Here is a 115343-nt window from a genome sequence, read left to right on the forward strand (position 1 = left end):
CTCTTCGACTGAAAATTTTCTCCTTGACATAATCCTACTAATTTAAGGGGTTTAATTAGTAGAATCCAGTTCCAGGTTTTTAGGGGGCTAGTACAGAACAAATAGTCGATATAAGAAAATGGGTTGACAACAAATTCAATGATAACAAAATTGGCTTTTTAAATGTTTTCCTTGACCTTGATACAGCTGTAGAATACAAAGAAAAGTTCTTCTCACATTTAGGCGACATTAAATTATTCGCATTATATTTTGACAACAAAGAACGGGCAGACATTCTTGAAGAGTTTAAACCTCAATCTGAGGAAATGGGAGAAATCGGGCTTCGTTTGGCACTTTTAAAAGAAATCCAGGAACAAGAAAACGAACAGCTCTTGGGATATGACTACATTGGAATTGAGATTGGCGGTAGTTTTCATTCATTTCATTGCCACGATATAGGAAAAGAATTGTCAGACAAATTCGGCTTAACTTTAAACGAGTTTGGTTTGTTTGACAGTAACAAAAATTCAAACCGGGTTCTTGACTATTTGAACGATGAAGAAAATGGTTGCGAACCTGTTCCGTGGTTTATTGTAAAGACAAAACTTGTGATAAGTGACTAAAACACCCCCCGCTAAGCGTAGTTTCTGATTACGTTTGTGCGTCGTCGATCTCCGACCGACGGCAGTCCTCGCCATCCTGTACTTCGGTCAAAGACCGCGTGACACCAGGACATAGCGGAGTGCCGCCCTGTCTGAGACTACGCCCAACGAGGAGAAGTGGTAAATGCCGATGCAGAACTGGGCGGCTACCTTACAGCAATTTACGATTGTGTTTGGTGACCGAGTAAGAAGCCATACCCGAATTTAAGACATGACACACTTCATTGAACATATCCACGACTTCACATAATGGGTGAAATTTTTGAGCTATCTAATGTCAATTTTACTCTTTTAAATTTCAATCAATACGATAATGCCATTAATGCCTTGGAATAAAATAAGTTGGAAACTCCTATTTAAAGTATTTATAGGAGCACTCGCCATAATGGTACTTATAAAAATAATTTTCTTCTTATTTTGAACTCGATATAGCTCCCCCCCCGCTAAGCGTAGTCCCCGCTAAACGTAGTCTTTGAATGGGCGGCACCCGCTGGGCGGCACCCGATACGTTTGTGCGTCGTCGGTCTTCGACCTAGTGTATTATTCAACACGAAAGTCCCCTTCCACCAGCACCCCAAAACAAAATGCCGTCTTTTGAGTAGTCATTGGCGGTAGTTCATCACTTTCTAACCCCGTTACCTGTATGATCCGTTTTCTCCTGGTACTTCCTTTGCTGCTGGCTAGTACGTTCGGCTGGTTTTTACCGCCACCGCCCACTGCCGAGCCGGGCATTCCGCTGTGTTACACGGCCGCTCCCACCACCGACGGCTTTCCGGGCGACATGCGGCAATTTGCGCTCGATCCGGCTTTTCAGGCGCTACACCCGGCCCCGCTCCCGCTGCACTACGCGGCGGTGGGCGAGAACATTACCTTTGCCACACCCGACGGCCAGCAGGCCCAGGGGTACCTGATCAAGGCCAAAAAGAAGAGCGACAAGTGGCTCTTTGTGTACCAGGAATGGTGGGGCCTCAACGACTACATCCGCAAGCAGGCCGATACCTTTTATAAAGACCTGGGCGAAAACGTGAACGTATTGGCGCTGGATATGTACGACGGCCAGGTGGCCACGACCCCACAGGAAGCCGGTAAGCTGCTGTCGGGCACGAAGGAGGAGCGCTTGGTCAACATCGTGAAGGGGGCTTTTGCGCACGCGGGGCCCAAGGCGCAGGTGGCCAACGTGGGCTGGTGCTTTGGCGGTAGCTGGTCGCTGCGGTCGGGCTTGCTGGGCGGCAAAAATACCGTGGGTACCGTGATGTACTACGGCATGCCGGTGCAGGACGTGGAGCAACTCAAAACGCTCAACGGTGACGTACTGGGGCTATTTGCCACCGAGGAGCGCATTTCCAAACAAGTGATTGAGAACTTCGACGCCAACATGAAGCAGGCGGGCAAGACGCTCACCTACCGGATCTTCCCCGGCGTGCACGGCTTTGCCAACCCCAGCAACGCCAAGTACGACGAGAAACTGGCCGCCGAAGCCTATGAGATGGCCCTGCCTTACCTCAAGAAAAAGTTCAAGGTGTAGGTACCTGCCCAAATTCTGCCCGCAGTCCCCTTTTTTCTAACGAAAAGGGGACTGTTTTTTTTTAGTACCCGCTGCCAGTATGTGGGGTAAAGTACCCCAAAACGCATTTTTGTCCGACCGGGCCGGGTACCTGGCCCGGCGACGGGTTGTAACAATTTGGCGTCGGAGCAAGTTATGGAATCATACTTCATCAATTTAAAGTTTGTATCCAGTATGAAAAAGATCCTATTACTTGTTGTAGCGGCCTGCGCAGGATTGTCAGTGGCCGAAGCCCAAACGCACGTGCGGGTTAATCCAAAAGTGGGCGTGCATCTCTCGGCCCTCAATACCGAAGAATCCCTGGTGGACGCCGGCAATGCCCGCGCCGGAGCGAGCGCGGGGCTTGATCTACGGATCGGTGCTCGGAAATTCTTTTTCCAGCCTGGTATATTCATCAGCGGTACTACCCTGGACTTCGTGAATGAAAATACCACCGGAACCGAAATCCGGAACCGGGCGGCGGCTACTTTTGTGCGCGTACCGCTGAACGCCGGGGTGTACCTGGTAGGGAATAATTCGCAGGACGTTGGTTTTCGGATCCGGGCCAACGCGGGGGTGATTCCGGCCTACCTGGTAGGGTACCGCAACCGCGAGGCGCAGGGGAACATTGCCCGGGCGGACATCAACGATTTTCAGACCAACCTCAACGCTGGGATAGGCTTTGACCTGGGCCCCATCACCATCGACGCGGGCGCCGAGTTCGGGATCAACAACTACTTTTCGCGCTTCGACGGCAAAACCGTAGCGCTAGGCCTTAAAGCCGGTTTTGTGTTTTAGAAGCTGTTTGAGTTAGTTTCTTTGAGCTGCAACGTTGTCTTTTCGGCTGCAACCGCGTTACTTTTTCGAACCGTAGCCTCTGGCTACGCTCCTGCAAAGTACCTTGTCTCGCTCGAAAATCCTTCGTTTCGCTATCAAATTAATAACTCAAATACCTTCTTAGTCCAATAGTACATTTTTGAAAAAGTACCCCTTCGATTTTTCATGTCGAAGGGGTACTTTTTTTTTAGCAAGTACCTATTTTTATTACCGCCAGGTACTTGCTGAACTTTTTTTTGTAACTTAACGGGGTACTTACAACCTTTGGGTACGAATTTGAATCCCGCTTGCACACCAGGCTTTATCCTAACCTACCTTATGAAGCGATTTATCTACTCCATCGTACCACTACTGGTGCTGCTGATCACGTCCTGCTACCGCGAAACCGAACCCTTCCTGAACGGCCCTGGCTTCGACGGCACCGGCTATCGCCCGCTCTACGCCACCGCTACCGAGCTCACCCACGTCCAGACGGCCCCGGCTCGCGCGCTCAAAAATCCGGGAAAAATTTACGTCCTGGGCAACTACCTTTTCGTGAACGAAATGGGCACGGGCATTCACATCCTCGACAACACCGACCCAAGTACCCCCGTGAACCTCTCGTTTGTGGCCATTCCGGGCAACTACGACCTGGCCGTGAAAGGTACCTGGCTCTACGCCGACAACGGCCCCGACCTGCTGGTGTTCAACGTCGCCAACCCGCGCCAGGTGCAGCTCAGCAAACGCATCAAGGACGCCATTCCGGCCAACAACTACCCACCCCACCAGGATGTGTACTTTGAGTGCGCCGATCCAAAACAGGGCATCGTGGTGGGTTGGGAGAAGGTCACGATGGCCACGCGCCCGTCCTGCTTCCGTTAGTTTTTTGTATCCAGCCGTTTTACTCCCATTGAGATCATGAAAAAATATACGACGTTTCTTTCTTTCTTGTCCTTGGTAGCCTTGTCGCTGCTGCTGTGGCAGTGCAATATGGGCTCGGCCGACTCCGTTTCGCCCAACCAGAACGGCACCGGCGGCTCCATGGCGCGCTTCGCCATCACCGGCAACACGCTCTACATCGTGACCCGCCAGAGCCTGGACGTCTACGACATCACCCAGCCCGACGCCCCCACGCGCCAGGCCAAAGCCGAGCTGGGCCTAGGCATTGAGACGATCTTCCCCTACCGCCAAAACCTCTTCGTGGGCGCCAACGACGGCATGTACATCTTCAACAACCAGCAGCCGCAAGCCCCTACCCTGCTGAGCAAGTACACCCATGTGATGAGCTGCGACCCCGTGGTGGTGCAAAACCAGTACGCCTACGTGACCCTACGCGGCGGCGTGGGCTGTCGGCAGTGGGTCAACAACAGCTCCCTGGACGTGGTGGATGTCTCGGACCCGGCCAACCCAAAGCTCATCAACAGCCAGCCGATGCAGTCGCCCTACGGGCTGGGCGTGGACGGCGACAAGCTCTTTGTGTGTGAAGGTATCTCCGGCCTGAAGGTCTTTGACATCAGCGACCCCACCCAGCCCCGGCTCCACCACAACTACCCCGAGGTGGCCTCCTATGACGTGATTCCGCGCCAAAACCTGCTGATCGTGACGGGACAAAACGGGCTGTACCAGTACCGCTACGGAGATAACATCGCCGAAAATTCCATGGAACTCCTGAGCAAAATCCCCGTGGAATGAAGTACCTTTTCAGCATTTTTTTCGTGCTACTGCTCGGTCAGCCGGGCAGGGCGCAAGGTAGTGCCGATACGCTAGCTCCGGGCGTGATTTTGAAACTGACGCCCCTGGCGCTCTTCGACCTCGACAACACCATCCAGCTGGGCGCGGAGGTACCTTTTGGTAGCCGCCGTTTCAGTTTTCAGCAGGAGCTGGGCTATGGCCACAACGCCTTCAATTTTTGGCAAAGCGAGCGCGAAGAGTACCCCAACCGCGAAACCTGGCGCTTCCGCTCGCAGCTGCGGCACTACTTCCGGAAGCGTGCGCCACTGGGCGGGTACGTGGCGGTGGAGTACCTTTTGAAGAAAAACAGCCAGCTGGACTGGCGCTCCGTGGGCCGCGACTGCTCCGAGAACGGCGGCTGCGCCTACTTCGAAAACCGGCAGGTACACCTGGTGCGCTACGTCAATGCCTTCCACCTCAAGTTTGGCGGGCAGTGGAAGCTCGGCTCCCGCACCACGCTCGACTTTTACCTGGGCGGTGGCCTCCGTTCCCTGAACGTCAAAAGGTTGGGGATCGACGAGCTAGTGCTCCGTCGCGACTTCCTTCCCATCCGTACCAACACGCCCGGCCGCTACGGCCCCAACCCCAGCGCCTCGCTGGGCATCCACCTGGGGTACCTGCTGGGTGCCGCCCGCCCCAGGCCCGCCAGGTACCTGGAATAGGGGTACTTGAATGGTAGAGGTACTTGTGCCGAAAAATTTATAATTCGCTGATTTTTGGGTACCTTAACGCCAGAAAACAGTCGGGCTTCTTATTTGAAAAATCCCTATTTCAGAAAATCCCTTGAAAAGCAGAAATTGCTACTTGTAACGTTTGATTAACGCATATCCAAACACCCCTTATGACCAAAACAGTAGCCGAGAAAATGGGCATTCGGGAAAATGCCCGCGCCATCTTGTTCAACGCGGCCGAAGCCGTAACGGAGGTTCTGGCGCTGCCCAAGCTGGATTTGCAAAGTAGCCTTCAGGGGTACTTTGACTACATCCATTTCTTTGTGTATACGCAAGCGGAATTTCACGCCTACTTCCCGAAGCTGAAAAAGCATCTGGGTACCGACGGGGTACTTTGGGTATCCTGGCCCAAAGCCGGACAAAAAGGCACTGACCTGAACTTAACGATCGTCATCAAACTGGGCTACGAATACGGCCTGGTAGAAAGCAAATGCCTGAGCGTCGATCAGGTATGGTCGGCTTTGAAATTCACCCACCCGATACCCGGCAAGGTATACAACAACAGCTACGGTACGCTAACTACCTAGCGGTGCGCTCACCAGGTACTTTATCCAAATGAACCCACGACCCGCCATGAGTACCCAACTGGTAGACTACTTTGCGCGCCTCCTGCCCCTGACCGACGCCGAGGCCAAAGCCCTGGCCGAGGAAAGCCACATCGAGACGTTCGCGAAGGGTACTTTGCTGCTGCGGGCTGGGCAGGTGGCGAGGGAGTGCTACTTTGTGCTGCAAGGCTGCGTGCGGCAGTACTACCTTGTGGAGGGCGAAGAGCGTACCACTCAGTTTTTTACCGAAGAGCAATGGGTGGTGTCGCTGAAAAGCTTCGCGCAGCAAGTACCCGCCGACCACTACTTTGTTTGCAACGAAAACACGACGCTGGTGGTAGGTACCGCAGAAAAAGAAAATCAGCTGTACCGACGCTTCCCGAAGTTTGAGACCCTCTCGCGCACGGTCCTGGAACGAAACCTGGCAGAGCAGCAGGAAATGACGGCCAGGTACCTCACCGACACGCCCGAGCAAAGGTACCTGTACCTACTTACATCAAGGCCGGAGCTGCTGCAAAGGGTACCACAGTACCAGCTGGCCAGCTACCTGGGCGTGAAGCCGGAGTCGCTGAGCCGCATCCGGAAAAGGATGGCGCGCCGCCCGCCCGCTACGCCGGTACTTCCCTGACCACCGGCCGGTTAAAACCCCTGAAAATAAGCCATAGACCCAGCGTGAGCTCAAACAACCCGCCCGGTAGCGCCAGCGTGATGCCGTACGGGTAGCCAAAGAGCTCCAGCCCCGCGCCAACGAGCAGCAAAAAGTACCCCCCGCCGCCCCAAACGGCCAGCCAGGGCGGAGCGAGGCGGGATTTGTGCAACACCAGGCAGAAGAAAATACTCCCCAACCCGAGCACGATCATGGCTAGCTGGTAGGCCAGGTAATGTACCTGCACGGCCAAAGTACCCAAGGTATTGAGATAAAGTACCTCGGGCGCGACTACGAGTTGTTGGCTTAAGGTACCCAGCGTCAGCAGGCTCACGATCCCACCGGCCAGCACCACGGCTTCCATCAGCCGGGCCGCCAGGTACCCCAGCGCCAGGCGCGGGTAGTGTGGCCGCAAGATGGGATAAAGTACCACTCCCAGAGCCACCACCGCCCCCGAATTGACCAACATCAGCAGCGCCCCGGCCAGGAGTCGATTTTTGTGATAAACCAGGGTACTTAGGTAGTCGGGCTGCGCCAGCACCGCCTCCACCAGGGCGTTGCCGAAACCGTACGAGAGCAGTGGCACTAGAAAAAGTACTCCAGCGAGCCTGGCCATGTTTTGTTGCGTTTGCATCCTACTGCTGTTAAGATCCGTATTTGTCGTTGTCGGCTCAAAAGTAGGTACCTTGGTAAGGAGAAGTCGTTGACTTGGGTTAAGAAAGTAGTCTATTTTATATTTTGCTAAAGTTATCTTTTAGGATAACTTTGATGAATGGCGAGAACGATTGTATTCCACGGAGACTATTTCATGGACTTTTATAAAGGCCTCGATCCTAAAGTAAAAGCCAAGATCCAATTTGTATTGGAATTGATAAAACAGGTAGACCGCGTGCCGGTCAAGTTTCTTGCTCCTATGGCTGGGTATGATGGTCTGTACGAAGTAAGAATTGAGTATCAATCAAATATCTTTAGAATTTTCTGCTGCTTTGATGAGGGAAGACTCGTTGTACTGTTTAACGGATTCCAGAAGAAGACCCCAAAAACCCCTAAAGAAGAAATTGAAAAGGCCATGCGCCTCAAAAATGAGTACTTTAATTATAAAAAATAAAATCGATGGTTGATTACAGCGGAATTAAAACGTTTGACGAACTCATAGACCGAGAACACGGTAAACTCGGAACGGACAGCCGCAATCATTACGAAGCAAATGCCCAGCTGTTCATCGTGAGTGAAATGTTGAAGGAAGCCCGTAAAGAAGCTAAAATGACCCAACAGCAATTGGCAGAAAAAGCAGGAACCAAAAAGAGCTATATCTCACGAATCGAAAATGCCAGAGGAGATATTCAGCTTTCTACCTTGATCAGGATTTTTGAAAAGGGACTAAATAAGAAAATTGGCCTCACCTTTCTGTAAGAATTGATGTACCCCGGACGGATGTACCCCGGACGGATGTACCCTCGCCAGAAGCACGTAGGTACTTTGAGCGAGGGTACTTTCTATTTGCTTCTGCAAACTCAGGAGGTACATCCGTCCGGGGTACTTGGTCCTTACTACCTCGGCTGGGGTTTTTCGCGCACGGCTTGCAGCAGTTCGGCCAGTTCCTTCACTTTCGCGGGGTTTTCCTGGGCGCGGTTGGTACGCTCCTGGGGTTTGTCGGTGAGGTTGTAGAGCTGCGGCTCGGGGTCGTTGCCGAGCTCGATGCGCACATTAGGCTCAAACTTAATTCCGTTACTGGGCGAAATGTACTTCCAGTTTCCCTGCACGATCGCCATCGCGCCCCCGTGCTCCACCACGTAGCTGCGGCCCTGCCGCGACTTGCCCAGCCAGGTATCGATCATGTTCCGGCTGTCGGGTACTTCTTGGGCTTCCAGTTTTTGCCCCGTCAGGGCTGCCAGCGAAGCCGCCCAGTCGATCTGGCTCACCAGCGCCTCCGACACCCCCGGTTTGATTTGCCCCGGCCAGCAGGCGAGGGTCGGTACGCGCGTACCAGCCTCGAAAGCGCTGTACTTGCCCCCGCGCAAAGTACCCGCGGGCTTGTGACTGCCGAGCCGCTCCACGGCCTGGTCGTGGTAGCCGTCGTCGACCACGGGGCCGTTGTCGCTACTAAACAAAATCAGCGTGTTGTTGGTGAGTCCGAGTTCGTCCAGCTTCCTGGTGATTTCGCCCACGCAGTAGTCCAGCTGCAAGATCACGTCGCCGCGGGGACCCAAACCGCTCTTGCCCGCAAAGCGCGAATGCGGTACGCGGGGTACGTGGATGTCGTGGGTAGAGAAGTACAGAAAGAACGGTTGGGCACGGTTGGTCTCCATAAAGGCCTTGGCTTTGGTGGTGATGACGTCGGCCATGTCTTCGTCGATCCAGCGGGCTTGTTTTCCGCCCGTCATGTACCCGATCCGGCTGATGCCGTTGACGATGGTCATGTCGTGCCCATGCGAGGGTTTCATTTTCAGCAGCTCGGGATTTTCCCGTCCGGTAGGTTCGTTCCCAATTTTTTCCTTAAAACTCACCTGAATCGGGTCGGTTGGGTCCAGGTGCACCACGCGGTGGTTTTCTACGTAAACGCAAGGTACCCGGTCGCCGGTGGCGGGGATCAGGAAGGAGTAGTTGAAGCCAATCTCCAGCGGACCGGGCTTCACGTCGGCGTTCCAGTCGGCGCCGGTTTGCGGTCCCAGGCCCAGGTGCCACTTACCCACCACGCCGGTGGTGTAGCCCGCGCGCTGCAGAATAGACGGCAGCGTGGTGTAGTGCGTAGGGATAATAAGGGTGGCGTCGCCGGTAGCGATGCCCGTGCCTTTGCGCCGCCAGGGGTACTCGCCCGTCATGAGGGCGTAGCGTGAGGGCGTGCAGGTAGACGACACGGCGTGGGCGTTGGTGAAGCGAAGGCCGCGCTGCGCCAGTCGGTCGATGTTCGGCGTTTTGAATTGGCTGGCCCCGTAGCAGCTCAGATCGCCGTAGCCCAGGTCGTCCACGTAGATCAGCACGATGTTGGGCTTGGAAGCGGCGGGCTCGGCGGCGGAGGTACTTGGCGGACGTTTGATAAATCCGGCTACGCCCAGCAAGAGTAATAAAACGGGAAGTACCTGGCTGTATTTTTTCATGCGAATGGGGTAAGGGTAGTTTATAATTTATAAAGGCAAAGTCCAGGGCCTGGTACCCTAACGAAAAAGAAACTTTCGGACCTCGCAAGAAGAAAAGAGAATTCCTGGTTCTCCCCTCAGACGCGCTAAGGGGTTCTTTTTACTTACGAAAATGACTATTTTTTTCACCTTTTCGATTCCGCAAGTCAGTAGAAGCCCTTGTTCGTGGCCTTAGTACAAAAAATTCGTATTCGCACATCAATTCCAACCATTAAGGTACCTGGGTACTTTGAAAAACTCCTATGAAAAAAATCCTCTACACCCTGCTGGCCTGTACACTACTCGTGGTATCCTGTACTCGCTCCGAGCTCGAAGAGCCTTTGGAAAATAACTGGGGCTGCATCGAAAGAATCCGCATTTCAGTGACTGACCACAGCATCGACCCCGCTGCCGTCCGGGTGGCCAATGCCCTTTTGGCCGCCAACAACATTGATCATAGTAACCTCCGTTACTACCAGTTTTTGGATGATTCGGTCCAGACCTACTACCCTCCCTACGCCAAATTTGACAACAAGATTGTCAAAGCAGAACAGTACCTAAATGGACTATGAAACTTTACAGGGCAGATCATTTATGGATTTTATAACGGCGAATTCCACTATAAAAGCGGCAAAATCTCCAACGGTACCAGTCTGGATACCATCCCTAGTCAAAATCTAGGTCAGTTGCGCAGCTTATTTTTAGGACACATGCAGGAATTCGCTCGCTTTGGCTCGTTTACCCCAACTGAAGATTTCTGTTTAAAAGCAGAGTTTGGGTACTATAATCGGAATGCCGGGGTTGGCAATGCGGAGGAGCAACTGGTAAAGGCGTGGCGCGTTACGCCAAAAGAACACGACTACCCATACGCCTTCTACAATGATCATGACGGCACATTGCTTTCCTACGACGACGGCATACGGACTATCCGATAAAGCAGCAAACGCTTTTTTTAATTTCCAGAGGACCACAAACTTTTAGTGTCTTGCCGGGTTGAAGCTAAGGCCAAGGTTCATAATATACGGGCCTGGCTTTTACCAAAACCAACAAAAGGCATGGGCCTGAATCCTGAAGTACGTCCTGAAAATCAGAAAAATAGTGCTGCTTCCGAAAAAAAACTGATTGTACTGGCCGGAGCAACCGGCGATCTCGGCCTGCGCATTGCCAAGTACCTCCGGCAGCGGGGAGCCCACGTGAGGGCGCTGGTACGGCGGGGAAGTACCAGCCCGGAAGTAGCCTCCTTGCGCGCGCAGGGCGCTTCGCTCGTGGAGGTAGACTATACCAGCCTGGCCGAGCTGACCCAAGCCTGCGCGGGGGCCTCCTGCGTGGTTTCGGCTTTGTCGGGCCTGCGGGAGGTCATTGTTGAAGCCCAAACCCGGCTGCTCCAGGCGGCCGTGGAGGCTGGGGTCCCGCGCTTTATTCCTTCCGACTACTGCATCGACTTCACCAAGCTCCCCTACGGGAGCAACCGGAACCTTGACCTGCGGCGGGAGTTCAGCGAGCGCCTGGACCAGGCTCCCATCCAAGCTACCTCCATTCTAAACGGCATGTTCTCGGACTTACTGACCGGACAGGCCCCGGTGGTACTTTCTGGACTCAAACGCGTGGTCTACTGGGGCGACGCCGACCAGCCCCTTGACTTCACGACCACCGACAATACCGCCGAATACACCGCGGCGGCGGCCCTCGACGCCTCCACGCCCCGCTACCTCCGTATAGCCGGGGACGTGCTGAGTAGCCACGGATTGAAAAGGGCCGCCAGCGAAGCATCGGGAGAAAAGTTTCGCCTTTTTCGGGCGGGGGGCCTGGGTACTTTGGCCTTTATGATCAAGGTTACCCGAGCCCTGTCGCCTAACAATGACGAGGTATTTCCTCCCTGGCAGGGCATGCAGTACCTGCACAACATGCTGAGCGGACTACCCAAGTTACAGCCGCTGGACAACGACCGTTACGAGCACCTACGCTGGACATCGGTGCGGGAAGTGCTGGCCACGGGCCAAGTACCCGACGCAAAGAAGTAGCCCCGAGCAAAAGCTAGACATGGCTTGCTTTGGAACCAAATTATTCCCGAATCCCAAGAAGGCACTCCCTAAGCTACTCAAGGGGCTTTTTCTCCCTCCGTCAAGTACCTAGGCGATGCAGTGGCACGGATATTTGGAGAAGTAAGCTATCGTTTAAACTGCCCCGGAAATATACTGCTTGCTATCAGGTAAAGTGCAGAAAATAAGGTACTTTTAAGGTACCCCCAGCTACGTAGGTAGTTTACTTTTCTATTCAAGCCTGGGCTATAAAACTACCCGATGGCGGTAAGCGCATTCGACATTTTAACTAAATATCCATGAACAAGAATGGACCCATCATAATAATCGAAGATGATCTTGAAGATCAGGAGTTTCTGGAAGAGGTTTTTCAAAAATTAGCCTATCCCAACGAACTTATTTTTTTCACGGATGGGCTGAAAGCCCTCGAATTTTTGAATAAGGAGGAGGTGAATCCCTTTCTTATTCTTTCGGATATAAACATGCCCAAACTGGACGGCTTTGCGCTTAGGGATAAGCTAAAAACCGATGCCGCTTTGACAATAAAGTGCATTCCGTACCTCTTCTTTTCAACAGCCTTGAATCAGAAGGCCGTCATTCAGGCATACAGCGCGTCGGTACAAGGCTTTTTTGTCAAGCAGTCTTCCTTATCGGAATTAGAAAAAACGATTTCGGCTATTATGGAATATTGGAAACGCTGCGCTGCTCCCAATAATTTTTAAGCTAACTCATTTCAGGTTGCCTGGCTAGCCTGAAATGTTGGGTTTTCCCGCCAATAAAAAGCACAAAACCTGCCGAATCGTACAGGTACAGAGGAAAATCCACTCAACTACCTTGGGAGAGGCCTACCCGGCAAATTTTAGCTCTACATTTGCTACAACTGAAGATCCTCGTAAGTACCTTTGCACGTTGTGGGGTCTGACCTAAGATGGAATACGGCGAAAGGCGATCGTCCTTCGTTGCCAGGAAAACACCTTGAAATTGTTTTGAGGCTCTTAGACTGCTTTGCCCGGATACAAGCATCCTTGTTAGTAACTCATTGTTGAAATTTGGGCAAAAACTCAGCACTTAATTTACTGTACTCGGAGCTAGTTGTGGCTTAATTTCCCTACAATGCTGCTTCAGGGTGGGTTACTTTGTTAAAAGTACCCCAAAACGAAACGGCCCGCTTCTCGGGATAATCATGGCACGAATATTTATCATCAAGGCTCATAGACCGAATTCAACGTCCTCGTTTGAGTACGTAGATAAAGTATTTCTTCCAAAGTATATGATGAAATACTTATTCACTCCATTCGGATCTCTACAGATTCATTTTTGAATCCCATACCAATATTCCACAACCTACTTCCACTGTATCTGGATTTGACAGTATCAAATCTAGTGACCAGCTTTATAAGCTAAATCCCTAAGTAAACGTAGATGAATAGTTAAAAATGTAAACCCAAAATACAATGAATAAAAACGGCCCTATTATAATCATTGAAGATGATGCGGACGACCAGGAAATATTAGAAGAAGTGTTCCGTAAATTAGCCTATCCGAATGAAATAATTTTCTTTTTTGACGGGCAAAAGGCTCTTGATTTTTTAAACCGGGAAGACGTCGTCCCCTTTCTTATTCTTTCGGATATTAACATGCCTAAGCTGGACGGATTTGCGCTCAGGGATAAGCTAAAAACCGACGCCGAGCTTTCCATCAAATGCATTCCGTACTTGTTTTTTTCTACGGCATTGAGCCAACAGGCGGTCATCCAGGCGTATAGTGCGTCGGTACAAGGTTTTTTTGTCAAACAATCCACCATGGCCGAGTTAGAGAAAACGATCTCTGTCATTATGGAATACTGGAAACGTTGCGCCGCGCCTAATAATTTTTGAGTGGGTTCCCGCCAAAAGGATGGGGCGTGGGGTAGTCTTTTTAGTCAACAACCAATACCTTCGTGGCAAATCTCCGGTCGACCCGGCAAGATTTACTGCGAAGGTATTGGTCTATTAATTGCTCTGTTTTGTTACGCCATGATCTATTCCGAAACGTACCGCATCCGCAACTACGAAACCGACCCCGAAGGCAGGCTTTGGCTTAGCGCGCTGGCTAACCTCCTGCAGGACGCCGCCGACTGCCATGCTAACCAGCTCGGCGTTGGGCGCCCTGAGCTCCTCGCCTGGGATCTGGCGTGGGTACTTCATCGCCTGGTACTTTCGGTCAATCGCTGGCCCAGACTAGGCGAATCCATTACGCTGGAAACCAACCCTTCGGGCGAGGAACGGGTGTACATCTACCGGGATTTTCGCGGCTACGATAGCGCCGGCAAACTACTGTTTACGGCTACCTCTACCTGGCTGGTTTTAAATTTAAGTACCCGGCGGCTCACTACCCCCGCACCGGAAATCAAACGACTGTTTGAGCCCTATCGACACCTGGAGCACCTCCCCAGGCCCAGTGGCAAATTTCCGGCCGCGCCAGGTACCTGGACCTACCAAACGACACTCCAACCCCGGCACAACGAAATCGACGCCAACCTGCACGTCAACAATGGGGTGTACTTTCAGTGGCTGCTGGAGTCGCTGCCGTTTGATTTCCTGGCCACGCACCACTGCCATCATGTCGACCTGGTATTCAAAGCCGAAGGGCAGCGCGGCGAAACGGTGCAGGTACTTAGCGGGCCCGTTGGCCCCAACCGGTTCGTGCACCGGGTACTCAACCCCCAACAAGCCGAGCTGGTGGTGGCCCTAAGTACCTGGTCGGGGCCGGAGGCTTCCTAGGCAGAATGTAATTTCTATTTTCTGTTTGCCGCGGGAGTGCTTATCTTTGCCAAACTTTCTCTTCCAATCGCAATGACACAACTTTCGGTTCGGCACCTGCTTGGCATCAAAAACCTTACTGAGAACGACATTCATACCATTCTTGATACCGCCAACCAGTTCAAAGAAGTCATCAACCGCCCGATCAAGAAAGTACCTTCCCTGCGTGACATCACCATTGCCAACGTATTTTTTGAAAATTCTACCCGCACCCGTCTCTCGTTCGAACTGGCCGAAAAGCGGCTCTCGGCCGACGTGGTAAATTTCTCCGCCTCGGGTAGTTCGGTCAAAAAAGGCGAAACCCTGCTCGACACGGTGAATAATATCCTGGCCATGAAGGTAGACATGATCGTGATGCGCCACAGCAGTCCCGGTGCGCCGCACTACCTATCGAGCCGGATTCCGGCCAACGTCGTCAACGCCGGGGACGGTACCCACGAACATCCTACTCAAGCCCTGCTGGACGCCTTCTCGATGCGGGAGAAGCTAGGTACCTTGGTGGGTAAGAAAGTGGCCATCATCGGCGACATCCTGCATTCGCGGGTGGCGCTGTCTAATATTTTTTGTCTGCAAAAGCTCGGGGCCGAAGTGATGGTTTGCGGGCCCACGACGCTCATCCCGAAGTACATCGGCGAGCTGGGCGTGAAAATAGGGCATAACGTGCGCGAAGCCCTGCAGTGGTGCGACGTCGCCAACGTGCTGCGCATCCAGCTGGAGCGCCAGCAGATCAAGTACTTCCCCTCGCTGCGCGAGTACGCACTTTACTTCGGCATCAACCGGCAAATGCTCGATGAGCTCGACCGCGAAATTGTACTCATGCACCCCGGCCCCATCAACCGGGGCGTAGAGCTCTCTTCCGACGCCGCCGATTCGCAGCATTCCATTATACTCAATCAGGTTGAAAACGGTGTGGCCGTCCGGATGGCGGTACTGTACCTGCTGGCCCAGCAGTAGCCGCTTCAGCAGCGTGGCCAGGGTACTTTAAGAGGTACCTCCCCTCTCGCGGCGCGAGTCGTTCAGTAGTTTTTTCGGGGAAGGTACTTTCCTTTGAAAACCTGACCTCTTCCCTGGCCCTCGATGCGCTCCTACCTTTACACCCTTTCCATCATTGCGGCGGCTACCTTCGCCATGTTTTTCCCCGGCCTGTTTACCCGCTGGGGTGATTTTGAGCTAAAAACCCTCATCGTGCCCCTGCTACAAATCATCATGTTCGGGATGGGTACCACCATGGGGCTCAAAGATTTTGAAGGAGTAATTAAATCTCCGCGTACCGTCGGCATTGGCCTTTTGTGCCAGTTTACCATCATGCCGGTGGTGGGTTTCACGTTGGCAAGTACCTTTAGTTTTCCGCCCGAGATCGCGGCCGGGGTGATTCTGGTGGGTAGCTCGCCGAGCGGCCTGGCCTCCAACGTCATGTCCTACATTGCCAAGGCCAACGTGGCGCTCTCGCTCACCATCACCGCCGTGGCTACTCTACTCGCGCCCCTGCTCACCCCGCTGCTCATGAAGCTCCTGGCCGGTACCATGGTGGAAGTGCAGTTTCTGAAAATGATGTTCGATATCGTTAAGCTCATTATTTTACCCATCGGTCTGGGGTTGTTTGTCAACTACCTGTTTCGGAAGCAGTCCGTCTGGCTCAACCGCTACATGCCGTTGCTTTCCATGGCGGGCATTGCATTCATCATCTGCATCATTACCGCCGCCGGGCGCGACAGCCTCCTCACCATCGGGCTGGCGCTGGTAGCCTGTACGCTTATTCATAACTTACTGGGGTACGTACTGGGGTACTTCTCGGCCCGCTTGTTGCGGCTGCCGGAGCAAGACTGCCGCACCATTGCCCTGGAGGTAGGTTTACAAAACGGCGGCCTGGCTTCGGGAATCGCCCTGCAAATGGGCAAAGTAGCCACCGTGGGCCTGGCTCCCGCGCTTTTTGGCCCTATCATGAATATTACGGGCTCGTTGCTGGCGAGTTGGTGGGCCAAGAAAAAAGTACCCGAAACAGAAAATAGGGCGGTGGTCTAAAACAGACGGGCGGGCTGGTAGTTATGGATGTAGCGCTCTATTTCACTTTTAGCTGATTGAACCCACGCTTATGCCACCAACCAACCGCCTCGCACTCATCACCGGACCTACCTCCGGAATTGGAAAAATAACGGCCATTGAATTGGCCAAACGCAACTTCGATCTTATCCTTGTTGCGCGTAATCCGCAAAAAGTAGCCGAGCTTCAGCGGGAATTGGGCAACCACGTGCAAACGGACTTCGTCGAATGTGACCTCGCACGGCTAAGCTCTGTACGCGAGGCAGTAGCGAAAATAAAAGCGCGCTACTCCAAGCTGGACGTTCTCATCAACAATGCGGGACTCATGATGGACCACCTGGAAATTAGCCCCGATGGCGTCGAAATGACCTTTGCCACCAATCACCTCGGGCCGTTTTTGCTCACGACGGAGCTGCTGGATCTGCTCAAGGCGGGCGATCAGGCCCGCATCGTTCACGTTTCGTCGGAGGCCCACCGCTTTGGTACGTTTCGTATTGACCAGCTGGCCCAGCCCGCTACATTTTCGAGCTGGGGTACCTATGGCAATTCCAAGCTAGCCAATATCTTGTTTTCCAATGCTTTGGCCGAGCGGCTTCAACCCTTTGGCATTACCTCCAACGCCCTCCACCCCGGCGGCGTGGCCACTAACTTCGCCGGCCAGTCTACGGGGCTTGTGAACTTAACCATGAAGCTAATCCGGCCCTTTTTCAAAACGCCCGAAGAAGGTGCGCAGATGACGATCTACCTCGCGTCCTCGCCCGAGGTAGAGGGAGTGACCGGGAAGTACTTCAGCGATCTAAAGCAGAAAAAGCCTCATAAAGATGCTCAGAGTAGTTTTTTGGCTAATAAGCTGTGGGCGTTGAGCGAAGAACTTACGCGCAACTAAAAACATACATCAGCGATGCGGAAAGTACCAGCAGCAGCGACAGAATCACGAGTGTGATCAAGAGGTACTTTTTCCTGCGTTGGGTAGCTTTGTGGCTTTCGTAGGCCTGCTCTACGTAGTTACGTAGTTTTTCTCTTTCCTGGTCATTGCTCATGCCGCACTTTTTACGATTCAATCTGTCTTACCATCCCTGCCTTAGGTACATAACCAGTACCCGCCTGTTCTCCTAGTACTTAATTTTGTGAGTATATAGCGACCAGCAACTCCTTAAAAATAACGTATATCTACCTCATTTTTAAGCATGATGCCAAAATTAACAAAACTTCTTTTTTAAATTCTACCGCACCTAAAGTACCCTGCTCTCGCCGAGAAAGTGTGGTTGCTATGAGCTAGGACGTCATGCTGCCAAAAGGGTCACGGGCTCTATCAAAACCCTTTTTTTTGGGGTACTTAGGTACTTTAAGCAGGCTCCAGCGCCTGGGCCAGGTCAGCGATCAGGTCCTCGGCGTGCTCCAGCCCTACCGACACCCGAAGCAAGTTAGGCGGAGACTGGGAGGTAGGTCCTTCGGCAGAAGCCCGGTGCTCGATGAGGCTCTCCACGCCGCCCAGGCTGGTGGCTCGGGCAAACAAACGCAGGCGTCCCGCCAAGCGAAGTGCTTCCACCGCACCACCCGCTACCCGTACCGACAGCATGCCACCGGGCAGCTCCATCTGTCGGCGCGCCACGGCGTAGCCCGGATCAGACGGCAAGCCGGGATAATGTACCCGCTCTATGGCCGGGTGAGCAGCCAGAAACTCGGCCAGCTGCTGGGCATTGGCCGACTGCTGCCGCACGCGCACCGCCAGGGTTTTGATACCCCGCGAAATCATCCAGCTGTCGAAAGGAGAAGGTACCGCCCCGCCCAGGGTCTGGACCATTCGGGCCCGTTGGGCCAGCGGACCGTCTTCGCGGAAGACCAGCGCCCCGCCCAGTACGTCACTGTGGCCGCCCAGGTACTTGGTGGTGGAGTGCATCACCACGTCACAGCCCAGCAGCAGCGGGCGTTGCAAAATGGGCGTTGCCCAGGTGTTGTCGCATACCGTAAGTACGCCCCGCTCCCGGCACAGCCGGGCCACCACTTCGAGGTCCGCTACCTTGAGCAGGGGATTGGAGGGCGTCTCCAGCCAAACCACTTTTGTCTCGGGACGGATGGCCTGGCTGATCGCCTCGGCCTGGCTGGTATCTACCCGCGAAAAGTGCAGGCCCCAGCGGCTAAACAAATCCTGCAACAGCAGCGGCGTGCCGTAGTAGGCGTCATCCGGTACGATGACGTGGTCGCCGGGTTGTAAGCATTGAAAAACCGTCATGGTGGCCGCCTGTCCCGACGAAAAAGCCAGCGCCAGTGCCCCACCCTCCAGGGTAGCCAGGGCCGACTCGAGCTGCTGGCGGTTGGGATTATGGGCTCGGGTGTACAGAAAGCCGTGCGGCAGCTCGTATTCCTCGTTTCGCTCGAAGGTAGTGGAAAGGTAGAGCGGTGCCACTACTGACGCGGCATTGGTGTCGGTAAAGCGGGTACTTTGGATAGCGATGGTTTCGGGACGCATAAAGAGCGGACGTTGCGGCAAGTTTTTAAGGATCAAACAACAATATATCGTTTTTAGTCATCGGGAAAAGTTAGAGGTACCTTTCGGCCCGATTTTCATTTTTAAAAACAATTTTTTCTACATTTTACCATACCCATGAAACAATCAGGAACTTTAGCGCGTTAGTATGCCTGCATACCATAAAAATAGAGAAAAATGAGACCTGACAACTACCAGACCACATGATGTACGAAACCCTCCTTCTTACCCTCGACGAGCACGTGGCCTACCTTCGCTTCAACCGGCCCGATAAGGCCAATGCCCTGAATCAAACCTCATGGGATGAGCTAAAAAGGGCCTTCGAAGCGCTTGACGAAAACGACGAAGTGAGGGTAGTGGTTTTGGCTGGTGAGGGCAAGCACTTTTGCGCGGGCATTGACCTCGAATTGCTGATGACCCTGTCACACACGCCAGGTACCTGCGAAGGCCGCACGCGCGAGCAGCTCCGCCGCCAGATCCTGAACCTGCAGGCCCCGATCAATGCCATTGAGCAGTGCAGCAAACCGGTGGTTGCGGCCATACATGGGGGCTGCATCGGGGCCGGGCTGGACATCGTGAGTGCTTGCGATATGCGCTACGCTACTACCGAAGCTTACTTCAGCATTCGGGAAATAGACATGGGTATGGTGGCGGACTTAGGTACTTTGCAGCGCTTACCGCGTATCCTTTCGCAGGGGATCGTTCGGGAGTTGGCCTATACGGGCCGGTCCGTTTACGGGCCCGAAGCCGAGCGGATCGGGCTCGTCAATGGTACCTTTGAAGAAAGTACCCTGCTGCACGAAGGCGTCCGTACCCTGGCTCGGACCATAGCGGCCAAGTCGCCGCTGGCCATCCGGGGTACCAAGCATATTCTTAACCACAGCCGGGATCACTCCGTAGCCGACGGCCTGGCCTACATGGCTACCTGGAACGCCGCCATGTTGCTTTCTGACGATTTAAAAGAGGCTTTTCAGGCCAAATTACAAAAGCGTACCCCCATCTATCCGTAATCCATTTTCTTAACCTAACTTCCGGGGGAGCAAGTACTGATCTTCAGCTGCTCCCCCCTTCTTTTTTACGGTTGCCAAAGTACCCCAGCGGAAGTAGCTACACTTCCCGCCCGGGCGGGACCAGGGAAGGAATTCGTGGCAAATCCACCACAGATCCGACGGAAATGGCTAACTTGCCGCTTCGTTAGCCTTCCGTAAGCATACGGCCTCGGCGGGGGTACCTTGCATCGCCTCTGGGAGAAAAAGGCTTACCAAGTACCTCATGCCCTATGCCTTTGGTCCTGGCCCATTGCCAATGCGTAATATTTCTGTTTGTTTTTTGGGTAAAAATGCCACTTACGTCGTTAGTAGTAGTATAAGCAGAACTTTACAAAAACGTATGAAGACACATGTTTGGATGTATGGGTGTTTGGTAGCATCGCTGCTGCTGATAGGCTGTTCGAGCTCCCGCACCCCTCCGCGCCTTTCGGAATCACCCAGCCAGTCGGCCAGCATCCCCAATGCCCCCAATGAAGATCTCTCGTTGGTGGGAGTTCGGAGTAAATTCCTCGAAAAAGATTCTACTCAAGTCAGGATTTTTATGTACGTGGACGCCCGGAAAGGGAAACGCCCCGTCACGATCGAAGAATTCATATCCCTCTTTACGCTCAATTACGTCATTTACTCCGACTACGGTACCCGCGACCGGCTCGGCTACGGCAACGTACCGCTTAACGCCAGCAACGTGTCAAAAAGTGAAAACCAAATTCTGGTCGAATTTGACATCAAAAAACCAGACCGCGACTACGGCGTCATGCTGAGTGAAATCAGCCAAACGGGTACCCTCAAGAAAGTATTAAACGACCTGCCCATTCGCTTTCGGGAGCTGCGGGCCAGCGATCGGTACGGCCTGTTTGAAGCCACCGGTAAAGAACCCCTGCAGCACCATTTTGTAACCCAGGGCGAATCCGTCCAGATCAAGAACCTAGCGGGCCAGTCGGACCAGCTCTATGTGTACTACTACCGGCACAGCTTCGAGCCCGCCGGATCACCCATGAACACGGTGCCCCGTACGGTATCCAAGTCGCTGCAAGTAGACAGCCTGTTTACGATCCGGACCAGTGAGCCCGTGCAGTTTGAGCGGGAAGGGCTCTACTACATGCTGGCCGACACCACCAAAGCCGAAGGCCTAAGCCTGCTGGTGGTAAACGAAAGGTACCCCAAAATGACCTACCCTGAGCAGTTGCTCGGGCCTCTGCTGTACATGAGTACCAACCAGGAAATCACCGAACTCCAGAACGCCCGCGACTTCAAAAAGGCACTCGATAAATATTGGCTCTCGCTCATGAACGGCAACCCCGACCTGGCCCGCCAGGTGATCCGTACCTACTACCAGCGGGTAGAGGAAGCCAACCGACTCTTTACCACCTACAAAGAAGGCTGGAAAACCGACAAGGGCATGATCTACATCATCCAGGGCCCTCCTGACCGCGTCCAGCGCGGCAAAGACAAGGAGGTTTGGGTGTACGACCAGCGCGCCAATGCCAATAATGTCAATTTTACTTTCAATCGAAGAACCAATCAATTTGTGGACGATCATTACGAGCTGGTGCGCTATGTAGAGTACCAGCCGGTGTGGTATCCCATCGTAGAAGCATGGAGAAACGGCGCTATCCGCTAAGAAAACCCGCCCCCCGCCCAACCGCCGACATGGTGTTTGGGACGCAGTCGGTCATGGAAACCCTTCGCTCCGGCAAGGAAATAGAACGGCTGCTGATCCAGCGGGAGCTGGGCATGAACGAAATTCAGAAACTAGCCGCCGAACTACAGGTACCCTACCAACGGGTACCTCTGGAAAAGCTCAACCGCGTGACGCGCAAGAACCACCAGGGGGTGATCTGCTTCGTTTCGCCGATCCGGTACGTACCCCTGCACAACGTCCTCACGCAGGTATACGAAGACGGCCAGGTACCTTTCTTCCTGCTTCTGGACCGCATCACGGACGTCCGGAACTTCGGGGCCATCTGCCGAACCGCCGAGAGCGCCGGGGTACAGGGGGTGATTGTACCTACCCGCGGCGGCGCTCAGATCAACGCCGACGCCATGAAAACCTCCTCGGGTGCCCTGAACTACCTGCCCGTATGCCGCGAGCCCAGTTTGCTGGAGTCGGTCAGGTACCTGCGCGACAGCGGCCTGCAGGTAGTGGCCTGTACCGAAAAATCATCCGTACCGCTGTATGACGTCGATTTTACGGTACCTACGGTGATTATCATGGGTTCCGAAGAAGACGGCATTTCCCCCGAGCTGCTGGACCTCGCCGACCACCGGGCGCGCATTCCTCTGGCGGGGCAGGTCGATTCCTTGAATGTATCAGCCGCTGCGGCCATTGTGCTGTACGAGTCGGTCAGGCAGCGATTTCCTGCTTGATTTTCGCCCATAAGGTACTTTAAAAAAGAAAAAGCCGAGGAAAATCTCCTCGGCTTTTTGGTACAACCTAACCTCATAATCTATGTGTAAGAATACTGTATTCTATTTTTTCATGGCTTCACAAAAGTAGGGTACCCAGGGCGTCTATTTTAGCGCCAAATCCCCCGTTTTTTTTCGTAAGGTATTTTTTTAAATATACTCCAAAACTACGTAAGAGCCTATACGTAGTTCTACGCATTTTAGCAAGCGGCTTAGCCGTCAAGAGAACTACAACTACCTCATTTACAATCGATTAACTTTATCACAAGCTTTCATCTTAAGCGCGTCATTTGCCATTACTTTGTTTTCCTAGTAACTTGGTGTCGCTTACGGTGAAGCATTTCGATTATCTAAAACCCTTTTTTACTTAACAACTCCAATAACCATGGTTGAAGCATCAAAATTTCAAGGTACTGAAGGTACTTTTATCACTTCCGAAGAAGCGGCAAAACGCACGAAAAAATTTCACGAAAAGAAAAAGGAAGCAGGCTCAAAACCTCAATCGTACGTGGAGGCACAGTTCTTTGGCAAAAAGAACATCATGAAGCTACTGGATAAATTTGGTGATGAGTGCGCTGGTCTGCGCATTTACTACACCTGTGATCCCGGTAAGAAAGACATGGAAGACGGGCTGTTGATTGTACCCGTCAATGCCGAAGGCAAGGACCTAACCTCCAGTCGGCTCGGCCTTAAAGATATGCCCGCTGACCGGGAAGAAGTACTGGCAGACGGGCCCATTTGTCCCAGAAACTGCAATCCTTAAATCGTAGTTCGGAAAGCCGATGATTGAAAACTATATCCTTTTCTTCCAGCGCAGCCCTTTATCAAGCCTATCCGTATTCGTTACGCTTATTCCGCTTACTATTTTATGGCTGCGAAAAGCATATAGCAACGAGGCTTTCCGATTACTTTTTGTCTATTTGATCGTCAAATTGGTGATTGATCTGACGATGTTTCATTTCGCTTCCCGGAGCCAGAATACCATCCTGTACTACAATCTGAATATTATTCTGAGGTACTTGCTGCTGAGTGGTATGCTGTTCTATTCCTTTCAGAGCGAAATATTTAAAAAGCCCTTGATGATTGTGGGCGGGTTATTTGTGTTCTTTTCTGTTTGGGATATTCTGCACGTCAATCCCGTGTTGAGCGATCTCCACAACCACGCCATGGTACTTTATGCCAATACGCTCGAAAGTGTATTGATGATATTCTGGATTCTGATGTACTTTTACGAAACGGTACAATCCATGCGGACGGCAAATATTCTTACTTTTCCTTTTTTTTGGATCTGTTCCGGCCTATTATTGTACTACTCAGCCAACGTATTTGTGGCACCCGTGATGCACTATGCTAATAAATGGGAAGGGCGCTTTGAACTCGGTTTTTTATACCAGGTACCCGACCTCTTTGAAATAATTTGTATGCTGTTCGTTAGTCTTGGGGCCTGGTTCTTTTCATTACACGAGCATGGTCAATACTGAGAATATACAATGGGCGATATTCATCGCCATGCTGGCCATGCTCATGATGGCTGTCTTTGTGATAGCGTTTGTGATTTATTACCAGAAAAAACAGCTCGAACAAGAAAAAAAACTACGGGAAATTGAAAAAAACTACCAGCGCATGCTCCTCGAAACGGCCCTCGACTCGGAGGAGTCCGAAAGGCGCCGCATTGCGCAGGATCTGCACGACGACATAGGTACCATGCTTTCGCTGACTAAGCTGAGCCTCAATCAGCTAAGCAAAATTATGAACAAAGAAGAAAGCCGCACCGAATTCACCTTCAACAAGGTGCAGTCACTGGTAGAAGAGACCATCCTGCACGTGCGGCGCATCACCCGTGACCTGGTACCTACTACGCTGGAGCAATTTGGCCTGGCCGCCGCCATCGAGGATTTTGTGCGGAAGCTGGGAGAAAACAACACCCTCTCGGTACAGTTTCATTGCCAGCCCGACGCCATTCCTCGCCAATCCCAAAAAGTAGAGCTAACCCTGTACCGGATCATGCAGGAGCTGGTCAATAACGCCATCAAACACTCCCAGGGAAACGAAATCGAGATTGAACTGCTCGCCGACAAAGACAAAATTCAGCTACTGGTTTCGGACAACGGCCGGGGCTTTGACCTGCGTGCCGTGCGCGAAAGCAAGCGCGCCGGCCTGGGGCTGCGCAGTATCGAAAGCCGGTTGAGCGTGGTGGACGGCGTGATGCAATACCATACGCTCAGCGTACCGGGCTGCCGGGCGGGCATTCAGGTACCCATCGAAAGGAACCGGGGAAAAAAGCCCGAACCGCTGCACCCCTTCCGGCGGGAGCGCTCGCGGGTTCAGGATTTTCCGTCCTAAGTACCTTAGCGGGTCTTTCTTTAAAATTCTCTCCGGGGTACACGCGATTTTCTAAGCCTGGCTTGCTTACCTTTATGTGAATTTCCTGACTCTTCCTATGCCTACTCTTAAATTAGCCATCGCCGACGACCACGAACTATTTCGTAAAGGGTTCATTTCCATGCTCAGCAACGTACCTGATTTTGAGTTCGTGCTCGAAGCCGCCAACGGCCAGGAGCTGCTGGATAAAATGCCCGGCCACCAACCGGACATCGTCCTCATGGACCTGCAGATGCCCGTCATGGACGGGATGCAGGCCACGGAGGTACTTTTTGAGCAGTACCCCACCATCAAGGTGATTGTGGTGTCGATGTACGACGAAGACCGCTTCATCATTCATATGCTCGAAAAAGGCGTACACGGGTACCTGCTGAAAGATACCACGCCCGACGAAGTGGAAAAGGCCATCCGGCGCGTGGCCGACGAGGGATTCTACTACAGCGACTTCGTCTCACGCGTGATGCACCGCAAAATGGTTAACCGCCTGCCGGCCAACAAGCACCCCTTTTTCCCTAACGCCACCAACGTGGGGCTCTCCAACCGCGAGCAGGAGGTACTTCAGCTGCTCTGCGACGGCCTCTCTACCAGCGAGATCAGCGACAAGCTCTTCATCAGCTCCCGTACCGTAGAAGGCCATAGGCTGCGGATTCTGGAAAAAACCGGCACCAAAAACACCGCCGCCGCCGTGGCCTACGCCTATAAGAATCATTTGATTTAATAAATACTCTTAAAAGTACCTTCCCGCTAGTCCAGGTTTGGTATCTTAAACGGTTCAAGAGCATCCAAAGGGGTACTTTTTACGTATCTGAAATCAAGGTCGGGGCCCGCCGGTGACTATTTCCCGACAGCACAACATGAAGCATATCGTTATTTTGGGCAATGGCATCGGCGGTATCACTACGGCCCGCCACGTCCGTAAGCTCAGTCAGCACCGCATCACCGTCGTTTCGGGCGAAACCGAGCATTTTTTCTCGCGCACCGCCCTCATGTACCTCTACATGGGCCACATGAAGTACGAGCACATCAAGCCCTACGAGGATTTTTTCTGGGCCAAAAACCGCATCGAGCTCCGGCAAGCCTGGGTAAAGAGCATTGATTTTGAGAAGAAAGAACTCCACTTTGCCCAAAGTACCTCCGAGCCACTCGGCTACGATATCCTGGTGCTGGCTACCGGCTCTACGCCCAGCTACTTCGAATGGCCGGGCCAGGAGCTACCCGGCGTGCAGGGACTGTACAGCTACCAGGACTTAGAACGCATGGAAACGGCAGCCCCCCGGGGTACTTCGCGCGGAGTGGTGGTAGGCGGCGGGCTCATCGGCGTCGAGATGGCCGAAATGCTCCTCAGCCGCGACATCCCCGTGACGCTCCTGGTACGCGAGAAAAGCTACTGGGGCAACGTACTACCCCGCGAAGAATCGGAGCTGGTGAGCCGTCACATCCGTGAACACGGCGTGGACCTGCGCTTCGGCGCCGAACTAGCCGAAATCAAACCCGACGCCAGTGGCCAGCGCGTAGGGAGCATCAAAACGACCTCGGGCGAGGAGATCGCCGGCCCGTTTGTGGGACTAGCCACGGGGGTACGCCCCAACGTGGACTTCCTGCGGGGTACTTCGTTGGAGGTAGACCGGGGGATTTTGGTCAATAAGTACCTCGAAACCAACCTCCCCGACGTGTACGCCCTCGGCGACTGCGCCCAGCACCGCGAGCCGCCCGCCGGGCGCAAGCCCGTGGAGCAAATCTGGTACACGGGCCGCATCATGGGCGAAACCCTGGCCCGTACCCTCTGTGGCACCCGCACGCCCTACACGCCGGGGGTATTTTATAATTCGGCGAAGTTTTTTGATATAGAATACCAAACCTACGGGCAAGTACCCGCCCGACTGGACGCCGACACGGGTACTTTCTATTGGGAGCATCCTGAGGGGAGAATCGCTTTGCGGATTAATTTTGAAAAAGAAACGGGGGCCGTAACGGGCTTCAACGCCTGCGGCCTGCGGCTGCGCCACGAGGTATGCGCCCGCTGGATTGAGCAGCAAAGTACCCTGAGCCACGTGATGCAGCACCTGCGCGAAGCGCACTTCGACCCGGAGTTTTTTCGACGGCACGAGCCCGCTATCGCCGCTGCTTTTCGGGCGGCGCATCCAGCGCAGGCGTCGTCGCTGCAAGGCAAACGTTCGTGGCGGGAGCGGTGGTTTTCGTTTTGATTATTTGATTTGTTGGTGTTCTCACCAACAACGGGGAAAGGTACTTATAGTATAGATAAAATTGACCGCCGCGCGGTCACACGCTTAAAGAAATTTAGCTCCTGCGAACTCCCGACCGCAGAGCGGTCGCACTTGGCCGGTAGCACCTCGCCGGTAGCAAAGGGGGGAAGAAATAAAAGGAAGCAGGTACCTGATGCGTTATACAAACCGATGAGATCATTAAAAAAAATAGGATTAGGTATTTTTCTGCTGGGTTTTGTAGCCTGGGTAGGTACTTTGACGATGGGGCAGTTTACCCTCACCGATGCCATCCTGAAACAGGAACTCAAGCCCGAGCACTACGAGCTACTTCGCCCGGCCCTGGAGCCGATGATCGGTCGTACCTACGCCTCGCCTTTTGGCTTTGGCCGCGACTTCAACACCGCCTTCGGCCGCATCAACGACGACTTCAAGGCCAACCAGCAGTGGGACAGCGTCATTTATGACAACTACGCCTTTCCCGTAGCCAGAGCGGCCTCGGCTGGGGTACTTACCGAAAGTACCTTGCTTTGGTTTTGGCTTACTTTCGGGCTGGCTATTCTGGGGGCTTTGCTGTACATACTACCCAATCTGCGTCAACTGCCCGGCATCAAAAACGACCACATCTACCACCGCTCCATGACCTCCCGGGGCTGGCTGGGTATTAGCCTGGGTGTGTTCCTGATCGTCTTTTACGTGGGTTTGTACTTTTATCCCGAGTACCTCGTCAATTGGACGCTCCTCGTCGATCCGCTGAGCCGGGCGCTGAGCGGCAATCCGGCCAGTCAGTGGTTTTTGTACGGGTTCATCTACACGCTGGCCATCGTAGTGATGGGCGTGCGGATGCTTATCAAGTACCGGCACTCGCCCTACCAGATGCTCCGCACCGGTTCGGTGATGTTTTTCCAAACGTCCTTTGCCTTTATCATTCCTGAGGTACTGGTAGCCCTCAACCGCCCCTACTACGACTTCAAGAACATCTGGCCGCTCGACTACGACTTCTTCTTCGACTGGCACCTCAACACGCTCCTGAGCAACGGTACCCTGGGCGTATTTATGCTCGTATGGGGCATTGCGCTGGCTTTTATTGCGGTGCCGATACTTTCCTATTTCTACGGCAAGCGCTGGTACTGCTCGTGGGTATGCGGCTGCGGTGGCCTGGCCGAAACCCTGGGCGACCCCTACCGCCAACTCTCCGACAAATCCCTGAAAGCCTGGAAGATTGAAAGGTACCTGGTGCATAGCGTGCTGGTCTTTGCGGTAGTCATGACGGCCCTGGTACTGTATACGTACTTCACGGGCCAGGCCAAGATCGGCCCCGTCGATAGCTACTCGGTCCGCTCGGTCTACGGTTTCTGGATCGGGGCGTTGTTTTCGGGTGTGGTGGGTACGGGCTTCTACCCCTACATGGGCAATCGCGTGTGGTGCCGCTTCGGCTGCCCGCTGGCGGCCTACATCGGCCTTGTGCAGCGGTTCAAGTCGCGCTTTCGCATCACCACCAACGGCGGTCAGTGTATCTCCTGCGGCAATTGCTCCACCTACTGCGAAATGGGCATCGACGTACGCTGGTACGCCCAGCGCGGCCAGGACGTGGTGCGGGCCTCCTGCGTGGGCTGCGGCATTTGCTCGTCGGTATGTCCGCGGGGGGTACTTAACCTCGAAAACGCCGACCCCGACAGCCGCGTCACGGTGGCTCCCGAGGTACTTTTCGGAAACGACATGCCGAAAATTAAGTAGGGGTACTTTTGGGCGGGAATCGCATTTTTTCTACTTTGGGGCATAAAACCAACGCCCCCCGCTCGCCATGAAAGTACTGATCGTTTGTACCAACCACGACACCTACCCTACCAAGGCCACCAAAACGGGCCTGTGGCTGAGTGAACTGACGCATTTTTACGAGGTACTGGCCAAGCGCCGCCTCCTGATGGACTTCGTCAGTCCGCAGGGCGGGCCAATTCCCATCGATCCGCGCAGCCTCGACCTCAAAGACGACATTAACCGCACCTACTACGAAGACGAGGCCTTCCGGCAAAAGCTGGACAACTCCCTGAGCCCCGCGCAGGTAAACGCCAGGGACTACCGCCTCATCTACTTCACGGGTGGGCACGGCACCATGTGGGACCTGCCCGACAACGAGCCCCTGCAAGCCATTACGCGCACCATCTACGAGCGGGGAGGTACGGTTGCGGCCGTGTGCCACGGGGTCTGCGGCTTGCTTCACGTAACGCTTTCGGATGGTACTTTGCTCATTCATGACAAGTACCTCACGGGCTTTTCCAACGTGGAGGAACGCCTGGCCAGCTTTGTGAGCGAAGTACCCTTTTACCTGGAAGACAAGCTGCGCGAGCAAGGCGCGCACTACACCAAGGCCATGCTGCCCTTTGTGGAGTACATCGAGCTGGACGAACGCCTCATTACGGGCCAAAATCCCAACTCGGCGCATAAAGTAGCCACCAAAGCCATGGAAGAGCTTTTTGAGAAATAGAGGTACTAAAAAAAACAAAGTACCTCATGCCCTCTAGCCCTTTGCTACGTACCCAGCTCGTTGTTGACCAAACCAATATCCGTCATGAGCCGAAAGTACGGCTGCCGCTCCGACTCCCAGAGGTAGGCTAGCTGGCTTTCGTGGTGTACGTTGGTGCCCACAAAAGAAACCATCCGGTAGTCCACGAGGCGTTCGGCCAACTGGCGAACTTCCGGATTTTCCCGCGCGTGAAAGGAAGCCCAGTCCAGCTGAAAAAACACGCCCATCCGAAACAACTCAATGGTGCGGTTGAAGTTTTTCTGGAGGTACCGGTAGCGCTCCGGGTGCGCCAGCACGGGCCGGATGTGGCGCTGGAGTAAGCTTCGGATCAGTGCTTCCAGTTGCGGGGGTTCGTCGAGGATACCCGTCTCAAACAGCAGGTAAGGCTGGTGCCCTTTCCGGCCAAAAGTCAGGAGGGGCTCTCCGCCCTGCACGCGATCCAGCAACTCGGGCTCGGCGTAGTATTCGGCCGCCGCTTCCAATTGCAGCTCGATGCGCCGGTACCTGAGCTCGCTCTGTAGCTCCCGGCATACTTCCTGAATCCGTGCTACCGAATTTTCGTAGTAGCCCTTCATGATGTGGGGGGTGGCAATCACTTTACGGATGCCGGCATTGGCAAGTACCTGGGCCATCCGGACACTGCTTTCCAGCGCCAGCGGCCCATTATCAAGGCCAGGTAACACATGGGAGTGGACATCAACCCGTAACGATGTAAAACGTAGCACGGGTGGTTTCTCGATAGTTGTTTTACGGTTAAGAAAAGAGAAGGTCATAACATGCATGTAGTGGAGTACGTTGCCCTACTAAGCGCAAGGAATGTGCCAGAACCACGTAGCAGACTTAAAATAGCAAAAAAAGGGGGTACTTCGGCCTTGAAGTACCCCTTTGAAGAATTGGTATATTTATTGTAATAGGCAGCTTACTGAGCCGCTTCCGGAAAAAGCTCCCTGAACGTAGGCAAAATAAGGTCTTTTTCCGAAACGATGGGATTAGAAACGCCCCAGTCGATATTCAGCACGGGATCATCCCAACGAATACCCGACTCCGAGGCCTTGTGGTAGGAGTTGGTACATTTATAGCTAAAAATAGAATCTTCCAGCGCCATAAAGCCGTGCGCAAAGCCTTCGGGAATGTACGCCATGTTATTTCTTTTGGCATCCAGCTCAAATACTTCGTACTTTCCAAAGGTAGGTGACTCGGGGCGAATATCCACCGCTACGTCCAGCACCCGGCCCGCTATTACCCGTACCAGCTTGCCCTGCGCAAAAGGCGCGTCCTGAAAATGGAGCCCCCGAACGACGCCTTTGATGGAGAACGATTGGTTGTCCTGCACAAAAGTGGTGGGCAAACCTAGCTTCCCAAACGTCTCCTGGTTGTACGATTCAAAAAAAGCTCCCCGATCATCTTCAAATATTCTGGGCGTAATCTCAACAAGACCGGCAATGGATGTTTCGCGAATCTGCATGGGTAGTTTGGGGGAATTGGTATAAAAATAGGGATCTAACGTTGGTATCTGGGCGCAAATTTATGAATCTATTGGTAGAGGTTGTAATTTCGGCGCAATATTTCAATCGTTATGACTTACGAAGCCCTCTTCGAGCACATTCAGCAAAAGCAATCGTACCTCTGCGTGGGGCTCGACACCGACCTGCGTAAAGTACCCGCTCACCTACACCGCGAGCCCGACCCGATTTTTGCCTTCAACCGGCAGATCATCGACGCCACCGCCGACTACTGCGTGGCCTACAAACCCAACGTGGCCTTCTACGAAGCCCTGGGCCCGCGCGGCTGGGAGAGCTTGCAAAAAACGGTGGAGTACATTCCAAAAACCTACTTCACCATTGCCGACGCCAAGCGCGGCGACATCGGGAATACTTCCGGCCTCTACGCCCGGACGTTTTTCGACGCCTCCTCGTCGGGCCTCGACTTCGACGCCGTGACGGTGGCACCCTACATGGGCCGCGACTCGGTGACGCCTTTCCTGGATTTTGAAGGCAAATGGGTGATCCTGCTCGCGCTGACGTCCAACGTGGGTAGTGACGATTTTCAGCGCCTACCTACCCCCGAAGGTACCTTGTACGAGCAGGTACTTCGCACGTCCCAGACCTGGGCCGGCCCCGACCGCCTCATGTACGTCGTGGGCGCTACCCAGGCCGACGCCCTCCAGCAGATCCGGCAGCTGGTACCCGAGCATTTCCTGCTGGTACCCGGCGTGGGGGCCCAGGGCGGCAGCCTGGAGGAAGTCTCGCGCTACGGCATGAACCGATCCTGCGGATTGCTCGTTAATGCCTCACGGAGTATCATTTACGCCAGCGCCGGTCCTGACTTCGCCGAAAAAGCCCGGCAGGAAGCCCAGGTGCTACAACTGGAAATGGCCAGGTACCTGGAGAAGTACCTGGGGTAGTTTGAAAAATGGCGACGCCCGGCGTGGCGGTAAGAACCCGGCGTGGCGACGCCCGATTTACCCGGCTAACCCGGCTAACCGGCTAACCCCGATTTATAATCGGGCGTTGCATCTGATTTGCGTTTTAAACGCAAATCAGTACCCGTCTCCGATTGCAAATCGGGACGAGCACAGTACCTGGAGAAGTACCTGGGGTAGTTTGGGAAATGGCGACGCCCGGCGTGGCGGTAAGAATTTAGTAGATAATAAAATTCGCATTACCACTAAAAAAGAATGAATCATGAGAGCCATAGAAGCTACCGGAGAAATCGATAAAAAAGGGGTCTTACGATTAGACGGCCCTTTGTCGTTAAGAGAAAAGAAGGTAAAAGTAATTATTCTCATGTCGGAAGAAGACGAGGAAATAGAGGAAAAACGCTGGTTATCAGCTATGACAAGCAACCCAGCTTTCGACTTTTTGCATCAAGAACAAGAAAACCAATATTCTCTTCAAGATGGTGAGCCATTCCATGATTAAAGGGAAAATTGTGCTTGTTCCTTTTCCGTTTGATGATTTTAGCGGAACCAAAGTCAGGCCAGCAGTTTGTCTAACGGACAAGATTTGGTTACTATCATCATGTCGTTATAGCTTTCATCAGCAGCCAAGTGCCTGCAACTTTTGAAATGTCAGATTTGCTGATTGAAAGAAAAGATATTGATTTTAATGTAACGGGACTTCGTGTAGATTCAGTTATAAAATTACACAGGCTGGTAACTATACCCGTAAATCTTATAAGAAGACAACTGGGCAGTATTTCCCCAAAACAGCAATCTGAGATAGATAAAAAGCTTAAGATATTATTTGGTTTGTAGTAAGAATAATTATTAGAAGCTGATTTTTACTTACTAGTATAATCATTACCCGAGCTAACCCCGATATGTAATCGGGCGTTGTATCTAACTTGCGTTTTAAACGCAAATCAGAACCCGTCTCCGATTGCAAATCGGGACGAGCACAGAGTTGCAAATCGGGACGAGCACAGATCTCCGATTGCAATCGGGAGGCGCTCCGCCGGGACGAGCGACGTACCACAGTAACAAAGGAAGTTATAGAATACTTCAAAAGAGACGAAAGAAATAAATCCCTGTGTATTAGCGTAATGCTTTTCAGAAAACAAAAATCATAACCCAATCAAAGTACCTTTACCCCAAAGTACCCTTCCCAAAAATCATTTTTTTCATTCATGCAATTCACCGACACCGAAACGCAAACCCTGGATATCGACGCCGCCCAGCTGTGCCAGCAGTACGGCTCGCCGCTGTACGTGTACCAGGGGAGTATCATTCGCCGCAAAGTACAGGCCCTGCAAGAGGCCTTTTCCGGGGTAACGATGAAGATCAAGTACGCCTGCAAGGCCAATACCAACCTGGCCGTCCTGCGCCTGATGCGCGAACTGGGCGTGGAGCTCGACGTGGTGTCGCCGGGGGAATTTGAGATGGGAAAATACGCGGGCTACGCGCCCGAGCAAATGACCTTTACGCCCAGCGGGGTACCTTACGAGGAGGTACGCACCGCCGTGGACGAAGGAGCGACCGTCAACGTCGATAGCATTTCGCTGCTCGAATGGTTCGGTCAAACCTACGGCAGCAGCAAGCCCTGCCTCATCCGGCTCAAACCCAACGTGACCGCGGGCGGCCACGATAAAATCATGACGGCCCATCCCGACTCCAAGTTTGGGATCTCGGTGACCCTGCTGGACGACATTCTTGCCTTCGTGAACAAGTACTCGATCAACGTCATTGGGCTGCACCAGCACACCGGCTCCGACATCAAGGAGGCCGAGCCGTTTCTGAAAGCGGCCCGTGTACTCTTTGAGGCGGCCATGCACTTCCCCAACCTTCAGATCATCGACCTGGGCGGGGGCTTCAAGGTAGGTTATAAGCCCGACGACGCCGTGACCGATATGCAGCACCTGGGCGCGGAGATTACCGAGGGCTTCCGGGCGTTTTGCGCGCGCTACGGCCGCGAGCTGCAGCTGTGGTTTGAGCCGGGCAAGTACCTGGTGAGCGAGTGCGGGTACCTGCTCACGACGGCCACGGTGGTGAAGGAAGACCCGGCCCGGACGTTTGTACACGTCGATTCTGGCCTGAATCACTTGATCCGGCCCATGATGTACGGCTCGTACCACCACATCCTGAACACAACCAATCCCGACGGCCCGCTCAAAACCTACAACGTGGTGGGGTACATTTGCGAAACCGACACCTTCGCCACCGACCGCGAACTACCCGAAGTACGCCCCGGCGACGTGCTGGCGTTCCTGAACGCCGGTGCCTACGGCTTCACGATGAGCTCCAACTACAACGCCCGCTACCGCCCCGCCGAGGTACTGGTGGACCAAGGCGAAGCCCGGCTGGTGCGCCGCCGCGAAACGCTCGACGACCTGCTGCGTACGCAGATAGATTTATAATTTGTTTTGTGTAGTAAATCCAAATAAGCGGGGGTACTTTGATTGCTCAAGGTACCCCCGCTTATTATTTTCAATTATAAAGTACCTTTTAGGCAGGTACTTTTCCTTCCTTTTCCCGCTCCCAGAAACGGTGCTGCGCCATGGCCTTGATGAAGGACTCCGGATTTTGCTCCAAAAGCAGGCCCGCATCCACGGGGGTACTTTCCCCGCTGACTTTTTTGGTGAAGTAAGTGGCCAGCAATAGTTTTTTTCCTTCCTCACTGGCCGCAATGGGCTTGCAGTGCAGGTAGGCTTCGTTCAGGAAATGAATGGCCTTAGGTACCCCCAGCAGGGTATCGACGCTCTGGGTACCTCCTGGCACGTACACGGCATCAAACACCACCGAAGTACCCGTCAGGAAGCTTTTCTCCACTTTGAACTCCGTGCCGCCGCTTGCCTTGATGGTACCCAGGTGCGGTGCTACGATTTTGGTCATGGCTCCTTCGGCTTCCAGGGCTTTCTGCATCTGCGTGAGCTCGTCTTCGTTGACGCCGTCGGCCGCCAGAATCGCCACCATTCGGGTTTTGATGCTGTCCTTGGCCGTATTGGCCATGCTCAGTGCTTCCGACTTCTCGATCATCGGTTTGCGGCGGCGCGGCTGGTAGCTTTCCGGATCGGCGTCGGCGGGGATGCTCTGGTTCAGCGGCTCTTTGGGCTGCGCAGGTACCTTGAGGCCCAGGCCTTCGGCTACCTGCTGCGCCAGCGACTCGTCGACCTCCTTGAGGTGGCTCAGCATCCGCTCCCGGATCGCCTCGATCTCCACCATACCCAGCTCAAAGCGAAGCGCCTCCATGATGTGGGTTTTCTCTGCCTCCGACTGGCTATTATAAAACAGCGTAGCCTGGCTGTAAAAATCCATGAAGCTCTCGCTCCGGGCCCGTACCTTGGGCGCGTCGATGCGCTCGGCGTAGCTCGCAAAGCCGCCCTCGCTCATTTTGGCCTGAAACGGGCAGCCGCCCCGCATGCTGTTGGGCTCGTAGCTGGTACGGCCCTTGTTGATGGTCTGGCGCATGTGGCCGTCGCGCTGGTTGTTATGTACGGGCGCTACGGGCCGGTTGATGGGGATTTCGTGGAAATTTGGTCCGCCTAGTCGCTTCAGCTGGGTATCGGTGTAGGAAAAGAGTCGCCCTTGCAGCAACGGATCGTTGGTGAAGTCGATGCCCGGCACTACGTGGCCCGGATGGAACGCTACCTGCTCGGTTTCGGCAAAGAAGTTGTCCGGATTGCGGTTCAGAACCATTTTCCCGATGCGCTTCACGGGTACCAGTTCCTCGGGAATAATTTTGGTAGGATCGAGCAAATCGAAGTCAAACTTGTGCTCGTCTTCCTCCTCCACGATCTGCACGCCCAGCTCCCACTCGGGGTAGCTACCCGCCTCGATGGCCTCCCAGAGGTCGCGCCGGTGGAAGTCGGGGTCTTTGCCCGAAATCTTCTGGGCTTCGTCCCAGGCCACGGCGTGTACGCCCAGCAGCGGCTTCCAGTGAAACTTCACAAAGCGCGCCTTGCCCTCGGCATTGACAAACCGGAACGTATGTACCCCGAAGCCCTCCATCATGCGGTAGCTGCGCGGAATCGCGCGGTCCGACATGGCCCACATGATCATGTGCATCGACTCCGGCATGAGCGAAATAAAATCCCAGAAGGTATCGTGCGCCGCACTAGCCTGCGGAATTTCGTGGTGCGGCTCGGGCTTGACGGCATGGACCAGGTCCGGGAATTTGATCGAATCCTGAATGAAGAAAACGGGTATGTTATTGCCCACCAAATCGTAGTTGCCTTCTTCGGTATAAAATTTTACCGCGAAGCCCCGCGCATCACGAGCCAGGTCGGTAGAGCCCCGAAAACCCACCACCGTCGAGAATCGCACAAACACGGGCGTCTGCACCGAAGGATCTTGCAGAAAGCCTGCCTTGGTATACTCGGCCATTGACTCATACACCTGAAAGTACCCGTGCGCACCCGCGCCTCGGGCGTGTACGATGCGCTCCGGAATACGCTCGTGGTCAAAATGGGTTATTTTTTCGCGAAAGATAAAGTCCTCCATCAGCGTAGGACCGCGATCACCGGCTTTTAGCGAGTTCTGGTTGTCGTTGATCCGGACACCCTGGTTGGTCGTCAGAAATTGCTCGTCGCTATTTTCGGTGTGCGGAGCCAGGTTTTCGGTTTTCTTGTTTTCGTTTGCCGGCTTGTCATTAGGTTTTTGGGCCATACTGGGTTTTCAGTTTGATATGAAGAATAAAACTTTTTGTGGGTAAAGCATGAGAATCCGTGCCCGCAAGTAGCCCTATCCTATCCAAAAAGCATTCCACGTATTAGGTACCTTGCGCAGGTACCCCTTATCTTTACCATTCAAAAAAATCTTTTTTTATTTTTATCGAAACGCCGCTCTCCCTCCTCTACCAATCAGAAACGCTCGTGGCCATCAATAAACCCCACGGCCTGCTGGTACACCGCTCACCTATTGCCCAAGAAGCCACCGAGTTTGCTGTGCAGCTCCTGCGCAACCAGCTCGGCCAGCGCGTGTACCCCGTTCACCGCCTCGACCGCAAAACGGGCGGCGTGCTGCTCTTTGCCCTCAATGAAAGTACCAACTCGGCTCTGCAGGTACTTTTCGCCACGGGGCAGGTACATAAAAAGTACCTGGCTGTCGTACGCGGCTATATGCCGGATACGTTTGAGATCGACTACCCGCTGCGGCGGGAGGATGGTACTTTGCAAGAATCCTTCACCGCCGGAAAAACGCTGGCCCGAACCGAAGTACCCATGGCCTCGGGCCAGCACGCTACCTCGCGCTACTCGCTGGTGGAGCTTTGCCCCACCACGGGCCGGATGCACCAGCTCCGCAAGCACCTGGCGCACGTGTTTCATCCCATCATCGGCGACCGACCGCACGGCTGCAACAAACAAAACAAATTTTTCAAGGAATACTTCGGCATGACTACCATGCTGCTCCATGCCCGGGAGCTACGCTTCGTACCGCCCGGCAGCCAGCAGGAGGTACTGATCGACGCGCCGGTGCAGGCGGAGTTCCGTCGGATGCAGGAGGTACTTGAGCTCAATTAGTAAATAAAAAAAGTACCCCGGCTACAACGAACCGGGGTACTTCGGGAAGGTACTTTTCAGGAAGCCGGGGGTACTTTCCCGGCTATTTTTTTAATGTTAAAACAATTACTCACCCTGCACCACGCCCGTCGGTACTTCGGTGGCGTAAAACTGATTGAACAACAGCTTAAAAGTACCATGCGCCTGGGCGCGGAAGGTAATTTCGGGTCCGAAAGCGTAGAGGGTACCTTTGCCTACTTTGGCCGAAAAAGCCGCCACGCCGTTTTGCAGGTAGGCCTGTCCCCAGGCCCAGCCGCTTCGGAGGGGCTTGTCGGTCGGGAACCACATTAGGGGTTTCAAAGTACCCCTAGCGATGGCGTCAGGAGCCAGGTTAAAGACCGGACTGGCGTCAAAGTACACGTCGCAGGCGGCGGGCATACCCCAGGCGGCCTGCTGCGTGGAGTCCAGGCTCACCCGTAAGATACTCCCCGGTATGTAGTACTTTTCGCCCGGCAGGCGCTTCTCCTGCCCGTCGCTGCTGATTTCGACCAGCGCATTTTTAACGGGTAGTTTGAGGTGGTAGGCCAGGTTGGTACTGCTGCCGATGGTCACGATGTTGCCTCCCGCTTCCAGGAATTTCTGGAGCTGCGGAATGGTCTTGTCGGCGGTGATGCGGCCCAGCCAGGTACGGTACTCGGCGGGTACTTCCTCGGGCTTGGGGTCTCGCCGCGAATAGCTGCTGCTCCCGCTCTCTGGCGTAGCCAGGGGCGGAATGGCCCCACCCACGAACACCACTAGGTCGTACTTGCTACGGAGGTCCTCCTTTTCAAGATCGGGTGCGTAAAGTACCTCGACCGGAAAATGAAACTGCTCGGTGAGCCAGCGTACCCAGCCCGAGGGCATGGAGCCACCGTAGGTGTCCCAAAGTGCCACGCGCTGGGGCGTCACCTTGGCCAGAGCGGCTGGTCGCTGGGCCACCGCCCGTACCGCTACGCCCTGCTCGCGGGCCAACCGCTCCAGTACCGCTTTGGCCTGATCATTCGCCGCCACAAAAAACGACCCTACGGCCTCGGTGGCCGTACCTTCCGTGAGCCGAAGTACCTCCACGCCCGCTTTGAGTAAATCATTGACAGCCAGAAACGACTGGTTGGCCTGGCTGCTCAGCAAGTACCCCCCGGCGGCCGTAGCAGTGCCAAGCTGCCCCTTAGGTACCTGCAACTCGCCGTAGGGTACTTTGCGGAAGGGGCCGTCGAAGTCGTCCAGCTGGCGATCAAACTGCACGCCCATCTGGTAGGCGAGCGTCCAGCCCGCGGCGTCGTAGGGGCGCACGGGTGGTCCACCGGGGTACTGAAAGTCGTTGGGGTGGTCCTGCGGCTCGAACATGTCCAGCACGTGCGGACGAAACGCCTGGGCCGTTTTGACAACATACGAGCCCGCCGGGTAGGCTTTTCCGGCCACGTTGAAACTGGCCGTAGCTTGCTGGACCTGCACGCCCGATTTGAGCAGTGCGTTAATGAACGCCACCGCCGTGGGGAAGTCCGGCTGACTGGCCGGGAGAATATAGGCCCGCGGGTCGCGCAGGCTGCGGTTGGTCATCACGGTATCGTAATACTTGGTTGCCAAAGTACCTGTTGTTGAGCCGGTACCGGTAGGGGTACTTTTCTGGCTGTCGTTCCGCTGGGCCTGGGTTATTTCTTCAATCCGTTTGGGGTACAACGTCCAGTGGTCCTGCTTGCCGCGGTCAATGGCGTTTTTTCCCATTCGATAAATATTAAACAACAGGCCGTCGCGGTAGCGGGCGGCGTAGTCGAGCACGGCGTAGTTGAGCGACACGGAGTAGTCGATCGACTGCCGGAAGTGCCAGTCCTGCGGTTTGATCGGGTTGGGCGTGGCACCGTTGGGGATGAGCCGTTGCGGCACCAGGGGTACTTTGGCGGGCGTAGGGCTACCGATGATTTCCGTCAGAATCCCGATTATGTTATGAAAGTAGGGTGCCGTGCGCAGGCCCCCGTTCCACCAGGTAGAATACACCGAGCCCGCGCGCTGGGTATAGCCGGGCTTGCCTTCCACGTTGAGGCGGTTGTTCATGGCTGCACCCAGGGCGTCGATGCTTGTGATGAGCAGCGGATCGTACACGTGGTTGAACGGGTCGCGGTAGGGCGGCCCGGCTACCACCGAGCCCGCAGGCCCCGCCTGGTGGTGGTTATAAACAATCTGCGGGATCCAGTCCACGTACAGCTGCCGCCCGATGTTCCAGGATTCCTTCATGTTCATCATAAAAAAATCGCGGTTGTTGTCGTGGCCAATGTACTTCTGGTACAGCCGGGGCAGGTGGTCCAGGCTACGTTTTTCGGGATTGGCCTCCCGCATGTACCAGTTGCTGACCAGCTCCTGGCCGTCGGGATTGGCGTGGGCCAGCAGGATGATCACCTCGTCCAGAATGCGGAGCGTTTCGGCGTCTTTCCGGCTCACCAGCTGCCAGGCCGTTTCGATGAGTTGGTGGGTACCTACCGTTTCGGTGGCGTGCAGTCCGCCGTCGATCCAGACCACGGCTTTGCCCTGCGCGGCCAGCTGCCGGGCCTGTTCGTCGGTGAGGCCTTCGGCTCGGGCCATTTTTTGGGAGATACTCCGGTACTTTTCCAGGTTTTTCAGGTTGGCGGGCGACGACACCACCAGCATGTACTGGTGCCGCCCTTCTTCCGTTAGGCCCATGTCCACGAGCTTTACCCGGTCCGACGCCGCCAGTTTTTTAAAGTAGGCTTCGGTTTGGGTGTAGGTAGCCAGCTGGTAGTCGTCGCCGATGGCAAAGCCAAAGTGTTCTTTCGGAGAAGGTACCTTCTGGGCCTGCAAAGTACCCACCGTCAGGCAGGCGAGCAGGAGCAGGCTGGTAAAAAATCGGGTAAGGGTAGATTGCATAAAAGAATTAAAAAAAGAAAATTAGTAAAGTACCCAGGTGTCCTTGCCGCCGCCGCCCTGCGAGGAATTCACCACCAGCGAGCCCTTACGCAAAGCCACGCGGGTGAGCCCGCCGGGAATGACGTGGATGTCGTCGCCGTAGAGAATGTACGGGCGCAGGTCCACGTGCCGGCCCTCGGCGTGGCCATCCACCATGCAAGGTACCCTTGAGAGCGATATGGTAGGCTGGGCAATGTAGTTGCGGGGGTTGTCTTTGATTTTTTTCCGGAAAGCCGCGTGTTCCTTTTTGGTAGCCTTGGGACCGATGAGCATCCCGTAGCCACCGGCTTCGTTGGCTTCCTTCACCACCAGCTGCTCAATGTTTTCCAGCACGTATTGCCGATCCTCTTCTTCCCGGCAAATGAAGGTTTGGACGTTCGGAATGATGGCCTCCTCCTGGAGGTAGTACTTGATGATGCGCGGTACGTAGGCATAGATCACCTTGTCGTCGGCCACGCCCGTACCGGGGGCATTGGCCAGGGCTACGCGGCCTTTTTTATACACCTCAAAAATACCCGGAATCCCGATCAGGGAATCGAGGTTGAACGCCTGTGGGTCCAGGAACGTATCGTCAATGCGGCGGTAGATCACGTCCACGATCTGGAAACCATTGGTGGTGCGCATCTTGACGTAGCCGTCCGACACCACCAGGTCGCGGGCGTCTACCAGCTCCACACCCATTTGCTGCGCCAGGTACGAGTGCTCGAAGTAGGCCGAGTTGTAGATACCCGGCGTGAGCACCGCCACGGTGGGGTTGGGGCGATCGGCCAGGAACCGGAGCATGTCCAGGAGGCGGTTGGGGTAATCCGACACGGGCCGCACGCCGGTACGGGCCATCACTTCGGGGAATATCTGCTTGGAGAGCTCCCGGTTTTCGAGCATGTACGACACGCCCGACGGACAGCGGAGGTTGTCTTCCAGCACCATGAAAGCCCCGTCGTCACCCCGGATGAGGTCGGTACCCGTAATGTGGCACCACACGCCTTTGGGAGGTTTGAGGCCCATGCAGGCCGGCAGAAAACACTTGCTGGATTCAATGAGGTCGCGCGGTACCACGCCGTCGTTCAGGATGTGCTGCTCGTTATATACGTCGTGAATAAACATATTGAGCGCCCGAATGCGCTGCTTCAACCCCCGCTCGAGCTGATTCCACTCCGAGCTGGGAACGATACGCGGAATAATGTCCAGCGGCATGATGCGCTCACTCCCTTCTCCTTCGGAGTACACGTTGAAAGTAATGCCCATCGACAGCAAGGCTCGCTCGGCACTGAGCTGGCGGTTGGTCAGTTCGTCACTCGTTAATTGTTCACATTTTTTTTTCAGGTGTTCGTAGCCCGTTCGTATTTGACCTTCGGTCGTAAACATTTCGTCATAGAAAGCATCATTGGTGTATCCGTTAAACGAAAATTTCATAGTTTGCAAAATCTGATTAGGTAGTAGCGACTATTTTCCCCAACAATTTATGGCATGACTCCATCATTACCAAATTTTACGTAAGCTCGCCTCGTTTGATTTATGTTTTACATACGTTAAATGATAAATTCAACTATTAACTTTCCTGGTTGTTGAGTCAATGGGCTAGGTCTTGTGTTGAAATTCATTTTCTTTGTACTCTTTTTATTGTACCTAGCCCCTGCCACTGATCGCCCCAAGTTCGTTACTATGCACAATTCCCGGTTACTATTCTTTCTATTTTGGTTAAGCGGCCTGGCCACAAGCCAGGCTCAGCACCTACCCGGCGCGGCAATGGGCAACTACGCGGGTACCCAGGCACTCTACCACAACCCCGCCTTCGTGGCCGACTCGCGCTACAGTGTATTTGTAAATCTGGCCGCTACGCAGCTCTACGAGGCCAGCAACTACGCCAAGTACGACGCCCCTTACTCCCTGCTGAGCATCGTCACCAATACCGTCCCGGCCGAATACCGCAGCGAGCGGGGGGGCATTCTTTTTCCGCGCACCTACGTGGGCGAAAAACTAACGGGGGGCATCAAGCACCTAAACCTGGGCGGAGACACCCGGCTTCCTTCGCTGATGGTCAGCTTGCTAGATGGCAAGGTGGGAGTGGCCGTGACGAGCCGGGCGCGGTACATGCTCAACATTGCCCAGGTAACCGAGCCCATCGCCCAGCTGGCCCGCGGAGGGGCCCGCGAGCCAGCCATCCAAAACCAGCTCTTCGAAAACCAGGCGGGCAACCTGCACCTAAATGGCCTGGGCGAAGTGGCCTTCACGCTGGGAGGCGTGGTGGTGGATCGCGAGACGGAGTTTTTCAAGGCGGGGTTAACCGTAAAACGTGTACTGGGGCTGTACAACGCTCACGCCGTACTGGAAAACACCAGCTACGAAATCCGGCCCGATCCGGCCTGGAACAACATGCGGCAGCTCGTACGCTCACCCCAGATCACGGCCGACTACGGCTACACCGCTGACGGTGCTTTTGAAAACTTTCAGCTTTCGCCCGCCTGGCTGCTGGGCAACGCCCCCGCCGGGAGTGGCTGGGGCTTTGACCTCGGCATGGTGTACGAGTACCGCCCCGAAATTCGTAAGTACTCCCACAACGAGCGCGGGGGCAGGAAATACGATCATAGCAAAAACAAGTACCTCTACCGCATCGCGCTGTCGGTCACGGGCATTGGGCGGGTTCATTTCAAAAATCCCAACTACGTCACGAACTACTCCGTGAACGCTACCAACCGTAACTTCACCTACGATATATTCCAGCGCTTAAACGGTAGCTCCGGATTTTACAACGCCATCGATCAGTCGATGGGCGTCTCGGCCGCCGACCGCCAAACGTCATTTCGCTCAGTACTGCCGATGGCTTTCCAGGCCAGCGTAGACTACCAGCTCCAACCCAATATCTACCTAAGCACCTTGTGGGTGCAGAGCCTGCGCAGCGCCGGGGCTTTCGGGATGCGCGCGGAGTCGGTACTGGCCGTGACACCGCGCTACGAGCACAAGTGGTACGAGCTCTCAGTACCGCTGTCGCTCATGAACCGGTACCGCTCCCCGTCCATTGGCCTGGCGGGGCGGGCAGGGCCGCTGTGGCTGGGCACCGATCATCTGTTTGGGCTACTAAACATTGGCAAGCCTCAGGCTTTCAATCTCTACGTAGGAATTTCCGCCGGACTGTACCGCCGCCCGCCGCAGTCGGCCACGCGCTGCTGGCCCCGCGAAAACTCCTGGCTGAGGCGGCTGTTTCAGCGTAAAAATTAGCCGGGTATTAGCCAGCTCAAACGGCCTTTTGCCAGAAAGGTACCTTAGCTCACCGTCCAAAACCATTTTTGGCTTTTCATCGTTTATATAGAACAAGAAATAGTATTTCCCACGGCCAGGCACCCCCGTTCGAATCGTTCGGGGGTGTATTGGTTGAACCCTACCAAGACAACCTAAAAACCAAGGTATTCATGAGAAAAATGCGATTAGTCGTCCTGCTGTGTGCGCTGTTCGGATTAGTGACTTCCTCCTGCTCCCAGGCCCAGAAAAAAGTCGCCAAAACCAACGAAACCTCCGTGCCCCGGCAGGTGCAAAAAACCGAAGCCGAGTGGAAAGCGGAGCTCAGCCAGCAGCAGTACTACGTGCTCCGCGAGAAAGGCACCGAGCGCCCCTACTCCAGCCCTTTCAACAAAAACAAGGACAAAGGTACCTACCTCTGCGCCGCCTGCCGAACGCCGCTGTTCAGCTCAGAAACCAAGTTTGAATCCGGCACGGGCTGGCCCAGCTTCTACAAGCCCCTCAGCGAAAAGAACGTAGAAGTAGCCCTCGACAACAGTGCGGGCATGGTGCGCGACGAGGTACTTTGCCGCACTTGCGGCGGGCATTTAGGCCACGTATTCGACGATGGCCCCAAGCCAACCGGGCTCCGCTACTGCCTCAACGGCGTGGCGCTCCGGTTTGAGAAAAAAGAATAATGTAAAAGGTTACAAAGCCGAACGTACCAGGATTCGTTCGGCTTTCGTTATATTTGACGCCCAAGAACCTAATCCGCTTGATGGAAGCTATACGAGCTTTTTTTGCCAGAATAAGTGCCGCAATTCAACGTTTTGTAAATCAGATCAAACGCCTGCTGGGTACTTGGCTGTACCGCTTGGTAGCCCTGGCAGCCGGCCAAGAACGCGCCGATAGCTGGGCTAACTGGCTGACGGCCAAGAGGCAGCAAAGTCGCCATTTCTGGCATAGCCTGGTTGATTCTTCCTCGGCCTATTACCGGCCGGTCATGACGGCCTGGAAGGTATTTTTCTTCGGAATCCTGTTCGTTGTCTTTTATATTTTCTGCGTCGAGACCAACTTCCTCTACCTCATGGGTAGTATGCCCAGCGTCGAGGATTTGCAGAATCCGCAGGTGGCGCAGTCGTCCGAAATATATACCTCGGACGGCGTCATGATCGGGAAATTTTACACCGAGAATCGTACGCCGGTCCCTTATGACCGCATTTCACCCAACCTTGTCAAAGCGCTCATTGCTACGGAAGATATTCGTTTCTACCAGCACTCGGGCATCGACTACAAAGCGTTAGCCGCCGTGGCGGCGGGCATCGTGACGGGCGGCACCGACCGCGGAGGCGGAAGTACCGTGACGCAGCAGCTGGCCAAAAAACTCTTCAAAACCCGGCGCCGCGATAGCCGCGGGCTTTTGGGCAAAGTACCCCTTTTAGGTACCGTCGTTTATAAAACCAAGGAGTGGCTGACGGCCATCAAGCTCGAGCGCAACTTTACCAAAGAGGAAATCCTGACGATGTACTTCAACACCGTCGATTTCGGGAACAATACCTTTGGCATCAATACGGCGGCTAAAACGTACTTCAGCAAAGATCCTGACAGCCTCACCATCCAGGAATCGGCGGTGCTGGTAGGCCTGCAAAAAGCCACCACTACCTATAACCCCATCCGTAACCCCAAGCGCTCCAAAGAACGCCGCGACGTGGTGATCGGGCAGATGGCTAAGTACGGCTACCTCAGCAAACAACAGGCCGACTCGATCAGCGCGCTACCCATTGAGCTCAAAACTAATTTTACGGCCCCCTACGACGGTAGCGCCAACTACTTTAAGAACGCCGTGGTGCGCTTTGTGGAAAAGTGGGGCGAAGAAAACGGCTACGACCTCTACACCGATGGCCTGAAAATATACACGACCATCGACTCGCGCATGCAGGCCCACGCCGAAGACGCCGTAACCGAAAAAATGCGGGCGCTGCAACGGGAATTTGAGAACCACTGGGGTAGTAAAAATCCGTGGGTTGATGAGCGCGGCCAGGAGATTACCACTTTCCTCCAGGATGTGGTGAAGCGCACCCGTCGCTACCAAACGCTGGCCGCCAAGTACCCCAACGCACCCGACTCCATCAACTTCTACCTCAACCGCAAGGATACCATGACGGTATTCGACTGGAAAACCAGCGGCAAAATGACGGTCTACTGGAGCCCGATGGACTCGCTCAACTACTACAAGCGGATTCTGCGGGCGGGCATGATGTCCATGGACCCCTACACGGGCCACATCAAGTCCTGGGTGGGTGACCTGGACTACGAATTTTTTAAGTACGACCACGTGAAGCAGGGGCGTCGCCAGCCGGGCTCTACGTTTAAGCCCTTTGTGTACGCCACGGCCATCGACGACTCCCTCCACAACATGTCGCCCTGTGACCAGATCCAGGACCGTCCCTTTGAAAAAAGGTACGAAGAAAACGGCGAAGAAAAAGTATGGCGACCGCGCAACTCCATGGGTACTTTCTCGTACGTGAACATGTCGCTGCGGTACGCGCTGGCGCAGTCCATCAACTCCGTCACGGCTGAGCTCACCGACCAGGTGGGGCCAGCCAACGTGGTGAAGTACGCCAAGCGGATCGGGATCAACACGCCCCTGAAGCCGGTGCCGTCCATTGGGCTGGGGCCTTTTGACGTAACGCTCTACGACATGGTAGCCAGCTACGGTACTTTCGTCAACGGAGGTACTTATACGGAGCCCATCCTGGTCACCAAGATCGAAGACCGCAACGGCAAGGTACTGGACGAATTCGTGCCCGAAACCCACCAGGCTATTAGCCGGGAGTCGGCCTTCCTGATGGTACAGATGCTCAAGGGCGTGGTAGAGAGCGGCACCGGCAGCCGGATTCGGTGGTTGTTTCCCGAAGTAGCCAAAAACGGCAACGAACTGGGCGGCAAGACTGGCACTACCTCCAACAACTCCGACGGCTGGTTCATGGCCATCAGCCGTGACCTGGTGGTGGGAGCCTGGGTGGGCGGCGACGACCGCAGTATCCACTTCCGGACCACCAACCTGGGTGAAGGTGCCAAAACGGCCCTGCCGCTGGTAGGTAGTTTTCTGGAGAGAGTTTATAAAGACAAAACCATTGGCCTGGAGCGCGGGCCTTTTCCCAAGCCTACGTTCACCGTCAGCAAGTCGTTCAACTGCCCGAATCCCGTCTTCCCGCGCGATACGATTGAAACCTACGACGACAGCCTGGAGGTACCTACCCGGATTCAGTTCGACGTGCAGCCCATCGGCCCACAGGCCCCACCCCCAGCCCCCATTGGGCCACAACCATAGCAAGGGGTACTTTGAGATCACTAGACGTAATTGGCCTTACACACGTGTAAGCCATCAAGTTGAGTGTGGCTTTCAATAGTTTCACCATAAGAAAAACTCGATAGCCTTGATCGCTTTAATAGCCCTCGTATATCTTGTGTTCTTTCTGCTCTGCGCAGGAATCACGTATGCGGCCTATGCCATTCCCCAAAAAATAGGCTATGCTAAACAAGGGGAGGTACTTTCAAAACTAGTTGGGCTTGCCTTTCTTGGCTTGGTAGGAGCCATCGTTTTTGAAGATCAGCTTTTCTCTAAACGGGACGCGCTAAAACTACTCGTGGAACAGAATATTAGCCTGAACGATGATTTTGAATTAATCCACAATAAGTCCATGTCTGCGCCTGGCGATTATTATCACACCTTCATGCTGAGGATTACGCCCCATGACAAAGCGCGGATTATCGATTTGATTACACACGAGAAAGAATTCAAGAAAATCGGCCTCCTCACCGTAGATTTAAGCGAGCAAACGGATCGGTATACCGGAAAAAAGCAGAAGCAACATTACGAAACCGACACTGATTTTGTAACCGAATTATTCGAGCCAAACGGGGAAGGGTATGCCCCAACGTGGAGGATAATCAAGATAAGCAAACGAGAAAACACGCTGGTTTTTCAGGACATTGATCTTTAAAAAGGTACCGACCGCCGCGCGTATAACGAAGTACCTACTACGATTCCGGTGTTCTCAAGCCTTTCATCCTCCCCCTACGATATAATCCGAAGTACCTCTTTGTACTGCATCCGGTGGAGGTTGGCGTAGAAGCCGTTCTTTTCCAGGAGCTCTTCGTGGGTACCTGCTTCCTTAATTTCCCCCCGATCGATCACGATGATCTTGTCGGCCTCCTGGATAGTGGAGAGCCGGTGGGCAATGACGATGGCCGTGCGGCCTTTCATGAGGGTTTCGGTGGCTTTCTGGATCAGGTACTCCGTTTCGCTGTCTACGGAAGAGGTAGCTTCGTCCAACACCAGAATCTTGGGGTCGTGAACCATCGCCCGCACAAACGAGATTAACTGCCGCTGGCCCACCGAGAGCGTCGAGCCGCGCTCCATGACGTTGTAGTGGTAGCCGCCGGGGAGCCGCTCAATGAACTCATGTACCCCCACCAGCTTCGCCGCCTCCACAATGCGCTCGTGGGTAATATCCGTATTGCCCAGTCGGATGTTGTTCTCGATGGTATCCGAAAACAGAAACACATCCTGCAACACCACCCCAATGTGACGACGCAGCGCCAGGAGCTCGTAGTCGCGCACTTCTACGTCGTCCACGTAAATATGTCCTTTGTTAATGTCATAAAAACGACTCAACAGGTTAATCACGGACGATTTCCCCGCTCCCGTAGCGCCCACCAGCGCCACCGTTTCGCCTTCGTTGACGGTGAGATTCAGGTTTTTGAGTACGTACTCTTCGTCGTTGTAGGCAAACCACACGTCCTTGAATTCCACCTTGCCCCGAAAGGTCTCGGGATGGTAAGTACCTTCATCCACCGTGTAGTCGTCGCTGTCGAGCAGCTTCAGGATGCGATCTGTACTCACGATGCCCATCTGAAGCGTATTGAAGCGGTCGGCGAGCTGGCGGATGGGCCGGAAAAACAGGTTGATAAACATCACAAAGGCCGTCACGGTCCCGAAGGTGACGTTTTCGTTCAGGATTTGCTTGGAGCCGTACCACACCACCAGCCCGGTACCTGCCGCCGCAATGACGTCCGCCACGGGGAAGTAGATGGAGTAGTACAAAATGGACCGGATGTTGGCGTCGCGGTGTTCGGTGTTGATCTTTTCAAATTTCTCGTACTCTTTATCCTCACTGCTGAATATTTGTACAATGTGCATGCCCGTGATGTGCTCCTGCACGAAGGAGTTCAGGTTCGACACCGCCGCCCGTACTTCGTTGAAGGCATCCTTGATTTTTTCCTTGAACACGTAGGTACTGAACAGCATCAGCGGGATCATAGACAAGCTGATGAGTGACAGCCGCCAGTCGGTATAAAACATCACGGCGATGATCAGCACCAGCTGCATAATATCGCCCACCATGGCGGCCATGCCTTCACTGAATACGTTGGAGAGCGTCTCGATGTCGGAGATGACGCGCGTCACCAGCCGCCCGATGGGTGTGTTGTCGAAGAATTTCAGCCGCAGGTTGATGATCTTCTCGTAGAGCTGCACCCGGATGTCGCGGATCACGTATTGGCCCAGCCAACCCGACAGGTAGGTGTTGGAAAACTGCACCAGCCCCTGCACGATCAGCACCCCCACCATCACGGCCATCATGAGCGCCAGCTGGCCGTAGTCGCCGCTCGATATGGGTACATCAATGGTATACTTGATCAATAAGGGTGAAAGCGGAGCCAGGATTGCCCCCAGTACAATGACTAAAATAAGGAGGTAAAATTGCTTTTTGTAAGGCCCTACGAAGGTATATAATCTTTTCAGCGTAGGAAGATCAAAGATTTGGCCGCTTTTGGTTTCCTGGTTCACGGGAGATGCTTTTGGCTATGGGAAGGCAAATGAAGTACCTTTACTGCGAGGTACTTTTTTGCCTAACAACGAAACGGACGGGAAAGTTACCCGTGGAGGTACTTTTTGGGAAGGTTTACGCCAGCTTCCCAACGGACCGATCCGGCTGTACGGGTAAAAGCATTCACCGGTGGTCTTTTCTAAAAAATAGTACGATGTCGCAGACGATCCCGACCCATAAGCTCCCGAGCGAAACCAGTCATTTACCGATCCTGAAGATTTTTCGTTTCAAGAATAGCTTCCCGGTGGCTCCGGAAGCCAAGGCATCCGTGTCGCTGCCCATTACGCCTTTGCCCACCGACGCCCCTCACCGGCACAACTACTACGAGATTCTGTTCATTGAAGAAGGCCAGGGCATGCATGAGATCGACTTCCGTTCGCACCCGGTGCAGGCTCCAGCGCTGCACTTCCTCACGCCGGGGCAGGTCCATTTGCTCAACTTCACTACGCCCTGCCAGGGGTTCATCCTGGCTTTTCCCGAAACATTTTGCTCGTTTTTTAGCCCCAACAGTCCGCTGCCGTCGCACTACCCTTTCTTCAACCCGGCGGCACACCAGCCCGTCATCGCCCTCACCAACGAAGGCCAGAGGTACTTTCACAACATCATGGACAACATGGTGACCGACTACCTCGACCGCACCGCCGAAAGTACCCTGGCCAGCAGGTACCTGGAGATCATCCTGGAGAAGTGTCACGTGCTGTCGGCCCAGTCGCCGCGTGAGTCGGCCCAGTCGCCCTTTGCCGTACCCGACCTGGTGGGGCGTTTTCAGGAAATGGTGGAGAAGAATTTCCGCCAGCTGCACGAAGTACAGCAGTACGCCACCGAGCTGCACGTCTCGCCCGACTACCTTAGCAAAACCGTCAAGAAGCACCTGGGGGTGTCGGCGGGGGAGTACATCATGGAGAAGCTCCTGCTCGAAGCCAAGCGCCTGCTGGTGTTTACGCCCATGAGCAGCAAGGAGATTTCCTATCACCTGCACCTGGAAGACCCCTCCTATTTCGGGCGCATCTTCAAGCGCAAAACCGGCCTCACGCCCAACGAGTACCGCGCCTCGGTACGTAAAAGTACCATTCAATAGCACGAATGTACCTTGCTGACTCTATTTTCCACTTCTATCTTTGTATTATACAAATCAAGTACCCCTGATTTTTGCTATTTCTTCATCTTTATCTTTCTTATGAAAATACGGCAAGACCTTACCGCGGCCGACTTACAGCCCAAAATTGACCGTTTGTGGCAGCTTTCTGCCGACAAAATCCGCCTCATCAACCGCGAATACGACATCTCCAAAGGCTCGCCGGTTTTTACGGTACAGGGCAAATACACCACCCGCGGCTGGACCGAGTGGACCGAAGGCTTCCGCTACGGCGCTGAGGTACTTCAGTACGACGCCACCAACGAGGAGGAATTTTTGGAAGGGGCCCGGCAAAAGACCATCGCCCAGATGGCCTCGCACGTGGGCCATTTCGGCGTACACGACCACGGCTTCAACAACGTAAGTACCTACGGCAACCTGCTACGCCTGATGAACGAAGGGCGGATCGAGGAAAACGCCTGGGAGCGCAATTTTTACGAAATAGCCCTCAAAATCTCGGGCTCGGTGCAGGCTAAGCGCTGGTCCAACTGCAAGGATGGCGGGTACATTTATTCCTTCAACGGCCCGCATTCGCTCTTCGTGGACACGATCCGCTCGGTGCGGGCGCTGATGGTGTCGCACCTGCTGGGCCACAGCCTCATGGGCGAAAACGACCTGAAGACGAGCCTGCTCGAAAGGGGTACTTTGCACTCCATCGCCACGGCCCGCTACTCGGTGTTTTACGGCGAAGGCCGCGACAGCTACGACCTCTGGGGCCGCACGGCGCACGAGAGCGTCTTTAATACCAACGACGGCAATTTCCGTTGCCCCAACTCCCAGCAGGGCTTCTCGGGCTTCACCACCTGGACGCGCGGCCTGGCCTGGGCTATGGTGGGTTTTCCGGAGCAACTGGAGTCGCTCAGCCGCTTCACCGACGAAGAACTAAGTACCCTGGGCGGCCGGGAGGCCATCGAGGCCATCTACCTCAAAGCGGCCCGCGCTACCTGCGATTTTTACATTGAAAATACCGCCTCCGACGGCATTCCTTACTGGGATACGGGAGCACCAACCCTCCATAAACTAAGCGACTACACCGAGCGCCCCTCTGACCCCTACAATGCCTACGAACCCGTAGACGGCTCGGCGGCGGCCATCGGCGCGCAAGGACTGCTGCGCCTGGGTAAGTACCTTCAGGACAAAGGCCAAACCGAAGAAGGCCAGCGCTACTGGCAAGCGGGCCTCACGGTGCTGGATTCGCTCTTCGAAGAGCCGTACCTCTCGACCGACCCCACGCACCAGGGGCTGATCCTGCACTCGGTGTACCACCAACCCAACGGCTGGGACTACATCCCCGAAGGCCAAAAGGTACCTTGCGGCGAGTCGAGCATGTGGGGCGACTACCACGCCCGCGAAGTGGCGCTGTACGTACACCGCCTCAACCAGGGCCTGCCGTACTACTCGTACCTGGGCGCGGTAAAGTAACCTCATCAACCAGACCTCTTAAATTGTATCAGGATGAACTTAGATAAGTGCTGCATCCATACCATCACTACCAAGCCGTGGAGCCTGTCCGAAGCGGTAGACCACTATGCGGCGGCGGGGGTGAAGGGCGTAAGCGTGTGGCAAAATGCCGTCGAAAATAGCACCCACCACCAGGCGGGTGAGCTCATTCGCTCGCACGGACTGGACGTCGTGTCTTACGTACGCGGGGGCTTTTTCCCCCATACAAGTACCTCCGAGCGCGCCAAGGCCATCGAGCACAATAAAAAACTCGTGGAAGAAACCGCCGCCCTCGGCGCACCCCTCATCGTGCTGGTGTGCGGGGCTACCCCGGGTCAGTCGCTGGAAACCTCCCGGCAGCAGATCCGGGACGGGATCGAGGCGGTACTTCCGCTGGCCGAGGAGCTCAACGTGAAGCTGGCCATCGAGCCGCTACACCCCATGTACGCCGCTGACCGTTCGGCCATCAATACCCTCGGGCAGGCCAACGACATGGCCGAGGCGATTGGTTCCGCCCACGTGGGCGTAGCCGTAGACGTGTACCACCTCTGGTGGGACGGCGCGCTGGAAACCGAAATAGCCCGCTGCGGAGCCAACGGCAACCTGCTGGCCTACCACGTGTGCGACTGGAAGGTCAATACGCTGGATATGCTCAACGACCGCGGGCTGATGGGCGAAGGCTGCATCGACCTTAAGCGCATCGGCAGCTGGGTAGAAAAGGCCGGTTTTGACGGCTACCACGAAGTGGAGATTTTCTCGGACATCTATTGGAAAATGGACCAGAGCGAATTTTTATATAAAGTAACCCAGGCTTTTAAAGCCCACGTGTAAGTACCTCTTTGTAAAAAACTCTCATTCATTCATAACTCGTAACTACATGACCACGCATACCATCGGTATCATCATGAACGGCGTAACGGGCCGCATGGGTACCAACCAGCACCTCCTCCGCTCCATCAAGGCCATCCGCGAGCAGGGCGGCGTAAAACTTTCGGCCGACGAGGTCATCATGCCCGACCCCATTCTGGTGGGCCGCAACGAAGCCAAACTGAAAGCGCTTTGCGCGCAGTCGGGCGTGGAGAAGTACACCACCGACCTGGATTCGGTGATGTCCGACCCCCACTACCAAATCTACTTCGACGCCCAGGTGACGGGCCGCCGCGCGGCGGCCGTGAAGAAGGCCATCGAAGCCGGAAAGCATGTCTACTGCGAAAAACCCACGGGTACTTCGACCGAAGAAGCCCTGGAGCTGTACGAGCTGGCTACCGCCGCGGGCATCAAAAACGGCGTAGTGCAGGACAAACTCTGGCTGCCGGGTATGCTGAAACTTAAGCGCCTCATGGAGAATGATTTCTTCGGTGAGATTTTGTCGGTACGCGGGGAGTTTGGCTACTGGGTATTTGAGGGCCACAGCATTCCGGCGCAGCGCCCTTCCTGGAACTACCGTAAAGAAGACGACGGCGGGATCATCGTGGATATGCTGTGCCACTGGCGCTACGTCCTCGACAACCTCTTCGGCAACGTGAAGGCCGTTTCGTGCCTGGGCGCGACGCACATCAAGGAGCGCATCGACGAAAACGGCAACCCCTACACCTGTACCGCCGACGACGCCTGCTACGCTACGTTTGAGCTGGAAGGCGGCGTAATTGCCCAATTTAACTCCTCTTGGACGACGCGCGTCCGCCGCGACGACTTGCTGACACTGCACGTGGATGGTACCAAGGGCTCGGCCGTGGCCGGTCTGCGCGAGTGCGTGATCCAGCACTACGGCAACACGCCCAAGCCCGTCTGGAACCCGGATATTCCGCAACCCATTCAATTCTTTGAAGGCTGGGCCGAAGTACCCCAGCAGGAGCTCTACGACAACGCCTTCAAGGTACAGTGGGAGCTCTTCCTGAAGCACGTTGTCAAAGACACGCCGTTCCCCTGGGACCTGAAAGCCGGTGCGAAGGGCGTACAGTTGGCCGAAAAAGGCCTGGAAAGCTGGGAAAAAAGAGCGTGGGTAACCATTGACGAACTATGAGTAAAGTAGCACTCATCACCGGCGGTAGCCGGGGAATTGGCCTGGGCATTGCCCAGGCCTTAGCCCAGGATGGTTTCGACCTGGCCATCAACGGCGTGCGCGCCGAAGAAGGCGTGCAGGAAACCCTCGACGCGCTGCGAGCCACCGGCCGCCGCGTCGTCTACTGCCAGGGTAGTATTGCCTCCGCCGACGACCGCGCGCGCATTATCCAAACGGCTTACGATGCCTTTGGGCAAATCAACGTGCTGGTCAATAACGCCGGGATCGCGCCGCGCCAACGCCTCGATTTGCTCGAAACGACGCCTGAAAGCTACCGCGAGCTCCTGGAAACCAACCTCGAAGGCCCCTTCTTCCTGACGCAGGCCATTGCCCAACGCATGGCCGCGGCCCGGCAGGCTGACGACGCGTTTCAGGGTACGATCATCTTTGTGACGTCCATATCGGCAACGGTGGCTTCCATCAACCGCGGCGAGTACTGTATTTCCAAAGCGGGGCTGGCCATGACCTCCTCGCTGTTTGCGGTACGGATGGCCGAGTACGGCATTCCGGTCTACGAAGTACGGCCGGGCGTTATTGCTACCGACATGACTTCCAAGGTACAAGGCAAGTACGACGAGCTATTCAGCAACGGACTAGCCCTGCAACCGCGCTGGGGTACCCCTACCGACGTGGGCAAGGCCGTGGCGGCACTTTCGCGCGGCGACTTCCCCTACTCCACCGGCCAGGTGATCCTGGTGGACGGCGGTATGTTGGTGGATCGCCTCTGAGAAAGTACCCCGGCTTTGGTACAAAAAGAAAAAATAATTGCTCTGGTGCTAAATTGCCGGTTTTTACCCCCATTTTTAGAATTCCTTATTCCTAAAACCTAACCCTCTCTTATGTCCCAGCCTCTTAGTCCCCAGCGATCCGTTGTCTCTCAGCTTATGCAGGTACCCGTGGTGGTAGCAGCGCTGGGGTACCTGGTGGATATGTACGACCTCTTTCTGTTCAGCGTGGTGCGCGTGCCGAGCCTCAAAGCACTGGGCGTAGAAGGCGAAGATTTACTGAACGAAGGCGTCATGCTGCTCAACATGCAGATGGCCGGTATGCTCATCGGGGGTGTGCTGTGGGGTATCCTGGGTGACAAGCGCGGTCGGCTTTCGGTACTTTTCGGTTCTATTTTGATGTACTCTTTGGCCAATATCGCCAACGGTTTCGTCAACAGCCTGCCCATGTACGCCGTGCTGCGGTTTATTGCCGGGGTAGGTCTGGCGGGTGAGCTGGGGGCCGGTATCACGCTCGTGACGGAGGTACTTCCCAAGGAGATTCGTGGCTACGGTACTACCCTCGTAGCTACGCTGGGGGTACTTGGGGCCATCCTGGCGTACTTCATTGCTGACCTCTTCCAGTGGCGCGTATCCTATTTTGTGGGTGGCGGGCTCGGCCTGATGCTCCTCATCATGCGGGTGAATGTATTCGAATCCAAGCTGTTTGATAAAGTCAAGGAAAAATCAGTCAGCCGGGGCGACATCATGATGATCTTCAACAACCGCGGCAGGCTCGCCAGGTACTTGCTCGCCATCGTGGTGGGTCTACCGATCTGGTTTGTGGTGGGTATTCTCATCACGTTCTCGCCCGAGTTTGGCAGTGCCAAGGGCATCGAGGGCATCAACGCGGGCAAGGCCGTGATGCTGGCCTTCACGGGCCAGGTGTTCGGTGATATTGTCAGTGGCTTGCTGAGCCAATATTTCAAAAGCCGCAAAAAAGTGATTGGGATGTTCATCACTTTGTCGCTGATCATGATGGGTGTTTACCTACTCTTCCCGGTCAACACCGCCTTTGGCTTCTATTTGATCTGTGCGCTGTTGGGCTTTTGCAACGGCTACTGGACGCTCTTCATCACCATCGCGGCCGAGCTGTTTGGTACCAACATCCGGGCTACCGTGGCTACCACCATTCCTAACTTTGTACGTGGGGCTACCATCCCGCTGGCGGCGCTTTTCGTATCGCTCAAGCCCGACTGGGGCGTGATTTACAGCGGAGCCGCGCTAGGTGCTCTAACTATTTTTATGGCCCTGATCTCGCTAAAGTACCTCGACGAGACCTTCCATAAAGACATGAACTACCTCGAGGAAGATAAGTAGTAGCCCCACTGCCCAAAAAGTTTTTTTGTCCCGAGGCCGTCGTCCAATCCGGATGCCGGCCTCGTCTTTTTTTCTCTATGTTATTTTTTCGTTTCCAACCAATATAGTACCCGTCTGTGCGTTAGCTATCTAAGTCAAAAACCTCTGTGAATGCGAATACTTTTTACCAGCCTCTTTCTTTTCCTTTCTTTCCTATCCCTCGGCCAATCTAAATACACCCTCAGTGGTTTTGTGAAGGAAAAAGGGAGTCAGGAGCAACTCCCCGGCGTTAATGTATACGTACCGGGTACTCCCTACGGCGTCAGCACGAATACCTACGGGTTTTATTCCCTTACGCTTCCTGCCACCGACTCCCTCGTACTGATTTTTTCGGCCGTAGGCTACGAAACTACCACCCAGCGCTTTGCTTTCCAGAAAGACCAGGAGCTGACCATTCAACTGGCGTCCATCACGCAGCTGGACGAAGTGGTGGTATCCTCCCGACGGCAGGAAGATTACGTGAGCCGCAGCGCCCAGATGAGCCAGGTGGAAGTACCTATTTCGCAGATTAAAAAAATTCCGGCCTTCTTTGGCGAAAAGGACGTTTTGAAGGTACTTCAGCTCATGCCCGGCGTGCAGAAAGGCACCGAAGGACAAACCGGCCTCTACGTGCGCGGCGGCGGCCCCGACCAGAACCTCATCATCCTGGACGACGCCGTGGTCTACAACGCCAACCACCTCTTTGGCTTTTTCTCGATCTTCAACAGCGACGCCCTCAAGAGCGTCGAGCTCACCAAGGGCGGCTTCCCGGCGCGCTTTGGCGGGCGGTTGTCGTCCGTGCTGGACATGAGCATGAAAGAGGGCAACAAGGAAGGTTTTCACGGGGAGGGCGGCATCGGGCTTATTTCGTCCCGGCTGACGCTGGAAGGACCCATCGCCAAGGGGAAATCGTCGTTTCTGGTGTCGGGGCGGCGTACCTACATCGACGTGCTGGCCGCGCCCTTCATTGCCTCCCAGCAGCGGGGCGACGACAGCCAGGTGCGCCCTGGCTACTACTTTTATGATCTCAACGCCAAGGTCAACTACGATTTGGGCAATAAAGACAAGCTGTACCTCAGTGGGTACTTTGGCCGGGATAAGTTTTACGCCAACGAATCGAACTCTTCCGGCGGTACCCGCGCCGGGCTCGACTGGGGCAACGCCACCGCCACCCTCCGCTGGAACCACCTCTTCGGGCAAAAGCTCTTTGCCAATACGTCGCTGATTTTTAGTGATTTTAATTTCGGCGTAGCCAACGAAACCCAGTCCCGCAACGTGAACGACGTCGTAACCAGCCAGTTCAGCCTGCGCTACGACTCCCACATCCGCGACCTGGGTCTGAAGACCGACTTTGACTACTACCCTTCCGTGCAGCACGCCGTGCGGTTTGGGGCGCAGGCTACCTTCCACCGCTTTGTGCCGTCGGCGCTGGCCATTCAGGGCTCCTTTCTCAATACGCCCATCGAGCGCTCCGTGACGCCCGTCAACTCCGTCGAAGCGGGGATTTACGTACAGGACGTCTGGCAGCCCATCGACGCCCTCAAAATGAACGTGGGCATGCGCCTAAGTACCTTTACTACCGAAAACCAGACCTACCTACGCCCCGAGCCGCGCTTCTCGGCGGCGCTCCGGCTGGCGCAGGATTTTTCGTTCAAGGCGTCCTACGCCCAAATGAACCAGTACGTGCACCTGCTCTCCAACACCGGCCTGGGCCTGCCCACTGACCTGTGGGTACCCACCACCGACCAGATCGCCCCGCAGCAGTCGCAGCAGGTAGCGGTGGGTTTTGCCAAGGATCTGGAGCGCCCGGCCCTAACGTTCACGGTGGAGGGCTACTACAAACACATGAATAATATCCTCAACTACAAGGAGGGGTCCTCGTTCCTGAGCCTCAGCGGTGAAAACGCCAACGAGCTCACCTGGGAAGACAACGTTACGGCCGGGCGGGGCTGGTCGTACGGGGCTGAATTCCTGGCGCAGAAAAAATCGGGACGTTTTTCGGGCTGGGTGGGCTATACGTTGTCCTGGACCCAGTGGCAGTTTCCGGAGCTCAACTTCGGGCGCATCTTCTACCCCCGCTACGACCGCCGTCATGATATTTCGGTGGTAGGTATTTTTGAGCTCAGCAAACGCATTACGCTCTCAGGTACCTGGGTGTACGGTACCGGCAACGCCCTCACGCTGCCGCTTTCAACCTACCAGGCCGTGCGCGACAACTTCTCCATCACGCGTGACCCCAACAACGCCGAGGCGCGCTTTGTCACCTGGCGGGCCACGACCGTCAACGAGTACGGCGAAAAGAACGCCTTCCGGGCCGAGCCCTTTCACCGGCTCGACCTGGCCATTCAGTTTCACAAAAAAATGAAGCGGCACGAGCGTACCTGGGAGTTTGGTCTTTATAACGCCTACAACCGCCGGAATCCTTTCTTTTATAACCTGGATACCGAAACCACCAACGACGGCTCCACACCGGCCCGCGAACGTACGGTCCTTAAGCGCTACTCGCTGTTTCCGGTACTGCCTTCGTTTAGCTATAATTTTAAATTTTAGGCCATGAAAACAATTCCCTATTTTCTGATCCTGAGCCTGATCGTGCTGGGTACTTCCTGCGAGACCCTCGTCAATACCCTGCCCGAATCCAAACTACCTCAGGTGGACACAAAGCTGGTGGTTCAATCGTTTATTTCTCCGCAAGATTCCCTCATTAAGGTGGTGGTGACGGAATCCAGCCCGCTCTTTGGTGAAACTACCCCCGGCAACCGGGTTATTTCCAAAGCGCTCGTTTCCCTGTCCAACGGCACCACTACCGCCGTCATTCCTTACGACACGGCCAGTCAGTTGTACGCGCTGCCGCGTGCCCGCTTTCCCATTGCCGCCGGACGTACCTACACCCTCACCGTCACGGACGGCACGCGTACCGCCACAGCCGCCTGTACGGTACCTGCCCAGCAGGTCTTCGTGGCTTCCTACAAAATAGATTCGGCCGTGGCGTCGTCGCAGGTTTTTGGCGCTGGGTTTATCCAGCGCGATACGGTACTGCTGGTCAAGGCCCTCTGGCAGGACCCCGCCGGGCAGCCCAACTTTTACCGTCTCAAAGGATGGCTGCAGACAGAGTCGTCGGTCATCGAGTTTCAGGACCGGGACAACTACACCGAGCGGCGCGTGGTCATTACCCGCGCTTTCGACTGGGATGAAAGCAACGGACGCCCGGAGTTTCAGTCGGACCTCAACCTGGATGGCATCCAGCTGAGCTCCCCGATCGGGCGCGTGGTGATGCCCCAAACGACCACCACCAATTACCAGGGGAAGCTGATTGTACCCAAGCAAAAAACAAAAATACTGGCCGTAACGCTGCGCCTCCTCAACACCGACCAGCACTACTACGAGTACCACCGCTCCGTGGAGCTGAGCCGCCGTTCGGGGAATCCATTCGCCGAGCCCGCTCTGGTTTATTCCAACGTCACGGGTGGGCTGGGGGTATTTGCGGGCTTTACCAGTACTACAGTGGTCGCCAGGCCTTGAAGTACCTTTTGATTTTTGTGTGGCCGCTCAATTGGGGTACTTCCCGTGTGGCACTTCTAGTGGGGTACTTCCCGTGTGACACTTCCAGGGTGGCCCGATTTTTTAGGGGTTAGTTAGGAAAATAAATTTTTTATTTAATCCTAAACCGCATCATGAAGAAATGGATGATTATGCTGGCACTGCTGGGAGGAAGCCTGGCCGCCTGCCAAACGCGAGAAAACACGCAAACGCTGGAAAATAGCGACACCAGCGCCATTTATCCCGACGCGATCGACGATAACGCCGATACTACCAACACCCTGGCTGACACGCTCTCGGGACAACCCATTCCGCGTCCCTAGTGACTCTTATCTTTGATTTATAATTCTAAGTACCCCGCTCCCGAATCGAGCGGGGTACTTGGCGTTTTTGGGGGTGTAGTTTAACAGATTTATTTACTCATAAGCAGCGTTTCTGAAGGCACAAAAAGCGGTACACATAAGTAAAACTGAAATGTTACTACTATCTTTATCCGTTTAAAAGTAATCTATTGTAAAATAACACTTTTATATATTACTTACTTAGAATTCATTTATAGGCAAAAGCGCCCTTTAACACGAAAAACAAGGCATATTATTGATTTAAAACTCTACAGATTATACTTACTTAATGAGCTCTTCTACCCTTCTTTTCTTTAAAAAATGGTTTTTAATTTCTAGCTTCTGTTTGATAAGTGTCACTAACGTCTACGCGCAGGTATTTATCAATGGGACCGTAATCAACGAATATAGTGAGCGCATACCGGCAGCAACCGTTCAAGTAAAATCAACTCCTATCCGTACAATCACCGACGCTAACGGAAATTTTGCTCTACAAGTACCTGATAGCGCCTCTACTCTGCTTACGACGGCCAGAGGCTACATTTTACACCAAACCAAAATCAACAGAGGTACTTCGTTCACTATTCAACTTACTATTGATGCTACTTTTCCGGGAGAAAAAGTATACGTGGGCTATGGTACTCAATCGAAACAAACAGTTGCCGGAGCTATAGCTACTGTTCGGGGAGACGAATTAAGCCAGTCTCCAGTCTTGGCGCTCTCTAATACCCTGGCGGGTCGTTTACCAGGCATTATAGTTATAAACAGAAGTGGCGAGCCTGGCAACGATGGTGCCAGCCTTTATATACGTGGCAATAACGCCTTAGGTGACGAAAGTGCTCTGATTGTAATTGATGGAGTTCTCGAGCGAATGGGAGGCCTTGATCGAATAAATCCGATTGACATAGAAACCATTTCGGTCTTAAAAGATGCTTCGGCGGCCATCTACGGCTGGAGAGCGGCCAACGGAGTTATTATGGTTACTACCAAAAAAGGAAAAATAGGAAAGCCGTCTTTATCTTATTCATTCGACCAGGGCTTTACCAATCCTACGGTCATTCCTAAAGTAACTAATGCTTCTCAATACGCGCATCTTTTAAATGAATTAAATATATACCAGCTTCCCGTATCGGAATGGGAGGCCGCTCATCAAGCTTACCGAAGCACGGGCAGCTACCTTCGTCCTAACGGCTCCGTACGAAGTGCTCCATTCTCTCCGGAAGATTTGGCTAAATACCAAAGTGGCTCAGCGCCCTGGTCGCATCCCAATACAGATTGGTTTGAAGCCACTCTCAAAAACTTTTCACCCCAAGTGCGTCATAGCTTACGCCTACACGGCGGAACGGAACGTTTTCACTACTTGGCTTCTGTAGGTTATCTGAATCAAGATGGGAATTACATTAACTCAGCCACCAGCTATAAGCAGTATGACGCGCGTCTGAATTTGAATTTCGAAGTCAATAAATACATAAAAATTAACGTAGGCACCTTAGGCCGCCAGGAAGTAAGAAACACTTCTATTCGACCCGCCAGCTCTATCTTCAGAACCCTCCAGCTTGCTCTTCCTCATGAGCACGCTTACTGGCCTAATGGCTTACCAGGCATAGCCCTTAGGAGTGAACATAACCCGGTAGTGATAAGCACTAAACTACCCGGCTATCATAGAAGTATCCAAAATTTTGTACAGACCAATACCTCATTTGAGATCTCCGTTCCCCGTTTAAATGGCCTGAAGTTTATCAGTATGGCTGCCCTTGACCAGTACACTGAGGCGATCCGCCTTTGGGAGAACCCCTGGACGGTATATACTCGTGGCAATGGCTTTGAAACTGACGGCATTACGCCAAGGCTGCTGGCTACTTCATACGGCCCCAATGAGCCGCGCATGACGCCTGGAAGTACTAAGCAACTCAATCTATTTCTAGAAGGGGTACTTTCCTATCATAAATCATTTAGGAACCATACGCTCTACCTACTTGTAGGCACAAACCGTGAAACCACTAAAAGCGATCACCAGTATAACACGGCCAGAGAAAGACTCTCAACAAGTCGCTTAGGGCACCTAGGTCGGATCGAGTATAACTTTAGTAGAAAGTACTTGGCTGAATTCGTGTGGAGATATGATGGCTCTTTTATGTTTCCCAAAGAAGAAAGGTACCGTTTCTTCCCAGGATTTTTAGCTGGCTGGGTTATATCAGAAGAGAACTTCTGGAAAAGGACTGTCCCTGTTGTTCATTTTCTAAAACTTCGTGGGTCAGTGGGTCAGCTTGGTAATGATCAGATTAATATGCCTATTTCCACTCCTAATAATACCTATCGCTATTTGGCTACAACCTCCTCAAACTTGGGTTTAGAAGGACTAATTTTAGCTAATAAAATACACTTTGAATTTGATGTATTTTCTAATCAGCGGACTAAATTTATCTGGGATAGTCAAGGAAACATTCTCAGACTGCCTGTAGAATATCTTGGCAAACTGCAAGATAAAGGATGGGATCTAAAACTAGGATATCTCCATCAAAGTACCCATTTACAATACCGCCTAAGCGCAAATGCCGGCCAAGTCAGAAACAAAATCATAACGTGGAACTTACCCTTTCATGTTCAAACGTGGCCAATAGGTATGCCCTTTAGTTCGTACTTTGTTTATGAATACGACGGTGTATTCAAAACCCAAGCTGAAATTGACGCTAACCCATTAAACTACTCGGCTCTTACGAATCAATTACGACCAGGCGACATGAAGTTCCGCGACACTAATGGCGACGGAAAAATCACGCCTGAGGACCGCATATTCTTACCTAATAGCAACTTACCTTTGTTTCAGGGAGGTATTAATGCCTCCATTCAATATAAAAATATTGACCTGGTATTACTGGTACAGGGTGCCGCCGGAGCCAAGCAATTCGTTAGTTCAGTGGAATCAGGCATCTCGAGCAACTACCTGCTGGATACCTTTGAAAACCGTTGGACAATTGACCATCCTAGCTCCGTTCATCCTCGTATTACCAACCGTGGCGACCAGTATTATTCCGTAGGCAATACCTACTGGCTCAGAAGTTCGAACTACCTTCGATTAAAGAATTTTGAGCTTGGTTATTCCCTCCCCACTCGAGCCATTGGCAAAATAGGTCTCAAAAGTACGCGGCTGCATGTAAGTGGTTTTAATCTTTTCACCATAGACAAGCTAAAAGTTCTTGACCCTGAGGCTGATAACAACCTAGGGTACTACTATCCTCAGCAAAAAATATTCAATATGGGCTTAAGTGCCAGTTTATAACCTCGGTCCCAACATGACCCTTGGCGTTTAGGTACTTTCCAACTACCTTTGTCTCATTCTATTCTCATGATAAAATAGCGACTCTTGGCGTAGCGTCACGCTGCGCGTCCCGGCTTTTCCTGACCGAAAAGCACCCGGGCTCTTTCTTCATTTCTCGCATTTTATCATGAGTCATCATCATGAAATCCAACATCAAAATAGCCGTGCTGGGCGGCTCGGGCAAAGCCGGTAGGTACCTGGTGAGCCACCTGGTCGAGCGGGGCTACGCCGTCCGGTTGCTGTTGCGTCGGCCCGAATCATTCTCCGTACAAAGTACCCTCATTGAAGTAGTGGTGGGCGACGCCCTCGATCCCGAAGCCCTACGTACCTTGCTGGAAGGCTGCCAGGCCGTAATAAGTACCTTGGGCCAGCGCAAGGGTGAGCCGCTGGTGGCCAGCCAGGCTACGCGCTACCTGCTGCACGCGATGGAGTGCTACGGCATCCGGAGGTACCTGGCCGTAGTGGGCCTGAACCTGGATACGCCTTCGGACCGGAAGCGCCTCAGTACCCGGCTCTCGAGTGCTCTCATGAAGTGGGCGTTTCCGAAAATCGTGGCGGACAAGCAGCTGGCCTACCAGCTCCTGACCCAAAGTACCCTCGACTGGACGCTGGTGCGCATTCCGTACCTGGTGCAAACCGACGCGCTCCGGGACATTCGGCTAAGCCTGGACGACGCCCCCGGCGGCAAAATCAGCGCGGCGGATCTGGCCCACTTTCTGGTAGACCAGCTCGACGATAAAAAGTACCTCCGCCAAGTACCCTTTATAGCCAGTAACTAGTGGATTGAACTAAACCGGGAGCCCCCAATAGCTTCCGGTTTAGTTTTACGAAAGTACCCCAAGCCCTCTGCCCCATGCGACCATCACCAGTACTTGCGCTCGGTGAGACCGGTCATGTAGAGGTCGTAGCCGCCTTTGCCGCCGGGGCGGTCGGAGCTGAATAGCATGAGGTTGTAGTTAAAGTTCGAAAGATCGGGCAGGATGGGCCGGTACTCGTTGGCGGCGGTATTGATGCGGCTCCCGGCATTGAGGGGTGGCGACCAGCGGCCATCTTCCAGCGTAGAGTAGTAGATATCGAAGCCGCCCTGACCACCCGGCCGATCCGACACAAACACCAGCGTGTTTCCGTACAGGTAGGGGCACTTGTCGTGGTAGGGCGACGAAAGCTCGTCCATCTTCCTAATGCTGTAGTTTTTGGGGTTCACGAAGCTTTCGAGCCGGGTGCCGTGCGTGCCCTGAATCGTGACTTCGTAGAGGTCAAAGGTACCGGCGCGGTCGGAGCAGAAGTAGATTTTATCCCCCTGCTGGGAAAACGTCGGGTAGGCATCGTTGCCCGTCGAATTGAGCATATCGAAGGTGAAAGGTCCCTTGGTTTCTTTGTTTTGGTCGTAATACAGGTACTTGATCTGCATCCGGCCCGCCGCGTCGTCGGCGTAGAAGAGCGTAAGTACCTCGGGCTCGGTGGCCACCCAGGGGAAATCGTGCTTCATGGAAAGTACGTTGGGACCATACACGTTAAAATCGCCGTTGGCATAGCTAGCCAGCCACGATGTGGCATTGTAGCGCTCATTGATGCCGCCCCCTAAATACCCTTTTAGCAGCCCATTGACCACTTTCTTTTTCTCGTCGTAGCGAAGGCTGGCCTCATAGTGCACCAGATTGAGGTACTCTTTCTTGTTACGCTTGGAAGAAAAAACCAGGTTAAGCTCCCCGTACCGGTTCTGAGCTAAATTAGAATTATAATCGTCGAATTCGGAGTTAAACTCCTCCAGGTTAACTACCTCCTGCATGAATCGCCCGTCCTTATCGGTATAAAGGATCGGTACAAGAAAACAGCCTTGTAGCCCCAAAGCTACACCTAGTAACAGCATGGATTTTTTCATAGGTATCTTGTTTTAAAGGCCCAAGTACCTGCTCAAGAGCCGCCTACGGGCGTAATGGTTGGAATGGATTGTAATAAAAAAGGCGGAACCCGTAACCAGATCCCGCCTGGGTACCTACGCGCCTAAAGCTTTGCGGGCGTATTCACAGCATTTGGCGGTTTCCTTCACGGCGTCGGAGCCTTCGGGAATGGTGTATTCCAGCTCGATGGTGGCCGGAAACTTGTACTTGTTTTTACTCATGAGCTGAAGTACCTCCACGATGGGCGTATCGCCTTCGCCCCAGGGTAGGTTGGCTCCGCCGTTGGCCTTGGTTTTGCGGTCTTTGGTGTGCATGCTCACGATGTGCTGGTGCTTGGCTTCGAGCAGCGGAATGGGCTCAAAACCCGCCGCCACGTAGTGGCCCATGTCGAAGTTAAGCGCGTTGTATTTCGACTGGCCCAGGGCCACGTCCCAGGCCGTGAAGGTCTGCTGCAGGTGGCCGTGGTAGCCCACGTAGATCTTGTTGCGGGCCGCGATGTCGCCCAGGCGTTTGGTTTCGGCGTCGCTGGTGGGTAGCTCTACGGTGGCCTGGTTGGCGCCCAGCGCTTTGGCCGCCCGGAAGGCGTAGTCTACCTCGGCGTCGGTGTTTTTAGCACCCAGCGCGCTGGGTTTGTAGCCGTAGATGCTCACGCCCGCCTGGTTGTACATCTTTCGTAGCTGCACAAATTTGTCCATAGGTACCTTGGTGCGCCAGGCGGCGAGTTTTTCCAGGTACTCGGCTTGCTCGGCCTGCTGTTCGGGCGTCAGCTGCGGGCGTTGCCCGCCGGTCCAGGCCGGGCGCGCCGGGGCTTCGGGCGCTCCCGCGAAGGCTTCGGCCGAAGGCCCCATGAGCTCGATGGCGCTGATGTTGCTATCGATGCAGTATTGCAATACTTGCTCGGCGCTGCTGGGCATGCTCCGCCACGAATAGCTGATCACCCCCACCTGCACGCCCTTGAAGAGGGAGTTGGGCTTGCCCAGGTTTTGGATGTAAGCGGGCGCGCCAAAGGTACTTGAAGAGGCCAGCGCGAGGCCCGTCGCCGCTAGTGCCGAAGTACCCAGGAATTGCCGCCGTGAAATTTCTTTATTGCTCATGAAGCCAGACGTTTGGAAGTAAAAAATGGAGTATCTGGCTAATAAAGTACCCCGCCCGCGCATTCTAATGCCACGAGCGGGGTATTTCCAATTTCTTTTTTGTCACCAACGCCTGGTGCTAAAAATCGGTGGTAGAAAGTACCTGCGGATTCTCAGTCGCGCAGCCAAAAACCGGGAGGTTCAATGCCCAGCGTACGCAGGTACACGTAGCCCTGCCCGCGGTGGTGAATCTCGTTGTCGATGAAGTAATAAATCACGGCATGGATGGGCATCTCGTACTGTCCAAAGGCCAGGTCTACTTCCTGAAACCGCGCCTCGGGGATCTGCGGCCAGAGCTCGTCGATGATGCCGGTGGTTTTGTCCCATAGCTGCAGCAGCTCCTCTTTGGTTTTGGGATCCGCCTTGCCGAAGTCCGACTCGTCGAAGTACTGCCAGGTACCCGTCAGCGCTCCGCTCACGCCCGGTACGGCCATCGCGATCATCTCCATCGCCAGCTGGGCAAAGGGGCGCATCCCGCCCACGGAATAAGTAAAGAGCTCCTCCTCCGGAAATAGCTCGATGACCCGGCGGGTGAGGCGGCGGTGTCCCTGCCAGTGCTCCAACACCAGATTTGAGGTAAGGACTACTGACGGGGCTACTTCTTGCGTGCTTTTGGTTTCCATGCTTGGTTTGTTTTTGATGGTTAAAATCAAATGAACACTACAAAGAAAAAGCAGGTACCTGACAGCCCTGTGTCAGTAGGGATTCAGAAAAATTGATTTTTTTTGTAAGCGACTAACACTCCAGGCGGGGAGCTTCCAATTTGAAACGGAGTGCTCTCCGCCTGGGGTTAAATCAAAGTGCGTTTGAAACGCTAGAGGATTGCGACCCGATTAAAAATCGGGCCGAGCCGTCGAGCGTTCTTTCACCGGCTGATCAGCCGGAGCCAATCCGCCTTCGTGAGGGAATGAAAAAAATCGTCACCGGCATGGATCAGGTCGCTGGCCAGCCGGGCTTTATTTTGCTGCATTTCCTGGATTTTCTCCTCTACGGTATCGGGACAAATAAGCCGCACCGCGATGACATTTTTCGACTGCCCGATCCGGTGCACGCGGTCGATGGCCTGGTTTTCGGCGGCCACATTCCACCACGGATCGACCAGAAAAACGTAGTCAGCGGCGGTGAGGTTCAGGCCGGTGCCGCCCGCCTTCAGGCTCACCAGAAATACCCGGATGGCGTCGTCTTGCTGAAAGGCCTGCACCACCTCTTCGCGGTTGCGGGTACTTCCGGTCAGGCTCACGTGCTGCCAGCCTTCGCGATCCAGCTCGGGCCGGATCAGATCCAGCATCGACACAAACTGCGAGAAAACAAGTACCTTGTGGTCCGGGGCAATGCTGCGGAGCTGCTGCATCAGGAGCTCGATCTTCACCGACGCCTCGCTCATCAGGCGGTCTTCGCCCAGCAGGCGCGGCGAGTTACAGATCTGCCGCAAGCGCGTGATGCCGCGCAGTACGTGCATGGTATTTTTCTTAATTTCTTCTTCCTGGATACCTGAGAGGTAGTCCCTAAACTCGCGCTCGTAGGTATCGTACACCCGGCGCTGCTCCTCGCCCATGTCGCAGTAAAGGACCACCTCGGTTTTTTCGGGTAGTTCCTGCGCTACTTCTTTTTTAGTTCTTCGCAGGATAAAGGGCGCAATACGGCGTTGCAGTGCCAGCGCACTTTCCTTTTGCTTGAAGCGGTCGATGGCGATGGCAAAGGTATTGCGGAAGTACTGCCGCGTACCCAACAACCCCGGACACGCAAATGAAAACTGGGCGTACAGGTCGAAGGTATTGTTTTCCAGCGGGGTACCGGTGAGTACGATGCGGTTGCGCGATTGCAGCAAGCGGGCGGCCTTGTAGCGCTGCGAAGAAATATTCTTGATGTTCTGCGATTCGTCCAGAAAAACGTACCCAAAGAGGTACTTTCGCAGCCTCGCAATGTCCGACACCAGCGTGCCGTAGGTCGTCAGGATTATGTCAAAATCGTCGAAGGCCTGGGTACTTTTGGCGCGGCTGGCTCCGTGCAGGATATGTAGTTTCAAGGAAGGCGCGAAGCGCTCTACCTCCGCTTTCCAATTATGAATCAATGAGGTAGGTACCACCAGCAGATGCGGGCGCTGCCGGGCCTTCTGCCGGAGCGTCAGGATGAAGGCGATGATCTGGACGGTTTTGCCCAGACCCATGTCGTCGGCGAGGCAGCCTCCAAAGTTGAACTCATCCAGGAAGTTGAGCCAGCTGAGGCCATGCAGCTGGTAGGGACGCAGCGTAGCGTGGAGGTCTGAAGGTACCTGTACCGGCTCGATGGCCTCCAGGTTGCTCAGCTTTTGCTGGTACTGCCGCAGCTCTTCTTTTACTTCGGCGTCCAGCATGTCTTTGTCATAAATTTCTGACAAAATACTATAGCTAATCTTGGGGATTAGCAGGGAATCGTCGCCTACCTCGGCGGTCTGGAAGTACGCCTCGAAGCGCCGCAGCCATTCATCCGGAAGTACCCCCAGCGTGCCGTCGTCCAGCTGCACAAACTTGCTCTTGTTCCGAACCGACTTATGGAGCTGCTTGAGCGACGCTTTTTTTCGCCCAAACCGCACGTCGATGAGCGCATTGAACCAATTGAGGCCGCTGGCTACCTGCACCGACACCCGCGCCTTGTGCTGATTTAGCTGGTTGCCCTCCAGCTCGTTGAAACCCAGGATGGTGATTTGCTGGTGGGTCCAGGCTTCGAAGGCATCCAGAAACCAGTTTTCGTCCAGGAAGTAGGCCTTGGGCAGGTAAAAGTACGGCAGCGGGTTGTCGAGCTGTTCCAGGAAATCAGGGTGCTCTTTGACCAGCGCCGAAATGAATTCGTCTTCGGCCACGCCGTCTCTTTTTACGCGAAACAACCTACCCCGGCGGTCCTGCCCGTAGAGCTGCCGCTGCGTCCGGATGGGTACTTCCACGTCGCCGTACTTCATCACCGGCTCGATGGCCACGTAGTTGGGCAGGTCGGTGAGGTAGAGTAGCCGCTGGGGTACCTGGTCGAAACCCGCCGCCCGGAGCTGGGCCACCGTAGCCGACCGCAGGTAGGTATGGGCTACCGGCAAGTGCGCTTCCAGCTTGGCAAGTACCTTTTCCCGAAAATCCAGGAAGGCTTCCTGCGCTAACGACAAAGTACCTTCCTGCTGCTTGAAGTACCCCAGGGCGTCGAGCACGGCCAGGTCGTCGCAGAAGTACCAGTGGCCGTCGAGCTCCAGAAAGTAGTCGAACCGCAGATTGACCCGCGCCAGGGGGTACTTGGCGTGGTTGATGGCCAGCTCCGGCTCCACCAGGTACCTCTCTTCGCGCTGACTGACGTGTATTTTAAAATCAACCTGCGGCACGCTCACACGGATGGGCGTCAGCGAACGGGGGCTGGGCCGCTCCGAAACGGCGCTGTCGTGGTAGTAAAAAGGGTACTTGAGCGGATTCCGCACCAGCGCCCGAAATCCCTCGCGGTCGAGGGGCGATTTTTCGTAGAACGACTGAAACTTGATCAACGCCCCGTAAAATTGCAGCTCGTCGGGCTGCTTCGTATTCCAGAGTCGGTCTACGGGATTCAGGACCGTCAGCGGCGCTTTGGGCTCGCCCCGCTGGCTCAGCAAGGCCTCCACCAGCTGCGCACTGAAGAGGTTGTAGTAGCGGTGGCTTCCGATCACCACCAGGGTTTGGGTACCTCCGCCGGGGGCGGACTGGCGGGCCAGGAACTGGGCAAAGTACCCCTCCTCTCCGCCCGATTTACGGATAAAATCATCAAATGCCTGAGCCTTCTCCTCGGCCGAAGTAGTCAATTTAGGTTGGTTCATTCGTAGTGCTAAGTACCCTGCGGATGGGGCAAGGTAGAATTCTTTTTAATTCAAAAACCAGTCGGGGAATTGATTCTTCCATTTCAACCCCAAAAAATGGCAATATATACGTATTAGACGTGTTCATGCCGCCTGGGTTGGTTTATTTTGCAGCATCAAAATTAACAGCCAATCGCCATGAAATCGTTTTTCTTCTCGCTTGCATTCCTAGCATTAACTATCAGCTCTTACGCACAAGACGGCGGACGCAACAAAGCCATTTACGTGGAAGGCCTCGGCAGCGGCCTGTTGTTTAGTGTCAACTACGATTTTCGCTTCAAGCCCCAGCAAGACGGCCTCGGTATGCGGGTGGGGATAGGTGGAGGTAACCTGGGCGGCTTCGACGCCAATGTCGGTATCGTCACCGTGCCGGTTCTGGCCAACTACCTGGTGGGTACGCGCCGCGTTGCCTTTGAAGCGGGGGCGGGTATCACGCCCATTTACGTGAAGGCTTCGGCCGCCGACCTCTCCACGGGCGACGTCGTGAAAGCCGACGGCCTGAGTGCCTTTGGTACCCTCAACGCCGGGCTGCGCCTCCAGCCCATTCGCAACGGGGTGGTGTTTCGCCTCACCTACACGCCCATCATTACCGGCAGTGGTTTCCTGCCCCTCTTCCTGGGGGTGTCGCTGGGCTACGCGTTTAAGTAGCTGGCAGGGGGCTTGGGGTACGGGGCAAGGGGTACTTGCCGGATGGTACTTTTATAAAAGCGCCACCTGGCAAGTACCTTTTTTGCCCGCGATACTCTTCGGAAACTGGATTTCATTCTTTTGTCAAAGGTACTTTATTGCCAGGTGAATACGCTTATAAAGTACCTATTGTAGAATTTGCTTTGCGATTCAGAAGGTTTACAAACGAAGGTACGGATCAATAACGCAGCTTCGTGGCCGCGTAGCGGTCGAATGTTTATAGGAGAAGACGTAGGTAGGGAACCCGCGTGCCGTTAGGTACGCAACCCACCGCACGTTGCGTACCTAACGGCACGCGGACGGGTTTTGGTGGCCCTTGTAGCTATAAACATGTCGTGCCTACGGCACGGATTCGGCTCATGAGAATGAATGGGTTAATAAGCTCTTAAAGCTTTCCCGCCGCGTTGGGGTACAGGACAATAGTATCCCTTTTTAGGAAAATATTATAGACTTGCACCTCATCTATAATACGTTTAACGCAAATCTAGCATCATGAACGGACTCCGTACCTAACAGACGCGCAGGTACTTCATAAATACCAATCAAAAAACACCGCGCGCGCCAGCAAAGGTACCTTTGCTGGCGCGCGCGGCTATTGGCTTCGTTTAACTCAGCTTTTTGAGATCGAAGGGTAGTTTGCGAATGCGGGTACCGGTGGCCGAGAAGATGGCGTTGCAAAGCGCCGGGGCTACCGGCGGCAGGCCCGGCTCCCCTACCCCGCCCGGCGCTTCTTCGTTCTCGACGAGGTGGATTTCTACCTTCGGCATTTCGTCGATGCGCAGGATCTGGTACTGGTGGAAGTTGGACTGCTGGGCTTTACCCCCCGCAAACGTAATAGCGGGCTTGATGGCCGCCGAGATTCCCATCGCGATGTTGCCCTCAGTCTGGGCGCGTACGTTGTCGGGGTTTACGTACATGCCGCAGTCCAGCACCGTCACCACGCGGTCGATCTTCACGCCCACTCCGTCTTTTTTCACAAAAACCGCGTGGGCGCACACGCTCCCAAACGACTTGGCGATGGCCACGCCCTTGCCCATGCCTTCGGGCAGCGGCTGGTACCAGCTGGCCTTTTCGGCCAGGGTCTTGAGGACGTTCTGAAAGCGGGGCGCGTCTTTGAGCAGCTCAAGCCGCGCGTCCAGCGGGTCTTTCCCGGCCGCATGGGCCAGCTCATCCACGAACGACTCGTGCCCAAAGCTGCTGTTAGACGGGTACACCGACCGCCACCATACGATCGGGATGTCGGTGGTGACGCGCTTAAAACCTACCTTGGCGTTGGCGAAGGCGTAGGGACTCTCCTCGTGGCTAATACCCTCCCCCGCCCAGGGATCGGGCTTGCCCGCCGGAAAGGCACCGTACACCTGCCCCATGATCGACTCCCCGATGAGCGTGTGCTCGAAGGCCGTGATGGTACCCTGCGCATCCACGCCTCCGCGCATGGCACTCAGCATACCGGGGCGGAAGGGCCCCTGCTGGATGTCGTCCTCGCGGGTCCAGATCACCTTCACGGGTACTTTGGCCTGCTTCGACAGGTACACCGCCTCCAGCACAAAGTCCAGGTACGCCTTCCGGCCAAAGGCTCCGCCCAGGAAAGGTACGTTCACCTTCACTTTTTCGGGCGCAATTCCCAGGTACTTGGCTACCTGCTCGATGGCCCCGTCGGGTCCCTGCACGGGTGCCCAGATCTCGCAGGTACCGTCGTCTTTGACGTGCGCCACGGCTACTTCGGGCTCCATCGGGGCGTGGGCCAGGAAGGGCGTTTCGTACTGCGCTTCCAGCTTTTTGGCGGCGGTACCCAGGGCGGCCTTTACATCACCCGCCTGGCTATACGCAGGGGCGTCAGGTACCTTGGCGGCTTCGCGGAGTTGGGCAAAGTAGCGGTCGGTGGTGAGGTCGGTGGCGTAGTTGGCGTTGTTCCACTCAATTTTCAGCGCCTTGCGGCCCTGCGTGGCGGCCCAGTAGTTGTCGGCCAGTACGGCTACACTTTCGCAGGTTTTGTAGGGCAAAGGTCGCTCGGCCTTAAGTACCTGCTTCACGCCGGGTACTTTTTTGGCGTTGGCGTCGTCAAACGAAAGTACCTTGCCGTGGATCATGGGGCTACGCTCAATGGACGCGTACAGCATCCCGGGCACCTCCACGTCCATCCCAAACTCGGCCCGGCCCGTCACCTTGGCGGGTACTTCGGGCCGCGGCAGGGCTTTGCCCAGGAGCTTGAAATCTTTTTTGGCCTTCAGGGGTAGGTCCTTGGGTACTTCCAGCCGGGCGGCGTCTTCTACGAGCTCTCCGTAGGTGAAGCTTTTGCCGGTAGGCTTATGAAAAATCTTTCCTTCCTGCGCGTAGCAGTCGGCCTTGCTGACCTTCCAGCGGTCGGCGGCGGCCTGCGTAAACATCTCGCGCGCGGCGGCTCCGGCCTGGCGCAAGCGCGTCCAGCCCGTGCGTACGGTACTACTCCCGCCCGAGAGCTGCGCGCCGTACTTCCGCAGCCCGTCCGACTGCCGGATCTGGATCTGATCCAGGGATACTTCCAGTTCTTCGGCCACCATCATGGGTACCGCCTGCCAGGTAGCCTGGCCCATGTCGGGGCGGTGGTTGATGATGGTAATGCCCCCGGCGTTGTCGATGACCACAAACGGGTGCAGCTCGAACGAAAGTACCGCCGTGCCTTCCTGCCCTACGTTGACCACTGAGGTACCTCGGCCGCCCGCCTGGGCCGAAAAGCCAAGTACCAGTCCCACGCCCGTGAGCCCCATCGCCTTCATGAAATGACGCCGGTCCAACGGTTGGCGATCCAACGGTTGCCGGGGCAACGCTTGCCGATCCAACGGTTGGGATTCCAAAGTACCTCCCTCCGGGTTATTTTCCTTGTGTAATGCCATCGCCTTTTGAGTTTGCTGCTGCTGAATGAATTGCTTTCCGAACGCGCTGGTAGGTACCGCAGCGGCATAGATTGCCGCGCATGGCCAGGTCGATGTCCTCATCGGTGGGAGCGGGCTTGTCTTTGAGTAAAGCCACGGCCGTCATGATCTGCCCCGACTGGCAGTAGCCGCACTGAGGTACCTGCTCTTCGATCCAGGCGCGCTGCACAGGGTGTAGTTTTTCTTCGGTACCAATGCCTTCGATGGTCGTGATCTGCTTGTCGGCGGCGGCCTGCACGGGGTACGAGCAGGAGCGGGCGGGCTTGCCGTCGATGTGTACCGTACAAGCTCCGCACTGCGAAATACCGCAGCCGAACTTGGTCCCTTTCAGACCCACCTGGTCGCGGAGCACCCACAGGAGAGGTGTCCGGGGGTCAACGTCCAGGCGCTGTAGCTGGCCGTTGATGGTTAAGGAAATAGCTGCCATGAAAAAAGTAAAAGATTGATTGATATAGATTTTCGCTTTGAAGTAGCTCAGCAAAGTACCCTGCCGGGTACCGGCCTCGGTGCCATAACTCCCCGAAGGTAAGGGGTTTCAGCGAAGATTCCAACCCCGGCGGGTACCTTCACTTACCCTTTCGAGCGCTTTTCTGCCTACCTTTGCGCCGCTTTGAATTAAATTCCCCCATCATGCTCATCGACCTCCGCTCTGATACCGTTACGCGCCCTACGCCCGCCATGCAAGCCGCCATGTGGGCTGCCGAAGTGGGCGACGATGTTTTTGGCGACGACCCCGCCGTCAATGCCCTCGAAGAAAAAGCGGCCCGGCTCTTTGGGAAGGAAGCCGCGCTTTTCTGCGCCTCGGGTACCATGACCAACCAACTCGCCATTCGGGTCCATACGCAGCCCGGTAGCGACGTCATCTGCGACAAGCTCTCGCACATTTACCTCTACGAAGGCGGCGGCATCATGCTGAACGCCTTCTCGTCGGTGAAGCTGCTCGACGGCGACCGCGGACGCCTCAACGCCCGGCAAGTGGCCGACGCCATCAGCCCCCTCGATGACCCGCACGCGACCGTAACGCGGCTCGTCTCGCTCGAAAACACCATGAACAAAGGCGGAGGCTGCTACTACGACCTGGCCGAAATCCGGGCCATCCGGCGCGTCTGCGACGAGCACCAACTACCCCTGCACCTGGACGGGGCCCGGCTTTTCAACGCCCTGGTCGAAACCGGCGAAGCGCCCGCCCTCTACGGCCAACTCTTCGATTCCATCAGCATTTGCCTGTCCAAGGGGTTGGGTTGTCCGGTGGGTTCGTTGCTGCTGGGTACGCGGGCGTTTATTCAAAAGGCGCGGCGCTTCCGCAAGGTCATGGGCGGCGGCTGGCGGCAGGCGGGCTTTCTGGCCGCCGCGGGTATTTACGCCCTCGACCACCACGTAGACCGCCTCCGCGACGACCACGCCCGGGCCCGCGCCATCGGCAACATGCTCCGGGCAAAACCTGAGGTGGAGGACCTCTACCCCATCGACACCAACATCGTCATCATGCAGCTACCCGAGTCCATCCTGGCCGCGGACTACGTCCGAAAGCTCGAAATGCTCCGCATCCGGGCCGTCACCTTCGGCAAGCACCTGGTTCGCTTCGTCACGCACCTGGACTTCACCGACGACCACCTTACCGAGCTCCAAAAGCAGCTCGCCAAGGTGTAGGCCATCTTCGGTTCTTTTTTCTGAGTGCCCCGGCAGGTACTTTAAGCACCGCTGGGGTTGTTTTTTGCTTGATAAAGCCATTACCATTTTGGTAACTTATTGTATCTTTGTCCTAGTCAGCGTCAATCCATGAGAGTAATTGCCAAAAAAATACTACGCGAATTTTGGGTGAAACATGCCGACGCGGAGGAGTTCCTGAAAACGTGGTATAAGGAAGCAACGAAAGCTACCTGGAAATCTCCAGCTGATATCAAAGCGGACTATACAAAAGCAAGTATCCTCAAAAATAGCCGCGTTGTTTTCAATATTTGTGGCAATAAGTACCGTCTAATTGTGGAAATCAACTACCCCAGGCAATGGGTTTTTATACGCTTTATTGGCTAACGCATAATGAGTATGACGCAATCGATGCAGAAAAAATATAATTCCCTATGAATATAAAAGCCTTAAAAACGGAAGAGGATTATAACCAAGCTATTAAAAGACTTGAGGTTATTTTCCAGGCTCCCGCTGATTCAGCCGAAGGTGACGAAGCCGAAGTACTTTCGATCTTGATTGAAAAATTTGAAGAGGACCACTTCCCCATCGAAGCGCCTGACCCCATTGAAGCCATCAAGTTCAGAATGGAGCAAATGGACCTCGACAATAACGATTTGGCCGAAGTAATTGGTTATAAGAGTCGGGTTTCTGAGCTATTCAGCCGAAAAAGAAAATTAACACTCAAGATGATTCGGACCCTTCACGAGAAGTTAAAGATACCTTATGAAATTCTTCTCGTTGACTATTAAAAGACACAATCAAGTACCTATGCGTGTTGTTATAAAACCATTTGCCCACGTATAAAATTGCCATACATTCGCTTTTATGGGATGTATATTCCACTAATGTACCTAGCTATGCCTACGAAGCTAACCTTAACCATCGAGCAGGCCGTGATCGACAAAGCCAAAAAGTACGCTAAGGAGAGAGAGCGTAGCTTGTCCGATATTATCGAAAACTACCTCAAGGTACTTACTCAAGAGCGTGATCCGGTGGAAGATGAACTGACTCCTATCGTAAAATCCCTGAAGGGGTCTTTCAAAGCGCCAAAAGATATGGATTATAAAAAAGAATTAGCGGACGCTCACGGCAAAAATCTTAGCGCTCTGTGAATCGAAAAAACTAGTGGGCTATCTTTCCCCGATAATCATTAGCAACGTGTACTACCAGCTACGCAAAACGCCTGATCGCTGGTCATTTGTAAGGTAAAATTTTAACCATTTCCTTCTCAAAGCCTATATGAAAATACGCTCCGCCTTTGCCACTCTTATTTTGGCCTTGCTCACGTTCGCCTGCCAACCCGCGGAAGACACAAAAAAATCCGAAGGAAGTACCCAAGAACAAAACCAGGCCCTGGCCCAAAAAGTATACGAGCGGTTTAACGCCCACGACTGGGCGGGCATGGCCAATTTGTACAGCGAGTCGGCGGAGTTCAAGGACCCGTCGCTGGGGCCGGATGCCGTAACCCAAACTCGCCCGCAGATCATCGCCAAATACCAGGAACTGGCGGGGATGTTCCCCGACGTGCGCGATGACATCGTGGCCATGTACCCCTCCGCCGACCAGCACGTGGTGGTGGAGTTTGTGTCGTCAGGTACCTCGCCGGATGGTACTTCCTGGAAACTACCCATTTGCACCATTTTTACCATCGAAAACGGACTCATCACCCGCGACTTCACCTACTACGATAATTCAAAAACCGACTAATGCTAGCTTCTTCTTTGAACTTCTTGCCGCACAGGGTGTTCTAAATTAGGCCTACACGAGCCGACATGAATCTCACTTAGTTAAGTCAAGTACCTATACGTACCCATGAAAATTATTAGCAGAAACCTCACGAAGGACGATTACTCGGACCTGAAAACGACGATGATCGAAGCCTACCGGGGAATTGGCGGCCAGTACTGGCGCGAAGAAAAAATTGACATTCTCCTTGATAAATTTCCCGAAGGACAGCTCTGCGTGGAAGTAGACGGCAAGGTGGTGGCCTGCGCCCTGTCCATTGTGATTAATTACAATAAATTTGGCGACGAACATACCTACCAGGAAGTAACGGGCAACTACACCTTCAGTACCCACAACCCCAAGGGCGACGTGCTCTACGGCATCGAGGTTTTTGTGCACCCCGAGTACCGCGACATGCGCCTGGGCCGCCGCCTCTACGACGCCCGCAAGGAACTTTGCGAGCGCCTGAACCTACGGAGCATCGTGGCGGGGGGACGGATTCCGAACTACAACCAGTTTTCGAATGATATATCGCCCAAGGAGTATATCGAGAAAGTGAAGCGGCGCGAGGTGTACGACTCCACGCTGTCGTTTCAGCTGGCCAACGACTTTCACGTGCGGAAGGTACTTAAAAACTACCTGCCCGGCGACACCGAGTCGAAAGACTACGCCACCCTGCTGGAGTGGAACAACATCTACTTCCAGCCCGACAAGAAAAAAACCAACGCTTCCGACTCCATCATCCGGATCGGTGTGGTGCAGTGGCAGATGCGGCTCTTCAACGACGTGCAGGACTTCTACGACCAGGTGGAATTTTTTGTGGATGCCGTGAGCTCCTACAAGGCGGATTTTATTCTGTTTCCGGAGTTTTTTAACATGCCGCTGCTGGCGGAATTCAACCACCTACCCGAGCCGCAGGCCATTCGGGAGCTGGCGGGTTATACGGAGCAGGTACGCACCAAAATGCAGGAGTTTGCGATTTCGTACAATGTCAACATTGTAGGGGGAAGCATGCCGTTGGTGGAGGAAGAAAGGCTTTATAACGCCGCCTACCTCTACCGCCGCGATGGTACTTCGGAAGAGTACCGCAAGATTCACATCACGCCCAACGAGGTGCGTCACTACGGCATGGTGGGCGGCGACGAAGTGGCGGTGTTCGACACCGACTGCGGCAAAATAGGGCTGGTGATTTGCTACGACGTGGAGTTTCCGGAGCTGAGCCGTTTGCTGGGCAAGCAGGGCATGGAGATTTTATTTGTGCCCTTCCTCACCGACACCCAAAACGGCTACATGCGCGTACGCAACTGCGCCCAGGCGCGGGCCATCGAAAACGAGTGCTACGTGGCCATTTCGGGCTGCGTGGGCAACCTGCCCAAGGTCGAAAACACCGACATCCACTTTGCGCAGTCGGCGGTCTTTACGCCTTCTGACTTTGCCTTCCCGACCAACGCCATCAAGGCCGAAGCCACGCCCAATACCGAGATGATGCTCATTGCCGACGTAGACCTGGTGCAGCTCAAGGAGTTGCACGAGCACGGCTCGGTGCAGATCATGAAAGACCGCCGCACGGACCTCTACGACGTCACGATGAAGAAGAAGTCACGCCGGGTACCTAAAGTATCCATCAACCACGTGGACGAGGTACTTTAAGTTGCCTTAATTGATAAAAGCTAAAGTACCTGATTGATCAAACAGGTTTGTGACTTTTTTGGTTAATCGGGTACTTTCAGTTTCTGGTTGTGAGTAAATTAACCAGGGGCTGTTCTTTTATACAAAAACAAAGTAGGGGTAGTTATGGTACTTTTATGAAAGCAGGTAGCCTCATCACGTTTCTGGTATTGGTGGCGCGCATTGCGGCGGCCCAGCAAGAAATTGCGTACGATACGCTGCGGGATATTCATTACTATAACATCCAAAGCCAAAACTACGACTACCGCACCAACAACCACGAAGGTACCCAGCACACGGTAGCCATCAAGGGGTCGGCTTTTTTGTACCAAGGCTGGCAGCCGGGCTCCATCACGCTGGACAACGGAAGTACCCTTCCCACCGAACTAAAGTTTAACCTGGTCGAAAACAGCCTTTTTCTTTCCCTCAACGGCCAGGAGCTCCTGACGCACCCCAGCCAGTTCAGCATCAAGGAGCGCGACTTCGTCCGCATCCAGCACCAATACTACGAGGTACTTCACCGGGGAAAGGTGGGGCTGCTCAAAAGCCACCGGGCGCGGCTTGAGCACATCCAGAAAAACGGCTACAACGAATCGCTGGGCTATGACTTTGAGTACAGCCGCAACGAAAGCCTGTACCTGATCCACGACAGCGGCAGCCTGACGCCTCTGAAGCTCGGGGAGCGCAAGGTACTTTCGAGCCTGCGCGGCCACCACCAGCAAGCGCGGGCCGTGGTGCGCGAGCTGAACCTCAACCTCCGCCGTGAAGCCGACCTGAAGGTACTGCTCACGCGGCTCGACGACTGCCCCTGATGCCTATACGCGGCCGTTAGGGAGGACCAAACAAAATACCCAGTACCTGCCGCAGCGACCGCGCCCGCCGCAGGTCCCGCCAGATGTCCGTCCACTCGTGGAAGTTGAGGTATACCACATTCTGTGACTCCAGCGGCTTGGTGATGCCGTAAACCGGCCGCTCATCCTCTTCCTGAAAAGTACCAAAGAGCCGATCCCAAAGTATAAAGGTCGTTCCGAAATTTTTGTCGATGTACTGTTCGTTCTTGCCGTGGTGTACGCGGTGGTGCGAGGGCGTCACGAAGACGTACTCCACCCAGCGGGGTAGTTTAGGAATTACTTCCGTATGAATCCAGAATTGGTACAGCAAGTCGAGCTGGTAGCAGGTAAAAACAATGACCGGATGAATGCCCATGAGCCAGACCGGAATAAAAAACACGATTTTGAGGTGCTGGGTCCAGGAGTTGCGGAAAGCGGTGGAAAAATTGAGGTGCTCCGACGAATGGTGCGTCACGTGCGTGGCCCAGAGCAGCCGTACCCGGTGGCCCAGGTAGTGCGCCAGGTAGTTGCAGAAGTCAATGGCCAGGTAGGCCACTACCCACACCCACCCGCTCGTGGGCAGCCGCCAGGGTACCAGCTCGTAAAAGAAAAGGCTCGCGCCCACGATCAGGGTTTTGAAAAGTCCGTTGATAACCAGGCTCCCCAGCCCAATGCCGAGGGAAGCCCGAAAATCCGGACCATCGTACTTTTTGTGGTCGTCGTGGCGCGTGATAAAGTATTCCAGCAGCACGGCCAGGACAATGACCGGCGTGGCGTACAAGAGAAGGGGTTCTTGCTCCATGAGGGTGTGATTTTTCAATGGCTAATAAAAAAACGAAAGGGTACTTGGTAGGTCTCGTAGGAATAGATACTCCGTAAGGCCCTACACTGTGGCAGGAGGCTAAAGTTAGAGTACTATTTTTTCGTAAACGGGCTGCTGGGCGCGGGTATCCATTCCGTACAGCTCAAGGTACTGTACCTTCGGCAGCAGCGCCGAGCCTGGCTCCAGCTGTACAAATATTTTTTGCAGGCTGGCCGTGCGGCCATTGATCAGCGTGAGGGCCAGCGGCTTCCCCTGCTGATAGACCAGTGTCATGGGGCGCTTCCGAAAGGCATTCAGTAGCAGCTCGTAGCGGTCGGAGGTACTTTCTTTGTGCTTGTAGCCGTAAGCCAGTTGCCACTGCATGGCGGATAGACGCTGGCGTTGGCCCGCTTCGGCATAGCGCAGCCAGTACACGTTCACGGGCTGGGCCGGGTCGAAGGTTTTGTCGGGGCGGAGGTTGGCGTCGTACACCACGGTGTTGGCGTCGTTGCTACGCTGGATGTAAAAAAGGCGGTTGGCCGAGTGCGGTGGCTCGGGAAAACGCTCCCGGCCCGACTGTGGGGCAATAAACCCCAGGCTGATCAAGCTGACCAGCGTGCTGAATAGATGTATTTTTTTCATGGCTAATGGAAACTTACTTTTTAGGGTAGTTGCTTTATTGACAACCCAGGAAAAGAATACCCTCTGCTTTAGCCAAAAAAAATTTAAATTTATTTTACCAACCCCAGGGCCCGGCCCGCTTCCAGGGGCCGGTCGGTGGAGAGTACGTCGGCACCATTTTCCACAAATTTGCGGTAAGTCGCGTCGCCGCGGGCTTCGGCCATTTTATCCAGGTTGCCCAAAGTACCCAGGATCGTCATGATGCCTCTTTTGTGCAGAAATTCGTAGAGATCCGCCGAAGGCTCCCGCACGCCCACGAAAGCCACCATGCGGTGGTCGGGGACGCCCGCTTCGCGCAGCCGCTGGTACTCCTCCTCATTCCGGATCGTGACGGAGATCATCAGGTCGGGGTCCAGCCGGTGGACGAGCGCCGCCTGGGCTACATTATAAGTAATAATGGCGGCGTAAGGCTGCGCTTTGGCCTCCTGCACGGCCTCCACCACCCGGTGGTAGGGTACGTTGCGTTTGACGTCCAGGGTGTAAAGTACCCGCCCGCGCCCCCACTTCAGGACGTCGGCCAGGGAAGGTACCTTGTAGCGGGTGATATGCCCGCGGTGGTCTTTGAGATACAGCGACTGCCCGTAGGCCCAGCTCTGCTCCGCCACCGCCCCCGAGCCCGTGGTGGTGCGCTCGTAGGTGTCGTCGTGCATCATCAGAAGTACGCCGTCTTTGGTCAATGAAATATCACACTCCACTACCAGAGGTACCTTGCGGTGGAGGATTCCCCAAGGAAGCCCTTTCCTGTGCGAAAAGTGACGCGCCAGGAAAGCAAAGGACTCGAGGCAATTTTCGGGATAGCCCGCGTAGCTCCCGCCGCCCCGGTGCGCACTGATGAGCGGCGGGCGGCTGGGCTCGTAGCGCAGGTACTTGGGAAGCGTGTGCGAACGTAAGAAAGTCCGCGGGGCCCGGGGCGTACAGGCCGCCAGGGCCAGGCATATAGCCGTTAAATAAAGAAATCGACGAAACATAAAGTACCTACCCATAATCTAGAGCCACGGTGGCCAAGGTACAAAGAACGTTAAAACCCGCCGTTTCGCCATTCATCCTTTCCATCTTCCTTTCCTGTACTTTGTTATACATAGTACCTTCCTATACCCCAACTTTGTAGAGTCAATAAGGACAACCAGTAACTAAACTTAAAAAAACAAATAGCCATGAAAACTTCATTCAAAACCCTGATTTGCGCTTTGGCCCTGAGTACTACCGTTGCTTTTGCCGGTACCGAAAAAGAAACCAACAAGCCTACTACCTTTGCCACGGGCGTTTATGCTACCAACAGCGGTAAAATAAGCGTTGGTATCGAAAAAGAAGCCGGTGTAGCCACCACCATTCTGCTCCGTAACGCCCTGGGTGACATCATTCACAGCGAGCACGTGAGTAAAAAACAAACCAAGTACCAGGGCAAATTTGATGTAAGCGAATTGCAGCCCGGCCAGTACACCCTGGAGGTAGTAGCCAACGGAGAGAAAGAAGTAAAAAGCTTCACGATCAGTGCTCCCAAGGTAGTTGCCGAACGTACCATTGCCATTCAATAAGCATAGAAATGAAACAACCCTGGGTTGGCTGTTCATGGAGGCTTCGGGCCGTTTATCCCACAGCTATTCCGCTCATGCACTTCGCAAAATACAATTAGGCCGCGCTACCCTATTTTTGCAAAGTCGTTGAAGAACAACGAATAGCCAACCCAATATTTAAAAAAGCCATGAAAAATATACTTAAAAATTCCATTTTTGCCCTAGCGCTTATTAGCTCAGCTACCCTGGCCAGCGCCAACAACGACAAGGATTCCATCCGTACCGCGCAGCCCGTAAAAGAAAGCCCTAAAACGGCTCAAATTGAAAAAGTACTGCCGCGCTACGTGGCGACCGAAGATACCCAGGTACTGCCTCAGGCCAAACTACGTACCCTCCCTACAAAACGCTCGTACAGCCCCGAGCAAAAAGCCGCGCTGGTAGAGCTTTCTTTACAAAGTACCCGGTAAAGCATTACCGGAAAAAAGTACCCTTTGAAGGGAATAGATAGAAAAATAGGTTGTGAAGTCTGGCCGGGCAACCGGCCGGATCGTAGTCAGCAAACCGGGAAGGGCCAAGGCCTTTCCCGGTTTTGTTTTGGCCTCTAGATCACCACGTTGACGATGCGCTTGGGTACTACGATCACTTTTTTGGGCGTTTTGCCTTCCAGCCATTTTTGTACGGCTTCGTTGGCCAGTACCTCCTTCTCGATGTCGGGCGCGGCGGTATCAAGCGCAAAGGGGATGGTGGCCCGTACCTTGCCGTTGATCTGGATGGGGTACTCAAAGATGTCGTCGATGACGTACTGCTGCTCCCATTGCGGGAAAGCCGCCCGCGAAACGGTACCTTCGGCGTTGCCGAGGGCCGCCCACAGCTCTTCGGAGATGTGCGGCGCGTAGGGCGACAAAAGTACCACCAGCTCCTGCAAAATGGCCCGCTTGCTGCACTTCAAAGTACCTAGCTCATTCACGCACACCATAAAAGCGCTCACGGCGGTATTGAACGAGAAGCTCTCGATGTCCTCCTGTACTTTCTTGATGGTTTTGTGAAGTACCTTGAGTTCGTCTTTGGTAGGTACTTCGTCCTTGACGAGCCACTGCCCGTTGTCGTTGTAGAACAAGCGCCAGAACTTCCGGATGAAGCGGTAGGTACCGTCGATGCCGCTGGTGTTCCAGGGCTTGGCCTGGTCGATGGGCCCCAAGAACATTTCGTACAGCCGCAGCGTGTCGGCCCCGTAGCGAGCCACGATATCGTCGGGGTTCACGACGTTGAACTTCGACTTGGACATTTTCTCGACCTCGGTTCCACACAGGTACCTGCCGTCGGCCTCCAGGATAAACTCGGCGTTTTCGCCCGCGATGTCGGGACGCGTGGCTTTGAATTTCTCCAAATCCAGTACGTCGTTTTCTACAATGTTAACGTCTACGTGCAGGGCCGATACCTCATACTGCTCTTTCAGTCCCGCACTCACAAAAACAGGCTTGCTATAATCGGTACTTTTCAGGCGGTACACAAAGCTGCTCCGCCCCTGAATCATGCCCTGGTTGATAAGCTTCTTGAAAGGCTCTTCCTCGGGTACGTAGCCACGGTCTTTCAGGAATTTATTCCAAAAGCGGCTGTAGAGCAGGTGGCCGGTGGCGTGCTCGGTACCACCGATGTACAGATCCACGTCGCGCCAGTAGTTAATGGCCTCGGGCGAGGCAAAGGCCTGGTCGTTTTGGGCGTCCATGTAGCGGTACCAGTACCAGCTGCTCCCGGCCCAGCCGGGCATGGTACTGAGCTCGTATTCGTGCGCGCCCTGGTACTTCCAGCCTTCGGCCCGGCCCAGCGGCGGTTCGCCGGTTTCGGTGGGCAGGTACTTGTCTACGGCGGGGAGTTCCAGCGGCAGGGTACTTTCGTCGATGAGGTACGGAAGTACTTCGCCCAGTCTATTTTTTTGGTAATAAACGGGCACGGGCTCGCCCCAGTAGCGCTGGCGGCTGAAGACCGCGTCGCGGAGGCGGTAGTTGATCTTGCTTTTGCCCAGTCCTTTTTCTTCCAGGTACTGCACCAGCACCGGCAGCGCCTCCTGGTACGTCAGGCCGTCGATAATTCCCGAGTTGATGTAGCGGCCTTCCTTGGTGGCGTCGGCCTGGGTGTCGATGTCCTTCTGCGCGTCCAGAATCGGTACGATGGGCAAGCCAAAGTGCGTGGCGAAGTTCCAGTCGCGCTGGTCGCCGGAGGGTACCGCCATCACCGCGCCCGTGCCGTAGCCCGCCAGGACGTAGTCGGCGATGTAGACGGGTACTTTCGCGCCGCTGAACGGATTGATCACGTACGCGCCCGTAAACGCCCCCGACACCGTTTTGACGTCGGCCATACGGTCGCGCTCGGAGCGCTTTTTGGTACTTTCAATATAAGACTCGATCTCGCCCTTTTGCTCCGGCGTAGTAATGATATGTACCAGCTCGTGCTCCGGGGCCAGTACCATGAACGTCACGCCGTAGATGGTATCCAGGCGGGTCGTAAACACCTCCACCGCCAGCGGCTGGGGCGTGGGCGTTTGGGGCACTTCGGCGGCGGGCTCGTGCTCCGTAGGTTGTACTTTTTGTTCCAGCTCAAACTTCACCAGCGCGCCCACGGAGCGGCCGATCCAGTTGCGCTGCTGTTCCTTGAGCGAGTCCGTCCAGTCGATGGCGTCCAGGCCGTCGAGCAGGCGCTGGGCGTAGGCCGTGATGCGCATCATCCACTGGCGCATGAGCTTCTGTTCCACCGGAAAACCGCCGCGCTCCGACAGCCCGTCCTTCACTTCGTCGTTGGAAAGTACCGAGCCCAGGCCCGCGCACCAGTTCACGGTGGCGTCGGCCACGTAGGTGAGGCGGTAGTGGAGCGTCAGCCGGTACTGTTCCTGCTCGCCGAGGGCGTTCCACTGCTCCGCCGTGAAGCGAGGCATGTCGTCGTCGCAGGGCGCATTGACGGTGGCGTTGCCGTTGGCTTTAAATTGCTCGATGAGGGTCTCGATGGGCTCGGCGCGGTTGGTGTCGTTGTTGTACCAGCTTCGAAAGAGCTCCATAAAAATCCACTGCGTCCAGCGGTAGTAGCCGGGGTCGGAGGTACGTACCTCGCGGCTCCAGTCGTAGCTAAAGCCCAGGTTTTTGAGCTGGCCAATGTACCGGCTGATGTTTTCTTCGGTGGTGAGGGCCGGGTGCTGGCCGGTCTGGATGGCGTACTGCTCGGCGGGCAGGCCAAAGCTGTCGAAGCCCATCGGGTGCAGTACGTTGTAGCCCCGCAGCCGCTTGTAGCGGGCGTAGATGTCGGAGGCAATGTACCCCAGCGGATGCCCCACGTGCAGCCCCGCCCCCGACGGGTAGGGAAACATATCCAGCACGTAGTACTTGGGTTTGGCCGACTGGTTCTCGACCCGGTAGGTTTGTTCTTTTTCCCAGAACTGCTGCCACTTTTGTTCAATCGCGCGGGGGTTGTACTCGCTCATTCGTTTATTATTTCGGTGTTTTTTGAAATTTCTCCTACTTAGTGGCCGCAAAAATAGCGTTTTTACCCACAAATGCCGACGCTTCGGTTCGTAACCTTTTTTGCAACGGCGCGTAGGGGAAAGTACCCCCTGGGTTGTCTCCGAAAAAAGGCAGAGCTATCTCTTACGCCCACCCCGCATCCCGAACTGCATGAAACACGTCTAAAGTACCCCCTGGGGAAACCGCTACCCAAAAACGACCCCTCTGTGGCATCAGTAGAATGGGTACGGCTTTTATTCATTGACTCATCAAACCAACAAACCAAGAAAGTACCCATGAAAAAAGCATTATTCGTGGCTTTGGCCACGCTGCTCAGCTACGCCGCTTCGGCCCAATATGACCCCTATTTCCGCTTCGGTCTCAAAGGGGGTGCTAATTTATCCAACATCCAGGGCAATGACCTCTCGCTCAACGCGGGCGGTACGGCCTTTAATTTTAAGGATAATGACAACCGCTCCTGGGGTTTTGCCGGGGGGATTTTTATGCGTTTCGGCCGGAAGTTTTACGTACAGCCCGAAATCCTGCTGTCGCAGAAGGGCGGTGAGTTTAACGTGTACCGCGACGGCCTGACGCCCGACGGAAAGTTTGACGTGCGTTTTACCAACCTGGACGTACCTATCCTACTCGGGGGGCGCTTTGCGCGTTTTTTCCGGATTAACGCCGGGCCCATGGTAACCTTCCGCATGGCCGACAACGGCAAGCTGGGTCAGTCTTTTGAAGACTATACGGGTACCCAAACCGAAGACATCTTCAACAACCGCACGGCCTTTGGCTACCAGGCGGGCGTGGGCCTGGACCTGGGCCGGGTGAGTCTGGACGTGCGCTACGAGGGAAATTTCAACGACGTGGTCAACCTCCGCTTCAACGACCTTAACACCGAGGCGAAGTTTGGCCGCAAAAGCAATCTTTGGCAAGCTACCATCGGGATCGCTTTGTTTTAGAAACTTATTGAATACCAAAAAAGAGGAAGCAGGTACCTTTGCACCCGCCTCCTCTTTTTTTATTCTGGGAATGATTGATTGGCGCGCAATTCCAATTAAACTATCTTGCGGGAACATGGTCTGACTGACAAAAAAACCCGCTATGAGAAATTTCGTAAAATGCCTCGCCGCCGCCGCCCTGCTTCTGCTGACGCAGTGCGTCGCTACCCAACCCAGCACCACCGGTACCTCCCAGCGCCCCACGGCCCGGATCGGCACCGAAGCGGAAACCGGCCCCGCTACCGCCAAGCTCAACGGGGGCTGCCCGCTCGATAAACTACAATGGCTCGAAGCCGCCAAGCAGTACGATCAGGAAAAACAACGGAGCCTGGCTTCGCAGCTGGCGCAGGCCGCGCAGGCCGACGCCGCCACCCTCGATCGCATGGCCAGCAGTGGCAACAACAATACGCTGGCGATGGATTCGGAGCTGAAGGGTCTCGTAGAAAAGCTAGCCGCCAACGGCAAGGTACCCGTCAGTGATGGTTTTTATAAAGAGTACCTTAGCAGCCGCATGGCCATGTGCGCCGTGATGGACGCCCTACGCAACGGTTCCATCAAGAAAGACGAAACCTCCAAAGTAGCCAGTACTACCTTTAAAAACATCGCGAAGTCCTTTCAGGGAATGGCCAACTGAGTGGGCATGGGGTGTGGGGCAGAGGGGTAGTTTGCTTTTACGGATTAGTTTGGTAACTCCTCCTACAAAGTACCTTGTGCCTGGCTCTTCCGGGAAGACTGGCGTACGATTAATTCTGAGCGCAGGACGATCAGGTCGGCAGGATGCATGTTCAGCGAGCCGTTCAGGTGGTTGATGAGCGTCTGCATGGCGATTTCGCCCATTTCCTTGCCCGGATAATGCACCGTGGTAAGTTGCGGCTCGATGACCTCCGCCAGCGGGTCGTCGTTGAAGCCCACCACGGCTAGGTCGCCGGGCACCGAGATCCCCGCTTGCTTCAGAGCGCCCATGCAGCTCACTGCGCAGGAGTCGTTGGCGACAAACAGCCCGTCGAAGCCCGGCCGGAGTTGCTGTATTTTCTTCGCCATTTTGCGGCCCGCCTCCGGGCTCAGGTCCGTCACCACCAGCCAGTCCTCCTCAAACGCAATCCCGTTTTCGGCCAGCGCCAGGCGGTACCCCCGCAAACGGTCGGCGTACACGTTTCGTTTCAAACTACCCGTTACGTGCATGATCCGGCGGCAGCCTTCGTCGATGAGGTGGCGCGTGGCTTCGTAGCCTCCCTTGACGTTGTCGATGACGATGCTCGTGCAGTCAAACTGCTCGATGACCCGGTCGAAAAACACCAGCGGAATCTTCTTATTAATAAAAGCTTCAAAATGCTCGTAGCTGTCGGTATCGTAAGCCACCGACACCAGCAGGGCGTCCACGCGGCCATCAAACATGGTCCGGGCGTTCACGATTTCCTTCTTCTGCGACTCCAGCGACTGGCTAATGATGAGGTTGTATCCGGCTTCGTTGGCTACCTTTTCCATCCCGGCCAGCACCGTGGACATCAGGTAGGAATTCAACCTGGGCACGATCACCCCGATCGTGTTCGTTTTTTGCCGGCGCAGGTTGCTGGCAAATTTATTGGAGCGGTACCCCAGCTCCTTTGCTTTGGTGGTGATGAGGCTCTTGGTTTTGAGGGTAATGGCCGGATGGTCATTGAGGGCCCGGCTTACCGTGGCTGGCGAAAGTTTTAGCTCTTTCGCTATATCATAAATGGTCGTTTCTTTTCCCATGAAGCTATTCTTACACCCGTATTGATCAAAATTGAGTACCGCCTGCCCGTCGGCTAGGTCATTAGGCTTGATTTCAGGGTGGATATTCGTCCCATAAAGGTATTACTATTCATCCGCTTGATGCTTACAAAGCGCCTACGGCCTTCGACGTTCTTGAGGAATACTCGAAGTCTCTGCGTACCTGCTTTGGCAAAAATTTATTTAAAAATATGTGCAATCGGTTTCATTGCAAAAATATATACGTATTTTTATACCCAAAACCCCGCTTTCTACCAGCTACCGCAGCCTGCACTGGGCAAGGCCAATGCGCTGAAAACGGCATTTAAAGACTAATCAGCCTCGAATCAAGGCATTTTCGAAAGAATAAAATAGAGTATCATTTTAATGACCGCTTTCCTGGAAATCAATCAACCTAATCAATCTGAGACGCAAGTAATGGGGGGGGCTTCTGGCCGCTCCTATTCTATTTTTATCGTTAGAGAATGAGGTACTTTACCAAAGTACCTACCCACGACCAGGGGTCCTTTAGGCAAAACTAGAAAAACCATCAGATTGAAAACCACTAAGCTAGGTGATTGACCCAACGGGTACTTATTCAAAAAAAATCGAAGTAAAGAATTGCGTCATCTACCTATGCAAACTACCCATACTATGCGCTGGTTCGGGCCGCAGGACCCCGTTTCGCTCATGGATATTCGCCAGGCTGGTTGCACCGGCGTTGTCTCGGCTCTGCACCAAATCCCGGTAGGGGCCGTTTGGTCCATGGAGGATATTGCAGCCCGAAAGTACCTGATCGAAGCCGACAACCACCGCTACACGCCCCTGCACTGGGCGGTGGTGGAAAGCCTACCGGTCCACGAAGACATCAAAAAAGGCCTGCCCAGCCGCGACACCTACATTGAAAACTACCGGCAGTCGCTGCGCCACCTGGCCGCCTGCGGCATACGCACCGTTTGCTACAACTTCATGCCCGTGCTGGACTGGTCGCGTACAAAGCTCGACTACCTCCTGCCCGACGGCGCGCGGGCGCTGCGCTTTGTCTGGCAGGATTTCGCGGTTTTTGATCTGTGTATTCTCCAGCGCCCCGGTGCCGAAGCCGCCTACCAACCCGAGGTAGTGGCCACGGCCCACGCCCACTTTCCCCAGATGACTTCCGCCGAAATCACCGAACTTACCAATACGGTGTTGTTGGGACTGCCCGGCTCCAACGAAGCCTTCGACTTCCACACCTTTCAGCACCTGCTGGACCAGTACAAGGCCATCGGCGACGCCGAGCTGCGGCAGCACCTGTACTACTTCATCCGGCAGGTAGCCCCCGTGGCGCAGGAGGTAGGCGTCAATCTGTGCATCCACCCCGACGACCCGCCCATGCCGCTGCTCGGCCTCCCCCGCGTGGTAAGTACCGAAAGCGACCTCGCGCAGATACTTGACGCCTGCCCCGTCCGGGCCAACGGACTTACCTTTTGTACCGGCTCGCTGGGCGTACGCCCCGACAACGACCTGCCGGGCATGATCCGGCGCTTCGGCGACCGTATCCATTTCGTACATCTACGTACGACGAAACGGGAAGCTAATCCGCACAACTTTCACGAAGCCGCTCACCTGGCGGGCGACGTAGACATGTACGCCGTCATGAAGGCCCTGCTGCGCGAGCAAAAGCGCCGCGCGGAGGCGGGTGAGGGCGAAACGTCGATCCCGATGCGGCCCGACCACGGCCATCAAATGCTCGACGATTTGCACAAAAGTACCTACCCCGGCTACTCGGCCATTGGCCGGTTGAAGGGCCTGGCCGAGCTGCGCGGTCTGGAAATGGCGCTGATTCGTCAGCTCCAGGAAGTACCCACCACCGTAGGGTAGCAAGGTACTTCGTAGACATTGACCAAGTACCTGTTTTTATGATTGTAAAACCCAAAGTACCTATGATGCCTAAATTTCGGCTTTTTCTCCTGCTATATACGCTGATCACGGCCCCCGCCTGGGCCGATGACGGCTATCGCCTCTGGCTCAAGTTTGACCTTATCGAAGACGCCGCTCTCCGGCAAAAGTACCTTTCCCAGGTACCTACCATCGCCAGTACCTCCACCCACCCCACCGTGCAGATTGCCGTTGAGGAGCTGCGGCAGGGGCTAGGTACTTTGCTGGGAAAACCCGTGGCGGTGAAGCCTGCTTTGGGAGCCAACGAAAAGGGAATTAGTTTTAAACTTAACCCCACCGAAAGCGGAATTTCCGAAGAAGGCTTCAAGCTACAGACCGTGGGGGGTACTTTGCAGCTCATCGCCCAAACCGAGCGGGGACTCCTCTACGCCGCCTACGAGTTGCTACGGCGGGTACAGACGGGTACTTCGTTGGAAAAACTGTCGGTGACGTCGTCGCCGCGCATTCAGCTCCGGCTGCTCAACCACTGGGACAACCACGTAGGTACCATCGAGCGGGGCTACGCCGGGATGTCGCTCTGGAAGTGGTACGAGCTTCCCGAGCGCCTCGACCCGCGCTACACCGAGTACGCCCGCGCCAACGCCGCCATCGGCATCAACGGTACCGTGGTGAACAACGTTAACGCCAGCGCCCGCTTCCTCACCGACGAGTACCTTCAGAAAGTAAAAGCGCTGGCGGACGTCTTCCGGCCATATGGTATTAAGGTGTACCTGTCCGTCAATTTTGCGTCGCCGCGTATTTTGGGTAAATTAAAAACCGCCGATCCGCTCGATCCCGACGTGCGCGCCTGGTGGAAACAGAAAGCCGCGGACGTGTACACGCTCATTCCCGACTTCGGTGGTTTTCTGGTCAAGGCCAATTCGGAAGGCGAGCCCGGCCCCATGGACTACGGCCGCACGCACGTCGACGGGGCCAACGTACTGGCTGAGGCCGTAAAACCCCACGGCGGCATCATCATGTGGCGCTCGTTCGTGTACGAACCCGACCCGAAGGGCGACCGCTTCAAGGCGGCTTACGACGAGTTCAAACCCTTGGACGGGAAATTTCATGACAACGTGATCATCCAGGTCAAAAACGGCCCGATCGACTTCATGCCCCGCGAGCCCTTCTCGCCGCTCTTCGGGGCCATGACCCAAACGCCCGTTTCGATGGAGTTTCAGCTCACGCAGGAGTACCTGGGCTGGGCCACACACTGGGTGTACCAGGCTCCGCTCTTCGAAGAGGTACTTTCGGCCGACACCCACGCCAAGGGGCCGGGCTCTACCGTGGCTAAGGTACTGGACGGCAGCGTGTACAAGTACCCCATCACCTCCATGGTGGGCGTGGCCAACACCGGCTCCGACCGCAACTGGACGGGCCACCCTATGGCCCAGGCCAACTGGTACGCGCTGGGCCGCATGGCCTGGGAGCCCACGTTGGCTTCGGAGCAAATCGCCGACGAATGGGTCAAAATGAGTCTGACCCGTAAGCCCCAGGCCGTAGCGACGATCAAGAACATCATGCTCAAATCGCGCGAGATATACGTAGATTATACCTCCCCGCTGGGTCTACACCACCTCATGGGCGAAGGCCACCACTTCGGCCCCGAGCCCTGGCTCAACAAGGCCCGCCGCCCCGACTGGACCGCCGTGTACTACCATCGCGCCGACTCCCTGGGGCTGGGCTTCGACCGCACGGCCCGTGGCAGCAACGCCCTGAGCCAGTACGCCCCGCCCGTACAGCAGCAGTTTGAAAACCCCGCCACCTGTCCACTCCCCTATCTGCTGTGGTTTCACCACGTACCCTGGACGCAGAAGTTAAGTACCGGACGTACCCTCTGGAACGAGCTAGTACACCGCTTCTACTCCGGGGCTGAGCAGGTAAAATGGATGCAGAATGAATGGAATAAGGTCAAGAAAGACGTCGATTCCGAAATCTTTGCCAACGTGGCCGGTCGCCTCCTGACCCAGGAAAAGGAAGCGCTCTGGTGGCGCGACGCCTGCGTGCTGTACTTTCAGGAATACGCCCGGCAGCCCCTTCCCGCACCCTACCAAAAACCCAACCGTACTTTAGAAGAAGTCAAAAATTTAGTAGACATTTACCACCTAAGATGATCAACCTAAGCACAAAAACGGAATCAGCATTGGATTTGACCTCCGAACCCACCCCTTCTCCCAGGTCTGTCTTCTCGCTGGAAGGCAAGCTGGCCCTCATCACCGGCGGCGGTAGCGGCATTGGCTTCGACATCGCCCAGTGCATGAGCCTGGCCGGGGCCACGGTAGTGATTACCGGACGTACCGAAGAAAAATTACAGCAAGCCTCGCAGGTACTTGGCGAAAAAGCCCACTACCTCGTCAACGACGTCACGGACCTGCCCGCCCTCAAGGCCCTCGTCGACGACATCGAAAGTACCTACGGGCCCATTGATATTCTAGTCAATAACGCGGGGATTAACCTCAAAAAAGCAGCGCTAGAGGTAACCGACGAGGAGTTTAACCGCATTATCCAAACCAACCTCAACGCCGTTTTTGCGCTCACCCGTACCTGCGCCGCCCGGATGGTAGCGCGCCAGGGTGGCTCCATCATCATGATTTCGTCCATGGCGGCCTACTACGGCATCGACCGCGTGGCGGCTTACGCGGCCTCCAAGGCGGGTATCGAGGGGCTCGTACGGGCGCTGGCCGCCGATCTGTCGCGTCACCAGGTACGGGTCAACGCCATCGCGCCGGGCTTTATCGAAACGCCCATGATGAAAACCGCCATGGCGGGCGACATCCCCCGGCGCGACAAAGCTCTGGGCCGCACGCCGATGGGAAAATTCGGCCAGCCCAAGGACATTGGCTGGGCAGCGGTGTTTCTGGCGTCCGAAGCAGCCAGCTACATCACCGGCGCGTCGTTACCGGTCGACGGCGGTAATTCCATTGGTTTTTAATGAAAATCACTTCCTAAATCTAACCGAATACCTATGAAAAAAATCGTTTTGCTTGTTCTGAGTCTGATGTCAGGTGCGGGCTGGGCTCAATCCAATAAAGGCTTGAAGGACTACTACCAGTCGTACTTTCCGGTGGGCGCGGCCGTAACACCCCGCACCGTTGAGGAGGGGCCGGAAGCCGAGCTGCTGCGGAAGCAGTTCAACAGCTTGACGGCCGAAAACGTCATGAAACCGCAACCCATTCACCCCACCGAAGGTACCTACAACTGGGAGCCCGCCGACAAGATCGTGGCCTTTGCCCAGGCCAACGGCATGAAGATGCGCGGCCATACGCTCTGCTGGCACAACCAAACGCCCGACTGGTTTTTTAAAGATAAAGACGGCAAAGAGGTGAGCAAGGAGGTACTTTTACAGCGCCTCAAGGAACACATCACCACCGTGGTGGGCCGCTACAAAGGGAAAATCTACGCCTGGGACGTGGTAAACGAAGCCGTACCCGACGCCCCGGGTAACATCTACCGCGAGTCCAACTGGTACAAGATCATCGGGGAAGAGTACATTGCCCGGGCTTTTGAGTACGCCCATGCCGCCGACCCCAACGCCCTGCTGTTTTACAACGATTATAACACCGAAAGTACCTCCAAGCGCGATCGGATCTACACGCTGCTCAAAGGGTTGCTGGACAAAGGGGTACCTGTGCACGGCGTGGGCTTGCAGGGCCACTGGTCGCTCACGGACCCTACGGCGGAGGCTTTGGAAGAATCCATCACGAAGTTTGCCTCGCTGGGACTACAGGTACATATTACGGAGCTGGATATGTCGGTATATCCCAAAGAACACGCCCGCCGCGAGCGCCGCGACACCGACGTAAGTACCTTCACGCCCGAGCAAGAGCAGCAGCAAATCGACCAGTACCAGCGGATCTTCGGGGTACTTCGCAAACACAAGGACAAAATTACCAGCGTGACGTTCTGGAACCTGTCTGACCGCAGCTCCTGGCTCGACAATTTCCCCGTGCGCGGCCGCAAAGACTACCCGCTGCTCTTCGACCAGAACTACCAGCCCAAAAAAGCCTACTGGAAGGTCGTTGAGTTCTGAGCCAAAGTACCCCTTCACCACTTAGCTATATTTTAAACACCTATGATGATCAATCAACCTCGCTTAAAGTACCCTACCTACTTGTTTGCCTCGCTGCTCTTGGGCTCATTGGGAGGCTGCGGCTCGCAGTCGGGCCAGGATAGCACTGCTTCTGACACCACCGCCGCGGACTCCAAGTACCTTTCGCAGCCGCTCGTGACGGAGCTTTACACCGCCGACCCCTCGGCGCACGTTTTCAATGGCAAGCTGTACATCTACCCCTCGCACGACATCGACGCGGGCATTCCGCAGGACGACAACGGCTCGCACTTCGGCATGCGCGACTACCACGTGTTTTCCATGGATAGCCCCACGGGTACCGTCACCGACCACGGCGTGGCGCTGGCCATCGAGGATATTCCGTGGGCGGGCCGCCAGCTGTGGGCTCCCGACGCCGCTTTTAAGAATGGTACCTACTACCTGTACTTTCCGGCCAAAGACAAGGAGGACGTCTTCCGGATCGGCGTAGCCACCAGCAACTCTCCCACCGGGCCGTTTGTGGCCGAGAAAGAGCCCATCAAGGGTACTTTCAGCATCGACCCGGCGGTTTTTGAAGATACCGACGGTACCCATTATTTGTACTTCGGGGGCATTTGGGGCGGACAGCTCCAGCGCTGGGCCCAAGGTACCTACGACTCCACCGGAGCGCTTCGTCAAGGTACCCAAGAGGCGTTTTTGCCCAAAGTAGCCCGTCTCAACGCTGACATGAAGAGCCTGGCCGAACCCGCTCGCGACGTGAAGATCGTGGACCAAAACGGCAAGCTTTTCACCGAAGGCGACAACGATAAGCGCTTTTTTGAGGCCGCCTGGCTCCACCGCTACAACGGCAAGTACTATTTCTCGTACTCCACCGGCGATACGCACAACATCGCTTACGCCATCGGCGACAGTCCTTATGGGCCCTTTACCTACCAGGGTGTCATTCTCAAACCCGTGGAAGGCTGGACCAACCACCACTCCATCGTGGAGTTTGAGGGAAAATGGTGCCTTTTTTACCACGACACGCAGCTCTCCGGCCAGACGCACCTCCGCAACATCAAAGTCACCGAGCTCACCCACCGTCCCGACGGCACCATCGAAACCCTCAGCGCCATGCGCTAGCTGCGGGTACGGGGCATGGGGCAAAGGGTACTTTGCCTCTTATTTTCTAATTCGCTTACACTTCCTTTCCGATCTATATCCTCACTTTGCCAAAAGCCGCTTCCCATGCCCGGGAAGTGGCTTTTTTCTTTTTGACTAAAAAACTACTTAGGTACCTTGCGTAGCATTCAGGGGTACTTTTTACAGAATCGGCAGGTACTTTGGAAAATTCGTAAAAATCATTTTGCGTAACCAAAGGGTTTCCTTTATATTTAGAAACCGAATGGTTACGAATTAGTACCCATTGAAGTACCTGACACATCATGAGAAGAGACGTATTCCAGGCCATTGCCGATCCCACGCGCCGGGCTATCATCGGGATGGTGGCGCACCGCTCGCTGAATCTGAACACCATTGCGGAGCATTTTGAAGTGAGTCGTCCGGCCATTTCCAAGCACATCAAAATCCTGACCGAGTGCGGGCTGGTGGTGGTGCGGCAGCGGGGGCGCGAAAGGTACTGCGAAGCCCGGCTCCAGCAGCTACGGGAAGTATCTGACTGGATCGAGCAGTACCGGGCCTTCTGGAACGCAAAGCTCGACGCTCTGGACGACTTCCTGGCGCTGGAGCAAACTACCCCTTCCCCCAAAAAGAAAAAGTAAGTTTTATCCTAAACCCAAATGACCTATGCAACACGAACCGCTGATCCTGGAACGCCGCTACCGGGCCCCGATCGAGAAAGTATGGCAGGCCCTGACCGACCACGAACAAATGAAACAATGGTACTTCGACCTGCCGGAATTCAAGCCCGAAGTAGGCTTTGCGTTTCGGTTTGAAGGAGGCAAAGACGGCAATAAGTACCTTCACTTGTGCGAAGTGACCGAGGTAGTGGTGGGCCAAAAACTCACCTACAGCTGGCGGTACGACGGCTACGCGGGCAACTCTTTCGTGACCTTTGAGCTTTTTGACGAAGGCGAGTACACGCGCTTGGTCCTGACCCACGCAGGCCTCGAAACTTTCCCGCTCAGCAACCCCGACCTGGCCCGAGGCAACTTCGAGGCAGGCTGGAACGAGATCATAGGTACTTCGCTGAAAGAATTTGTGGAGACAAGTACCTTGCGGCAATCCGTGGAAATCGCCGCCGTTGCGCCTAAGGTCTGGGAAGTACTGGTGGCTTCGGCCTACGTGAGCCAGTGGGCGCAGGCTTTTGGCGAGGGTACTTTCGTCGAGGCCAGCTGGAGCATGGGCTCGGAGGTACTTTGGAAAGACGCCGAGGGAAACATAGGCGCGAAGGGCGTCGTGACGCAGCGGGAGGAAGCGGTCCGGTTGAGGGTCGATTATTATGACGATGTGCAAAGTACCCCGCCCGCCCCGACGGGTACCTACAGCGAAACCTACGTACTCAGCGAGGCCCAGGGCCAAACGCGCCTTTCGGTGGAAGCCGGGCTGCTGTCGCTGAAAGTGATAAAAGAGCACACGCCCTACTGGGAGCAGGCTCTGGCTTCCATAAAATCGTTGGCCGAAGCGTAAAGTACCTTTCTGAAAGTACCCCCTACAAACCTGGCATCAGTAGGTACCTACCGCTGATGCCTTTTTTAGTTTCAAACTACCCCAGATTTTACGCCAGCTATTGACCATCGATTTTTTTACCATGATAAAAAAGTACGGACCCGGGTTGGTGGTGCTGCTCTTTTTGGCAGGTACCCTTTCGGCCTTTTACGCTTTTGATGCTCAGGAAGATCCTTTCGCCAGTCCGCGCGTGGTGAGCCAGGAGCCGGTACTGGTACCTCTACCACCCGACGAAGCCCTGAAAACGTTCCGGCTACCCAAAGGGTACCGGCTGGAGGTAGTGGCCAGTGAGCCCATGATTTCTGAGCCGCTGGCCCTGGCCTGGGACGGCAACGCCCGCCTGTACGTAGCCCAAATGGAAACCTACATGCAGGATGTCGCTGGCTCGGGTGAGCGCGAGGCCCGCAGCCGGATTATGCTGCTCGAAGATACCGACAACGACGGCAAGATGGACAAAAGCTCGGTTTTTATTGACCAGCTGGTACTTCCCCGCATGATCCTGTGCGTGGGCCGCGAGGTACTTGTCAACGAAACCGACACCTACGATATTTACGCCTACGAAGACACTAACGGCGACGGCAAAGCCGACAAAAAGCGGCCGGTGTACCAGTCGGAGCAAAAAGCCTACGGCAACGTGGAGCACCAGCGCAGCGGCCTGGACTGGAACCTCGACAACTGGATTTACCAGACCGTCGATCCGGTGCGGTTTCGCTACAAAAAGGGTAAGTTAGTGGCCGATACCCTCATCAGCGGCTCCAACGGCCAGTGGGGCCTCACCCATGACAACTACGGGCGGTTGTTTTTTTGCCGGGCCGCTCCCGAGAACGTCGGCTCGGGTTTCCAGATTAACCCTAAATACGGGCAGCTGGAGTTTGCCGACGCTTATAATGAGGCCGAGTTTGGGGCCGTCTGGCCCATCGTCAAAACGCCCGACGTAAACGGTGGTGCCGGTAAGCTGCGACCCGACAGTACCATGGCGCACGTCACGGCGGCCTGCGGGCAATCCATTTTTCGCGGCGACCGCCTGCCCCAAAGCCTGCACGGCGACTACCTCGTGGCCGAGCCCGTAGCACGGGTGATTCGCCGGGCTAACGTTACCACCCGAAACGGAAAAACGACCCTGGCCAACGTCTACCACCAGGACGAATTCATTGCCTCCACCGACCTGAACTTCCGGCCCGTCAATACCTACACCGGTCCTGACGGCTGCCTGTACATCGTGGATATGTACCGGGGCATTATCCAGCAAGCTACCTGGGCGCAACCCGGCTCCTACCTCTACGGCCAGATCATGAGTAAAGGCCTGGACAAGAACATCAAGAATGGTCGGATCTACCGCCTGGTGTACGAGGGCATCGAGCCCGGCCCCAAGCCCCGGCTGCTGGACGAACCCACGGCCGCATTGGTGAAGTACCTCGACCACCCCAACGGCTGGTGGCGCGATAACGCCCAAAAGGAGCTGATCGTACGGAATGAAAAAAAAGTGGTAGAAGTACTGCGCAAAAAGGCGCTGGGACAAGAACAAGGTACCTCGCCGCTGGGAAGGCTGCACGCACTCTGGACCCTGGAAGGCCTCGAAGCGGTAGACAAAGCCCTGTTGCTACCACTCCTGACCGACCGCGACGCCCAGCTCCGGAAAGCCGCGATCTGGATCAGTGAGCCCTATTTGCAAAAAAACGACGCTCAGGTACTTGCCAAACTACAAACCCTGGTAGCCGACGAAAGTGACGACGTATTGGTGCAGTTGCGGCTCTCGCTGAGCGTGGCTACCGCTGCTCAGGCCCAAAAAATGGTGGCAGCGCTCCGAGCCCGGAAACCCAGCCACGAGATGTTGACGGGTATTGAAGAAAGTCTTCGCAAGAAAGAAGAAGTGAAAAAATACGGGTATAAGCTCATGAGCCTGGCTGAGCCCGTTCGGAAGTCGGTGCTGGAAGGAGCCACGATCTTTGGTACCCTTTGCGCCACCTGCCACGGTCCCGAGGGGCAAGGTACCCCCACGCAGCTCGCCCCGCCGCTGATCGGAAAATTTAAGCTCATTGAAAACAAGGAGGAAGTGATCAAGATCATGCTCCACGGCCTGAAAGGACCCGTAGACGGGGAAAAGTACTCGGAGCACATGCCCCCGATGGGCTCCAACAGCGACGAGTGGATCGCGGCCGTGCTCAACTACGTACGCTACGACCTTTGTATGCGGAGCTTCCCCGAAATGAACGAAGGCTACCGCAATTGGGTGATCGTGAAGCCCGAACAGGTGCAGGCCGTTCGGGAGAAAACCACGGACCGCCGCGAGCCCTGGACTTGGGAGGAGCTTATGGCAGCCAAAAAAAATCAGAAAAAGTAGCGGATTAGGGGTACTTATGGTGCGATCACATATATAATCACCGAACTACCTCCACTCGCCCGTCTTTATACTCTGCCACCGTTCGGCCATCTTCCCGGATGTAGACCAGCGGTTGGTTGATCTTCATCCTTTCGGAGATATAAAACATACAATGTTTTTTCTAAAGCTTTTCACACAATCCATGAACAATCCCTCCTACCTGATCAAACCGGTTTTCAATAATAGTAAAAAACTGGTCATCACCGTGTTCATACTTTCTGAATGTGGCATACGCAATAAGATCCGCTAATTGGATTAAGCGTGAAGCGCGCGAATCAAGAAATAATGGAACTTCAGATAAATTGCGAAGTACACCCCAAGAATGACCGATAGTTCTAAAATTAGTAGCTAATCCTTGGATAGTTGTCTCATACGTTGATTTATCAAAAATGATAATCCCTCTTTGAGGGTCTTCTTGTTTATGTAATCGCGCTAAATAATGATCAAATCGGCTTGCTAATTGTTCAAACGCCATTTCAACTGAATCACGGGGAGAAACCTTTAATTTATTAATAATGCAGGCAAATATTCGGTTTGAATGATGTGAATCCGCTAAGACTCCTAGAGCGTCTTTAATAATTTCACATCTATTATCTTTTGGAAACCTTCTCCAAATTTTTTTTCCTCCAAAAATGGGATTGCCATGTAGTTCAACCGAAGCTGGGTCAGCCGGATTTATGCGTGATGCAATTCTGTCTAACTCGTTAGCTATCCAATATCCCTGCCTTTCAAATAGGGACACTCCTGCTAAAACAAAATGCTTTTGATGTGAATCCGCGGAACTACCAGATTCATCTGCGTAGAGTTAGTACATAAAAAAAGCAGCCAAGGAGAAACCATGTTCTCACGGCCCAAATAGGTCGGACCTCTCAACTGCATTACAAAGTTAATAATTTCAAACAAAAAAACAAAGTTGCATTATTTTGGATGAATCTTAGCAGGTACTTCCTAAAAGTACCCCTACGGCTTAGCGGCAGCGCTTAGCGCGTCGTTGAGCTCGCGGGCGTCTCGGAGCAGTTCCTGTACTTCGCGTTCGAGGGTAGGTAAGTCTTTGTTGCCTCTACGGTTCACTTTTAGGTACGTTCGAAAGAGCGCCTCCCGTACTTCCGCCAGGGCTACCAGGTCGGCTTCGGCGTCGAGGCGCGCGCGGCGGTTTCCGTTCATCATCCGGGCTTCTACCTGATCCATCCCGTCCTCTGCCTGGTCAATCGCCTGCGCTACAAGCTCGCCCAGCTCTTCCAGTCGAATTTGCTCTTGCATCCAGGCGCTGGGCTGGTTGGAAGTAGCTTGGTTTTCGCGGTAGTACCTCAGATTCTGATTGGCCCGGTACCCGTACCGATTGTCCCACTGACTGTCATCACGAGTGGGCTCCGTGGAGCGGGCGTTAGGGGTTGGATGAGCGCTGCTGTCCGTGGTTACGGGTCGGGACCAAACCTCCGAAGTACCCTGGGGATCGGGAGTTTGGGGATAGCGGTAGTTCTCGGCGGCGGCTGGGCGTCGGTCGGCCAACGAACGGTCGGTGCGGCGCAGGCTATCGGTAAAGTTTTGCGGGCCAGCACAGGACGAAAATAGAACGATCCCTAGCAGCACGGCTCCTCTCACAGTTATCTTTTTCATCGGTTTTGGCGTTCAAGATGTCTCTAAAAATTAGTTCTGATTCCTATACTTAGCTGCGGACTCGTAAAAAAGAACCCCGGCAGAAACTCCACGTAGGCACCTCCTTCCAAAAAGAACGAGGTACTTTTGTAGGGCGAAAAGTACTCCAGACCCACGGTACCCGAAGGCCCCAGCGAAATATTCTTGACGTGCAGGTTATCGAAGCGGTTGGGGTAGTAGCGCCGGGAGTTGACCTGAAGCCCCACGCCCGCGTAGGCCGACATCCGCTCCCGAAACAAGGGGGCGTACCATAGGTAAGAACCGTTGAGCATCAGGCCCATGGTGCGGTAGTTGCCGCTGCGGTAGTCACGGTAGTTGCCCAGCAACATGCCGTAGGTACCCACGGTAATGTCCAGGGCGTTGCGGTCGCCGTACTTTCGTAAATTCACTCCCGTAGGCTCCCCGAGCTTGAAGCCCGCGGCCCAGCTTTGGATTTGAGCCTGCGCCAGGCTTGATCCTACAAAAAGAAGCAAAGAAACTATGACGATACACTTTTTCATGCGTAAACTATTTTTTTCATGGTAGATTGAAGAAGCGCCGCTGGTGACGTGCGCCGAGCTTGGAACATTTCCTCCTATTATAACCAGCAGGAAGAGGAATGTTCCCTAAAGATAAGGGTTTTAATCACCGAGAAGAAGGCCAAATCACACCGATCGGCTAATGGCCCGGTGATAGAGAAAGAATGGTGGCCTCAGGCCGTTGCCTCAATTTGTGCGGCATTCGTTGCTTGAAGCATGTTTTATGGCTAATATTGAGCGCTCATTGATACATGCCTACCTTTAATAATAGCCTACGTGGAAGTTAAGACGAAGCGAGTAAAGCCTCCCAAACAGAGTAAAGTATTCAATCCCAAAGACTTATTTGCTTATTTTTTGGTAGCCGGTACCGGAGCCATCGTGCAGCTGGTCAGCAGTAGCTTGTTACAAGATTGGTTCGATCTGACTTTCCAGCAATCCATCTGGCCGTCGTACCTTCTTTCTTTGGCCGTTGGCTTTGTACTCACCAAGCTTTTTGCTTTTGATGCTCGGCGTACCAACCAGACTCGCCGCGAAATGGTGAAGTTTTTTATGGTTGCCCTTTTTTCGGGTTTCGTGACCGACATCGCCACCCGACTGGCCTATTTCATTTCCAACAGCTACTTTCAAACCTACCAATACCAGATTCCGTTTTCGGTTAAGCACGTCAACGTGAACGAAATGGTGTGCTATATTTTTGGGATGGGCTGCAGCTTTGTGAGCAACTACACGCTACACAAAACCTTTACCTTCAAAAGTACTGGCTTCTACGACCGGCTGAAGATGCTCATCAAGTAGTTTTGTATAAAAGTCCATAAGAAGAAGCGGAAGAATCGACGAGGATTCTTCCGCTTTTGCTTGAGGATAGGTACTTTGAACGATGGGCTTCTTGGCCGCGTAGCGGTCGAATGTTTACAGAGTAAGTTTATTGTAGATGACCCTGGCGTGCCTTTAGGTACGCAACGAGTGCTGGCAGTTGCGTACCTAAAGGCACGCGGGCGATTAGGATGAGCATCTTGGCTACAAACACCGCGTGCCGATGGCACGGATTCTGCGTATTATCAATCATCTAGTCTCCTAACTCGCGTTAAGTACTTTGAACTACACGCTTTCCAAAATCACCGCCGAAGCACCACCACCGCCGTTGCAGATCGCCGCCAGGCCGTAGCGGCCACCGCGCTGCTGAAGCACGTGGATGAGCGTGGTCATGATGCGCGCGCCGGATGCGCCCAGCGGATGCCCCAGCGCTACGGCCCCGCCGTGTACATTAACTTTTTCGAGGTCGATCTCCAGCATTTGTAGGTAGGCCAGCGCCACCACCGAGAAGGCCTCGTTCACCTCGAAGTAGTCGATGTCGGCCAGGCTGAGGTTGGCCTTCTGAAGTACCTTGCGGGTGGCCAGTACGGGCGTAGTGGTGAACCAGGCGGGCTCCTGCTCGGCGTCGGCGTAGGCCACTACCCGTGCCAGCGGTTTCAGGCCCAGCTCCTGTACCTGGGTACTTCCGACCAGGATCAGCGCGGCGGCACCGTCGTTGATGGTGGAGGCGTTGGCGGCCGTTACGGTACCTTCGGCACTAAACACCGGCCGCAGGGTAGGTATTTTCTCAAACTTTACTTTCCGAAACTCCTCGTCCTCGCTCACCAGCAGCGGCTCGCCCCGGCGCTGAGGTACCTGTAGCGGTACTATTTCCGACTTAAAGTACCCCTTTTCAGTAGCTTCGGCGCTCCGCCGGTACGACCGGATGGCGTACTCGTCCTGCTGCTCCCGGCTGATCTGGTACTTCTCGGCGGTGCGGTCGCCGCACACGCCCATCGCGATGTGGTCGTAGGCGTCGGTGAGGCCGTCGCGCAGGAGGCCGTCCACGATCTCGCCGTTGCCGTAGCCGTAGCCATAGCGCGCCTTAGGTAGGTAAAACGGAATCTGCGACATACTCTCCATGCCGCCCGCTACTACCACCCCGGCGTCGCCCAGCCGGATAGACTGCGCCGCCAGCACCGCCGCCTTCATGCCGGAGGCACATACCTTGTTCACGGTAGTACAGATGGTTTGCGGCGGCAGGCCCGCGTACAGCGCCGCTTGCCGGGCGGGTGCCTGCCCCACGTTGGCCGACACGACATTTCCCATGTATACCTCCTCAATCTGCTGTGGGTCAAGAGCGGCGTGGGCCAGGGCTCCTTTGATGGCCTCGGCTCCCAGCCGGGTGGCGCTCAGGTCGGCCAGGGTACCTCCAAAACTACCAATGGGTGTGCGCACGGCCGCTACGATAAAAACGTCTTCTTGCATGGTTTTATACGTTGATGATGCCCCGCCATGCATGTACTGGCGGGACCTTTATTAGTACTTGATATGACAGATAAGGTACCAGGTACCTTCTTATTGCTTAACACAATTTAGCATGTTTTTCTCTCCATGTACAACTATCTGGGATTTATGAGGGCTTTATTCTTGGAAAACTCATACTTCAAGGGTAGCTTTGCAGAACCTTTTCATGCCTGATAGGGTTATTTTTTGACCAGTATAATCTATAAAAATAGTATACTATATAGACTTTGGAAGCTTCTTCTCCTACTAATCCTAAAAACGCCCCGGCTGTTGCTTTAGCTACTAATCCTGCCTGGCGGGTACTTAGTGTTGCGTACATTCGTTCGGGTGATGCGGAGAAGGACCTGGAATTGGCCGCCCAGGCCCGTGGAGAAGGGTACCTGGTACTTACCCCGACGAATCTGGCGGCGTCGGATCTTCCGTTTCGGGATTTAGTTGCTTTCTCCGAGCCCGATTCTATTGCTGAACTACCAATGGTGGAACCAGAAGGTCCGGCTGCTGGAAACAGGCTGGTCCGGCTGAGGGCTAACCTAAGTACCCTGGCTTTCCGCGAGCGCAGCCGCACCGAAATCGCCGCCAATATTTTAGCTGCCATCGCCTTCATGATCGTAGGGCACCTCTTATTCAGCTACTTCACCTACGACCGGATCGCCCTGGGTATCAACAGCCTGCTGGTCGACGAGGATTTTATATACTACCTGCTGGGCGGCTTTATTGCCCAGATGATCGACGGGGCCCTGGGCATGGCCTACGGCGTCACGGCCACTACCTTCTTGCTCACGCTGGGGGTACCTCCCTCGGTGGCCAGCGCCAGCGTGCACAGCTCCGAAATCTTCACCAGCGGCGTATCGGGCTACATGCACCTTAAGTTTGGCAACGTCAACAGCAAGCTTTTCAAAACGCTCCTCGTTCCGGGAGTGATTGGCGCTATTCTGGGTGCCTACGTACTCACTTCCCTGGAACAGTACGTGTATATCATCAAGCCCATTGTGGCTACGTATACGCTCATTCTGGGGGTACTTATTATCAAAAAAGCCCTCAAAAAGCACGTGAAGAAGCGGCCGGTTAAAAATATAGGCTGGCTGGCCGTCGCGGGGGGCTCCCTGGATTCCATCGGCGGCGGGGGTTGGGGACCCATTGTTTCATCCACCCTCATAGCCCGGGGCCGCCATCCGCGCTACACCATTGGGTCGGTCAACCTCACCGAATTTTTTGTGTCGCTGGCCAGTTCTCTTACGTTTATTTCCCTTATTGGTTTCTCGCACTGGCAGGTCATTGTAGGGTTGATCCTGGGGGGTACGGCAGCGGCGCCCATTGCCGCCTCGCTCTCGCGTCGATTGCCCATAAAAACCATGATGATATTGGTCGGCATCGTCGTAATTGTGGTAAGTTTACGTATTATTTACATGGTACTTAGCTAAGGTTTGCCGAGGTACTTTCCGAAGGTACCTGGTCCAAGCCCAATCATATCCAAACTAGCTGTTCGCCGAACTATTTATTAATCCATGAAAAAGCAAACCAAAATCATCCGGACGCAATCCAAGAAAACCCACTACCGCGAGCACTCCACGCCGCTCTTCCTCACCAGCAGCTTCACCTTCGAAAGCGCCGAGCAGGGAAAAGCGCTTTTTGACGAAACGGAGCAGGGAAACCTATACAGCCGCTTCTCGAATCCGTCGGTGCAGGAGTTTGTGGACAAGGTGTGTATGCTCGAAGATAGCGAGGATGGCGTTGCGACGGCCACGGGCATGGCGGCGGTTTTTGCTAGTTTGGCGGCTTTGCTCCAGGCGGGCGACCACCTGCTGGCCAGCCGGGCGCTTTTTGGTTCAAGCCACCAGATCATTACGCAGATCCTGAGCAAGTGGGGCATTACCCATACCTACCTCGACGCCACCGCCAGCGAAGCCGAGTGGGAAGCCGCCGTGCTGCCTAACACCAAAATGGTGTACATCGAAACGCCCTCCAACCCTGGCCTGGAGCTCGTGGACCTGGCCATGATCGGAAGATTGTGCCAAAAGCATGAGCTTATTTTCAACGTCGATAATTGCTTCGCTACGCCCGCCCTACAAACCCCCGCCGACTTCGGGGCCGACCTGATTGTACACTCGGCTACTAAATTTATGGACGGCCAGGGACGGGTACTGGGCGGCGTGGTAGTAGGCAAAGAAAAGTACATCAAGCACCTGCGGTTCTTCTGTCGGCAAACGGGCCCGTCGATGTCGCCTTTCAACGCCTGGGTACTTTCCAAGAGCCTGGAAACGCTGGAGCTCCGCATGGAAAAGCATTCGTCCAACGCCCTCAGGCTGGCGCAGGCCCTGGAGCAGCACCCGGACGTGAAGCAGGTAAACTACCCCTTCCTGCCTTCGCATCCGCAGCACGCGCTGGCTCAGCAGCAAATGAGCGCGGGCGGGGCAGTCGTGACCATCGAGCTCGACGGGGGCTTTGAGCGAGTAGCCGCTTTCATGAAGGCGCTGCAGATTCCGTCGCTGTCGTCGAACCTGGGCGACACCCGTACCATCGTAACCAACCCCTTTACAACCACGCACTCCAAGCTTAAGCCCGACGAAAAAGTAGCGCTGGGAATTACCGAGGGACTGATCCGGATTTCGGTGGGACTGGAAGACGTAGACGACCTGATCGAGGACTTTGAAAATGCCGTGGCGGTATCGGCCAGCCTACCCGAAAAGGTATAAAAGTACCTAGCCGAGGTACCTCATAACGTAGAAAAATAGAAGCAACCATGCATACCCAACTCCCCTCTTTACAGGCCGCCCTGACGGGCAAAAGCGAAGTAGAAGCGCTCATGACCCTGGCGGAACTCTTTCCGGGCGAGGTCGTTTTTTCGACGAGCCTGGGCTACGAGGATCAGGTCATTACGGATATGATTCTTAAAAACCACCTACCCATCCGCATTTTTACGCTGGATACGGGGCGGCTGTTTAGCGAAACATACCTCACCCTGCAAAAAACCAACAACCGCTACGACACCAAAATACAGGTGTACTACCCGCAAACCGAAGCCGCCGAAAAACTAGTGAGCGAGAAAGGCCCGCTGAGCTTCTATGATTCGGTCGAAAACCGCAAGGAGTGCTGCTTCATCCGGAAGGTGGAGCCGCTGAACCGCGCGCTGCGGGGGGCGAAGATCTGGGTGACGGGCATCCGCGCCGAGCAGTCGGGCAATCGCCAGGATATGCCCCAGCTGGAATGGGATGAAGCGCACCAGCTCTTCAAGTTCCACCCGATCCTGCCCTGGACCTTGGAAGAAGTGATTCAGTACGTCAAGTCCAACCACATCCCCTATAATCCCCTGCACGACAAAGGCTTTGTGAGCATCGGTTGTGCGCCCTGTACCCGCGCCATCCGCGAGGGTGAAGACTTCCGGGCCGGACGCTGGTGGTGGGAGGACGAAAGCAAAAAAGAGTGCGGACTGCACGCCCATTAGTACCGTGAGCCGGAAGGATACTTTGCCAAGCCGTTCCGAAAAGTAAATTAGTACCAGAAATTCATACGAAGTACCCCTTGCTGTCCGCAGCTAGTTCCGCGTTGGCAAGTACCTATTAAAACCACTATGAGCCAATCATTAGATTACCTCGATCAACTTGAAGCCGAAGCCATCTACATCATGCGAGAGGTGGCCGGTCAGTTTGAGCGCCCTGCTTTGCTGTTTTCGGGCGGCAAGGATTCCATTACGCTCGTGCGGCTGGCCCAGAAAGCCTTCGCTCCGGGCAAGATTCCCTTTCCGCTGGTGCACGTCGATACAGGCCATAATTTTCCGGAAGCCATCAAGTACCGCGACGAAATGGCCCAGCAGCTGGGCGCCAAACTGGTGGTACGCTACGTAGAAGATACCATCAAGGCCAAGGGGCTAAAAGAACCTACCGGCAAAAACGCCAGCCGCAACTGGCTGCAAACCTACACGCTGCTGGATACGATCGAGGAGTTTGAGTTTGACGCCTGCATCGGCGGCGCCCGGCGCGACGAAGAAAAGGCCCGCGCCAAGGAGCGTATCTTTTCGTTTCGCGACGAGTTTGGCCAGTGGGACCCCAAGCGGCAGCGCCCTGAGCTCTGGAATCTTTTCAACGGACGCATTCACAAAGGCGAAAACGTGCGCGTATTCCCCATCTCCAACTGGACTGAGCTGGACGTGTGGGCCTACATCCAGCGCGAAGGGATCGCCCTGCCGAGTATCTACTTTGCCCACGAGCGCGAGTGCATCCTGCGCGACGGGCACCTGTTGGCCAACACGGAGGTAATCCAGAAAGACGAGTACGACCAGATCGTGACGCGTCAGGTACGTTTCCGGACCGTGGGCGACATGACCTGTACCGCCGCCGTGGAGTCCAGTGCCGCTACCCTGGAAGAGGTCATTGCCGAGATCACCATTTCGCGCATCAGCGAACGGGGCGAAACCCGCATCGACGACCAACAAACCGAAGCCGCCATGGAAGACCGGAAAAAAGGAGGCTATTTTTAACCCAAACCAAAAGTACCTACGCTATTTCCCCAAAACCCTCTGAAAGGTACCTGGCCAACGCCATCAATCGAAACATTACGCATGGACTTACTCAGATTCATCACCGCAGGCTCCGTCGACGACGGCAAAAGTACCCTCATCGGGCGTCTGCTTTTTGATACCAAAAATATCCTGGCCGACCAGATGGAGGCCATCGAACGCGCCAGCAAAACCCGCAACGCGGGCGAGATCGACCTCGCGCTGCTCACTGACGGGCTGCGCTCGGAACGCGAACAAGGCATTACCATCGACGTGGCCTACAAGTACTTCCAAACGCCCAATCGGAAGTTTATCAGCATCGACGCGCCGGGGCACATTCAGTACACCCGCAACATGGTGACGGGCGCTTCCAACGCCGACCTGGCCATCATTTTGGTCGATGCCCGCCACGGCGTGGTGGAGCAAACCCGTCGTCACTCGCTCATTGCTTCGCTGCTGGGGATTCCGCACGTAGTGGTAGCTATCAACAAAATGGATTTGATCGACTACTCCGAAGATAAATTTCTGAGCATTGCCCAGGCCTATACCGACCTGGCTACCAAGTTGAATATCAAGAACCTGACGATCATTCCCGTGAGTGCCCTGAACGGCGATAACATCGTGGATCGGTCGACGGCCATGAGCTGGTACACCGGCGAAACCATGCTTTCGGTACTGGAAAACGTGGACGCCCGCGAAACAACCAACCTCACCGACGGGCGCTTTTCGGTACAGTACGTCATTCGTCCCCAAACCGACGAGCTGCACGACTACCGCGGCTATGCCGGACGCATCCAGAGCGGGGCTTTCCGCAAAGGAGAGACCGTAGCGGTACTTCCCTCCGAGCGCTACTCGAAGATTGCGCGCATCGAGCTGGGTGGCCAGGAAGTTGAAGAAGCCTACGCGCCGCAATCGGTCACGATCCTGCTCGAAGACAACATCGACATCAGCCGGGGCGACATGCTGGTACCTACCGAAAACCTGCCCACGCTAAGCCAGGATCTGGAAGCATTGGTGTGCTGGATGGACGATCGCAAAGAATTAAAAGTAGGTAGCAAGTACACGCTTCAACACGGTACTTCGCGCACGCGCTGCTCCATCCGCAGCATCGAGTACCGCGTGGATATTAATACCTACGAGCAATTGGAAGAAGTAGAAAGCCTGAAACTAAACGACATAGCGCGAATTGTGCTGCGTACGGCCCAGCCGATCGCCTACGACTCGTACCAGACCAACCGCACCAACGGCGGCGCGATCCTGATCGACGAAACTTCCAACGTGACCGTGGGTGCCTGCATGATTGAGTAGAACGGGGAACAAACCAAGAGTGGCTTCCGTTAAGAAAGGATGAATTAATATACTATTCCGATAGAGTACTAAGAAAATCTATTTATGAGCAATCTCACTTTTTCCGAAAACGTATCCCAGGTCGCCCAGCGCGATATTCTGGAGCTCCAGGCCAAAATCGGTGTTTTCTCCGCCGGGGAAGGTACCGAAGAGGCGTTTCGTAAGTACCGCCTGGCGCGTGGTGTGTACGGGCAGCGGCAGCCGGGCGTACAGATGATCCGGATCAAACTACCCTACGGACGCATCACGGCCGACCAACTGGTACGCATTGCGGATTGCTCGGATAAGTACGCTACCGGAAACCTGCACGCCACCACCCGCCAGGACATTCAGCTGCACTTCGTAAAACTCGCCGATTCGCCCCAGCTCTGGGCCGAGCTGGAAGACGCGGGCATCACCTTGCGCGAAGCCTGCGGCAATACCGTTCGGAACGTTACGGCCTCTTTCCGCGCCGGGGTCGATCCCGACGAGCCCTTTGACGTAACGCCTTACGCCCACAGCATTTTTGAGTACTTCCTGCGCAACCCAATCTGCCAGGAAATGGGACGCAAATTTAAAATCGCCGTTTCTTCCTCCGAAAAAGATACCGCCTTTGGCTTCATGCACGACGTGGGCCTGATCCCGAAATGGGGCCAAAACGCCAGCGGCGAAACCGTACGGGGCTTCAAGGTACTGATTGGTGGTGGGTTAGGGGCGCAACCTTTCCTGGCCCAAACCGCTCACGAATTCCTGGAACAACAGCAGGTTATTCCGTTCATCGAAGCGCTGATTCGGGTATTTGACCGCTACGGAGAGCGTACCCGCCGTCACAAAGCCCGCATGAAATTTCTGCTTAACGACCTGGGCCTGGAGGGACTTTTAGAAAAAGTAGAGGAAGAGCGCCTGGCGCTAAAAAATAAAGAATTCAACGTAGAGACCACGGCCTTTGACGTAGAAGTACCCGCGCGCGAATCGCTTTCTACCGAGGCGATCGTGGCCCTGGCGCAAAGTACCCTGTCCGAAGCCGAGGTACCTGCCTTTACCCAGTGGCTCACGACCAACGTTTTTGAACAAAAACAAAAAGGCTGGTACGGCGTGCAACTCCGGGTACTGCTGGGTGACTTCCACTCCAGCGTAGCCCGGCAGCTGGCCGACCTCGTGCGCCAGTACGCCGCCGACGACCTGCGCGTCACCGTCAATCAGGGGTACTTGCTGCGCTTTGTGAAGACCGAAGACCTGCCCGCGCTTTATCTGAAACTCAAAGAACTGGGGCTGGCCGATCCGGGCTTCGACAGCACCGCCGACATCACCACTTGCCCCGGTACCGACACCTGCAACCTGGCCATTACCAGCAGCTACGGCATCACGCGGGTACTGGAAAAAATGATGCAGGAGGAATTTCCGGATACGATTTACAACAACGACATCAAGATCAAGATCAGCGGCTGCATGAATGGTTGTGGCCAGCACAGCGCTTCCAACATCGGTTTTCACGGAAGCTCGATCAAGAACGGTAAGCTGGTACTTCCCGCCCTGCAGGTACTTTTGGGCGGTGGCTTTACCGGAGACGGAGCCGGGCAGATTGGCGATAAGGTCATAAAAATACCCGCCAAACGCGGACCGGAGTCGATCCGGCTGCTGCTGCGCGACTACGAGGCTAACGCCTACGAAGGCGAGTACTTCAACCAGTACTATGCCCGCCAAACCAAAAACTACTTTTACCAACTGCTGAAGCCGCTGGCGGATCTCAGCGCGCTGACCGACGACGACTACCGCGACTGGGACCATGACGAGCTGTACAAAACGGAAATCGGTGTGGGCGAGTGCGCCGGGGTACTTATTGACCTGGTAGGTACCACGCTGATCGAAGCCGAAGAAAAACTATTGCTGGCTACCGAAAACTTCCAGTCGGGCGTGTGGGCGGATGCCATCTACCACGCGTACAACGTATTCATTACCAGCGCCAAAGCACTGTTGATTGGCGAAAGCATCAATACCAACACGCAGCACGGCATTGTCAAAGATTTTGACGAGCACTTCGGCGCTAGCTTTTACCCCACCGGCACCGAGGAGCAAAACGGTTTCCGAACGCTGGTCTTTAGTATCAATAAAAACGAACCTACCGAAGCCTTCGCCAGCCAGTTCATTGCCTCGGCCCAGGATTTTCTGGCTCGGGTTAAAACGTTCCGCGAAACGCAACTGGCCGACAGCGGCGCGCCCCAACTCCAGGAGCTGGTGCACGGCCAGGATAGCTAGGTTTATTGAAAATGGTAAAAATGAAACTCACCCTGATTGGCGCCGGGCCCGGCGATCCCGAACTGATTACGCTCAAAGCCGTGCGCGCGCTCAATGGCGCACGGGTGGTACTATACGATGCCCTGGTGCACCCCAGCCTGCTGGAGCACTGCTCCGACGGCTGCGTGAAAGTACCCGTGGGCAAGCGGTTTGGCAAGCATAGCTGCAGCCAGGACGTGATCAACTACATGATCGTGGAGTATGCCTACCAGTACGGAGAAGTAGTGCGCCTGAAAGGGGGCGATCCGTACGTGTTTGGCCGGGGCTACGAGGAGGTAACGTTTGCCGCCCGCCACGGCATCGAGTCGGAGGTGATTCCCGGCATTTCCAGCAGCTACGCCGTGCCGGCCCTGGCGGGGATTCCGCTCACAACGCGGGGCGTGAGTGAGAGTTTTTGGGTGGTGACGGGTACTACTCAGGCGCACCAGCTCTCGCTGGACTTGCGGCTGGCCGCGCAGTCTTCGGCTACGGTGGTGGTGCTGATGGGGGTACACAAACTACCCGAAATTGTAGAAACCTACGCCAGCCTCGGCAAGCTGGACCAGCCCATTGCCATTATTCAAAATGGTACCTTGCCGGATCAAAAAATAGTAACGGGGCGGATCAGTAACATCCTGCCGCTGGCTCACGTGGCGGATATCGGCTCACCGGCCATCATCGTCATCGGGCCCGCCGCGGCCCTGCCCGACCAGGCGCTGTCGGTAGCGCAAAAAGCCAAGTCCGACCTGATGTCGTAGGGTACTTTTAGGCAGAGGGGTACTTTACAGCAAAGGTACTTTATGAAAAAAGTACCTAGCCAAAAGCACTTTCTCCGCCGGAAAAAGGCCGGGGATAGAGGCTGTAAAGTACCTAGGAAAACCAGCGAAGTACCGCCGTCCAGTCGAGCTGAAGGCCTTTTTCCTTAAATTCCAGAAAATAAATTACGCCCGCCAGAAACAGGTAGCTGATCAACAGGTACTTTTTCTTTTGCTCGTAAAGCGCCGGATGGTGAAAGTACTCAAATACCATCGAAGCCGAAAATCCCACCACCATCAAGACCACCGAAAGTACCCCCGCATCTTGCCGGTAGTGGCTAAAGCTCGCCAGCATGGGCGCACCCAATACCAGGTAGAGGAGCCACATACCAAAACCCAGGCGGTAAAGGTACATGCTGAGGCGACGGTCATTTTTTACGTCAAATAATCCCGCAAACATAGTTAAAAAGCCTTTATATAGAAGTGAATATAGAAACTGTCGGGAACAATTCCAACCCTTTGCCCAAAGTACCCCTAATAAACGTATACTTGTAAAAAAATAAAAACATGAATCAGTGGGCTTCCAGATTAGGTACTTGGCTGCTGGACGCCCTATCGAGGCGTTCCTGGAAGTTCCTGTACTTTCTTTCTGACGGCCTGTGCTGGCTGGTTTTCGGGCTAATCAAGTACCGGCAGGGCATCGTCCGGGAAAATTTAAAAAAGAGTTTTCCCGAAAAAAACGACGAACAGCGGCTCTCTATTGCGCGGCAGTACTACCGGCACTTTGCCGACCTGATTCTGGAAACCATCAAGTTACGTACGGCACCCGCCACCTGTGTACGGGAGCGAATCCGCGGAGATATTAGTGTGGTACACGAGCTCTTTGACCAGGGCAAGAGCGCCATTTTTGTGATGGGCCACCGGGGCAATTGGGAACTCGCCAACCTGTTCTCCTCGCTCTGCTTTAAACATGACACCATCGTGGTGTACCGGCCGCTGGCTAACCGGGCCTTCGACTCCTGGTTTCTGGGGCTCCGAACGCGCTTTGGTGCCCGGCTGGTCCCCATGGATGATCTCCTGACCGAGCTTTCCAAGCCGAGCAAAAAACCCTACGCCGTGGTGCTGGCCAACGACCAGTCGCCCTTTCCTGAGAAGGCTTACTGGACGCATTTTCTTAACCAGGATACGGGCGTGTTTCGGGGTGTGGAGGCCATTGCGCGGCACAAGGATCTAACGGTACTTTACGCCGATTTCAAAAAAATAGAAACCGAGCGAGGTTTCTACCAGGTAACCATTACCACCATTACCAACCACCCCAAAGCCATGCCCCAAAACGGGATTTTGGAAAAGCAAATCCGGCTGCTGGAGAACGACATCCAGCACCAACCCGCCAACTGGCTGTGGAGCCACCGCCGCTGGAAGCACACCAAGCCCGCCCGACTGAGGCCCGGCCAACTCCTCGGAACTGAATAAACCCGCACGGGTGTTAGCCTAAAAGTACCCCCTGCGGGCTGAGGAAGCCAACTAATCAAGACAACTATACCCACGTATACTTATCTTTGCGGTTGGCACCTTAATCCGATCCGAGGTAAAAGCGCTTCTTGAAAGTGCTAGGTACCTGGCTATGAAATTGTTTGGTATGAAAAACCTGACGACCCGTTTTTTACTGTTTCTCTTTACAGTTCTTTCCCGGCAGTCCTGGCGTACGCTTTATCGGCTGTCGGATCTATTG

104 protein-coding genes and 1 pseudogene (1 of these 105 running past the window's edge) are annotated in these 115343 nt (G+C 54.8%); 78 read left to right on the plus strand and 27 right to left on the minus strand.

Annotation, left to right across the window (positions count from 1 at the left end; genetic code table 11):
• The first annotated feature begins 305 nt into the window (after positions 1-305).
• The 8 genes from HNQ92_RS19150 (at position 306) to HNQ92_RS19185 (ending at position 6635) form a co-directional block, all read left to right on the plus strand.
• Positions 306-602, plus strand: coding sequence for a hypothetical protein (locus HNQ92_RS19150; RefSeq protein ID WP_184176241.1), 297 nt, complete (start codon positions 306-308; stop codon positions 600-602).
• Positions 603-1284: 682 nt separating this feature from the next.
• Positions 1285-2166: a dienelactone hydrolase family protein gene (locus tag HNQ92_RS19155; RefSeq protein ID WP_184176243.1), complete on the plus strand. Its 882-nt coding sequence runs from the start codon at positions 1285-1287 to the stop codon at positions 2164-2166.
• A 213-nt stretch (positions 2167-2379) separates the two neighbouring features.
• Entirely contained in the window at positions 2380-2982 is a 603-nt protein-coding gene (locus HNQ92_RS19160) for a porin family protein (RefSeq protein ID WP_184176245.1), read from the plus strand.
• 357 nt (positions 2983-3339) lie between these two features.
• Entirely contained in the window at positions 3340-3882 is a 543-nt protein-coding gene (locus HNQ92_RS19165; protein WP_184176247.1) for an LVIVD repeat-containing protein, read from the plus strand.
• A gap of 36 nt (positions 3883-3918) precedes the next feature.
• Positions 3919-4692, plus strand: a complete 774-nt coding sequence (locus tag HNQ92_RS19170) for an LVIVD repeat-containing protein (protein WP_184176249.1) — start codon at positions 3919-3921, stop codon at positions 4690-4692.
• Positions 4689-5393 carry a DUF3575 domain-containing protein gene (locus HNQ92_RS19175; RefSeq protein WP_184176251.1) on the plus strand — a complete coding sequence of 235 codons (705 nt, stop codon included), beginning with the start codon at positions 4689-4691 and terminating at the stop codon, positions 5391-5393. Before HNQ92_RS19170 ends, HNQ92_RS19175 begins: the two co-directional genes overlap by 4 nt.
• Before the next feature lie 179 nt (positions 5394-5572).
• Positions 5573-5989 carry a hypothetical protein gene (locus HNQ92_RS19180; RefSeq protein WP_184176253.1) on the plus strand — a complete coding sequence of 139 codons (417 nt, stop codon included), beginning with the start codon at positions 5573-5575 and terminating at the stop codon, positions 5987-5989.
• Positions 5990-6017: 28 nt separating this feature from the next.
• On the plus strand, positions 6018-6635 hold the full coding sequence (locus tag HNQ92_RS19185) for a Crp/Fnr family transcriptional regulator (RefSeq protein ID WP_246440459.1): 618 nt from the start codon (positions 6018-6020) through the stop codon (positions 6633-6635).
• On the opposite strand, the gene HNQ92_RS19190 is transcribed toward HNQ92_RS19185, so the two are convergent.
• Positions 6616-7287, minus strand: a complete 672-nt coding sequence (locus tag HNQ92_RS19190) for a DUF4386 domain-containing protein (protein WP_184176257.1) — start codon at positions 7285-7287, stop codon at positions 6616-6618. The two genes, HNQ92_RS19185 and HNQ92_RS19190, sit on opposite strands and share 20 nt — an antisense overlap.
• Positions 7288-7461: 174 nt before the next feature.
• Between HNQ92_RS19190 and HNQ92_RS19195 the strand changes: the two genes are divergently transcribed.
• Together HNQ92_RS19195 and HNQ92_RS19200 are read left to right on the plus strand one after the other, a co-directional pair.
• Positions 7462-7761 carry a type II toxin-antitoxin system RelE/ParE family toxin gene (locus tag HNQ92_RS19195; protein ID WP_246440461.1) on the plus strand — a complete coding sequence of 100 codons (300 nt, stop codon included), beginning with the start codon at positions 7462-7464 and terminating at the stop codon, positions 7759-7761.
• A gap of 5 nt (positions 7762-7766) precedes the next feature.
• A complete protein-coding gene (locus HNQ92_RS19200) occupies positions 7767-8066 on the plus strand; it encodes a helix-turn-helix domain-containing protein (RefSeq protein ID WP_184176261.1) in 300 nt (99 codons plus the stop codon).
• 137 nt (positions 8067-8203) lie between these two features.
• On the opposite strand, the gene HNQ92_RS19205 is transcribed toward HNQ92_RS19200, so the two are convergent.
• Entirely contained in the window at positions 8204-9751 is a 1548-nt protein-coding gene (locus HNQ92_RS19205; RefSeq protein WP_184176263.1) for a sulfatase family protein, read from the minus strand.
• Positions 9752-10032: 281 nt separating this feature from the next.
• Here HNQ92_RS19205 and HNQ92_RS19210 point away from each other — a divergent pair, with 281 nt between their 5' ends.
• Positions 10033-10341 carry a hypothetical protein gene (locus HNQ92_RS19210; RefSeq protein WP_184176265.1) on the plus strand — a complete coding sequence of 103 codons (309 nt, stop codon included), beginning with the start codon at positions 10033-10035 and terminating at the stop codon, positions 10339-10341.
• 189 nt (positions 10342-10530) lie between these two features.
• On the opposite strand, the gene HNQ92_RS28960 is transcribed toward HNQ92_RS19210, so the two are convergent.
• On the minus strand, positions 10531-10656 hold the full coding sequence (locus HNQ92_RS28960; RefSeq protein ID WP_281380766.1) for a hypothetical protein: 126 nt from the start codon (positions 10654-10656) through the stop codon (positions 10531-10533).
• Positions 10657-10824: 168 nt separating this feature from the next.
• On the opposite strand from HNQ92_RS28960, the gene HNQ92_RS19215 reads away from it, so the two are divergent.
• The 7 genes from HNQ92_RS19215 to HNQ92_RS19245 all read left to right on the plus strand — a co-directional run bounded on the left by HNQ92_RS19215 (position 10825) and on the right by HNQ92_RS19245 (position 17535).
• Entirely contained in the window at positions 10825-11790 is a 966-nt protein-coding gene (locus HNQ92_RS19215; RefSeq protein ID WP_184176267.1) for an NmrA family NAD(P)-binding protein, read from the plus strand.
• 317 nt (positions 11791-12107) lie between these two features.
• Positions 12108-12530 carry a response regulator gene (locus HNQ92_RS19220; protein ID WP_184176269.1) on the plus strand — a complete coding sequence of 141 codons (423 nt, stop codon included), beginning with the start codon at positions 12108-12110 and terminating at the stop codon, positions 12528-12530.
• Positions 12531-13262: 732 nt separating this feature from the next.
• Positions 13263-13685, plus strand: coding sequence for a response regulator (locus HNQ92_RS19225; RefSeq protein WP_184176271.1), 423 nt, complete (start codon positions 13263-13265; stop codon positions 13683-13685).
• Positions 13686-13823: 138 nt separating this feature from the next.
• A complete protein-coding gene (locus tag HNQ92_RS19230; protein ID WP_184176273.1) occupies positions 13824-14570 on the plus strand; it encodes an acyl-[acyl-carrier-protein] thioesterase in 747 nt (248 codons plus the stop codon).
• Between the two features lie 72 nt (positions 14571-14642).
• Positions 14643-15563 (plus strand): aspartate carbamoyltransferase catalytic subunit, encoded by a 921-nt coding sequence (locus tag HNQ92_RS19235; protein ID WP_184176275.1) that lies wholly within the window; start codon positions 14643-14645, stop codon positions 15561-15563.
• 123 nt (positions 15564-15686) lie between these two features.
• Positions 15687-16631, plus strand: a complete 945-nt coding sequence (locus tag HNQ92_RS19240; protein WP_184176277.1) for a bile acid:sodium symporter family protein — start codon at positions 15687-15689, stop codon at positions 16629-16631.
• Positions 16632-16701: 70 nt separating this feature from the next.
• Entirely contained in the window at positions 16702-17535 is an 834-nt protein-coding gene (locus HNQ92_RS19245; RefSeq protein ID WP_184176279.1) for an SDR family oxidoreductase, read from the plus strand.
• On the opposite strand, the gene HNQ92_RS19250 is transcribed toward HNQ92_RS19245, so the two are convergent.
• A complete protein-coding gene (locus HNQ92_RS19250; RefSeq protein WP_184176281.1) occupies positions 17522-17689 on the minus strand; it encodes a hypothetical protein in 168 nt (55 codons plus the stop codon). The two genes, HNQ92_RS19245 and HNQ92_RS19250, sit on opposite strands and share 14 nt — an antisense overlap.
• 305 nt (positions 17690-17994) lie before the next feature.
• On the minus strand, positions 17995-19119 hold the full coding sequence (locus tag HNQ92_RS19255) for a trans-sulfuration enzyme family protein (protein ID WP_184176711.1): 1125 nt from the start codon (positions 19117-19119) through the stop codon (positions 17995-17997).
• A gap of 221 nt (positions 19120-19340) precedes the next feature.
• On the opposite strand from HNQ92_RS19255, the gene HNQ92_RS19260 reads away from it, so the two are divergent.
• The 10 genes from HNQ92_RS19260 to HNQ92_RS19305 all read left to right on the plus strand — a co-directional run bounded on the left by HNQ92_RS19260 (position 19341) and on the right by HNQ92_RS19305 (position 29681).
• A complete protein-coding gene (locus HNQ92_RS19260; RefSeq protein WP_184176283.1) occupies positions 19341-20147 on the plus strand; it encodes a crotonase/enoyl-CoA hydratase family protein in 807 nt (268 codons plus the stop codon).
• Positions 20148-20526: 379 nt separating this feature from the next.
• A complete protein-coding gene (locus HNQ92_RS19265; RefSeq protein WP_246440463.1) occupies positions 20527-21807 on the plus strand; it encodes a GWxTD domain-containing protein in 1281 nt (426 codons plus the stop codon).
• Positions 21783-22553: a 23S rRNA (guanosine(2251)-2'-O)-methyltransferase RlmB gene (rlmB, locus tag HNQ92_RS19270; RefSeq protein ID WP_184176285.1), complete on the plus strand. Its 771-nt coding sequence runs from the start codon at positions 21783-21785 to the stop codon at positions 22551-22553. Before HNQ92_RS19265 ends, rlmB begins: the two co-directional genes overlap by 25 nt.
• 424 nt (positions 22554-22977) lie before the next feature.
• On the plus strand, positions 22978-23355 hold the full coding sequence (locus HNQ92_RS19275; protein WP_184176287.1) for a hypothetical protein: 378 nt from the start codon (positions 22978-22980) through the stop codon (positions 23353-23355).
• Between the two features lie 157 nt (positions 23356-23512).
• A complete protein-coding gene (locus tag HNQ92_RS19280) occupies positions 23513-24073 on the plus strand; it encodes a hypothetical protein (RefSeq protein ID WP_184176289.1) in 561 nt (186 codons plus the stop codon).
• Positions 24060-24935, plus strand: a complete 876-nt coding sequence (locus HNQ92_RS19285; protein ID WP_184176291.1) for a sensor histidine kinase — start codon at positions 24060-24062, stop codon at positions 24933-24935. Before HNQ92_RS19280 ends, HNQ92_RS19285 begins: the two co-directional genes overlap by 14 nt.
• A 97-nt stretch (positions 24936-25032) precedes the next feature.
• The gene (locus HNQ92_RS19290; protein WP_184176292.1) at positions 25033-25692 is read left to right on the plus strand and encodes a response regulator transcription factor; all 660 of its coding nucleotides are present in this window, start codon (positions 25033-25035) and stop codon (positions 25690-25692) included.
• Between the two features lie 136 nt (positions 25693-25828).
• Positions 25829-27178 carry an NAD(P)/FAD-dependent oxidoreductase gene (locus HNQ92_RS19295; protein WP_184176294.1) on the plus strand — a complete coding sequence of 450 codons (1350 nt, stop codon included), beginning with the start codon at positions 25829-25831 and terminating at the stop codon, positions 27176-27178.
• 210 nt (positions 27179-27388) lie between these two features.
• On the plus strand, positions 27389-28933 hold the full coding sequence (locus HNQ92_RS19300) for a 4Fe-4S binding protein (RefSeq protein WP_184176296.1): 1545 nt from the start codon (positions 27389-27391) through the stop codon (positions 28931-28933).
• 67 nt (positions 28934-29000) lie between these two features.
• Complete coding sequence (locus tag HNQ92_RS19305) at positions 29001-29681, plus strand: type 1 glutamine amidotransferase domain-containing protein (RefSeq protein ID WP_184176298.1); 681 nt, start codon at positions 29001-29003, stop codon at positions 29679-29681.
• Positions 29682-29725: 44 nt separating this feature from the next.
• Here the strand turns inward: HNQ92_RS19305 and HNQ92_RS19310 are convergent, their stop codons facing one another.
• Both HNQ92_RS19310 and rfbC read right to left on the minus strand, forming a co-directional pair.
• A complete protein-coding gene (locus HNQ92_RS19310) occupies positions 29726-30502 on the minus strand; it encodes a tyrosine-protein phosphatase (protein WP_343063022.1) in 777 nt (258 codons plus the stop codon).
• Between the two features lie 137 nt (positions 30503-30639).
• Positions 30640-31185 (minus strand): dTDP-4-dehydrorhamnose 3,5-epimerase, encoded by a 546-nt coding sequence (gene rfbC / locus HNQ92_RS19315; RefSeq protein ID WP_184176302.1) that lies wholly within the window; start codon positions 31183-31185, stop codon positions 30640-30642.
• Positions 31186-31296: 111 nt separating this feature from the next.
• Here rfbC and pyrF point away from each other — a divergent pair, with 111 nt between their 5' ends.
• The 4 genes from pyrF (at position 31297) to lysA (ending at position 34574) form a co-directional block, all read left to right on the plus strand.
• The gene (pyrF, locus tag HNQ92_RS19320) at positions 31297-32124 is read left to right on the plus strand and encodes an orotidine-5'-phosphate decarboxylase (protein WP_184176304.1); all 828 of its coding nucleotides are present in this window, start codon (positions 31297-31299) and stop codon (positions 32122-32124) included.
• A gap of 280 nt (positions 32125-32404) precedes the next feature.
• On the plus strand, positions 32405-32641 hold the full coding sequence (locus tag HNQ92_RS19325) for a hypothetical protein (RefSeq protein WP_184176306.1): 237 nt from the start codon (positions 32405-32407) through the stop codon (positions 32639-32641).
• Between the two features lie 146 nt (positions 32642-32787).
• Positions 32788-32976 carry a type II toxin-antitoxin system PemK/MazF family toxin gene (locus HNQ92_RS29210; RefSeq protein ID WP_425504305.1) on the plus strand — a complete coding sequence of 63 codons (189 nt, stop codon included), beginning with the start codon at positions 32788-32790 and terminating at the stop codon, positions 32974-32976.
• Between the two features lie 371 nt (positions 32977-33347).
• Positions 33348-34574: a diaminopimelate decarboxylase gene (gene lysA, locus HNQ92_RS19335; RefSeq protein WP_184176308.1), complete on the plus strand. Its 1227-nt coding sequence runs from the start codon at positions 33348-33350 to the stop codon at positions 34572-34574.
• Positions 34575-34662: 88 nt separating this feature from the next.
• Here the strand turns inward: lysA and katE are convergent, their stop codons facing one another.
• Positions 34663-36822 (minus strand): catalase HPII, encoded by a 2160-nt coding sequence (gene katE / locus HNQ92_RS19340; protein ID WP_184176310.1) that lies wholly within the window; start codon positions 36820-36822, stop codon positions 34663-34665.
• Between the two features lie 206 nt (positions 36823-37028).
• Here katE and HNQ92_RS19345 point away from each other — a divergent pair, with 206 nt between their 5' ends.
• The gene (locus tag HNQ92_RS19345) at positions 37029-37676 is read left to right on the plus strand and encodes a pseudouridine synthase (RefSeq protein ID WP_343063023.1); all 648 of its coding nucleotides are present in this window, start codon (positions 37029-37031) and stop codon (positions 37674-37676) included.
• A gap of 105 nt (positions 37677-37781) precedes the next feature.
• Here HNQ92_RS19345 and HNQ92_RS19350 read toward each other — a convergent pair whose 3' ends face one another.
• Positions 37782-40571: a M14 family metallopeptidase gene (locus HNQ92_RS19350; RefSeq protein ID WP_184176312.1), complete on the minus strand. Its 2790-nt coding sequence runs from the start codon at positions 40569-40571 to the stop codon at positions 37782-37784.
• A gap of 21 nt (positions 40572-40592) precedes the next feature.
• Complete coding sequence (locus HNQ92_RS19355; RefSeq protein WP_184176314.1) at positions 40593-42023, minus strand: circularly permuted type 2 ATP-grasp protein; 1431 nt, start codon at positions 42021-42023, stop codon at positions 40593-40595.
• Between the two features lie 249 nt (positions 42024-42272).
• On the opposite strand from HNQ92_RS19355, the gene HNQ92_RS19360 reads away from it, so the two are divergent.
• The 4 genes from HNQ92_RS19360 to HNQ92_RS19375 all read left to right on the plus strand — a co-directional run bounded on the left by HNQ92_RS19360 (position 42273) and on the right by HNQ92_RS19375 (position 47830).
• A complete protein-coding gene (locus tag HNQ92_RS19360) occupies positions 42273-43826 on the plus strand; it encodes a DUF5723 family protein (RefSeq protein WP_184176315.1) in 1554 nt (517 codons plus the stop codon).
• Positions 43827-44017: 191 nt separating this feature from the next.
• The gene (gene msrB / locus HNQ92_RS19365) at positions 44018-44521 is read left to right on the plus strand and encodes a peptide-methionine (R)-S-oxide reductase MsrB (protein ID WP_184176317.1); all 504 of its coding nucleotides are present in this window, start codon (positions 44018-44020) and stop codon (positions 44519-44521) included.
• A gap of 80 nt (positions 44522-44601) precedes the next feature.
• Positions 44602-47157, plus strand: a complete 2556-nt coding sequence (locus HNQ92_RS19370; RefSeq protein ID WP_184176319.1) for a penicillin-binding protein 1A — start codon at positions 44602-44604, stop codon at positions 47155-47157.
• Positions 47158-47263: 106 nt separating this feature from the next.
• Positions 47264-47830, plus strand: coding sequence for a hypothetical protein (locus HNQ92_RS19375; RefSeq protein ID WP_184176321.1), 567 nt, complete (start codon positions 47264-47266; stop codon positions 47828-47830).
• A 74-nt stretch (positions 47831-47904) separates the two neighbouring features.
• Here HNQ92_RS19375 and HNQ92_RS19380 read toward each other — a convergent pair whose 3' ends face one another.
• Positions 47905-49677, minus strand: coding sequence for an ABC transporter transmembrane domain-containing protein (locus tag HNQ92_RS19380; RefSeq protein WP_184176323.1), 1773 nt, complete (start codon positions 49675-49677; stop codon positions 47905-47907).
• A 194-nt stretch (positions 49678-49871) separates the two neighbouring features.
• Here HNQ92_RS19380 and HNQ92_RS19385 point away from each other — a divergent pair, with 194 nt between their 5' ends.
• The 11 genes from HNQ92_RS19385 to HNQ92_RS19435 all read left to right on the plus strand — a co-directional run bounded on the left by HNQ92_RS19385 (position 49872) and on the right by HNQ92_RS19435 (position 64435).
• The gene (locus HNQ92_RS19385; protein ID WP_184176325.1) at positions 49872-50795 is read left to right on the plus strand and encodes a helix-turn-helix domain-containing protein; all 924 of its coding nucleotides are present in this window, start codon (positions 49872-49874) and stop codon (positions 50793-50795) included.
• Positions 50796-50894: 99 nt separating this feature from the next.
• Complete coding sequence (locus HNQ92_RS19390; protein WP_184176327.1) at positions 50895-52274, plus strand: glycoside hydrolase family 88 protein; 1380 nt, start codon at positions 50895-50897, stop codon at positions 52272-52274.
• Between the two features lie 33 nt (positions 52275-52307).
• On the plus strand, positions 52308-53123 hold the full coding sequence (locus HNQ92_RS19395; protein WP_184176329.1) for a sugar phosphate isomerase/epimerase family protein: 816 nt from the start codon (positions 52308-52310) through the stop codon (positions 53121-53123).
• A 46-nt stretch (positions 53124-53169) separates the two neighbouring features.
• Positions 53170-54315 carry a Gfo/Idh/MocA family protein gene (locus tag HNQ92_RS19400; protein ID WP_184176331.1) on the plus strand — a complete coding sequence of 382 codons (1146 nt, stop codon included), beginning with the start codon at positions 53170-53172 and terminating at the stop codon, positions 54313-54315.
• A complete protein-coding gene (locus tag HNQ92_RS19405; RefSeq protein ID WP_184176333.1) occupies positions 54312-55082 on the plus strand; it encodes a 3-ketoacyl-ACP reductase in 771 nt (256 codons plus the stop codon). The genes HNQ92_RS19400 and HNQ92_RS19405 overlap by 4 nt, the downstream gene beginning before the upstream one ends.
• 111 nt (positions 55083-55193) lie before the next feature.
• A complete protein-coding gene (locus HNQ92_RS19410; protein ID WP_184176335.1) occupies positions 55194-56438 on the plus strand; it encodes an MFS transporter in 1245 nt (414 codons plus the stop codon).
• Positions 56439-56588: 150 nt separating this feature from the next.
• Complete coding sequence (locus HNQ92_RS19415) at positions 56589-59006, plus strand: TonB-dependent receptor (protein WP_184176337.1); 2418 nt, start codon at positions 56589-56591, stop codon at positions 59004-59006.
• A gap of 3 nt (positions 59007-59009) precedes the next feature.
• A complete protein-coding gene (locus tag HNQ92_RS19420) occupies positions 59010-59978 on the plus strand; it encodes a DUF4249 domain-containing protein (RefSeq protein WP_184176339.1) in 969 nt (322 codons plus the stop codon).
• Positions 59979-60130: 152 nt separating this feature from the next.
• Positions 60131-60319 carry a hypothetical protein gene (locus HNQ92_RS19425; RefSeq protein ID WP_184176341.1) on the plus strand — a complete coding sequence of 63 codons (189 nt, stop codon included), beginning with the start codon at positions 60131-60133 and terminating at the stop codon, positions 60317-60319.
• A gap of 307 nt (positions 60320-60626) precedes the next feature.
• Positions 60627-63617, plus strand: a complete 2991-nt coding sequence (locus HNQ92_RS19430) for a SusC/RagA family TonB-linked outer membrane protein (RefSeq protein WP_184176343.1) — start codon at positions 60627-60629, stop codon at positions 63615-63617.
• 179 nt (positions 63618-63796) lie between these two features.
• Entirely contained in the window at positions 63797-64435 is a 639-nt protein-coding gene (locus HNQ92_RS19435) for an NAD(P)-dependent oxidoreductase (RefSeq protein ID WP_184176345.1), read from the plus strand.
• Between the two features lie 83 nt (positions 64436-64518).
• Here the strand turns inward: HNQ92_RS19435 and HNQ92_RS19440 are convergent, their stop codons facing one another.
• From HNQ92_RS19440 to HNQ92_RS19455, 4 genes are all read right to left on the minus strand, one after another.
• Positions 64519-65538, minus strand: a complete 1020-nt coding sequence (locus tag HNQ92_RS19440; RefSeq protein WP_184176347.1) for a TolB family protein — start codon at positions 65536-65538, stop codon at positions 64519-64521.
• A 114-nt stretch (positions 65539-65652) separates the two neighbouring features.
• Positions 65653-66651 carry a sugar phosphate isomerase/epimerase family protein gene (locus tag HNQ92_RS19445; protein ID WP_184176349.1) on the minus strand — a complete coding sequence of 333 codons (999 nt, stop codon included), beginning with the start codon at positions 66649-66651 and terminating at the stop codon, positions 65653-65655.
• 152 nt (positions 66652-66803) lie between these two features.
• Positions 66804-67313: a DinB family protein gene (locus tag HNQ92_RS19450; protein WP_184176351.1), complete on the minus strand. Its 510-nt coding sequence runs from the start codon at positions 67311-67313 to the stop codon at positions 66804-66806.
• Between the two features lie 242 nt (positions 67314-67555).
• Positions 67556-70492 carry a DEAD/DEAH box helicase gene (locus HNQ92_RS19455; protein ID WP_184176353.1) on the minus strand — a complete coding sequence of 979 codons (2937 nt, stop codon included), beginning with the start codon at positions 70490-70492 and terminating at the stop codon, positions 67556-67558.
• A 177-nt stretch (positions 70493-70669) separates the two neighbouring features.
• On the opposite strand from HNQ92_RS19455, the gene HNQ92_RS19460 reads away from it, so the two are divergent.
• Positions 70670-71179 carry a hypothetical protein gene (locus HNQ92_RS19460; protein WP_184176355.1) on the plus strand — a complete coding sequence of 170 codons (510 nt, stop codon included), beginning with the start codon at positions 70670-70672 and terminating at the stop codon, positions 71177-71179.
• A 644-nt stretch (positions 71180-71823) separates the two neighbouring features.
• Here the strand turns inward: HNQ92_RS19460 and HNQ92_RS19465 are convergent.
• Together HNQ92_RS19465 and HNQ92_RS19470 are read right to left on the minus strand one after the other, a co-directional pair.
• Complete coding sequence (locus HNQ92_RS19465; protein ID WP_184176357.1) at positions 71824-74091, minus strand: xanthine dehydrogenase family protein molybdopterin-binding subunit; 2268 nt, start codon at positions 74089-74091, stop codon at positions 71824-71826.
• Positions 74069-74557: a (2Fe-2S)-binding protein gene (locus tag HNQ92_RS19470; protein ID WP_184176359.1), complete on the minus strand. Its 489-nt coding sequence runs from the start codon at positions 74555-74557 to the stop codon at positions 74069-74071. The genes HNQ92_RS19465 and HNQ92_RS19470 overlap by 23 nt, the downstream gene beginning before the upstream one ends.
• Before the next feature lie 203 nt (positions 74558-74760).
• Here HNQ92_RS19470 and HNQ92_RS19475 point away from each other — a divergent pair, with 203 nt between their 5' ends.
• The 7 genes from HNQ92_RS19475 (at position 74761) to HNQ92_RS19505 (ending at position 80024) form a co-directional block, all read left to right on the plus strand.
• A complete protein-coding gene (locus tag HNQ92_RS19475; RefSeq protein WP_184176361.1) occupies positions 74761-75780 on the plus strand; it encodes a threonine aldolase family protein in 1020 nt (339 codons plus the stop codon).
• A 129-nt stretch (positions 75781-75909) separates the two neighbouring features.
• The gene (locus tag HNQ92_RS19480; RefSeq protein ID WP_425504306.1) at positions 75910-76164 is read left to right on the plus strand and encodes a type II toxin-antitoxin system HigB family toxin; all 255 of its coding nucleotides are present in this window, start codon (positions 75910-75912) and stop codon (positions 76162-76164) included.
• A 47-nt stretch (positions 76165-76211) separates the two neighbouring features.
• Positions 76212-76568 carry a helix-turn-helix domain-containing protein gene (locus tag HNQ92_RS19485; protein ID WP_184176364.1) on the plus strand — a complete coding sequence of 119 codons (357 nt, stop codon included), beginning with the start codon at positions 76212-76214 and terminating at the stop codon, positions 76566-76568.
• Positions 76569-76676: 108 nt separating this feature from the next.
• Positions 76677-76931 carry a DUF6364 family protein gene (locus tag HNQ92_RS19490; protein WP_184176366.1) on the plus strand — a complete coding sequence of 85 codons (255 nt, stop codon included), beginning with the start codon at positions 76677-76679 and terminating at the stop codon, positions 76929-76931.
• A 127-nt stretch (positions 76932-77058) separates the two neighbouring features.
• The gene (locus tag HNQ92_RS19495) at positions 77059-77526 is read left to right on the plus strand and encodes a nuclear transport factor 2 family protein (protein ID WP_184176368.1); all 468 of its coding nucleotides are present in this window, start codon (positions 77059-77061) and stop codon (positions 77524-77526) included.
• A 105-nt stretch (positions 77527-77631) separates the two neighbouring features.
• Complete coding sequence (locus HNQ92_RS19500) at positions 77632-79194, plus strand: bifunctional GNAT family N-acetyltransferase/carbon-nitrogen hydrolase family protein (protein WP_184176370.1); 1563 nt, start codon at positions 77632-77634, stop codon at positions 79192-79194.
• Between the two features lie 155 nt (positions 79195-79349).
• On the plus strand, positions 79350-80024 hold the full coding sequence (locus HNQ92_RS19505; RefSeq protein WP_184176372.1) for a hypothetical protein: 675 nt from the start codon (positions 79350-79352) through the stop codon (positions 80022-80024).
• A gap of 16 nt (positions 80025-80040) precedes the next feature.
• Here the strand turns inward: HNQ92_RS19505 and HNQ92_RS19510 are convergent, their stop codons facing one another.
• The 3 genes from HNQ92_RS19510 to HNQ92_RS19520 all read right to left on the minus strand — a co-directional run bounded on the left by HNQ92_RS19510 (position 80041) and on the right by HNQ92_RS19520 (position 82493).
• Entirely contained in the window at positions 80041-80844 is an 804-nt protein-coding gene (locus HNQ92_RS19510; RefSeq protein ID WP_184176374.1) for a sterol desaturase family protein, read from the minus strand.
• A 105-nt stretch (positions 80845-80949) separates the two neighbouring features.
• Complete coding sequence (locus tag HNQ92_RS19515) at positions 80950-81486, minus strand: DUF4833 domain-containing protein (protein WP_184176376.1); 537 nt, start codon at positions 81484-81486, stop codon at positions 80950-80952.
• An 89-nt stretch (positions 81487-81575) separates the two neighbouring features.
• Complete coding sequence (locus tag HNQ92_RS19520) at positions 81576-82493, minus strand: glycerophosphodiester phosphodiesterase family protein (RefSeq protein ID WP_184176378.1); 918 nt, start codon at positions 82491-82493, stop codon at positions 81576-81578.
• 186 nt (positions 82494-82679) lie between these two features.
• On the opposite strand from HNQ92_RS19520, the gene HNQ92_RS19525 reads away from it, so the two are divergent.
• Positions 82680-83060, plus strand: coding sequence for an immunoglobulin domain-containing protein (locus tag HNQ92_RS19525; protein WP_184176380.1), 381 nt, complete (start codon positions 82680-82682; stop codon positions 83058-83060).
• A 167-nt stretch (positions 83061-83227) separates the two neighbouring features.
• Complete coding sequence (locus HNQ92_RS19530) at positions 83228-83506, plus strand: hypothetical protein (protein WP_184176382.1); 279 nt, start codon at positions 83228-83230, stop codon at positions 83504-83506.
• A gap of 134 nt (positions 83507-83640) precedes the next feature.
• On the opposite strand, the gene leuS is transcribed toward HNQ92_RS19530, so the two are convergent.
• Positions 83641-86508 (minus strand): leucine--tRNA ligase, encoded by a 2868-nt coding sequence (gene leuS, locus HNQ92_RS19535; RefSeq protein ID WP_184176384.1) that lies wholly within the window; start codon positions 86506-86508, stop codon positions 83641-83643.
• 315 nt (positions 86509-86823) lie between these two features.
• On the opposite strand from leuS, the gene HNQ92_RS19540 reads away from it, so the two are divergent.
• Both HNQ92_RS19540 and HNQ92_RS19545 read left to right on the plus strand, forming a co-directional pair.
• Complete coding sequence (locus HNQ92_RS19540; protein WP_184176387.1) at positions 86824-87489, plus strand: porin family protein; 666 nt, start codon at positions 86824-86826, stop codon at positions 87487-87489.
• Between the two features lie 142 nt (positions 87490-87631).
• Positions 87632-88162, plus strand: a complete 531-nt coding sequence (locus tag HNQ92_RS19545; RefSeq protein WP_184176389.1) for a hypothetical protein — start codon at positions 87632-87634, stop codon at positions 88160-88162.
• A 62-nt stretch (positions 88163-88224) separates the two neighbouring features.
• On the opposite strand, the gene HNQ92_RS19550 is transcribed toward HNQ92_RS19545, so the two are convergent.
• A complete protein-coding gene (locus HNQ92_RS19550) occupies positions 88225-89262 on the minus strand; it encodes a LacI family DNA-binding transcriptional regulator (RefSeq protein WP_184176391.1) in 1038 nt (345 codons plus the stop codon).
• A 633-nt stretch (positions 89263-89895) separates the two neighbouring features.
• Between HNQ92_RS19550 and uxuA the strand changes: the two genes are divergently transcribed.
• The 8 genes from uxuA (at position 89896) to HNQ92_RS19590 (ending at position 100232) form a co-directional block, all read left to right on the plus strand.
• The gene (gene uxuA / locus HNQ92_RS19555; protein WP_246440475.1) at positions 89896-91119 is read left to right on the plus strand and encodes a mannonate dehydratase; all 1224 of its coding nucleotides are present in this window, start codon (positions 89896-89898) and stop codon (positions 91117-91119) included.
• Positions 91120-91184: 65 nt separating this feature from the next.
• A complete protein-coding gene (locus HNQ92_RS19560; protein WP_221307504.1) occupies positions 91185-93290 on the plus strand; it encodes an alpha-glucuronidase family glycosyl hydrolase in 2106 nt (701 codons plus the stop codon).
• Positions 93287-94108: an SDR family NAD(P)-dependent oxidoreductase gene (locus HNQ92_RS19565; protein ID WP_184176395.1), complete on the plus strand. Its 822-nt coding sequence runs from the start codon at positions 93287-93289 to the stop codon at positions 94106-94108. Before HNQ92_RS19560 ends, HNQ92_RS19565 begins: the two co-directional genes overlap by 4 nt.
• A gap of 33 nt (positions 94109-94141) precedes the next feature.
• The gene (locus HNQ92_RS19570; RefSeq protein ID WP_184176397.1) at positions 94142-95206 is read left to right on the plus strand and encodes an endo-1,4-beta-xylanase; all 1065 of its coding nucleotides are present in this window, start codon (positions 94142-94144) and stop codon (positions 95204-95206) included.
• Positions 95207-95248: 42 nt separating this feature from the next.
• The gene (locus tag HNQ92_RS19575) at positions 95249-96346 is read left to right on the plus strand and encodes a glycoside hydrolase family 43 protein (protein WP_246440477.1); all 1098 of its coding nucleotides are present in this window, start codon (positions 95249-95251) and stop codon (positions 96344-96346) included.
• Positions 96347-96648: 302 nt separating this feature from the next.
• On the plus strand, positions 96649-96984 hold the full coding sequence (locus tag HNQ92_RS19580; protein WP_184176399.1) for an ArsR/SmtB family transcription factor: 336 nt from the start codon (positions 96649-96651) through the stop codon (positions 96982-96984).
• Between the two features lie 25 nt (positions 96985-97009).
• Positions 97010-97852 (plus strand): SRPBCC family protein, encoded by an 843-nt coding sequence (locus tag HNQ92_RS19585; RefSeq protein ID WP_184176401.1) that lies wholly within the window; start codon positions 97010-97012, stop codon positions 97850-97852.
• Between the two features lie 121 nt (positions 97853-97973).
• Positions 97974-100232: a DUF7133 domain-containing protein gene (locus tag HNQ92_RS19590; protein WP_184176404.1), complete on the plus strand. Its 2259-nt coding sequence runs from the start codon at positions 97974-97976 to the stop codon at positions 100230-100232.
• Between the two features lie 160 nt (positions 100233-100392).
• On the opposite strand, the pseudogene HNQ92_RS19595 reads toward HNQ92_RS19590, so the two are convergent.
• The 3 genes and pseudogenes from HNQ92_RS19595 to HNQ92_RS19605 all read right to left on the minus strand — a co-directional run.
• Positions 100393-101064, minus strand: a pseudogene (locus tag HNQ92_RS19595) (DUF3800 domain-containing protein); the annotation flags it as partial.
• Between the two features lie 167 nt (positions 101065-101231).
• A complete protein-coding gene (locus HNQ92_RS19600; RefSeq protein ID WP_184176406.1) occupies positions 101232-101888 on the minus strand; it encodes a hypothetical protein in 657 nt (218 codons plus the stop codon).
• Between the two features lie 23 nt (positions 101889-101911).
• Positions 101912-102427 carry a hypothetical protein gene (locus tag HNQ92_RS19605; RefSeq protein WP_184176408.1) on the minus strand — a complete coding sequence of 172 codons (516 nt, stop codon included), beginning with the start codon at positions 102425-102427 and terminating at the stop codon, positions 101912-101914.
• A gap of 294 nt (positions 102428-102721) precedes the next feature.
• On the opposite strand from HNQ92_RS19605, the gene HNQ92_RS19610 reads away from it, so the two are divergent.
• Entirely contained in the window at positions 102722-103240 is a 519-nt protein-coding gene (locus tag HNQ92_RS19610) for a GtrA family protein (RefSeq protein ID WP_184176410.1), read from the plus strand.
• A 303-nt stretch (positions 103241-103543) separates the two neighbouring features.
• Here HNQ92_RS19610 and HNQ92_RS19615 read toward each other — a convergent pair whose 3' ends face one another.
• Positions 103544-104725 (minus strand): acetyl-CoA C-acyltransferase, encoded by a 1182-nt coding sequence (locus HNQ92_RS19615; RefSeq protein WP_184176412.1) that lies wholly within the window; start codon positions 104723-104725, stop codon positions 103544-103546.
• Positions 104726-104991: 266 nt separating this feature from the next.
• Here HNQ92_RS19615 and HNQ92_RS19620 point away from each other — a divergent pair, with 266 nt between their 5' ends.
• The 7 genes from HNQ92_RS19620 (at position 104992) to cobA (ending at position 113614) form a co-directional block, all read left to right on the plus strand.
• Positions 104992-106185: a sulfite exporter TauE/SafE family protein gene (locus tag HNQ92_RS19620; protein ID WP_246440480.1), complete on the plus strand. Its 1194-nt coding sequence runs from the start codon at positions 104992-104994 to the stop codon at positions 106183-106185.
• Positions 106186-106269: 84 nt separating this feature from the next.
• Positions 106270-107457 carry a trans-sulfuration enzyme family protein gene (locus HNQ92_RS19625; protein ID WP_184176414.1) on the plus strand — a complete coding sequence of 396 codons (1188 nt, stop codon included), beginning with the start codon at positions 106270-106272 and terminating at the stop codon, positions 107455-107457.
• A gap of 47 nt (positions 107458-107504) precedes the next feature.
• The gene (locus HNQ92_RS19630) at positions 107505-108206 is read left to right on the plus strand and encodes a phosphoadenylyl-sulfate reductase (protein WP_184176416.1); all 702 of its coding nucleotides are present in this window, start codon (positions 107505-107507) and stop codon (positions 108204-108206) included.
• Between the two features lie 126 nt (positions 108207-108332).
• The gene (cysD, locus tag HNQ92_RS19635; protein ID WP_184176418.1) at positions 108333-109238 is read left to right on the plus strand and encodes a sulfate adenylyltransferase subunit CysD; all 906 of its coding nucleotides are present in this window, start codon (positions 108333-108335) and stop codon (positions 109236-109238) included.
• An 81-nt stretch (positions 109239-109319) separates the two neighbouring features.
• Positions 109320-110564, plus strand: coding sequence for a sulfate adenylyltransferase subunit 1 (locus tag HNQ92_RS19640; RefSeq protein ID WP_184176420.1), 1245 nt, complete (start codon positions 109320-109322; stop codon positions 110562-110564).
• Between the two features lie 84 nt (positions 110565-110648).
• Entirely contained in the window at positions 110649-112838 is a 2190-nt protein-coding gene (locus HNQ92_RS19645; RefSeq protein ID WP_184176422.1) for a HEPN domain-containing protein, read from the plus strand.
• Between the two features lie 20 nt (positions 112839-112858).
• Complete coding sequence (cobA, locus tag HNQ92_RS19650) at positions 112859-113614, plus strand: uroporphyrinogen-III C-methyltransferase (protein WP_184176424.1); 756 nt, start codon at positions 112859-112861, stop codon at positions 113612-113614.
• A 112-nt stretch (positions 113615-113726) separates the two neighbouring features.
• On the opposite strand, the gene HNQ92_RS19655 is transcribed toward cobA, so the two are convergent.
• Positions 113727-114071 (minus strand): hypothetical protein, encoded by a 345-nt coding sequence (locus HNQ92_RS19655; protein WP_184176426.1) that lies wholly within the window; start codon positions 114069-114071, stop codon positions 113727-113729.
• A gap of 107 nt (positions 114072-114178) precedes the next feature.
• Between HNQ92_RS19655 and HNQ92_RS19660 the strand changes: the two genes are divergently transcribed.
• Together HNQ92_RS19660 and HNQ92_RS19665 are read left to right on the plus strand one after the other, a co-directional pair.
• A complete protein-coding gene (locus tag HNQ92_RS19660) occupies positions 114179-115084 on the plus strand; it encodes a lysophospholipid acyltransferase family protein (RefSeq protein WP_184176428.1) in 906 nt (301 codons plus the stop codon).
• Between the two features lie 151 nt (positions 115085-115235).
• Positions 115236-115343, plus strand: the 5' end (the start) of a protein-coding gene (locus HNQ92_RS19665; protein ID WP_246440482.1) for a lysophospholipid acyltransferase family protein. The gene runs 834 nt beyond the window's last position; the window shows 108 of its 942 coding nt (coding positions 1-108); the start codon lies at positions 115236-115238; the stop codon falls past the right edge of the window.

Origin of the sequence: Rhabdobacter roseus, from assembly GCF_014202275.1 — a bacterium.
Classification (GTDB): Bacteria; Bacteroidota; Bacteroidia; order Cytophagales; family Spirosomataceae; genus Rhabdobacter; species Rhabdobacter roseus.

What these genes read in the sequence shown, in the direction of transcription:
- leuS (WP_184176384.1), bottom strand. Translation starts at nt 86,508, where the DNA reads ATGAGCGAGTACAACCCCCGCGCGATTGAACAAAAGTGGCAGCAGTTC.
- HNQ92_RS19465 (WP_184176357.1), bottom strand. Translation starts at nt 74,091, where the DNA reads ATGGCATTACACAAGGAAAATAACCCGGAGGGAGGTACTTTGGAATCC.
- HNQ92_RS19500 (WP_184176370.1), top strand. Translation starts at nt 77,632, where the DNA reads ATGAAAATTATTAGCAGAAACCTCACGAAGGACGATTACTCGGACCTG.
- HNQ92_RS19230 (WP_184176273.1), top strand. Translation starts at nt 13,824, where the DNA reads ATGATCTATTCCGAAACGTACCGCATCCGCAACTACGAAACCGACCCC.
- HNQ92_RS19260 (WP_184176283.1), top strand. Translation starts at nt 19,341, where the DNA reads ATGATGTACGAAACCCTCCTTCTTACCCTCGACGAGCACGTGGCCTAC.
- HNQ92_RS19170 (WP_184176249.1), top strand. Translation starts at nt 3,919, where the DNA reads ATGAAAAAATATACGACGTTTCTTTCTTTCTTGTCCTTGGTAGCCTTG.
- rfbC (WP_184176302.1), bottom strand. Translation starts at nt 31,185, where the DNA reads ATGCAGATTCGCGAAACATCCATTGCCGGTCTTGTTGAGATTACGCCC.
- HNQ92_RS19410 (WP_184176335.1), top strand. Translation starts at nt 55,194, where the DNA reads ATGTCCCAGCCTCTTAGTCCCCAGCGATCCGTTGTCTCTCAGCTTATG.
- HNQ92_RS19285 (WP_184176291.1), top strand. Translation starts at nt 24,060, where the DNA reads ATGGTCAATACTGAGAATATACAATGGGCGATATTCATCGCCATGCTG.
- HNQ92_RS19590 (WP_184176404.1), top strand. Translation starts at nt 97,974, where the DNA reads ATGATAAAAAAGTACGGACCCGGGTTGGTGGTGCTGCTCTTTTTGGCA.
- HNQ92_RS19205 (WP_184176263.1), bottom strand. Translation starts at nt 9,751, where the DNA reads ATGAAAAAATACAGCCAGGTACTTCCCGTTTTATTACTCTTGCTGGGC.
- HNQ92_RS19240 (WP_184176277.1), top strand. Translation starts at nt 15,687, where the DNA reads ATGCGCTCCTACCTTTACACCCTTTCCATCATTGCGGCGGCTACCTTC.
- HNQ92_RS19450 (WP_184176351.1), bottom strand. Translation starts at nt 67,313, where the DNA reads ATGGAAACCAAAAGCACGCAAGAAGTAGCCCCGTCAGTAGTCCTTACC.
- HNQ92_RS19570 (WP_184176397.1), top strand. Translation starts at nt 94,142, where the DNA reads ATGAAAAAAATCGTTTTGCTTGTTCTGAGTCTGATGTCAGGTGCGGGC.
- HNQ92_RS19600 (WP_184176406.1), bottom strand. Translation starts at nt 101,888, where the DNA reads ATGAAAAAGATAACTGTGAGAGGAGCCGTGCTGCTAGGGATCGTTCTA.
- HNQ92_RS19185 (WP_246440459.1), top strand. Translation starts at nt 6,018, where the DNA reads ATGAACCCACGACCCGCCATGAGTACCCAACTGGTAGACTACTTTGCG.
- HNQ92_RS19180 (WP_184176253.1), top strand. Translation starts at nt 5,573, where the DNA reads ATGACCAAAACAGTAGCCGAGAAAATGGGCATTCGGGAAAATGCCCGC.
- HNQ92_RS19490 (WP_184176366.1), top strand. Translation starts at nt 76,677, where the DNA reads ATGCCTACGAAGCTAACCTTAACCATCGAGCAGGCCGTGATCGACAAA.
- HNQ92_RS19565 (WP_184176395.1), top strand. Translation starts at nt 93,287, where the DNA reads ATGATCAACCTAAGCACAAAAACGGAATCAGCATTGGATTTGACCTCC.
- HNQ92_RS19415 (WP_184176337.1), top strand. Translation starts at nt 56,589, where the DNA reads ATGCGAATACTTTTTACCAGCCTCTTTCTTTTCCTTTCTTTCCTATCC.
- HNQ92_RS19470 (WP_184176359.1), bottom strand. Translation starts at nt 74,557, where the DNA reads ATGGCAGCTATTTCCTTAACCATCAACGGCCAGCTACAGCGCCTGGAC.
- HNQ92_RS19165 (WP_184176247.1), top strand. Translation starts at nt 3,340, where the DNA reads ATGAAGCGATTTATCTACTCCATCGTACCACTACTGGTGCTGCTGATC.
- HNQ92_RS19530 (WP_184176382.1), top strand. Translation starts at nt 83,228, where the DNA reads ATGAAAAATATACTTAAAAATTCCATTTTTGCCCTAGCGCTTATTAGC.
- HNQ92_RS19350 (WP_184176312.1), bottom strand. Translation starts at nt 40,571, where the DNA reads ATGCAATCTACCCTTACCCGATTTTTTACCAGCCTGCTCCTGCTCGCC.
- HNQ92_RS19440 (WP_184176347.1), bottom strand. Translation starts at nt 65,538, where the DNA reads ATGAAAAAATCCATGCTGTTACTAGGTGTAGCTTTGGGGCTACAAGGC.
- pyrF (WP_184176304.1), top strand. Translation starts at nt 31,297, where the DNA reads ATGACTTACGAAGCCCTCTTCGAGCACATTCAGCAAAAGCAATCGTAC.
- HNQ92_RS19480 (WP_425504306.1), top strand. Translation starts at nt 75,910, where the DNA reads ATGAGAGTAATTGCCAAAAAAATACTACGCGAATTTTGGGTGAAACAT.
- HNQ92_RS19295 (WP_184176294.1), top strand. Translation starts at nt 25,829, where the DNA reads ATGAAGCATATCGTTATTTTGGGCAATGGCATCGGCGGTATCACTACG.
- cysD (WP_184176418.1), top strand. Translation starts at nt 108,333, where the DNA reads ATGAGCCAATCATTAGATTACCTCGATCAACTTGAAGCCGAAGCCATC.
- uxuA (WP_246440475.1), top strand. Translation starts at nt 89,896, where the DNA reads ATGCAAACTACCCATACTATGCGCTGGTTCGGGCCGCAGGACCCCGTT.
- HNQ92_RS19305 (WP_184176298.1), top strand. Translation starts at nt 29,001, where the DNA reads ATGAAAGTACTGATCGTTTGTACCAACCACGACACCTACCCTACCAAG.
- HNQ92_RS19515 (WP_184176376.1), bottom strand. Translation starts at nt 81,486, where the DNA reads ATGAAAAAAATACATCTATTCAGCACGCTGGTCAGCTTGATCAGCCTG.
- HNQ92_RS19360 (WP_184176315.1), top strand. Translation starts at nt 42,273, where the DNA reads ATGCACAATTCCCGGTTACTATTCTTTCTATTTTGGTTAAGCGGCCTG.
- HNQ92_RS28960 (WP_281380766.1), bottom strand. Translation starts at nt 10,656, where the DNA reads ATGATCATTGTAGAAGGCGTATGGGTAGTCGTGTTCTTTTGGCGTAAC.
- HNQ92_RS19560 (WP_221307504.1), top strand. Translation starts at nt 91,185, where the DNA reads ATGCCTAAATTTCGGCTTTTTCTCCTGCTATATACGCTGATCACGGCC.
- HNQ92_RS19455 (WP_184176353.1), bottom strand. Translation starts at nt 70,492, where the DNA reads ATGAACCAACCTAAATTGACTACTTCGGCCGAGGAGAAGGCTCAGGCA.
- HNQ92_RS19195 (WP_246440461.1), top strand. Translation starts at nt 7,462, where the DNA reads ATGGACTTTTATAAAGGCCTCGATCCTAAAGTAAAAGCCAAGATCCAA.
- HNQ92_RS19485 (WP_184176364.1), top strand. Translation starts at nt 76,212, where the DNA reads ATGAATATAAAAGCCTTAAAAACGGAAGAGGATTATAACCAAGCTATT.
- HNQ92_RS19525 (WP_184176380.1), top strand. Translation starts at nt 82,680, where the DNA reads ATGAAAACTTCATTCAAAACCCTGATTTGCGCTTTGGCCCTGAGTACT.
- HNQ92_RS19540 (WP_184176387.1), top strand. Translation starts at nt 86,824, where the DNA reads ATGAAAAAAGCATTATTCGTGGCTTTGGCCACGCTGCTCAGCTACGCC.
- HNQ92_RS19300 (WP_184176296.1), top strand. Translation starts at nt 27,389, where the DNA reads ATGAGATCATTAAAAAAAATAGGATTAGGTATTTTTCTGCTGGGTTTT.
- HNQ92_RS19385 (WP_184176325.1), top strand. Translation starts at nt 49,872, where the DNA reads ATGTCGCAGACGATCCCGACCCATAAGCTCCCGAGCGAAACCAGTCAT.
- HNQ92_RS19390 (WP_184176327.1), top strand. Translation starts at nt 50,895, where the DNA reads ATGAAAATACGGCAAGACCTTACCGCGGCCGACTTACAGCCCAAAATT.
- HNQ92_RS19445 (WP_184176349.1), bottom strand. Translation starts at nt 66,651, where the DNA reads ATGAGCAATAAAGAAATTTCACGGCGGCAATTCCTGGGTACTTCGGCA.
- HNQ92_RS19420 (WP_184176339.1), top strand. Translation starts at nt 59,010, where the DNA reads ATGAAAACAATTCCCTATTTTCTGATCCTGAGCCTGATCGTGCTGGGT.
- HNQ92_RS19255 (WP_184176711.1), bottom strand. Translation starts at nt 19,119, where the DNA reads ATGCGTCCCGAAACCATCGCTATCCAAAGTACCCGCTTTACCGACACC.
- HNQ92_RS19215 (WP_184176267.1), top strand. Translation starts at nt 10,825, where the DNA reads ATGGGCCTGAATCCTGAAGTACGTCCTGAAAATCAGAAAAATAGTGCT.
- HNQ92_RS19605 (WP_184176408.1), bottom strand. Translation starts at nt 102,427, where the DNA reads ATGAAAAAGTGTATCGTCATAGTTTCTTTGCTTCTTTTTGTAGGATCA.
- HNQ92_RS19475 (WP_184176361.1), top strand. Translation starts at nt 74,761, where the DNA reads ATGCTCATCGACCTCCGCTCTGATACCGTTACGCGCCCTACGCCCGCC.
- HNQ92_RS19325 (WP_184176306.1), top strand. Translation starts at nt 32,405, where the DNA reads ATGAGAGCCATAGAAGCTACCGGAGAAATCGATAAAAAAGGGGTCTTA.
- HNQ92_RS19235 (WP_184176275.1), top strand. Translation starts at nt 14,643, where the DNA reads ATGACACAACTTTCGGTTCGGCACCTGCTTGGCATCAAAAACCTTACT.
- HNQ92_RS19460 (WP_184176355.1), top strand. Translation starts at nt 70,670, where the DNA reads ATGAAATCGTTTTTCTTCTCGCTTGCATTCCTAGCATTAACTATCAGC.
- HNQ92_RS19155 (WP_184176243.1), top strand. Translation starts at nt 1,285, where the DNA reads ATGATCCGTTTTCTCCTGGTACTTCCTTTGCTGCTGGCTAGTACGTTC.
- HNQ92_RS19370 (WP_184176319.1), top strand. Translation starts at nt 44,602, where the DNA reads ATGGAAGCTATACGAGCTTTTTTTGCCAGAATAAGTGCCGCAATTCAA.
- msrB (WP_184176317.1), top strand. Translation starts at nt 44,018, where the DNA reads ATGAGAAAAATGCGATTAGTCGTCCTGCTGTGTGCGCTGTTCGGATTA.
- HNQ92_RS19640 (WP_184176420.1), top strand. Translation starts at nt 109,320, where the DNA reads ATGGACTTACTCAGATTCATCACCGCAGGCTCCGTCGACGACGGCAAA.
- HNQ92_RS19625 (WP_184176414.1), top strand. Translation starts at nt 106,270, where the DNA reads ATGAAAAAGCAAACCAAAATCATCCGGACGCAATCCAAGAAAACCCAC.
- HNQ92_RS19575 (WP_246440477.1), top strand. Translation starts at nt 95,249, where the DNA reads ATGATGATCAATCAACCTCGCTTAAAGTACCCTACCTACTTGTTTGCC.
- HNQ92_RS19510 (WP_184176374.1), bottom strand. Translation starts at nt 80,844, where the DNA reads ATGGAGCAAGAACCCCTTCTCTTGTACGCCACGCCGGTCATTGTCCTG.
- HNQ92_RS19520 (WP_184176378.1), bottom strand. Translation starts at nt 82,493, where the DNA reads ATGTTTCGTCGATTTCTTTATTTAACGGCTATATGCCTGGCCCTGGCG.
- HNQ92_RS19645 (WP_184176422.1), top strand. Translation starts at nt 110,649, where the DNA reads ATGAGCAATCTCACTTTTTCCGAAAACGTATCCCAGGTCGCCCAGCGC.
- HNQ92_RS19220 (WP_184176269.1), top strand. Translation starts at nt 12,108, where the DNA reads ATGAACAAGAATGGACCCATCATAATAATCGAAGATGATCTTGAAGAT.
- HNQ92_RS19655 (WP_184176426.1), bottom strand. Translation starts at nt 114,071, where the DNA reads ATGTTTGCGGGATTATTTGACGTAAAAAATGACCGTCGCCTCAGCATG.
- HNQ92_RS19175 (WP_184176251.1), top strand. Translation starts at nt 4,689, where the DNA reads ATGAAGTACCTTTTCAGCATTTTTTTCGTGCTACTGCTCGGTCAGCCG.
- HNQ92_RS19435 (WP_184176345.1), top strand. Translation starts at nt 63,797, where the DNA reads ATGAAATCCAACATCAAAATAGCCGTGCTGGGCGGCTCGGGCAAAGCC.
- HNQ92_RS19425 (WP_184176341.1), top strand. Translation starts at nt 60,131, where the DNA reads ATGAAGAAATGGATGATTATGCTGGCACTGCTGGGAGGAAGCCTGGCC.
- HNQ92_RS19430 (WP_184176343.1), top strand. Translation starts at nt 60,627, where the DNA reads ATGAGCTCTTCTACCCTTCTTTTCTTTAAAAAATGGTTTTTAATTTCT.
- HNQ92_RS19505 (WP_184176372.1), top strand. Translation starts at nt 79,350, where the DNA reads ATGAAAGCAGGTAGCCTCATCACGTTTCTGGTATTGGTGGCGCGCATT.
- lysA (WP_184176308.1), top strand. Translation starts at nt 33,348, where the DNA reads ATGCAATTCACCGACACCGAAACGCAAACCCTGGATATCGACGCCGCC.
- katE (WP_184176310.1), bottom strand. Translation starts at nt 36,822, where the DNA reads ATGGCCCAAAAACCTAATGACAAGCCGGCAAACGAAAACAAGAAAACC.
- HNQ92_RS19250 (WP_184176281.1), bottom strand. Translation starts at nt 17,689, where the DNA reads ATGAGCAATGACCAGGAAAGAGAAAAACTACGTAACTACGTAGAGCAG.
- HNQ92_RS19150 (WP_184176241.1), top strand. Translation starts at nt 306, where the DNA reads ATGGGAGAAATCGGGCTTCGTTTGGCACTTTTAAAAGAAATCCAGGAA.
- HNQ92_RS19200 (WP_184176261.1), top strand. Translation starts at nt 7,767, where the DNA reads ATGGTTGATTACAGCGGAATTAAAACGTTTGACGAACTCATAGACCGA.
- HNQ92_RS19210 (WP_184176265.1), top strand. Translation starts at nt 10,033, where the DNA reads ATGAAAAAAATCCTCTACACCCTGCTGGCCTGTACACTACTCGTGGTA.
- HNQ92_RS19245 (WP_184176279.1), top strand. Translation starts at nt 16,702, where the DNA reads ATGCCACCAACCAACCGCCTCGCACTCATCACCGGACCTACCTCCGGA.
- HNQ92_RS19495 (WP_184176368.1), top strand. Translation starts at nt 77,059, where the DNA reads ATGAAAATACGCTCCGCCTTTGCCACTCTTATTTTGGCCTTGCTCACG.
- HNQ92_RS19225 (WP_184176271.1), top strand. Translation starts at nt 13,263, where the DNA reads ATGAATAAAAACGGCCCTATTATAATCATTGAAGATGATGCGGACGAC.
- HNQ92_RS19400 (WP_184176331.1), top strand. Translation starts at nt 53,170, where the DNA reads ATGACCACGCATACCATCGGTATCATCATGAACGGCGTAACGGGCCGC.
- HNQ92_RS19630 (WP_184176416.1), top strand. Translation starts at nt 107,505, where the DNA reads ATGCATACCCAACTCCCCTCTTTACAGGCCGCCCTGACGGGCAAAAGC.
- HNQ92_RS19395 (WP_184176329.1), top strand. Translation starts at nt 52,308, where the DNA reads ATGAACTTAGATAAGTGCTGCATCCATACCATCACTACCAAGCCGTGG.
- HNQ92_RS19660 (WP_184176428.1), top strand. Translation starts at nt 114,179, where the DNA reads ATGAATCAGTGGGCTTCCAGATTAGGTACTTGGCTGCTGGACGCCCTA.
- HNQ92_RS19355 (WP_184176314.1), bottom strand. Translation starts at nt 42,023, where the DNA reads ATGAAATTTTCGTTTAACGGATACACCAATGATGCTTTCTATGACGAA.
- cobA (WP_184176424.1), top strand. Translation starts at nt 112,859, where the DNA reads ATGAAACTCACCCTGATTGGCGCCGGGCCCGGCGATCCCGAACTGATT.
- rlmB (WP_184176285.1), top strand. Translation starts at nt 21,783, where the DNA reads ATGGAGAAACGGCGCTATCCGCTAAGAAAACCCGCCCCCCGCCCAACC.
- HNQ92_RS19405 (WP_184176333.1), top strand. Translation starts at nt 54,312, where the DNA reads ATGAGTAAAGTAGCACTCATCACCGGCGGTAGCCGGGGAATTGGCCTG.
- HNQ92_RS19585 (WP_184176401.1), top strand. Translation starts at nt 97,010, where the DNA reads ATGCAACACGAACCGCTGATCCTGGAACGCCGCTACCGGGCCCCGATC.
- HNQ92_RS29210 (WP_425504305.1), top strand. Translation starts at nt 32,788, where the DNA reads ATGTCAGATTTGCTGATTGAAAGAAAAGATATTGATTTTAATGTAACG.
- HNQ92_RS19545 (WP_184176389.1), top strand. Translation starts at nt 87,632, where the DNA reads ATGAGAAATTTCGTAAAATGCCTCGCCGCCGCCGCCCTGCTTCTGCTG.
- HNQ92_RS19310 (WP_343063022.1), bottom strand. Translation starts at nt 30,502, where the DNA reads ATGCATGTTATGACCTTCTCTTTTCTTAACCGTAAAACAACTATCGAG.
- HNQ92_RS19275 (WP_184176287.1), top strand. Translation starts at nt 22,978, where the DNA reads ATGGTTGAAGCATCAAAATTTCAAGGTACTGAAGGTACTTTTATCACT.
- HNQ92_RS19615 (WP_184176412.1), bottom strand. Translation starts at nt 104,725, where the DNA reads ATGCAAGAAGACGTTTTTATCGTAGCGGCCGTGCGCACACCCATTGGT.
- HNQ92_RS19265 (WP_246440463.1), top strand. Translation starts at nt 20,527, where the DNA reads ATGAAGACACATGTTTGGATGTATGGGTGTTTGGTAGCATCGCTGCTG.
- HNQ92_RS19160 (WP_184176245.1), top strand. Translation starts at nt 2,380, where the DNA reads ATGAAAAAGATCCTATTACTTGTTGTAGCGGCCTGCGCAGGATTGTCA.
- HNQ92_RS19190 (WP_184176257.1), bottom strand. Translation starts at nt 7,287, where the DNA reads ATGCAAACGCAACAAAACATGGCCAGGCTCGCTGGAGTACTTTTTCTA.
- HNQ92_RS19580 (WP_184176399.1), top strand. Translation starts at nt 96,649, where the DNA reads ATGAGAAGAGACGTATTCCAGGCCATTGCCGATCCCACGCGCCGGGCT.
- HNQ92_RS19550 (WP_184176391.1), bottom strand. Translation starts at nt 89,262, where the DNA reads ATGGGAAAAGAAACGACCATTTATGATATAGCGAAAGAGCTAAAACTT.
- HNQ92_RS19290 (WP_184176292.1), top strand. Translation starts at nt 25,033, where the DNA reads ATGCCTACTCTTAAATTAGCCATCGCCGACGACCACGAACTATTTCGT.